104 protein-coding genes, 1 tRNA gene and 1 other RNA gene (2 of these 106 running past the window's edge) are annotated in these 113,965 nt (G+C 66.7%); 60 read left to right on the forward strand and 46 right to left on the reverse strand.

Going from position 1 to position 113,965, the window contains the following annotated elements:
• On the reverse strand, nt 1-416 hold the start of the coding sequence (gene dnaK / locus SOM18_RS10175; RefSeq protein ID WP_031441499.1) for a molecular chaperone DnaK. It extends 1,492 nt beyond the left edge of the window; 416 of the gene's 1,908 nt are visible here — the first part of the coding sequence; it begins with the start codon at nt 414-416; its stop codon lies off the left edge, out of view.
• A gap of 156 nt (nt 417-572) precedes the next feature.
• On the opposite strand from dnaK, the gene SOM18_RS10180 reads away from it, so the two are divergent.
• Complete coding sequence (locus tag SOM18_RS10180; protein ID WP_031441500.1) at nt 573-1,019, forward strand: copper chaperone PCu(A)C; 447 nt, start codon at nt 573-575, stop codon at nt 1,017-1,019.
• Entirely contained in the window at nt 1,016-1,498 is a 483-nt protein-coding gene (locus tag SOM18_RS10185; protein WP_031441501.1) for a hypothetical protein, read from the forward strand. The genes SOM18_RS10180 and SOM18_RS10185 overlap by 4 nt, the downstream gene beginning before the upstream one ends.
• A 60-nt stretch (nt 1,499-1,558) precedes the next feature.
• Here SOM18_RS10185 and SOM18_RS10190 read toward each other — a convergent pair whose 3' ends face one another.
• The 4 genes from SOM18_RS10190 to hrcA all read right to left on the reverse strand — a co-directional run bounded on the left by SOM18_RS10190 (nt 1,559) and on the right by hrcA (nt 4,863).
• Nucleotides 1,559-1,798 (reverse strand): hypothetical protein, encoded by a 240-nt coding sequence (locus SOM18_RS10190; RefSeq protein ID WP_031394647.1) that lies wholly within the window; start codon nt 1,796-1,798, stop codon nt 1,559-1,561.
• A gap of 95 nt (nt 1,799-1,893) precedes the next feature.
• Nucleotides 1,894-3,117, reverse strand: a complete 1,224-nt coding sequence (locus SOM18_RS10195; protein ID WP_031441502.1) for a threonine synthase — start codon at nt 3,115-3,117, stop codon at nt 1,894-1,896.
• A 137-nt stretch (nt 3,118-3,254) separates the two neighbouring features.
• Nucleotides 3,255-3,794, reverse strand: coding sequence for a nucleotide exchange factor GrpE (gene grpE / locus SOM18_RS10200; RefSeq protein WP_031441503.1), 540 nt, complete (start codon nt 3,792-3,794; stop codon nt 3,255-3,257).
• 25 nt (nt 3,795-3,819) lie between these two features.
• Nucleotides 3,820-4,863 carry a heat-inducible transcriptional repressor HrcA gene (hrcA, locus tag SOM18_RS10205; protein WP_031441504.1) on the reverse strand — a complete coding sequence of 348 codons (1,044 nt, stop codon included), beginning with the start codon at nt 4,861-4,863 and terminating at the stop codon, nt 3,820-3,822.
• 202 nt (nt 4,864-5,065) lie between these two features.
• Here hrcA and rph point away from each other — a divergent pair, with 202 nt between their 5' ends.
• Together rph and rdgB are read left to right on the forward strand one after the other, a co-directional pair.
• Nucleotides 5,066-5,782: a ribonuclease PH gene (gene rph, locus SOM18_RS10210; RefSeq protein WP_031441505.1), complete on the forward strand. Its 717-nt coding sequence runs from the start codon at nt 5,066-5,068 to the stop codon at nt 5,780-5,782.
• Nucleotides 5,779-6,414: an RdgB/HAM1 family non-canonical purine NTP pyrophosphatase gene (gene rdgB / locus SOM18_RS10215; protein WP_320481618.1), complete on the forward strand. Its 636-nt coding sequence runs from the start codon at nt 5,779-5,781 to the stop codon at nt 6,412-6,414. The genes rph and rdgB overlap by 4 nt, the downstream gene beginning before the upstream one ends.
• A 49-nt stretch (nt 6,415-6,463) precedes the next feature.
• Here the strand turns inward: rdgB and SOM18_RS10220 are convergent, their stop codons facing one another.
• Entirely contained in the window at nt 6,464-7,021 is a 558-nt protein-coding gene (locus tag SOM18_RS10220; RefSeq protein WP_031441507.1) for a CAP domain-containing protein, read from the reverse strand.
• A gap of 43 nt (nt 7,022-7,064) precedes the next feature.
• Between SOM18_RS10220 and hemW the strand changes: the two genes are divergently transcribed.
• Nucleotides 7,065-8,237 (forward strand): radical SAM family heme chaperone HemW, encoded by a 1,173-nt coding sequence (gene hemW / locus SOM18_RS10225; protein ID WP_031441508.1) that lies wholly within the window; start codon nt 7,065-7,067, stop codon nt 8,235-8,237.
• A gap of 122 nt (nt 8,238-8,359) precedes the next feature.
• Here the strand turns inward: hemW and SOM18_RS10230 are convergent, their stop codons facing one another.
• Nucleotides 8,360-9,574, reverse strand: coding sequence for a penicillin-binding protein activator (locus SOM18_RS10230; protein ID WP_031441509.1), 1,215 nt, complete (start codon nt 9,572-9,574; stop codon nt 8,360-8,362).
• A 10-nt stretch (nt 9,575-9,584) separates the two neighbouring features.
• Here SOM18_RS10230 and rsmI point away from each other — a divergent pair, with 10 nt between their 5' ends.
• From rsmI to SOM18_RS10250, 4 genes are all read left to right on the forward strand, one after another.
• Entirely contained in the window at nt 9,585-10,430 is an 846-nt protein-coding gene (gene rsmI, locus SOM18_RS10235) for a 16S rRNA (cytidine(1402)-2'-O)-methyltransferase (RefSeq protein WP_243845804.1), read from the forward strand.
• The gene (locus SOM18_RS10240) at nt 10,427-10,825 is read left to right on the forward strand and encodes a YraN family protein (protein WP_107045970.1); all 399 of its coding nucleotides are present in this window, start codon (nt 10,427-10,429) and stop codon (nt 10,823-10,825) included. The genes rsmI and SOM18_RS10240 overlap by 4 nt, the downstream gene beginning before the upstream one ends.
• A gap of 64 nt (nt 10,826-10,889) precedes the next feature.
• The gene (gene gshB, locus SOM18_RS10245) at nt 10,890-11,843 is read left to right on the forward strand and encodes a glutathione synthase (protein ID WP_031441512.1); all 954 of its coding nucleotides are present in this window, start codon (nt 10,890-10,892) and stop codon (nt 11,841-11,843) included.
• Nucleotides 11,844-11,929: 86 nt separating this feature from the next.
• A complete protein-coding gene (locus SOM18_RS10250) occupies nt 11,930-12,529 on the forward strand; it encodes a DedA family protein (protein ID WP_031441513.1) in 600 nt (199 codons plus the stop codon).
• Nucleotides 12,530-12,536: 7 nt separating this feature from the next.
• Here the strand turns inward: SOM18_RS10250 and SOM18_RS10255 are convergent, their stop codons facing one another.
• Entirely contained in the window at nt 12,537-13,436 is a 900-nt protein-coding gene (locus tag SOM18_RS10255; protein ID WP_236559138.1) for a tyrosine recombinase XerC, read from the reverse strand.
• Between the two features lie 140 nt (nt 13,437-13,576).
• Here SOM18_RS10255 and SOM18_RS10260 point away from each other — a divergent pair, with 140 nt between their 5' ends.
• The 3 genes from SOM18_RS10260 (at nt 13,577) to SOM18_RS10270 (ending at nt 18,372) form a co-directional block, all read left to right on the forward strand.
• Nucleotides 13,577-14,983, forward strand: a complete 1,407-nt coding sequence (locus SOM18_RS10260) for a sensor domain-containing diguanylate cyclase (RefSeq protein WP_235188467.1) — start codon at nt 13,577-13,579, stop codon at nt 14,981-14,983.
• 88 nt (nt 14,984-15,071) lie between these two features.
• A complete protein-coding gene (locus SOM18_RS10265) occupies nt 15,072-17,243 on the forward strand; it encodes a primosomal protein N' (RefSeq protein WP_031441851.1) in 2,172 nt (723 codons plus the stop codon).
• 46 nt (nt 17,244-17,289) lie between these two features.
• Complete coding sequence (locus tag SOM18_RS10270; protein WP_031441852.1) at nt 17,290-18,372, forward strand: acyltransferase family protein; 1,083 nt, start codon at nt 17,290-17,292, stop codon at nt 18,370-18,372.
• Nucleotides 18,373-18,378: 6 nt separating this feature from the next.
• Here the strand turns inward: SOM18_RS10270 and SOM18_RS10275 are convergent, their stop codons facing one another.
• The 5 genes from SOM18_RS10275 to SOM18_RS10295 form a co-directional block, all read right to left on the reverse strand.
• Nucleotides 18,379-18,633, reverse strand: coding sequence for an ATP synthase F1 subunit epsilon (locus tag SOM18_RS10275; protein WP_031441853.1), 255 nt, complete (start codon nt 18,631-18,633; stop codon nt 18,379-18,381).
• 125 nt (nt 18,634-18,758) lie between these two features.
• Nucleotides 18,759-20,231: a F0F1 ATP synthase subunit beta gene (gene atpD, locus SOM18_RS10280; protein WP_037530472.1), complete on the reverse strand. Its 1,473-nt coding sequence runs from the start codon at nt 20,229-20,231 to the stop codon at nt 18,759-18,761.
• Between the two features lie 17 nt (nt 20,232-20,248).
• Entirely contained in the window at nt 20,249-21,142 is an 894-nt protein-coding gene (locus tag SOM18_RS10285; protein ID WP_031441854.1) for a F0F1 ATP synthase subunit gamma, read from the reverse strand.
• A 70-nt stretch (nt 21,143-21,212) separates the two neighbouring features.
• Entirely contained in the window at nt 21,213-22,742 is a 1,530-nt protein-coding gene (gene atpA / locus SOM18_RS10290; protein WP_031441855.1) for a F0F1 ATP synthase subunit alpha, read from the reverse strand.
• 2 nt (nt 22,743-22,744) lie between these two features.
• The gene (locus SOM18_RS10295) at nt 22,745-23,314 is read right to left on the reverse strand and encodes a F0F1 ATP synthase subunit delta (protein WP_031394433.1); all 570 of its coding nucleotides are present in this window, start codon (nt 23,312-23,314) and stop codon (nt 22,745-22,747) included.
• 326 nt (nt 23,315-23,640) lie between these two features.
• Here SOM18_RS10295 and SOM18_RS10300 point away from each other — a divergent pair, with 326 nt between their 5' ends.
• A complete protein-coding gene (locus SOM18_RS10300; RefSeq protein ID WP_320481619.1) occupies nt 23,641-24,318 on the forward strand; it encodes a dienelactone hydrolase family protein in 678 nt (225 codons plus the stop codon).
• Between the two features lie 78 nt (nt 24,319-24,396).
• On the forward strand, nt 24,397-25,482 hold the full coding sequence (locus SOM18_RS10305) for a bifunctional transcriptional activator/DNA repair enzyme AdaA (protein ID WP_042467829.1): 1,086 nt from the start codon (nt 24,397-24,399) through the stop codon (nt 25,480-25,482).
• A 27-nt stretch (nt 25,483-25,509) separates the two neighbouring features.
• Here SOM18_RS10305 and SOM18_RS10310 read toward each other — a convergent pair whose 3' ends face one another.
• Both SOM18_RS10310 and SOM18_RS10315 read right to left on the reverse strand, forming a co-directional pair.
• The gene (locus tag SOM18_RS10310; RefSeq protein ID WP_320481620.1) at nt 25,510-27,096 is read right to left on the reverse strand and encodes a hypothetical protein; all 1,587 of its coding nucleotides are present in this window, start codon (nt 27,094-27,096) and stop codon (nt 25,510-25,512) included.
• Nucleotides 27,097-27,175: 79 nt separating this feature from the next.
• On the reverse strand, nt 27,176-28,693 hold the full coding sequence (locus SOM18_RS10315; RefSeq protein ID WP_320481621.1) for a S1C family serine protease: 1,518 nt from the start codon (nt 28,691-28,693) through the stop codon (nt 27,176-27,178).
• A gap of 131 nt (nt 28,694-28,824) precedes the next feature.
• On the opposite strand from SOM18_RS10315, the gene SOM18_RS10320 reads away from it, so the two are divergent.
• The 4 genes from SOM18_RS10320 (at nt 28,825) to SOM18_RS10335 (ending at nt 34,793) form a co-directional block, all read left to right on the forward strand.
• A complete protein-coding gene (locus tag SOM18_RS10320; protein ID WP_166746812.1) occupies nt 28,825-30,351 on the forward strand; it encodes a CpaF family protein in 1,527 nt (508 codons plus the stop codon).
• Nucleotides 30,352-31,037: 686 nt separating this feature from the next.
• Nucleotides 31,038-31,751 carry a hypothetical protein gene (locus SOM18_RS10325; protein ID WP_152555451.1) on the forward strand — a complete coding sequence of 238 codons (714 nt, stop codon included), beginning with the start codon at nt 31,038-31,040 and terminating at the stop codon, nt 31,749-31,751.
• A gap of 268 nt (nt 31,752-32,019) precedes the next feature.
• Nucleotides 32,020-33,267 carry a PDZ domain-containing protein gene (locus tag SOM18_RS10330; protein ID WP_320481622.1) on the forward strand — a complete coding sequence of 416 codons (1,248 nt, stop codon included), beginning with the start codon at nt 32,020-32,022 and terminating at the stop codon, nt 33,265-33,267.
• A complete protein-coding gene (locus SOM18_RS10335) occupies nt 33,267-34,793 on the forward strand; it encodes a hypothetical protein (protein WP_042467482.1) in 1,527 nt (508 codons plus the stop codon). The genes SOM18_RS10330 and SOM18_RS10335 overlap by 1 nt, the downstream gene beginning before the upstream one ends.
• Here the strand turns inward: SOM18_RS10335 and SOM18_RS10340 are convergent.
• Nucleotides 34,745-36,328, reverse strand: a complete 1,584-nt coding sequence (locus tag SOM18_RS10340) for an amidase (RefSeq protein WP_320481623.1) — start codon at nt 36,326-36,328, stop codon at nt 34,745-34,747. The two genes, SOM18_RS10335 and SOM18_RS10340, sit on opposite strands and share 49 nt — an antisense overlap.
• Before the next feature lie 62 nt (nt 36,329-36,390).
• A complete protein-coding gene (locus tag SOM18_RS10345; protein WP_031441376.1) occupies nt 36,391-37,218 on the reverse strand; it encodes a ferredoxin--NADP reductase in 828 nt (275 codons plus the stop codon).
• Nucleotides 37,219-37,524: 306 nt separating this feature from the next.
• Here SOM18_RS10345 and uvrB point away from each other — a divergent pair, with 306 nt between their 5' ends.
• Nucleotides 37,525-39,723, forward strand: coding sequence for an excinuclease ABC subunit UvrB (uvrB, locus tag SOM18_RS10350; RefSeq protein ID WP_031441377.1), 2,199 nt, complete (start codon nt 37,525-37,527; stop codon nt 39,721-39,723).
• A 122-nt stretch (nt 39,724-39,845) separates the two neighbouring features.
• Here the strand turns inward: uvrB and SOM18_RS10355 are convergent, their stop codons facing one another.
• A complete protein-coding gene (locus SOM18_RS10355; protein WP_031395809.1) occupies nt 39,846-40,223 on the reverse strand; it encodes a PRC-barrel domain-containing protein in 378 nt (125 codons plus the stop codon).
• Nucleotides 40,224-40,340: 117 nt separating this feature from the next.
• Here SOM18_RS10355 and SOM18_RS10360 point away from each other — a divergent pair, with 117 nt between their 5' ends.
• Nucleotides 40,341-40,889: a hypothetical protein gene (locus SOM18_RS10360; RefSeq protein ID WP_320481624.1), complete on the forward strand. Its 549-nt coding sequence runs from the start codon at nt 40,341-40,343 to the stop codon at nt 40,887-40,889.
• A gap of 550 nt (nt 40,890-41,439) precedes the next feature.
• Here SOM18_RS10360 and SOM18_RS10365 read toward each other — a convergent pair.
• The 3 genes from SOM18_RS10365 to SOM18_RS10375 all read right to left on the reverse strand — a co-directional run bounded on the left by SOM18_RS10365 (nt 41,440) and on the right by SOM18_RS10375 (nt 44,528).
• Complete coding sequence (locus tag SOM18_RS10365) at nt 41,440-41,982, reverse strand: DUF2501 domain-containing protein (RefSeq protein ID WP_052380873.1); 543 nt, start codon at nt 41,980-41,982, stop codon at nt 41,440-41,442.
• 71 nt (nt 41,983-42,053) lie between these two features.
• Nucleotides 42,054-43,571: a fumarate hydratase gene (locus tag SOM18_RS10370; RefSeq protein WP_031440044.1), complete on the reverse strand. Its 1,518-nt coding sequence runs from the start codon at nt 43,569-43,571 to the stop codon at nt 42,054-42,056.
• 207 nt (nt 43,572-43,778) lie between these two features.
• Nucleotides 43,779-44,528, reverse strand: a complete 750-nt coding sequence (locus tag SOM18_RS10375; RefSeq protein WP_031440043.1) for a hypothetical protein — start codon at nt 44,526-44,528, stop codon at nt 43,779-43,781.
• Between the two features lie 205 nt (nt 44,529-44,733).
• On the opposite strand from SOM18_RS10375, the gene SOM18_RS10380 reads away from it, so the two are divergent.
• On the forward strand, nt 44,734-45,435 hold the full coding sequence (locus SOM18_RS10380) for an NAD-dependent deacylase (protein ID WP_031440042.1): 702 nt from the start codon (nt 44,734-44,736) through the stop codon (nt 45,433-45,435).
• Here SOM18_RS10380 and lgt read toward each other — a convergent pair whose 3' ends face one another.
• The 4 genes from lgt to lepB form a co-directional block, all read right to left on the reverse strand.
• A complete protein-coding gene (gene lgt / locus SOM18_RS10385; RefSeq protein WP_031440041.1) occupies nt 45,436-46,278 on the reverse strand; it encodes a prolipoprotein diacylglyceryl transferase in 843 nt (280 codons plus the stop codon).
• 261 nt (nt 46,279-46,539) lie between these two features.
• Nucleotides 46,540-47,457, reverse strand: a complete 918-nt coding sequence (gene era, locus SOM18_RS10390) for a GTPase Era (RefSeq protein WP_031440040.1) — start codon at nt 47,455-47,457, stop codon at nt 46,540-46,542.
• Nucleotides 47,458-47,699: 242 nt separating this feature from the next.
• Nucleotides 47,700-48,362 carry a ribonuclease III gene (gene rnc / locus SOM18_RS10395; protein WP_031440039.1) on the reverse strand — a complete coding sequence of 221 codons (663 nt, stop codon included), beginning with the start codon at nt 48,360-48,362 and terminating at the stop codon, nt 47,700-47,702.
• Nucleotides 48,359-49,168 (reverse strand): signal peptidase I, encoded by an 810-nt coding sequence (lepB, locus tag SOM18_RS10400; RefSeq protein ID WP_031395171.1) that lies wholly within the window; start codon nt 49,166-49,168, stop codon nt 48,359-48,361. The genes rnc and lepB overlap by 4 nt, the downstream gene beginning before the upstream one ends.
• A 167-nt stretch (nt 49,169-49,335) precedes the next feature.
• Between lepB and pgi the strand changes: the two genes are divergently transcribed.
• From pgi to gorA, 3 genes are all read left to right on the forward strand, one after another.
• The gene (pgi, locus tag SOM18_RS10405) at nt 49,336-50,826 is read left to right on the forward strand and encodes a glucose-6-phosphate isomerase (RefSeq protein WP_320481625.1); all 1,491 of its coding nucleotides are present in this window, start codon (nt 49,336-49,338) and stop codon (nt 50,824-50,826) included.
• Between the two features lie 168 nt (nt 50,827-50,994).
• Nucleotides 50,995-51,372, forward strand: a complete 378-nt coding sequence (locus SOM18_RS10410; protein ID WP_031440037.1) for a DUF4174 domain-containing protein — start codon at nt 50,995-50,997, stop codon at nt 51,370-51,372.
• A 99-nt stretch (nt 51,373-51,471) separates the two neighbouring features.
• Nucleotides 51,472-52,827 (forward strand): glutathione-disulfide reductase, encoded by a 1,356-nt coding sequence (gene gorA, locus SOM18_RS10415; RefSeq protein WP_031440036.1) that lies wholly within the window; start codon nt 51,472-51,474, stop codon nt 52,825-52,827.
• A 3-nt stretch (nt 52,828-52,830) separates the two neighbouring features.
• Here the strand turns inward: gorA and SOM18_RS10420 are convergent, their stop codons facing one another.
• On the reverse strand, nt 52,831-53,613 hold the full coding sequence (locus tag SOM18_RS10420; RefSeq protein WP_031440035.1) for a crotonase/enoyl-CoA hydratase family protein: 783 nt from the start codon (nt 53,611-53,613) through the stop codon (nt 52,831-52,833).
• A 98-nt stretch (nt 53,614-53,711) separates the two neighbouring features.
• Between SOM18_RS10420 and SOM18_RS10425 the strand changes: the two genes are divergently transcribed.
• Nucleotides 53,712-54,134 carry a PaaI family thioesterase gene (locus SOM18_RS10425; protein WP_031440034.1) on the forward strand — a complete coding sequence of 141 codons (423 nt, stop codon included), beginning with the start codon at nt 53,712-53,714 and terminating at the stop codon, nt 54,132-54,134.
• Complete coding sequence (locus tag SOM18_RS10430) at nt 54,128-54,529, forward strand: PaaI family thioesterase (protein WP_031440033.1); 402 nt, start codon at nt 54,128-54,130, stop codon at nt 54,527-54,529. Before SOM18_RS10425 ends, SOM18_RS10430 begins: the two co-directional genes overlap by 7 nt.
• Before the next feature lie 37 nt (nt 54,530-54,566).
• On the opposite strand, the gene SOM18_RS10435 is transcribed toward SOM18_RS10430, so the two are convergent.
• Complete coding sequence (locus SOM18_RS10435) at nt 54,567-55,691, reverse strand: PQQ-dependent sugar dehydrogenase (protein WP_031440032.1); 1,125 nt, start codon at nt 55,689-55,691, stop codon at nt 54,567-54,569.
• 179 nt (nt 55,692-55,870) lie between these two features.
• Between SOM18_RS10435 and rimP the strand changes: the two genes are divergently transcribed.
• The 11 genes from rimP to SOM18_RS10490 all read left to right on the forward strand — a co-directional run bounded on the left by rimP (nt 55,871) and on the right by SOM18_RS10490 (nt 68,157).
• The gene (gene rimP, locus SOM18_RS10440) at nt 55,871-56,464 is read left to right on the forward strand and encodes a ribosome maturation protein RimP (protein WP_031440031.1); all 594 of its coding nucleotides are present in this window, start codon (nt 55,871-55,873) and stop codon (nt 56,462-56,464) included.
• Complete coding sequence (gene nusA / locus SOM18_RS10445; RefSeq protein ID WP_031440030.1) at nt 56,464-58,179, forward strand: transcription termination factor NusA; 1,716 nt, start codon at nt 56,464-56,466, stop codon at nt 58,177-58,179. Before rimP ends, nusA begins: the two co-directional genes overlap by 1 nt.
• Nucleotides 58,179-58,418 (forward strand): tautomerase family protein, encoded by a 240-nt coding sequence (locus tag SOM18_RS10450; RefSeq protein WP_031392998.1) that lies wholly within the window; start codon nt 58,179-58,181, stop codon nt 58,416-58,418. Before nusA ends, SOM18_RS10450 begins: the two co-directional genes overlap by 1 nt.
• Nucleotides 58,419-58,614: 196 nt before the next feature.
• A complete protein-coding gene (locus SOM18_RS10455) occupies nt 58,615-59,301 on the forward strand; it encodes a DUF448 domain-containing protein (RefSeq protein WP_042466764.1) in 687 nt (228 codons plus the stop codon).
• Complete coding sequence (gene infB / locus SOM18_RS10460) at nt 59,298-62,147, forward strand: translation initiation factor IF-2 (protein ID WP_320481626.1); 2,850 nt, start codon at nt 59,298-59,300, stop codon at nt 62,145-62,147. Before SOM18_RS10455 ends, infB begins: the two co-directional genes overlap by 4 nt.
• 116 nt (nt 62,148-62,263) lie before the next feature.
• Nucleotides 62,264-62,653, forward strand: coding sequence for a 30S ribosome-binding factor RbfA (gene rbfA / locus SOM18_RS10465; RefSeq protein WP_031396110.1), 390 nt, complete (start codon nt 62,264-62,266; stop codon nt 62,651-62,653).
• Nucleotides 62,654-62,686: 33 nt separating this feature from the next.
• Nucleotides 62,687-63,262 carry a thymidine kinase gene (locus SOM18_RS10470; RefSeq protein WP_031440763.1) on the forward strand — a complete coding sequence of 192 codons (576 nt, stop codon included), beginning with the start codon at nt 62,687-62,689 and terminating at the stop codon, nt 63,260-63,262.
• 150 nt (nt 63,263-63,412) lie between these two features.
• On the forward strand, nt 63,413-64,321 hold the full coding sequence (gene truB / locus SOM18_RS10475; RefSeq protein ID WP_031440762.1) for a tRNA pseudouridine(55) synthase TruB: 909 nt from the start codon (nt 63,413-63,415) through the stop codon (nt 64,319-64,321).
• Nucleotides 64,322-64,341: 20 nt separating this feature from the next.
• Complete coding sequence (gene rpsO, locus SOM18_RS10480; RefSeq protein WP_031394369.1) at nt 64,342-64,611, forward strand: 30S ribosomal protein S15; 270 nt, start codon at nt 64,342-64,344, stop codon at nt 64,609-64,611.
• Between the two features lie 194 nt (nt 64,612-64,805).
• On the forward strand, nt 64,806-67,226 hold the full coding sequence (pnp, locus tag SOM18_RS10485; protein WP_031440761.1) for a polyribonucleotide nucleotidyltransferase: 2,421 nt from the start codon (nt 64,806-64,808) through the stop codon (nt 67,224-67,226).
• A 214-nt stretch (nt 67,227-67,440) separates the two neighbouring features.
• The gene (locus SOM18_RS10490; protein ID WP_031440760.1) at nt 67,441-68,157 is read left to right on the forward strand and encodes a hypothetical protein; all 717 of its coding nucleotides are present in this window, start codon (nt 67,441-67,443) and stop codon (nt 68,155-68,157) included.
• Nucleotides 68,158-68,224: 67 nt separating this feature from the next.
• On the opposite strand, the gene ssrA is transcribed toward SOM18_RS10490, so the two are convergent.
• Nucleotides 68,225-68,580, reverse strand: a transfer-messenger RNA (tmRNA) gene (gene ssrA / locus SOM18_RS10495).
• Between the two features lie 60 nt (nt 68,581-68,640).
• Between ssrA and SOM18_RS10500 the strand changes: the two genes are divergently transcribed.
• Nucleotides 68,641-69,072, forward strand: coding sequence for an RrF2 family transcriptional regulator (locus tag SOM18_RS10500; RefSeq protein WP_031394858.1), 432 nt, complete (start codon nt 68,641-68,643; stop codon nt 69,070-69,072).
• Nucleotides 69,073-69,107: 35 nt separating this feature from the next.
• On the opposite strand, the gene mscL is transcribed toward SOM18_RS10500, so the two are convergent.
• Nucleotides 69,108-69,578 (reverse strand): large conductance mechanosensitive channel protein MscL, encoded by a 471-nt coding sequence (gene mscL, locus SOM18_RS10505; RefSeq protein WP_031394859.1) that lies wholly within the window; start codon nt 69,576-69,578, stop codon nt 69,108-69,110.
• 104 nt (nt 69,579-69,682) lie between these two features.
• Here mscL and SOM18_RS10510 point away from each other — a divergent pair, with 104 nt between their 5' ends.
• The 4 genes from SOM18_RS10510 to SOM18_RS10525 are packed head-to-tail and all read left to right on the forward strand — an operon-like array spanning nt 69,683 to nt 72,323.
• The gene (locus tag SOM18_RS10510; RefSeq protein ID WP_031394860.1) at nt 69,683-70,282 is read left to right on the forward strand and encodes a LemA family protein; all 600 of its coding nucleotides are present in this window, start codon (nt 69,683-69,685) and stop codon (nt 70,280-70,282) included.
• A 16-nt stretch (nt 70,283-70,298) separates the two neighbouring features.
• Complete coding sequence (locus SOM18_RS10515) at nt 70,299-71,150, forward strand: TPM domain-containing protein (RefSeq protein ID WP_031440759.1); 852 nt, start codon at nt 70,299-70,301, stop codon at nt 71,148-71,150.
• Nucleotide 71,151: 1 nt separating this feature from the next.
• Nucleotides 71,152-71,823 carry a TPM domain-containing protein gene (locus tag SOM18_RS10520; protein WP_031440758.1) on the forward strand — a complete coding sequence of 224 codons (672 nt, stop codon included), beginning with the start codon at nt 71,152-71,154 and terminating at the stop codon, nt 71,821-71,823.
• On the forward strand, nt 71,820-72,323 hold the full coding sequence (locus SOM18_RS10525) for an NUDIX hydrolase (protein WP_414712110.1): 504 nt from the start codon (nt 71,820-71,822) through the stop codon (nt 72,321-72,323). Before SOM18_RS10520 ends, SOM18_RS10525 begins: the two co-directional genes overlap by 4 nt.
• Before the next feature lie 57 nt (nt 72,324-72,380).
• Here the strand turns inward: SOM18_RS10525 and SOM18_RS10530 are convergent, their stop codons facing one another.
• Together SOM18_RS10530 and hrpB are read right to left on the reverse strand one after the other, a co-directional pair.
• A complete protein-coding gene (locus SOM18_RS10530; RefSeq protein ID WP_031440756.1) occupies nt 72,381-72,662 on the reverse strand; it encodes an ETC complex I subunit in 282 nt (93 codons plus the stop codon).
• A 9-nt stretch (nt 72,663-72,671) separates the two neighbouring features.
• The gene (gene hrpB / locus SOM18_RS10535; protein ID WP_192007717.1) at nt 72,672-75,128 is read right to left on the reverse strand and encodes an ATP-dependent helicase HrpB; all 2,457 of its coding nucleotides are present in this window, start codon (nt 75,126-75,128) and stop codon (nt 72,672-72,674) included.
• A 140-nt stretch (nt 75,129-75,268) separates the two neighbouring features.
• On the opposite strand from hrpB, the gene SOM18_RS10540 reads away from it, so the two are divergent.
• Genes SOM18_RS10540 through SOM18_RS10550 form a run of 3 tightly spaced genes read left to right on the forward strand, consistent with a single transcriptional unit; the run spans nt 75,269 to nt 79,695 of the window.
• The gene (locus SOM18_RS10540) at nt 75,269-77,788 is read left to right on the forward strand and encodes a penicillin-binding protein 1A (protein ID WP_031440010.1); all 2,520 of its coding nucleotides are present in this window, start codon (nt 75,269-75,271) and stop codon (nt 77,786-77,788) included.
• Nucleotides 77,789-77,845: 57 nt separating this feature from the next.
• On the forward strand, nt 77,846-78,973 hold the full coding sequence (gene prfB / locus SOM18_RS10545; protein ID WP_031394840.1) for a peptide chain release factor 2: 1,128 nt from the start codon (nt 77,846-77,848) through the stop codon (nt 78,971-78,973).
• A 2-nt stretch (nt 78,974-78,975) separates the two neighbouring features.
• Entirely contained in the window at nt 78,976-79,695 is a 720-nt protein-coding gene (locus SOM18_RS10550; RefSeq protein ID WP_031440009.1) for a class I SAM-dependent methyltransferase, read from the forward strand.
• Between the two features lie 34 nt (nt 79,696-79,729).
• Here SOM18_RS10550 and SOM18_RS10555 read toward each other — a convergent pair whose 3' ends face one another.
• The gene (locus tag SOM18_RS10555; RefSeq protein ID WP_031440008.1) at nt 79,730-80,125 is read right to left on the reverse strand and encodes a JAB domain-containing protein; all 396 of its coding nucleotides are present in this window, start codon (nt 80,123-80,125) and stop codon (nt 79,730-79,732) included.
• Nucleotides 80,126-80,207: 82 nt separating this feature from the next.
• On the opposite strand from SOM18_RS10555, the gene SOM18_RS10560 reads away from it, so the two are divergent.
• The 7 genes from SOM18_RS10560 (at nt 80,208) to SOM18_RS10590 (ending at nt 87,142) form a co-directional block, all read left to right on the forward strand.
• Nucleotides 80,208-81,002 (forward strand): thymidylate synthase, encoded by a 795-nt coding sequence (locus tag SOM18_RS10560; protein ID WP_031440007.1) that lies wholly within the window; start codon nt 80,208-80,210, stop codon nt 81,000-81,002.
• Between the two features lie 75 nt (nt 81,003-81,077).
• Entirely contained in the window at nt 81,078-81,596 is a 519-nt protein-coding gene (locus tag SOM18_RS10565; RefSeq protein WP_031395906.1) for a hemerythrin domain-containing protein, read from the forward strand.
• A 165-nt stretch (nt 81,597-81,761) separates the two neighbouring features.
• Nucleotides 81,762-82,226 carry a dihydrofolate reductase gene (locus tag SOM18_RS10570; RefSeq protein WP_031440006.1) on the forward strand — a complete coding sequence of 155 codons (465 nt, stop codon included), beginning with the start codon at nt 81,762-81,764 and terminating at the stop codon, nt 82,224-82,226.
• A gap of 128 nt (nt 82,227-82,354) precedes the next feature.
• Nucleotides 82,355-83,278 carry a bifunctional riboflavin kinase/FAD synthetase gene (locus SOM18_RS10575; protein WP_031440005.1) on the forward strand — a complete coding sequence of 308 codons (924 nt, stop codon included), beginning with the start codon at nt 82,355-82,357 and terminating at the stop codon, nt 83,276-83,278.
• Between the two features lie 73 nt (nt 83,279-83,351).
• Complete coding sequence (gene ileS, locus SOM18_RS10580; protein ID WP_320481627.1) at nt 83,352-86,240, forward strand: isoleucine--tRNA ligase; 2,889 nt, start codon at nt 83,352-83,354, stop codon at nt 86,238-86,240.
• Nucleotides 86,233-86,736 carry a signal peptidase II gene (gene lspA, locus SOM18_RS10585; RefSeq protein ID WP_031395901.1) on the forward strand — a complete coding sequence of 168 codons (504 nt, stop codon included), beginning with the start codon at nt 86,233-86,235 and terminating at the stop codon, nt 86,734-86,736. The genes ileS and lspA overlap by 8 nt, the downstream gene beginning before the upstream one ends.
• A complete protein-coding gene (locus SOM18_RS10590; RefSeq protein WP_031440002.1) occupies nt 86,729-87,142 on the forward strand; it encodes a DUF3035 domain-containing protein in 414 nt (137 codons plus the stop codon). Before lspA ends, SOM18_RS10590 begins: the two co-directional genes overlap by 8 nt.
• A gap of 218 nt (nt 87,143-87,360) precedes the next feature.
• Here SOM18_RS10590 and SOM18_RS10595 read toward each other — a convergent pair whose 3' ends face one another.
• The 6 genes from SOM18_RS10595 to phaR all read right to left on the reverse strand — a co-directional run bounded on the left by SOM18_RS10595 (nt 87,361) and on the right by phaR (nt 92,040).
• Nucleotides 87,361-88,209, reverse strand: a complete 849-nt coding sequence (locus SOM18_RS10595; protein ID WP_031395899.1) for a TorF family putative porin — start codon at nt 88,207-88,209, stop codon at nt 87,361-87,363.
• Between the two features lie 222 nt (nt 88,210-88,431).
• Nucleotides 88,432-89,085, reverse strand: a complete 654-nt coding sequence (bluB, locus tag SOM18_RS10600) for a 5,6-dimethylbenzimidazole synthase (RefSeq protein WP_031440001.1) — start codon at nt 89,083-89,085, stop codon at nt 88,432-88,434.
• Nucleotides 89,086-89,127: 42 nt separating this feature from the next.
• Nucleotides 89,128-90,339, reverse strand: coding sequence for a cystathionine beta-lyase (metC, locus tag SOM18_RS10605; RefSeq protein ID WP_320481628.1), 1,212 nt, complete (start codon nt 90,337-90,339; stop codon nt 89,128-89,130).
• On the reverse strand, nt 90,336-91,196 hold the full coding sequence (locus tag SOM18_RS10610) for a sulfurtransferase (RefSeq protein WP_031440000.1): 861 nt from the start codon (nt 91,194-91,196) through the stop codon (nt 90,336-90,338). The genes metC and SOM18_RS10610 overlap by 4 nt, the downstream gene beginning before the upstream one ends.
• Nucleotides 91,197-91,280: 84 nt before the next feature.
• On the reverse strand, nt 91,281-91,466 hold the full coding sequence (locus SOM18_RS10615; protein WP_031439999.1) for a hypothetical protein: 186 nt from the start codon (nt 91,464-91,466) through the stop codon (nt 91,281-91,283).
• A gap of 1 nt (nt 91,467) precedes the next feature.
• On the reverse strand, nt 91,468-92,040 hold the full coding sequence (gene phaR / locus SOM18_RS10620) for a polyhydroxyalkanoate synthesis repressor PhaR (RefSeq protein ID WP_031439998.1): 573 nt from the start codon (nt 92,038-92,040) through the stop codon (nt 91,468-91,470).
• A gap of 90 nt (nt 92,041-92,130) precedes the next feature.
• Here phaR and SOM18_RS10625 point away from each other — a divergent pair, with 90 nt between their 5' ends.
• Together SOM18_RS10625 and SOM18_RS10630 are read left to right on the forward strand one after the other, a co-directional pair.
• On the forward strand, nt 92,131-93,126 hold the full coding sequence (locus tag SOM18_RS10625) for an alpha/beta fold hydrolase (RefSeq protein WP_031439997.1): 996 nt from the start codon (nt 92,131-92,133) through the stop codon (nt 93,124-93,126).
• A 32-nt stretch (nt 93,127-93,158) separates the two neighbouring features.
• Nucleotides 93,159-94,346 carry an acetyl-CoA C-acetyltransferase gene (locus SOM18_RS10630; RefSeq protein ID WP_320481629.1) on the forward strand — a complete coding sequence of 396 codons (1,188 nt, stop codon included), beginning with the start codon at nt 93,159-93,161 and terminating at the stop codon, nt 94,344-94,346.
• An 89-nt stretch (nt 94,347-94,435) separates the two neighbouring features.
• On the opposite strand, the gene SOM18_RS10635 is transcribed toward SOM18_RS10630, so the two are convergent.
• Entirely contained in the window at nt 94,436-97,639 is a 3,204-nt protein-coding gene (locus SOM18_RS10635) for a TonB-dependent receptor domain-containing protein (protein WP_052380870.1), read from the reverse strand.
• 469 nt (nt 97,640-98,108) lie between these two features.
• Between SOM18_RS10635 and SOM18_RS10640 the strand changes: the two genes are divergently transcribed.
• Nucleotides 98,109-101,366 (forward strand): TonB-dependent receptor domain-containing protein, encoded by a 3,258-nt coding sequence (locus SOM18_RS10640; protein WP_031439993.1) that lies wholly within the window; start codon nt 98,109-98,111, stop codon nt 101,364-101,366.
• Between the two features lie 140 nt (nt 101,367-101,506).
• Here the strand turns inward: SOM18_RS10640 and alr are convergent, their stop codons facing one another.
• From alr to SOM18_RS10655, 3 genes are all read right to left on the reverse strand, one after another.
• A complete protein-coding gene (gene alr, locus SOM18_RS10645; RefSeq protein WP_320481742.1) occupies nt 101,507-102,550 on the reverse strand; it encodes an alanine racemase in 1,044 nt (347 codons plus the stop codon).
• 88 nt (nt 102,551-102,638) lie between these two features.
• On the reverse strand, nt 102,639-104,708 hold the full coding sequence (locus SOM18_RS10650) for a TonB-dependent receptor (protein WP_042466743.1): 2,070 nt from the start codon (nt 104,706-104,708) through the stop codon (nt 102,639-102,641).
• A 112-nt stretch (nt 104,709-104,820) separates the two neighbouring features.
• Nucleotides 104,821-106,005: an acetyl-CoA C-acyltransferase gene (locus tag SOM18_RS10655; protein ID WP_031439990.1), complete on the reverse strand. Its 1,185-nt coding sequence runs from the start codon at nt 106,003-106,005 to the stop codon at nt 104,821-104,823.
• 336 nt (nt 106,006-106,341) lie between these two features.
• Here SOM18_RS10655 and SOM18_RS10660 point away from each other — a divergent pair, with 336 nt between their 5' ends.
• Both SOM18_RS10660 and SOM18_RS10665 read left to right on the forward strand, forming a co-directional pair.
• Complete coding sequence (locus SOM18_RS10660; RefSeq protein WP_235188315.1) at nt 106,342-106,791, forward strand: hypothetical protein; 450 nt, start codon at nt 106,342-106,344, stop codon at nt 106,789-106,791.
• A complete protein-coding gene (locus tag SOM18_RS10665) occupies nt 106,788-107,537 on the forward strand; it encodes a TorF family putative porin (RefSeq protein WP_042466742.1) in 750 nt (249 codons plus the stop codon). The genes SOM18_RS10660 and SOM18_RS10665 overlap by 4 nt, the downstream gene beginning before the upstream one ends.
• Before the next feature lie 189 nt (nt 107,538-107,726).
• On the opposite strand, the gene SOM18_RS10670 is transcribed toward SOM18_RS10665, so the two are convergent.
• Together SOM18_RS10670 and cpdR are read right to left on the reverse strand one after the other, a co-directional pair.
• A tRNA-Val gene (locus tag SOM18_RS10670) sits at nt 107,727-107,801 on the reverse strand.
• A 44-nt stretch (nt 107,802-107,845) separates the two neighbouring features.
• Nucleotides 107,846-108,223 (reverse strand): cell cycle two-component system response regulator CpdR, encoded by a 378-nt coding sequence (gene cpdR, locus SOM18_RS10675; RefSeq protein WP_031394969.1) that lies wholly within the window; start codon nt 108,221-108,223, stop codon nt 107,846-107,848.
• Between the two features lie 97 nt (nt 108,224-108,320).
• Between cpdR and SOM18_RS10680 the strand changes: the two genes are divergently transcribed.
• Nucleotides 108,321-109,199, forward strand: coding sequence for an N-formylglutamate amidohydrolase (locus SOM18_RS10680; RefSeq protein WP_031439987.1), 879 nt, complete (start codon nt 108,321-108,323; stop codon nt 109,197-109,199).
• Nucleotides 109,200-109,504: 305 nt separating this feature from the next.
• Here the strand turns inward: SOM18_RS10680 and SOM18_RS10685 are convergent, their stop codons facing one another.
• Both SOM18_RS10685 and SOM18_RS10690 read right to left on the reverse strand, forming a co-directional pair.
• Nucleotides 109,505-110,272 carry a SapC family protein gene (locus tag SOM18_RS10685; protein WP_031439986.1) on the reverse strand — a complete coding sequence of 256 codons (768 nt, stop codon included), beginning with the start codon at nt 110,270-110,272 and terminating at the stop codon, nt 109,505-109,507.
• Nucleotides 110,273-110,336: 64 nt separating this feature from the next.
• Nucleotides 110,337-111,785: an FAD-binding oxidoreductase gene (locus SOM18_RS10690; RefSeq protein ID WP_031439985.1), complete on the reverse strand. Its 1,449-nt coding sequence runs from the start codon at nt 111,783-111,785 to the stop codon at nt 110,337-110,339.
• Nucleotides 111,786-111,851: 66 nt separating this feature from the next.
• Between SOM18_RS10690 and SOM18_RS10695 the strand changes: the two genes are divergently transcribed.
• Entirely contained in the window at nt 111,852-112,325 is a 474-nt protein-coding gene (locus SOM18_RS10695) for a hypothetical protein (RefSeq protein WP_031439984.1), read from the forward strand.
• A 130-nt stretch (nt 112,326-112,455) separates the two neighbouring features.
• Nucleotides 112,456-113,965 carry the 5' portion of a DEAD/DEAH box helicase gene (locus tag SOM18_RS10700; protein WP_031439983.1) on the forward strand. It continues 80 nt past the right edge of the window, so the window shows 1,510 of its 1,590 coding nt (coding positions 1-1,510); it begins with the start codon at nt 112,456-112,458; the stop codon falls past the right edge of the window.

The following is a 113,965-nucleotide window of genomic DNA, read 5'->3' on the forward strand; positions in this document are numbered from 1 at the left end:
ACTGCCTGCGTGACCGTCTCGCCGAGATACGACTCAGCGGTTTCCTTCATCTTCTGCAGCGTGAACGCCGAGATCTGCGACGGCGAATAGTCCTTGCCGCCGGCCGAGACCCATGCGTCGCCGTTCGGCCCGCGCGAAATCTTGTACGGGACCAGCTCGGTGTCCTTCTTGGTGATCGGATCGTCGAAACGACGGCCGATCAGGCGCTTCACCGCAAAGATGGTATTGTCGCCGTTGGTCACTGCCTGGCGCTTGGCCGGCTGGCCGACCAGTCGCTCGCCGTCCTTGGCGAATGCGACGATCGACGGCGTGGTGCGCGCGCCTTCGGAATTCTCGATGACCTTGGGCTTGCCACCTTCCATGACGGAAACGCAGCTGTTGGTCGTGCCGAGATCGATACCGATTACTTTAGCCATGAGTTTAAATAGCCCCTCACACATCGTAAAAAAGTCTCGGGCTCCACCCCGTTACGGCAGTGGAACCTTTCGATTGATGGGCGCGATATAGGTTGGCTCGCGCTTGCCGCAAGATTGTACGGCTCGTAGAGATCGCAAGAGGGGTATGAAGTGGCGATGATGACGATGCGTGGTATTTTTGCCGTGACGGCCCTGGTCGGGGTGGCGGCCTGTGCACAGCCGCAACAGCTGTCCGTCGAGAAGGCGTGGGTCCGGCTCGCTGCGGTCAAGGGTGGACCGGCAGCAGGCTATTTCACGATCCATGGCGGGCCGGCCGATGCGACGCTGATCAACGTCACCACCGATGTCGCGATCCGGAGCGAGATGCACGAGAGCATGTCGGCCGGCGGCGTGTCGTCGATGAAACCGATCGCGCGCGTCGAGATCCCGGCCAAGACCGATGTCGTGTTCGCGCCGGGCGGCCGTCACGTGATGCTGTTCGACGTAAATCCCGGCATCAAGCCCGGTGAACGCACCATCACCTTCACCCTCACCTTCGCCGACGGCACCAGAATCCTGCAGAACGCGGCCGTCGTCGGCGCCGGCGACACCGGAACCAAGTGAGCGTTCGCGATCGGTCGACGCGAGCGCTGACCCCGGCCGAGACGCGGCTCGCGGCGTCGGTCTTCGGCGATGCGATCGACTATGCGCCGGTGCGCCTGGCGCGCAGCAAATGGGCCTTCTTCCAGCCGCGCGACACGGTGATGGCGCCGCGCGGGTGCATCCATTTCCACCCCAAGGGCGATCTGTGGTGCGACGATTTCGCGCATGCCCATCTGACGCTGCAGGGGCTGTTCATCCACGAGATGACGCATATCTGGCAACACCAGCGCGGTATCTTCCTCCCGCTCGTACGGCATCCGTGGTGCCGCTATGACTATGCGTTGCGCCCCGGCGTCGCGCTGCATCGCTACGGTATCGAGCAGCAGGGCGAGATCGTCCGCCACGCCTTCCTGCTGCGTGCCGGCGCGACGGTCGCAGGCGCCCCGCCGCTCGCGCAGTACGAGACGCTGCTTCCGTTCAAGCCGCGGGTGTCGGCCTAGTCCGCCACTCCCCAAACCGTCACCCCAGCGAACGCTGGGATGACGTGGGTTAGTGCACTGTCAGAGCCAGCTGCGCCCATCCGGCCCAGCACAACCATAGGGCGGCAACTGCCCGAAGAACCGCTCCTGCATCTTGTGACAGCCCCAGGCGCGCAGCGGCGCGGGCGCATAGCCGTTCAGCGCGATGCCGACCTCGTCATACGGGGTCTCGCCGCGCGCGACATACATGTACCAGCGCCCGCCGAACATGACCGCCGCCGCGACCAGCACGACACACACGACCTGAAGAATCTTCTGCATTTCCGCCCTTTTCGTGATGAAGGGCGCCCCGTTGCAGATAACATGGATTAATATCAACCACCGGAAAGCGAGCCCAGCCGGTGGCGATTCGCCACCTACAATGCGTCGAAATCGATAGCTTGTGTTCTATCAAGCGCTTGCGGCGCTTCGGGCATCGGATATTTCAGTCCGGTCGCACAATTAAAAAGTACGACGCGGTCATCTTCGTCGACCAGACCGGTGTTCAGCGCCTGTCGATAGGCCGCGAGCGTCGCGCCACCCTCGGGACATAGCAGCAGCCCGTCCTGCTTCGCGGCGGCCTCGACCGCCTTGAGGATCGCCGGATCGCCGACCGCCAGCGCCTGGCCACCGCTCTTGCGCACAGCCCGCAGGATCAGGAAGTCGCCGACCGCCTTGGGCACGCGAATGCCAGCCGCGACGGTGCTCGCATCCTCCCAGCGCTCGGCATGCTCCTCGCCCGCCTCGAACGCGCGGACGATCGGCGCACAGCCGCTCGCCTGCACGGCAAACATCTTGGGTCGCGCGGAGCCAATCCAGCCGAGCTGCTCAAGCTCGTCGAACGCCTTCCACATGCCGATCAGGCCGGTGCCGCCGCCGGTCGGATAGAAGATCGCATCGGGCAGTTTCCAGCCGAACTGCGCGGCCAGTTCCAGCCCCATCGTCTTCTTGCCCTCGATCCGATAGGGCTCCTTCAGCGTCGAGAAATCAAACCAGCGCCCCTCGGCGGCGCCCTTGCCGACGATCGCACCGCAATCGTCGATCAGCCCGTTGACGCGCCAGACGCGCGCGCCCTGCATCGCGATCTCGCGGACGTTGATCTCGGGCGTGTCGTCGGGACACAGCACGATCGTCTCGATCCCGCAGCGCGTGGCGTAGGCGGCCAGCGCCGCGCCCGCATTGCCGTTGGTCGGCATCGCGATCCTGGTGACGCCCAGCTCCTTCGCCATCGCCACCGCCATGACCAGCCCGCGCGCCTTGAAGCTCCCGGTCGGCAGACGCCCTTCGTCCTTCACGAGGACATTGGGGCCACCGGACCTGGGGATCGGCACCAAGGGCGTCTCGATCTCGCCGAGGCTGACGATATTGGACGTCTCCCGCACGGGCAGCAGTTCGCGCCACCGCCACAGATCGGTTGGCCGCGCCTCGATCGTGTCGCGCGAAATCGCCGAGCGCACCGCGTCGAGATCGTAGCGGACGAGCAACGGCCTGCCCGCACGCGAAAGGCCATGAAGCTGGTCCGCCTCATAGCGTTCGCCGGTGATCGAACATTCGAGATGCGTGACGAACGTCTCGCGATCGGTGGTCAGATTCTCGTTCATGTCGTCATCCCGGCGAGGCAGATAGTTGAGCGCCGCCTCCTGCCGTTCCCCCGCGAAGGCGGGGGCCCGGGGTCACAGGCGACAGCGTTTGGAACCCTGGGCTCCCGCCTTCGCGGGAGAACACCAGCCCGACAGGCTCACCCCGCCTTGGCGACGCCCACCATCGCAGGCCGCAGCAGGCGGTCCTTGATCATGTAGCCCGCCTGCATTTCCTGAACGATCGTGCCGGCCGGCTGGTCGCTCGGGATCTCCAGCATTGCCTGATGCTTGTTCGGATCGAGCATCTGGCCCTCGGCGGCGATCTTGGTGATGCCGTGGCGCTGGAACACGCTCTCCAGCTCGCGACCGGTGGCCTCGAGCCCGGTGACGAGGCCCTTCATCTTGTCGTCCGCACGCAGGTCCGCCGGGATCGCCGACAGGCCGCGGGCGAGGTTGTCGGCAACCGACAGCACGTCGCGCGCGAACGCGGTGGCGGCATAGGCGCGCGCGTCCTGCGCTTCCTTCTCGGCGCGGCGGCGGACGTTCTGCACCTCGGCCTGCGCATAGAGGACATTCTGCTTGGCCTCGGCGAGCTGGTTCTCCAGCTCGGTGACGCGATCGTTCGAGGCCACTTCGGGTGCGGCTTCGGCGGTCTCTTCGCGCAGGTCGGCAGGCGTGTTCTGATCGATATCGGACATTGTTTTCCCTATAAGTTGGGCCGGCTCAACCCATCAACCGGGCGAGCGTTGCAGCCGTGAAATCCACCATGGGCACGACGCGCGCATAGTTCAACCGCGTGGGGCCGATCACGCCCACCACGCCGACCACTCGCCCGTCCAATCCGCGGAACGGTCGCGCGATCACCGACGAGCCGGACAGGGCGAATAATTTGGTCTCCGCACCGATGAAGATCCGCGTCGAATCGCCCGCCCGCGCGCTGTCGAGCAGCGAAGCGACCTCCTGTTTTCCCTCGAGATCGTCGAGCAGGTCGCGGACCCGGTCGAGATCGGCGGCGGCGGCCGCATCGATCAGCCGCCCCTGCCCGCGCACGATCAGCACCGGGCGGCGATCCGCATCCTCGCTCCACACCGCGATCCCGCCCTCGACCAGCATCCGCGCCGCACCGTCGAGCGCCGCCTGCCCGTCCGCCAGCTCGCGCTCGATCCGCAGCCGCGCCTCGGCCAGCGTCAGCCCGCCGAGCGTCGCCGACATGTAATTGCCCGCCTCGACCAGGGTCGACGGCGACATGCCCTTGGGCAGCGCGATCACGCGGTTCTCGACCGAGCCATCCTCGCTGACCAGCACCGCGAGCGCCTGATCGGGCGACAGCGCGACGAACGCGATCTGGCGCAGCGTCATCTCGCGCTTCGGCACCATCACCAGCCCCGCGCACGCCGACAGCCCCGACAATGCAAGCGTGGTGGCGGCGAGCGCCTCCTCGACCGGACCACCGACACCGGCGCGTGCCTCGATCGTCTGGCGCTCCTCGAACGACGGCTCCATCGCCTGCATCATCCCATCGACGAACAGCCGCAAGCCGCGATCGGTCGGCATCCGCCCCGCGCTCGTATGCGGACTGGCGAGCAACCCCAGCCCCTCCAGCTCCCCCATCACCCCGCGAATCGAGGCGGGCGACAGGCTGAGCCCGGCCAGCTGCGCGATCGTCTTCGACCCCACCGGCGTGCCGCTAGCGAGATAGCTGTCGACGACCGCACGAAAAATATCGCGCGCGCGGTCGGTCAGTTCGGTGACGGGGGGCGTGGCCATGCGGCTGATCTAGGCTGGCGAGCCGGAATGCGAAAGGCTAGGCAGCGCTTATTGCCCACCACCCGTTCGTCCTGAGTAGGGACTGAGCGAAGTCGAAGCCCCGTATCGAAGGATGTGCCTCAAGCGGGCCGATCCTTCGATACGCCGCTTCGACGAGCTCAGCAGCTACTCAGGACGAACGGAAGAAGTTTAGGAATACATCATGCGCCCATCCGGCCGTGCCCCAGACCAGATGCGCAGCATCACGATCGAACCCCGCTTCACCAAGCACGCCGAAGGCTCCGTCCTGATCGGTTTCGGCGACACGAAGGTGCTCGTCACCGCCAGCATCGAGGAGAAGGTCCCGCCGTTCCTGCGCGGCAAGGGCGAAGGCTGGGTGACCGCCGAATATGGCATGCTCCCGCGCTCGACCAACACACGCAACAACCGTGAAGCGGCCAAGGGCAAGCAGTCGGGCCGCACGCAGGAAATCCAGCGGCTGATCGGCCGTTCGCTCCGCGCCGTCACCGACCTGAAGCTGCTCGGCGAGCGCCAGATCGTGCTCGACTGCGACGTGCTTCAGGCCGACGGCGGCACGCGCACCGCTTCCATCTCGGGCGCCTGGGTCGCGCTGCGGCTCGCGATCGACGGGCTGCTGGACAGTGGCAAACTGACCGCCGATCCGCTGACGCAGAAGGTCGCCGCGATCAGCTGCGGCATCTATCAGGGCAATCCGGTGCTTGACCTCGACTATATCGAGGATTCGGGTGCGGACGCGGATGCGAATTTCGTCCTGCTCGAAAACGGCAACATCGCCGAGGCGCAGGCGACGGCCGAGGGCGCGACCTATGACGAGGAGGCGCTGCTCCGCCTGTTGCGGCTCGCCCGGATCGGCTGCGCGGACATCTTCGCGGCACAGGCCAAGGCGGTCGCCAAGTGAGCGGCGAAGGCGGCACCCCCCAGGCGATCCGCAAGCTCCAGCCCGGCAAGCTCGTCATCGCAAGCCACAACAAGGGCAAGGTCCGCGAGATCGCCGACCTGCTCGCAGGGCGCGGGTTCGACGTCGTGTCGGCGGCGGATCTCGACCTGCCCGAGCCGGTCGAGACGGGGACGACCTTCTTCGCCAATGCCGAGCTGAAAGCACGCGCCGCCGCCGACCTGTCAGGCTATCCCGCGCTCGCCGACGACAGCGGGCTATGTGTCGATGCGCTGGGTGGCGATCCGGGCGTGTACACCGCCGACTGGGCCGAGACCCCGAACGGTCGCGACTGGTCGATGGCGATGCAGAAGGTCGAGGACGCGCTCGCCGCCAAGGGTCCCGACGCGACCCGCGGCGCGCATTTCGTCAGCGTGCTCGCGCTCGCCTGGCCCGACGGCCATGTCGAATGGTTCGAGGGCCGCGCCGAGGGCACGCTGGTCTGGCCGCCACGCGGCAAGGTCGGCTTCGGCTATGACCCGATGTTCGTGCCGCTGGGCCATGACCAGACCTATGCCGAGCTGCCGCACGAGACGAAGAACGCGATCAGCCACAGGAACGTCGCGTTCGAACTGCTGAAGGCCGCCGTGTTCTGAAACGCCGCCGGACCGTCACCCCCGGTGACGGTCCGGCGATCTCGGGTGCCTAGTAGCTACGCTCGCCCACCACATTGCCCGGCGGCGAATAGCGGCACACCAGATAATCGTCGCGTTCGTTGCTCGCCATCGCGCATCCCACCGCGGTCGAATTGCGCCAGACGATCTGCGTGTAGTGCGCGACATCCTCATATTTGCCGGTCCGGCTGAACGCGGGCGTCACGCCGTTGACGAAATCCTTCCGTTCGGCAATCCAGTGGCCGATCATCTCGGGATAGGCATAGGCATAGCGCGTGCCGGTCCACAGATTTTCGCCCTCGCGGCCCGGCCCCTGAACCTGGTGCGCGTGCGCAAATTTGCGCGTGTTGGCCATTTCCTCGGCATAGGCGCGCGCGGTGGTCGCCAGCGTATCGCTCCACACCAGCGGCGGGACACCCACGGCCGCCCGCGCGGCATTGTGCCCGTCCATCATCGCCGCCTTGAGGAGCGCGGGCCCGCGCGGCGCCGGCGCCTGTGTCTCGCGCCGCTCCACCACCCGTTCCGGCCCCTGCGCGCAAGCTCCGGCGAGCAACGCCGCCGCAACTGCCAGACCCAACCGAACCGTCATTACGCTTCCTTCTGTCGCTCCGTGCGACCATATGCGCGAGATAATGCCCCCGATCGAAACGCCAAGCCCCGCCCCGCCGCCCTCGGGGGACCTCGCGCTCTACGTCCATTGGCCGTTCTGCGTGTCGAAATGCCCCTATTGCGACTTCAACAGCCATGTCCGCGAGGGCGTCGACCAGGCGGCGTGGCGCGCGGCGCTGCTCACGGACCTTGCACACGAGGCGTCGGTCCTGCCGGGACGCAAACTCCAATCGATCTTTTTCGGCGGCGGCACCCCCTCGCTGATGCCGCCCGCAACGGTCGCCGCGATCCTCGACGCCGCCGAACGCGCCTGGGGCTTTGCCGAGGGGATCGAGATCACGCTCGAGGCCAATCCCTCCTCGGTCGAGGCCGCGCGCTTTGCCGACCTCGCCAGCGCGGGCGTCAACCGCGTGTCGCTGGGATTGCAGTCGCTCGACGATCAGGCGCTGAAATTCCTCGGCCGCGCGCATGACGTGAACGAGGGGCAGGCGGCGCTGGCGACCGCGCAGAGCGTCTTTCCGCGCGTGAGTTTCGACCTGATCTATGCGCTCCCCGGCCAGCGGCTTGCCGACTGGCGCGCCGAACTCGCGCGCGCGCTGAGCTTCGGGACCGAGCATCTGTCGCTCTACCAGCTCACCATCGAGCCCGGCACGCGGTTCGCGACCGAGGCGCTCGCGGGGCGCATCGTCATCCCCGACGGCGACAGTGCAGCCGACCTGTTCGAGGCGACGCGCGCCGACACCGCAGCCGCCGGGCTCCCCGCCTATGAAACCTCGAACCACGCGCGGCCGGGGTCGGAGAGCCGCCACAATCTCGCCTATTGGCGCTATCAGGATTACGCCGGGATCGGCCCTGGCGCGCATGGCCGCCGCGGTGGCCTGGCGACAGTGCGCCGCAAGAAGCCCGAAAACTGGCTCGCGGCGATCGAGCGCAACGGCCACGGGATGGAGGTCGAGGACCCGCTCACCCCCTCGACGCGCGCGACCGAGGCACTGCTGATGGGGCTGCGCTTGGCCGAGGGAGTCGATCTCGACCGGATCACCCGACTCAACGCCGGCGTGGTGCCGGTGGATCTCACCGCGGTCGCACGGCTCGAGGATCTCGGCCTCGTCGCCCGCTCACCCGGTCGGCTGCGCGTCACCGAAGCGGGGGCGCTGCTGCTCGACGCGATCCTGCCCGAGATCGTGACGGCGTAACGCCCCCACCCATGTCATTCCCGCGGAGGCGGGAAGCCAGACTGGCTAGCCGCGCGACTCGAATCGCAACCGATCATCCGTATGGATCCCCGCCTCCGCGGGGATGACGAACGGAGTCGGCGTCAGCCGCCGAAGCCGCTCGGCGCGGGCGAGACAACAGTGGTGGTCCCCCCGCGGATTTCCTTCACCTCCAGTGCGCGCTCGGCGACATTGTCACGGCCGAAGCGAAACGCACCGTCGATGCCCGAAAAGCCGTCGCCATCGCGCAGCCGCGACACGGGGAACGCCGTCCCCGGCTTCCAGTCGCGCGCGATCCGCACCGTCAGCAGGACCGAATCATAGCCGAGACTCGACAGGCGGTACGGTCCGCTGCCGAAGCGTGCGCGGTATTTGGCGGCATATTGCCGGTACAGCGTATCCGACACGCTCGCATACCAGGCGCCGTTCAGCGCCGGCTTGGCGGCAACGCTCGATTCGGAATTCCACAGCTCGGTGCCGAGGATCCGGGTCGATGCACCCGACCCGCGCTTCACCAGCGCCGCCGCCGACGCCGCGGTCGAACCGCTGTCGGCGATCAGCACGGCATCATAGGGTGCCTTCGCCGCGAGCCGCGTGACCGCGCCCGACACGCCACCGGCGGTCCGGCCATAGGTCTGCAGCGACACGACCTGGCCGCCCGCCCCCTCGACCGCACGGAGGAATGCGGTCGAGGCGCGCTCGCCATACAGCCCGTTCGGGACCAGCCCGGCAAAGTTCGACACGCCGCGCTCGCGCGCGAAATCGACGACGCGCGAAATCGACTGGGTCGGCACATAGCCCATCAGATAGGCGCCGTTGCCGGCCACCCCGAGATCGTTCGAGAAGCTCAGCACCGGCACGCCCGCCGCGCGCGCAATTGGTGCCACCGTCCGCACGTCCTCGGACAGCAGCGGCCCCAGGATCAGCTGCGCGCCTTCAGCGATCGCGCGCTGAGCCGCAGCCGCGGCACCCGTCGCGGTATCGTAATTGGTGATCCGAACGCGCTGGTTCTGCGTGTCGAGCAGCGCCATCATCGTCGCATTGGCGATCGACGTACCGACCCCCGCATTGCTTCCCGACAGCGGCACGAGCAGCGCGACGCGGTTGCGCTCGGCATCGCGCGGGATGCCGGTCTCGACCCCGATCGTCGGCGTGTCGGTCGGGCGGGTGGTCGGGCGCTGCTGCGATGGTTCGACGGGACCGCGCGGGACGATCGTCTGGCACGCGCCGAGCAGGCAGGCCAGCGTGAGTGCGGCCGAGCGCCCAAACGCGCGCATCCGGTGCCGGGCCGATTGCCCTATCGTCGCTGCGTCTGCCATGACAATCCCCATGAACCCTGAAACTCCACTGAACCCCGGCCTTTACATCGTCGCGACGCCGATCGGCAATCTCGGTGATCTGTCGCCGCGTGCCGCCGACATCCTCGCGCGTGCCGACGTCGTCGCGGTCGAGGACAGCCGTGTCACCGCCGGTCTGCTCCGCCATGTCGGTACCAAGACGCCGATGGTCCCCTATCATGATCACAGCGCCGAGGGCGTCCGCCCCGCGCTGATCGCGAGGATGGCGACCGAGGCGGTGGCGCTGGTGTCGGACGCGGGCACGCCGCTGATTTCCGATCCCGGATTCAAGCTGGTGCGCGACGCGCGCGCGGCGGGGCATCTCGTGGTGACGATCCCCGGCCCCTGCGCGGCGGTCGCTGCGCTCACGCTGGCGGGACTGCCGACCGATCGCTTCCTGTTCGTCGGCTTCCTGCCGTCCAAGGCGCATGCCCGGTCGGAGGCGATCGCCGAGATCGCCACGATCCGCGCGACGCTGGTGCTCTACGAATCCGGTCCGCGGCTCGGTGCCAGCCTTGCCGCGCTCGCCGAAGGACTCGGCGACCGTGAGGCGGCGGTCACGCGCGAGATCACCAAGCGGTTCGAGGAGGCGGTGACCGGTACGCTGACGACCCTCGCCACCCGCTACGCCGACGCCCCGCCGCGTGGCGAGATCGTCATCGTCATCGCGCCCCCCGGCGACGCCCCCCCGGCCAGCGCGGAGGACGCCGACACGGCGCTGGCCGATGCCCTCACCCGCCTCTCCACCGGCCAGGCGGCGAGCGAGGTTGCGAAGGCACTCGGGCTCGACCGCAAGACGCTCTACGCCCGCGCGCTCGAACTGAAGGCGAAGGGGTGACCCTCCCCGCCCCGCGCCCCTCCCGCAGGCGGACGGCGAGCACCGCCGATCGACAGGTCGCGGAAGCTGCGGGGCGGCGCGGGGAGAGGCTGGCCGGCTGGTGGCTGCGACTGAAGGGCTGGAGCATCCTCGACCGCCGCGTGCGGACGCCTGCGGGCGAGGTCGACATCGTCGCGCGCAAGGGGACGCTCATCGCGTTCGTCGAGGTGAAGACGCGCGCGACCGCCGCCGAACTCGACTTCGCGATCGACGAGCGGCGGCTCGCGCGGGTCGCCGCGGCGGCAGAGTTTTTGATGCCGCGCTATGCCGGGCCCGGCGACGACATTCGCGTCGACGTCATCCTGCTCGCGCCCGGCACGCGCCCCCGCCATATCGAGAATGCATGGATCGGCTGAGCGGGTCGGGTGACTTGCGGCCCGCGCGCACCTACATGCGCTCGACCGTATAGAAGGAAGACGCATGAGCCTCACCGTCGCCGTCCAGATGGACCCGCTCGACAGCATCAATATCGCGGGCGATTCGACCTTCGCGCTGATGCTCTCCGCACAGGACCGCGGGCACCGGCTGTTCCATTATGCCGCGGAGGATCTCAACTACCGCGACGGCCGGGTCTGGGCGAAGGCGCACCCCGTCACCGTGCAGCGCGTGACCGGCGATCACTTCAGCGTCGGCGAGCCGGTGAACCTCGATCTCGGTGACGAGGCCGACGTCGTGCTCATGCGGCAGGACCCGCCCTTCGATCTCGGCTACATCACCGCGACGCATCTGCTCGAGCGGATCGCCGGCAAGACGCTGGTCGTCAACGACCCGGCACAGGTCCGCAACGCACCCGAAAAGGTGTTCGTGCTCGACTATCCGCAGTTCATGCCGCCAACGCTCGTCACGCGCAGCCTCGACGAGGCGCGCGCCTTCCTGGCCGAACACGGCGCAATCGTGATCAAGCCGCTCCACGGCAATGGCGGCAAGGCGATCTTCAAGGTCGAATCGGACGGTGCCAACCTGTCCGCGCTGATCGAGGTGTTCAACATGACGTGGCGCGAGCCGCACATGGTCCAGGCGTTCCTTCCCGACGTGGCCAAGGGCGACAAGCGCATCGTGCTGGTCGACGGCGAAGTCGCCGGCGCGATCAACCGCCTGCCGGGCGAGGGCGAGATCCGCTCCAACCTCGCGGTCGGCGGCTCGGCGGAAAAGACCGAGCTGACCCCGACCGAGCGCGAGATCTGCGCGGTCCTCGGACCGGAACTCAAGAAGCGCGGGCTGCTATTCGTCGGCATCGACGTGATCGGCGGCAAGTGGCTGACCGAGATCAACGTCACCTCGCCCACCGGCATCGTCGCGATCGAGCGGTTCGACGGCACCGACGTCTCCGCGATGATCTGGGACGCGATCGAGGCGAAGGTCGCGGCGCGGTAGGAAAACCACCATCCCGGTTCACGCCGGGATGGTGCGACCGCGCTGTCGAGGGAACAGATGCGGCATCCCGGAAGTATCGGTTAGCCATGACCGAATTCATCATCAACCTGATCGCCTGGGGCGGCTATTTCGGCATCTTTTTGCTGATGGCGCTCGAGAATATCGTCCCGCCCGTACCGTCCGAGGTGATCATGGGGCTCGGCGGCATTGCCGTCGCGCGCGGCCATATGGCGGTCGTGCCGCTGATCGTCGCGGGGACGGTCGGATCGGTCGCGGGCAATTACTTCTGGTATTATATCGGCCGGAACATCGGCTACGAGCGCTTCCGTCCGTTCGTCGAGCGGCATGGCCGCTGGCTGACGATCGAATGGTCGGATATCGAGAAGGTCCACCGCTTCTTCGTGAAGCGCGGCGGCTGGGTGATCTTCGTCTTCCGCTTCATGCCGACCTTCCGGACGATCATCTCGCTCCCGGCCGGGATGACGTACATGCCGTTGTGGAAGTTCGTGATCTGGACCGCTGCGGGCAGCGCGATCTGGAACACCGTGCTCGCCTATGCCGGCATCCTGCTCGGCTCGCGGTTCCAGCAGCTCGACCGCTATGTCGGCCCTGTCTCGGTCGCGACGTTCGTCATCATCGCGCTGGCCTATGGCTGGCGCGTGCTGACATGGAAGCCGAAAGGCTGACCTTGCGCTACGCCCGCGGATGCGCGTTGCGGTACACGTCCATCAGATGCGCGGCGTCGACCTGCGTATAGATCTGCGTCGAGCTGAGGCTCGCATGGCCGAGCAGCTCCTGCAACGCGCGCAGGTCCGCCCCGCGTCCCAGCAGATGCGTCGCGAAACTGTGGCGCAGTGCGTGCGGCGTCGTCCGCTCGCCCAGCCCGAGCCGCCCGCGGGCCCCGCGGACCGCGCGGCGCACGATCGCGGGGGCGAGCGGGCCACCCTTCGCGCCCCGGAACAGCGGCTCCCCCGGCACCAGCGCCCAGGGGCACGTTGCGACATAGGCCTCGATCGCGGTCCGGACCTGCGGCAACAGCGGCACGATCCGCGTCTTGGCGCGCTTGCCGGTTACCGACAGCGTCTCGCCGAGCGGCAGGATCGCCGGCGTCAGCAGCAGCGCCTCGCCGATTCGCAGCCCCGCGCCGTACAGCAGCATCAGCACCGCCCAGTCGCGCGCGCCGATCCACGGCTCGGCAGCGTCGTCGGCGACCTCCCCGGCCAGCGCCACCGCTTCGGCCGGCGAGATCGGGCGCGGCACGCCGCGCTGGACCCGCGGCCCCTTCAGCCGCGGCGGTTCGGCATCCGCATTCGCCCATGCGAGGAAACCGCGCACCGCGGACAGCTCGCGCGCCGCCGATGCATTCCCCAGCCCCTGCCCGCGCCGATAGGCCAGATAGGCGCGAAGATCCGCCGTGCTCGTCCGGCCCAGCGCCGCGCGATCGACCGCCCCCGCCCAGTGCCCTACCAGGAACGCCGTCAACCGCTCGGCAACCGCGCGATAGGCGCGGACCGTGTGCACCGACCGCATCCGGTCCCGCGCCAGATGCGTCGCCCAGAGCATCGACGGGGGAAGCGTGTCGGGTGAGGTCATTCCGGCATGCTAGAGCGTTTGAACGACAAAGAAAATTAACTAACGCAGGCCTATTCGAAGACATGTCGCTCCCCGAGTCCGCCCTTCGCGAAATGCCCGGATCACCATCGCGTTTTGCCTCGGCCGACGAGGAACGCCGGGTGGCGACGCTCAACGCGCTCGCGCTGCTCGATACCGAACCGGAGCGCGAATTCGACGCGCTCGTCGCGCTGGCGGCCGAAATGCTCGACTGCCCCAGCGCAATGATGACGCTGATCGATCGCGACCGCTTGTGGATCAAGGCGGCCAATGACGGCGAACGCGGCGAGATCGCGCGCGACGTGACCATGTGCAACGTCACCATCCAGGGATCGGCGCCGCTGGTCGTGGAGGACCTCTCGGGCGATTCGCGGTTCGCCGCCAATCCGCTGGTTGCCGCCTCCGACGGGGTGCGATTCTATGCCGGTGCCCCGATCCATGCGATCGCCGACGACGGACGACGTCACCCGATCGGCGCGCTGTGCGTGCTCGACACCCATCCGCGCAGCCTGAACGCAGCAGGGCGGAAAGCGCTTGTGCATCTCGCCACGCTTGCCGAAGCGGCAATCGCTGCGCGGACCGCAGCGCTCCAGGCACTCGCGATCGCGGTGACCGCGGATCGCCAGTCGTCCGTTCTCGCTCGCCAGGACCGCATATTTCGCCAGGCCGAGCGGATGGCGGCGATCGGATCGTGGCGCGTGCTGTGGCCCGACGGTCCGCTCGAATGGTCCGACGGCGTCTTCCGGATCCACGAGCTGCCGCTGGGCGCGCAACCCGACCCGTCGAAGGCGATCGATCACTATCCCCCCCATGCCCGCGAACAGATCGCGCAGGCGCTCACGGACGTCATCCGCACCGGCGTCCCGATCGATCTCGAACTCGACTTCACCACTGCGCTGGGCAATCCACGACGGGTGCGGGTGCAGGGCGAGCTCGAACATGAGGCCCAGCGGAACGTGGACGGTCCCGTCGCGATCGTCGGCATCTTCCAGGACGTGACAGAGCGTCACGCGCTCGAACTCACGCTGCGACGCACGGCCGAAACCGATGCGCTCACCGGCCTCGCCAACCGGGCCGCGTTTGACCAGGCGCTCGACGCGGCCATCACGCGCGCGCGTACAGCGGCATCGCCGTTGCTGCTCGCGCTCGTCGATCTCGACGGGTTCAAGGCGATCAACGACACGCTTGGCCATAACGCAGGCGACGACGTGCTGCGCGGCGTTGGCCAGATCCTGCAGGCACCATGGCTCCGCGGCAGCCTCGCCGCGCGGCTTGGCGGTGACGAATTCGCAGTGATCGTCGACGACCCCGCGCTGGTCGGTGCACCCGATGAGATCGTCAGCCGGCTGCAGGAGGCGCTGCAGGTGCCGGTCTCGGTCGACGGCCTGGCGATGATCAGCGCGGGCACCGTCGGCATCGCCGCGCTCGAAGCCGATTGCCAGACGGTCCGCGATTTCGTCCACCGCGTCGACATCGTCCTCTACCGCGCCAAGCGCGAACGGATCGGCGAACGGCGCCGCGCCGCCTGATCGGGTTCACCCCGATGGGCGCCGCTACGACGATCACACGCCGCTAAAAGGTTTCCGTCGAGTCGATCTGCCCCCATATGCGTTGGCCATGTCGTCGCGCGCCCGTGTCCTGATCCTCAACGCCGCCCTCGGGCCGCTCGACTACCGCGTGCCCGCGGGCATGGACGTCGCGCCCGGATCGATCGTCGTCGCGCCGCTCGGCCCGCGCCAGCTGCTCGGCGTGGTGTGGGAGGCGGAGCGGATGCCGTCCGATGCGGAGGTCGGCGACAACCGCCTGCGCAATCTGCTCGCGGTTGCGGACGTGCCGCCGCTCGGCGCGCCGCTTCGCCGGCTGATCGAATGGACCGCCGATTATTATCTGGCGCCCCCTGCCTCGGTGCTGCGGATGTCGCTCGCCTCGACTTCCGCGCTCGAGGGCGCGCGCACCGCGACCGAATATCGCGCGACCGGCACGATCCCCCCGCGCCTGACGCCGCAACGCGAACAGGCGCTCGAACGGATCGGCGATCGCCAGGGCCTGATCCGCGAGCTGGCGCAGCTCGCCGAGGTGAGTGACGCGGTCATTCGCGGTCTCGTCAAGGTTGGCGGGATCGAGGCGGTCGAGGTGGATATCGACAGCCCCTACCCTGTCCCCGACCCGCTGCATCACGTCCCCGTGCTGTCGCCCGATCAGCGCGCAGCGGCGGACTCGCTCGTTAAAGGCGTCGCCGACCACATCTTCACGCCGACATTGCTCGACGGCGTGACCGGTTCAGGCAAGACCGAGGTCTATTTCGAGGCGGTCGCGCAGGCGATCCGCGACGGCCGCCAGACTCTGGTGCTGCTGCCCGAGATCGCATTGACCGAGCCGTTCCTCAAGCGCTTCCACGACCGGTTCGGCTGCGAGCCGATCGCGTGGCATTCGGGGCTGCGGTCGACCCAGCGAAGGCGCGCATGGCGTGCGATCGCGAGCGGCGAGGCGCTGGTGACGGTCGGCGCACGATCCGCGCTGTTCCTGCCCTATCGCGATCTCGACCTGATCGTCGTCGACGAGGCGCACGAGACCAGCTTCAAGCAGGAGGAAGGCGTGCATTATCATGCGCGCGACGTCGCGGTGATGCGCGGCAAGTTTGAGGGATGCCCGGTCATCCTCGCCTCCGCCACCCCCGCGATCGAGACCCGCCAGCAGGTCGCGACCGGCCGCTATGCCGAACTGAAGCTGCCCGGCCGGTTCGGCGTGGCGGAAATGCCGACGATCGAGCCGATCGACCTGATCAAGGAGCCGCCCGAGCGCGGTCGCTGGCTCGCCCCGCGGCTGGTTCAGGCGATGCAGGCGACACTGGAGAAGCGCGAACAGGCGCTGCTGTTCCTCAACCGCCGGGGCTATGCACCGCTGACGCTGTGCCGCACCTGCGGGCACCGGTTCCAGTGTCCGAACTGCACCGCGTGGATGGTCGAGCACCGGCTGACGCGGCGGCTCGCCTGTCATCATTGCGGCCATGCCGAGCCGACGCCGCGCGTCTGTCCCGAATGCCAGGGCGAGGATACGCTCGTCGCCTGCGGTCCCGGCGTCGAGCGGATCGCGGACGAGGTCGCCGCGCTGTTTCCCGAGGCGAAGACCGCGGTCGTCACGTCGGACACGATCTGGTCGCCTGCCAAGGCAGCGGAATTCGTCGACCGGATGGAGGCGGGCGATATCGACATCGTCGTCGGCACGCAGCTGGTGACCAAGGGCTATCACTTCCCAAATCTGACGCTGGTCGGCGTCGTCGATGCGGATCTGGGGCTCGACGGCGGCGACCTGCGCGCGGCCGAGCGCACCTTCCAGCAGATCCGCCAGGTGTCGGGGCGTGCCGGCCGCGGGGAGAAGCCCGGCCATGTCTTCATCCAGACCCACAGCCCCGCCGCGCAGGTGATGCAGGCGCTGATCACCGGCGACGCCGACGCCTTTTATGCGGCCGAGACCGAGGCGCGCAAGGATGCGGGCGCGCCGCCCTTTGGCCGTTATGCCGCGATCGTCGTGTCGTCGGAGGATCAGCGGTGCGCGCACGACACCGCCAATCTCGTCGGGCGAAGCGCACCGCAGGTCGAGGGGATGCATGTCTATGGCCCCGCGCCCGCACCGCTCGCGATGCTGCGCGGCCGGCACCGCTACCGCCTGCTCGTCCACGCGAAGCGCGCGCTCGACGTACAGGACGTCATCCGTGCATGGCTCGGCACGCTCGACTGGCCGTCCAAGGTGCGCGTCACCGTCGACGTCGATCCCTATAATTTTCTCTGATACGACAGCAACCGACGCTTAACCGCTAGCACGCTATCCAAGGTGGATGTCGGCGCAGCGTGTCACCCCGATTCAATGGCTGCGCGCGCTCGCCGCGACGATGGTCGTTGCCGCGCATGCAGCGAACCTGGTCGATGCGGGTCCGGTCCGGATCACCGGCGCGTTCATCCCGTCGGTGCCCAATCTCTCCGTGGTCGGCATCAGCGGCGTCGATCTCTTCTTCGTCATCAGCGGCTTCGTCATGGCGCAGTCGCTCGCGACCGCACCACGCGATCCCTGGGGTTTTCTCGTCCAGCGCTGGCGCCGCATCGTCCCGCTCTTCGCGCTCGCCAGCATCGCCTATATCCTCGTCGCGACCGAGCCGCAGCCGGTCGAGGCGATGCTGATGTCGATCACCGTCCTCCCGCTGCTCGATGGCGCCGACTATCATCAGCCTTCGCTCTATGTCGGCTGGACGCTGGGCTTCGAATTTGCCTTCTACGCGCTCGTCGCACTCGCGATGACCGCCCGCCACCACAGGACCCGGTGGCTGCTGGTCGCGACGCTCACCGTTGCGCTGCTCGGCTGCATCGTCCAGCCCGGCTGGGCGCCGGCGCGGCTCCTCTTCAATCCGATGCAGCTGGAATTCGCCTTTGGCCTGCTCGTCTGGATCGCCTGGCGACGGGGCATCACCGCACCCGTCGCGGCGATGGCCACGGTTCTGGGAACCGCGCTGCTCGCTATCGGTATCGCCGTCGGGCTAGGTCCCGCGGTCTCGGGCGATGTCCAGGCGGCAGTCGCCGGCACCTCCGGTATTGCACGCAGCTGGACCTGGGGGCTGCCCTGGGCGCTCGTCCTGCTCGGGGTGATCGACACGCCGGGTGGCGGCCGGTTCGACCGGATCGTCGCGCGGATCGGCGACGCCTCCTATTCGACCTATCTCGTTCACCCCTGCCTGATCGCGCTGGTGTGGCGCATCGGCGGGGTCCTGCCGGAATGCCCGGCGCTGGTCTTCGTCGCGCTATTCGTGATGCTGTCGACGGTCGCGGGGCTCATCGTCCACCGCTGGATCGAACGGCCGCTGCTGCAGGTCCTAGCCCGGCAGCGCAAGGCGGCAGCGCCCGTCGCTACCGACGCGGCGCTCGCCTGAGGCTGTTTACTCGCCCGCCTGCTCGGCGAGAATCGTCAGGCCCTTGGCGTTGACCTCGGCGAAACCACCGCGGATCGCGATCGTCTCGGACGTGCCGTTCTGCGTCCGGTACACCTGCACGCTTCCGTCACGGACGGTCGACATGAACGGCGCATGGCCTTCCAGCACGCCGAAGTCGCCTTCGGTGCCGGGGACGACGACCATATAGACCTCCTCCGACCGGACGAGCTTTTCTGGCGTGACGAGTTCGAAATGCAGCATCTTGTTTGCCTTCTCCCTCTCCCGTCGGGGAGAGGGTCGGGGTGAGGGGCAGTACCGGGCGAGAGCGCTCGTGGCGGCCCCTCACCCCAACCCTCTCCCCCGAGGGGAGAGGGAGCAGCAGAAGCTTACGCCTCCGCAGCCATCTTCTCGGCCTTGGCGACCGCTTCGTCGATGCCGCCGACCATGTAGAAAGCGCTCTCGGGCAGGTGATCATACTCGCCCTCGACGACCGCCTTGAACGAGCGGACCGTGTCCTCGAGCTGCACGAACTTGCCGCTGATGCCGGTGAAGACCTCGGCGACGTGGAACGGCTGGCTCAGGAACTTCTGGATCTTGCGCGCACGCTGCACGGTGAGCTTATCCTCTTCCGAAAGCTCGTCCATGCCGAGAATGGCGATGATGTCCTGCAGCGACTTGTACTTCTGCAGCGTCGACTGGACCGCACGCGCGGTGTCGTAATGCTCCTGGCCGACGACGCGGGGCTCGAGCAGACGCGAGGTCGAGTCGAGCGGATCGACCGCCGGGTAGATGCCCAGCTCCGAGATCGCACGGTTGAGGTTGGTCGTCGCATCGAGATGCGCGAACGACGTCGCCGGCGCCGGATCGGTAAGATCGTCCGCGGGAACGTACACGGCCTGCACCGAGGTAATCGACCCCTTGTTGGTCGAGGTGATGCGCTCCTGCAGCGCGCCCATGTCGGTCGACAGCGTCGGCTGATAGCCCACGGCCGACGGAATGCGGCCGAGCAGTGCAGACACCTCTGCGCCCGCCTGCGTGAAGCGGAAGATGTTGTCGACGAAGAACAGCACGTCCTGGCCTTCGACGTCGCGGAAATATTCGGCGATCGTCAGGCCCGAGAGAGCAACGCGTGCGCGTGCGCCCGGCGGCTCGTTCATCTGGCCGAATACGAGCGCGACCTTCGAGCCTTCCGACTGCGGATTGCCGTCGGCATCCTTGGCGATGACGCCCGCGTCTAGGAACTCGTGGTACAGATCGTTACCCTCGCGGGTACGCTCGCCGACGCCAGCGAACACCGAGGTGCCGCCGTGGCCCTTGGCGATGTTGTTGATCAGTTCCTGGATCAGCACGGTCTTGCCGACGCCGGCGCCGCCGAACAGGCCGATCTTGCCGCCCTTTGCGTACGGTGCGAGCAGATCGATGACCTTGATGCCCGTGACCAGGATCGCGCTCTCGGTCGACTGGTCGACGAACAACGGTGCCGATGCGTGGATCGGGGCGGTCTGCTCTGCGCCGACGGGGCCGCGCTCGTCGATCGGCTCGCCGATGACGTTGAGGATGCGGCCGAGCGTCTTCGGGCCGACGGGCACGCGAATCTGCGAGCCGGTGTCGGTGACGGTCTGGCCGCGGGTCAGACCCTCGGTCGCGTCCATCGCGATCGTGCGGACGGTGTTCTCGCCGAGATGCTGCGCGACTTCGAGGACGAGCCGGTTGCCGTTGTTATCGGTTTCGAGCGCCGACAGAATCGCGGGCAGGTTGTCGGGGAAATGCACGTCGACGACCGCGCCGATCACCTGCGAGATGCGACCCGTGTTGTTCGTTGCCGCCACTGGGGCGATGGTCTCTGGGGCGGTTGCCATTATCTGCTTCCTTGGGCTTACTTGAGCGCTTCGGCGCCCGAGATGATTTCGACCAGCTCGGTCGTGATCGCGGCTTGGCGTGTACGGTTATACTGGATCGAGAGGCGCGTGATCATGTCGCCCGCGTTGCGCGTGGCGTTGTCCATCGCGTTCATGCGGCTGCCCTGCTCCGACGCTGCGTTTTCGAGCAGCGCGCGGAAGATCTGGATCGCGACGTTGCGCGGCAGCAGATCGGCGAGGATCGCTTCCTCGTCGGGCTCGTACTCGACCACGGCTTCCGCAGGTGCGTTCGGCTTGGCCTCGGCACCGGGGATGGTCGAAAGCGGCACGGGGACGATCTGGATGCCGGTCGGCACCTGCACCAGCGCCGAGACGAACTTGGCGTAGAACAGATGCGCGACGTCGAACTGACCCTCGCCGAAGCGCTTGATCAGGTCTTCGGAGATCGCCTGCGCGTCGCTGAACGCGAGCTTCTTGATCCCGCCCATCTCGTGATCGGCGAGAATGTCGTTCGGGAAGAAACGCTTGATCACGCGCCCCTTCTTGCCGGCGACATAGAACTTCACGGTCTTGCCGGCCGCGATCAACTCCTCGGCCTTGCGGCGTGCCGCGCGGACGATGTTGGTGTTGAACGCACCGGCCAGACCACGCTCCGACGTCGCGATGACGATCAGATGGACCTGGTCCCTGCCGGTCCCGGCCAGCAGCGGCGATGCGCCCGGCGCGATGCCGACGCGCCCGGCAAGGCTCGCCATCACCGCTTCGAGCCGCTCGGCATAGGGCCGGCCGGCAACCGCCGCGTCCTGCGCACGGCGCAGTTTCGCAGCGGCGACCATCTTCATCGCCTTGGTGATCTTCTGCGTCGACTTCACCGAGCCGATACGGATCTTGAGTGCCTTGAGGCTCGCCATCTACGTCCCTTTGTTCCCCCGCTGATGCGGAGGCCCAGCCTGCCCCCGCATCAGCGGGGGCATGTTCTACTTATGCAAACGTCTTGGCGAACGCCTCGAGCGCTGCCTTCAGCTTGTCCTTCGCCTCGTTACCCAGATCGCGGGTATCGCGGATCAGCTTCAGCACATCGGCGTGGTTCGCGCGCATGTCGGCGAGCAGTGCCTGCTCGTAGCGGGTCACGTCGGCGACGGGCACCTTGTCGAGATAGCCGCTGGTGCCAGCGAAGATCGACACCGTCTGCTCCTCGAACGGCAGCGGCGAGAACTGCGCCTGCTTGAGCAACTCGGTCAGACGCGCACCGCGGTTGAGCAGCTTCTGCGTCGACGCATCGAGATCCGACCCGAACTGCGCGAACGCCGCCATCTCGCGGTACTGCGCCAGCTCGAGCTTGATCGAGCCCGACACCTTCTTCATCGCCTTGGTCTGTGCGGCCGAGCCGACGCGGCTAACCGAGAGACCGACGTTGATCGCCGGGCGCACGCCCGAGAAGAACAGGTCGGTTTCGAGGAAGATCTGGCCGTCGGTGATCGAGATCACGTTGGTCGGGATGTACGCCGAAACGTCGCCCGCCTGGGTCTCGATGATCGGCAGCGCGGTCAGCGAGCCGCCTCCGTTCGCGTCCGACATCTTCGCCGCACGCTCGAGCAGACGGCTGTGGAGATAGAACACGTCGCCGGGATAGGCTTCACGGCCCGGCGGACGACGCAGCAGCAGCGACATCTGGCGGTAGGCGACCGCCTGCTTCGACAGATCGTCGTAGCAGATGAGTGCGTGCATGCCGCGATCGCGGAAATACTCGCCCATCGCGACGCCGGTATAGGGCGCGAGATACTGGAGCGGTGCGGGATCCGACGCGGTGGCTGCAACGACGATGGAATATTCCATCGCGCCATTCTCTTCGAGCGTCTTGACGAGCTGCGCGACGGTCGAGCGCTTCTGGCCGATCGCGACATAGACGCAATACAGCTTCTTCGACTCGTCGTCGCCCGCGTTCGCGGTCTTCTGGTTGATGAACGCGTCGATCGCGACGGCCGACTTGCCGGTCTGGCGATCGCCGATGATCAGCTCGCGCTGGCCCCGGCCGACGGGAACGAGTGCGTCGATCGCCTTGAGACCGGTCTGGACCGGCTCGCTGACCGACTGGCGCGGGATGATGCCCGGCGCCTTGACCTCAACGCGGCTGCGCTCGGTCGTGTGGATCGGGCCCTTGCCGTCGATCGGGTTGCCGAGACCGTCGACCACGCGGCCGAGCAGCTCCTTGCCGATCGGCACATCGACGATCGTGCCGGTGCGCTTGACGATGTCGCCTTCCTTGATCTCCGAGTCAGACCCGAAGATCACGACGCCGACATTGTCGGCCTCGAGGTTGAGCGCCATGCCCTGCACGCCGTTCGAGAATTCGACCATCTCGCCGGCCTGGACGTTGTCGAGGCCGAAGATGCGCGCGATGCCGTCGCCGACGCTCAGCACCTGGCCGGTCTCGCTGACCTGGGCCTCGGTGCCGAAATTGGCGATCTGATCCTTGATGATCTTCGAGATTTCTGCGGCGCGGATATCCATGGTCAGCCTTTCATCGCCTGCGCGAGCGTGTTCAAACGGGTGCGGATCGACGAATCGATCATCTGGCTGCCGACGCGGACGACAAGTCCGCCCAGCAGCGATGGGTCGACGTTGAGGTCGACGGAAACTTCACGGCCGACCCGCTGGCGGAGCTGATGCTTCAGCTCGATCACCTGCTCTTCGGACAGCGGATGCGCGGAGGTCACTTCGGCTGCGATCTCGCCGCGATGCTGCGCGGCAAGCGTGCGATACGCCTTGATGATCTTGGCCAGCGCGCCGAGCCGGTGGTTCTCGGCCAGTACGCCCAGGAAATTCTTCGTGGTCGCATCGACGCCGAGCTCGTCGGCAACGGCGGAGATCGCCTTCACCGCCGCGCCGCGCGATACCATCGGGCTCGTCGTGAGGTCGCGGAGCGTGTCGGACTGCGCCAGCGCGTCGCGCACGGTCGACAGACTCTGCTCGACCGCGTCGATCGTCTTGGCGTCACGCGCCAGTTCGAACAGGGCGAGCGCATAACGCCCACCTAAGCTCGCCTGGATAGCGCCGCCGCCGTTACCGGGAAGTGTCTCCACGGACCTGTCAATCCTCGTCTGAAACCGAATGTCGCCGTCCCACAAGGGAAGAGGGCGCGAAAGCACCTCTACCGGGACGCGGCGCGGGTAGCATCGGGTTCCACCATTGGCAAGCCGGGCGGGCGGCCGAGACGACTGGTTTGTGACTGTTTTGTCATCGGCAGATGGTTGGAAGGCCCACCTCACCCTCTTCGTCATCCCCGCGCAGGCAGGGATCCATATCCTCCGGACCCAGCGCATTCATCGCAGGGCCTGCCACTATGGGTTCCCGCCTCCGCGAGAATAACGATAAAGGTCGGAACAGGATCACACGACAAGGAATCGGAATGACCGGCACGATGGAAAGCATGACGATGTCCGACGGCGCGACGATCGCGGTCTATCATGCGCAGCCGACGGGAGACCGTCGCGGCGGCCTCGTCCTCATGCAGGAGATCTTCGGCGTCACCGACCATATCCGCGATCTGTGCGACGACTATGCGGCCGATGGCTATGAAGTGCTGGCACCCGCCCTGTTCGACCGCGAGCATCCGGGCTTCGAGGCGGACTATTCGGGTGACGGCCTCGCCCGCGGGATCGAGCTTGCGCGGCAGCTTCATCCGTTCGAATTGTCGCTGACCGACGTCCAGACCTGCATCGACTCGCTCGCCCCCACCGGGCCGGTGTTCGTCGTCGGCTATTGCTATGGAGGGTCGGTCGCGTGGTTCGCCGCTACCCGCCTCAACGGCGTGGCCGCCGCGAGCGGCTATTATGGCAGCATGATCCCGGCGGCGGCGGACGAAGAGCCCAAGGTCCCCGTCATCCTCCATTTCGGCCGCCATGATCACGGCATCCCGATGGAGGGCGTCGAGCAAGTCATCACGAAGGACTGGCCGAACGCGACGGTCCATGTCTACGAGGCGGGCCACGGCTTCAACTCGGATCGCCGCAAGGATTATCACGAGCCGAGCGCCGATCTTGCGAAGGCACGCACGCTTGCGCTGTTCCACGCGAACGGCGGCTGAGAAGCGCGGGCGTCTGCTCCCCGGTTTGACCGCAAGCCGCGGGATGCAGCGCCCCGACCGACGCGCTACACCTTGGCCATGACGCACACCGCCCCAGATCCGGACACCGCCTGGACCGCCTTTGCCAACCGGGACCGGGCGTGGGACGGTCGGTTCATCGTCGCGGTGAAGACGACCGGCATCTATTGCAAGCCGAGCTGTCCGGCCCGCCATCCCAGACGCGAGAATGTCGTCTTCCTTGATGACCCGGCCAGCGCCCGTGCGGCCGGGTTCCGGGCCTGCCTTCGCTGCATCCCGGACTCCGTAGGCCGCGACCGGATAGCGGTCGCCGCCGCCGTCGCGCTGCTCGAAGCCACGGACGACCGCCTCTCGCTCGACCAGCTCGCGGCGCAGGCGGGCTATGCGCCGCATCATTTCCACCGACTGTTCAAGCGCGCGACCGGGGTCACGCCAGCCGCCTACGCCCGCGGCCTGCGCAGCGCACGCGCCGCCGACGCGCTGACCCGGGAGGCCCACGTCGCAGCCGCGATCTACGATGCGGGCTATGCCGCACCGAGTCGTTTCTATGCCGGCGCCGCGTCGCGCATGGGGATGCCGCCGAGCGTCTGGGCGCGCGGCGGCGACGGGGTCCGGATCCGCTGGACGGTCGTCGCGACCAGCCTCGGGCCGCTACTGATCGCCGCGACCGATACGGGGCTGTGCCGCGTGGCGTTCGACGAGGACGCGGCCGACCTCGTCGCGCGCTTCCCCCGGGCGATCGTCACGCCCGGCGACGCGGCACTCGCCGATCTCGCGGCGCGCGTCGTCGCCAGCGTCGAATCACCCGACCGCCAGCACGACCTGCCGCTCGACGTCCGCGGCACCGCATTCCAGGAGGCGGTCTGGCAGGTACTTGCCCGCATCCCCCCGGGCGAGACGCGCACCTATACGCAACTCGCCGCTGCCGCCGGCACCCCGGCCGCGGTCCGTGCGGTCGGCAGCGCGTGCGGCGCCAATCCGATCGCCATCCTCATCCCCTGCCACCGCGCGCTTCGCACCGACGGGACACTCGGCGGCTACGCCTATGGGCTCGACCGCAAACGTGCGCTGCTGGCGAAAGAGGCGCCGCGCGAACCCGCCCTGTCGCCAGCACATTCAGGCGATCCCCGACCTTCGACATCGTGACGAGGGTCTGGGTCCGCGCCCTCGCCGCTAATTCGCCGGTGTCGGCCCAGACGGCGTCACCGCCACCGTCTCCCCCCGTGCCTTTGCAAGCGCGAGCATCGCCGCGGGCCCCGTCACGCCGGTATCGAGGATCGCGATCAGCCGCGCCGCCGGGTTGTCCGCCGACTGGTGCGGATCATAGGCGAGCGGGCGCAGCGCGCGTCTGGCGGCATCGGTCTGACCATCCATGATCGCCTGCGCCGCGACCTTGAACCGCAGCGCCGGGTCCTGCGGCACCAGCTCGAGCGCGCGACCGATCCCCAGGATCGCGGCCGCGCTGGGAGCCTCGCCCGCCGCGGCGAAGCTGTCATAATAGAGCGACAGCGCCTCGGCATCGTCGGGCGCCTGGCGATTGGCCGTGACGATCCAGCGCCGCGCCGCACCCCATGCTGCGGCATCGCGGACTGTCGCCGCAGCGGCGCGCCGCATCAACACCTGCGCCTTGTACAGCATCGCCTGGCGCGACGTCGGATCGGCGGCGAGCGCGCGGTCGGCAGCAGCCAGCGCCGCATCGTCCTGCCCCGCATCATACGCCATCTCGGCAAGCCAGCCCTGCGCCAGCGCATCGTCGGGATAGGCCGCCGCGATCCGGGCGGCGCGCGCGAAGATCGGTGCGGCGGTGGCACGGTTGACGCCGCGCTCCGACTGCATCCGCAGCTCGACCATTGCAGCGGCGCCCGGCGACAACGGCGTCACGACCACCGGCGCGACGGGCAGCTTATCGTACGCGATCCGCAGCCCCGGGATGCGCGACTGGCGAAGATACGCATCGAGCGCCTTGTCGAGCGCGCGCAGGTCGCCGAACGCCGCGGTGGCCGCGGTTACGCTCGGCGTTCCCGCGTTCAGCGCGGTCAGATACTGCTGGAGCTGCCGGCCGCGCGCCGCGTCGAACATCAGGTAATGCGTCAGCAGCCATCCGCGCCCGTACATCACCCCGCGCTGCTCGTCGGTCAGCTTCTGCCCGGTCGCGAACAGGGTCGCCGTGGGCACCGGCTTGGCCGCGAGCAGGCTGTACGCCCGGTGCTGCGCCGCGCCGCCGAGCTGGACATACTCCTTCTCGAACGCGGCGGTCGAGACGAACTCGGCATAGCCCTCGGAAAACCACGCCGGATAGGCGGCGGCGTAATTGCCCAGCAGGAAGTGATGCGCATATTCGTGGAACAGGACGATCTGCGGAATTCCGCCGCCGCGCGTCGAACGGCTGCCGTCCCCGCCCTCGTCGATCCGCGGGGTGAAGGCGACCGACCCGCTTGCGCGCGGCAGGTAGAATCCAGCGATGCCGCGATCACCCGACAATCGGCGGATCGCAGCGACGTCGTTCGCGACATAGACGGTGACGCGGTTCGCGCCCTTCGCGCCGGTGCCCTCCGGCGTGCGGTGGAGATGCCGGATCGCCCCGTCGAACTGCTCGAGCCGGGTCGCCATCGTCGTGAGCGCGGCGGGCGGCATGTCGGCATAGATCTCGAAATGATCGGAGGTCGCGCGCGCCCATTTCGCCGCTGCCGGCGTCCAGGCACCGACCAGTCCCGCCATGATCGTGACGCTCCACGCCACCCCATGCCTAACGCTGTGCATTACCCGCATCGCCATCCCCCTCGACACCGCCATCCTGCCATGCGGATCGGCGCGTGCCGAGGGGGTAAACAAGACTCGATCAGTCTGCCGACGTGCAGGAATAGACGAGCTTCTCGTTGGGCAGCGGCGGCAGCGTGGCCCGGACTGCAGACTGCTGCCCGACCAGCCGCGTGATCGCCGCCGGATCGGTCGTGCACTGCCCCGGCGTCTCACCGCGCGCCGCCCGCGCCGCGGTCATCCCCGCCGCCGACATCAGATAGCGCGTATTGGCATAGGTCCGCGTCGCCGGGTCGAACGACAGCAGCGACACCGTCTGTTCGGCCTCGGGCACCAGCACGCGCTCCCACCGGCCGTTGCCCGCGACATATTGCGTCTTGCCGTTGACGCAGCCGCCCGCACCCCAGCTGAGCGGCACGTCTTCGCTCGACGAGATCGTGATCCGGCTCCGTTCGGGGATCAGCCGGCACACCAGCCGGCCGAGCGCCTTGTCCTCGACCACCGGCCCCGAGCGCGCGACGGACGCCGCGGGAAGGTCGACCGCGCCCGACGGCCTGGCCACGAACACGACGACCGCCGCGACCACCGCGACGCCGCCGCCCGCGACCGTCCAGACCGCCGCACGCCGCCGCCCGCGCGGTTCGAGCAGCCCCGCCGCACCGATCCCGAGCGCGCCTGCGACCAGCAGCAGCCCCGCGATCGCCATGACGTTCTCGCGCCGGCGCTCCGCTTCGATACGCGCCTGTTCCAGCGCGCGTTCACGCGACAGCGCCGCCTGCGTCGCCACATCGCGCCGCGCCGCCGCCGCATCGGCCGCCGCGCGCACGTCGGCGTCGCTGTCCTGCCGCAACCGCTCCTCGATCGAAGTGCACGGCGTTCCGACCGCGCTATAGGGCTGCTTCGCCTCGCGCAGGAATGCGGCGAGCTCGGTGTCCGCGATTGCGAAGCCGAACGTCGAATCGCCCTCCTCGCCGCGGGTGATCGCGGAATTGACGCCGATCACCCGCCCGCACCGGTCGAGCAGCGGGCCACCCGAATTGCCGCGCGCGATATTGGCGGTGTGCAACAGCACCTCGACATCGCTCAGACTGCGCCGGCCCGAGAACACGCCCTCCGACCGCACCGGGCTGGTCGGCCGGATATAGTCCGCGGCCGAGCGCGCGGTGGCGAGGTCGACATTGCCGGGAAAGCCCAGCGACACCACCGCCCCGCCCTCATCGATCGGTCCCGTATACAGCGCGGTCTGCGGCAGGCGCGCGCCGGTGAACTCGATCAGCGCCAGATCGCGCTGCACGTCATAGGCAATCACCTTGCCCTGATAGGATTTGTCCCCCTCAGTCGGCACAACGCCGACGACGACATTGTCGGGATAGCGTTCCGCCAGCTCGACGACATGCGCGTTGGTGACGATCCGGTTGGGCGCGACTGCGAAGCCGCTGCCATGGCCGAAGCCGACGACCTGATCGTCGACCACTGCGATCGTGACGACACGCACGACCCCGCGCCCGGTCGCGCTGATATCATCGGCGCTGGCGGGGGCGGCGATGCCGATGAGCGCGGCGAGCGGAAGGACGAGCAGGGTGAGCAGGCGGATCAGCATTCGCCTCCCTTATCCGCCCGCGCGCCGCGGCAGAACCCGTTTCCGGACGCCGCGCGGTCGCCGACCGATTGGTTAGCGAATTGGCAAGGCTTCGCCGGTAACCCCGGCATTAACGATCGAGGGACTGGTGCATGAGCGCGTTCGGACGACGCAGTGGGATGAGTGGCGGAACGGCAGCGCGGCCCGCGTTCGGCGTCGCGCGACCGATGCAGGGCGGCGGCCCCGCCCCGCGACCCGATCCCGAAGGCGGCGCGCAATTCCCTGCGCTCGACACCCTCCTGCCGATGCCCGGCGAGACCGAGGGCGGCGTGCCGATCGGTCAGGTCGACGCGATGCAGCGACTCGCCGATCGCCAGGCCGCGTCGGGCGATGCGGGCGCGAGCAAGGTCGAGGGCTTCGAACAGTCGATCCACAAGATCAAGGAACAGGTGCTCCCCCGCCTGCTCGAACGCGTCGATCCCGAGGCCGCGGCAACGCTCGGCAAGGACGAGCTGGCGGAGGAATTCCGCCCGATCATCGGCGAGGTGCTCGCCGAGCTGAAGCTGACGCTCAACCGCCGCGAACAGTTCGCGCTGGAAAAGGTGCTGGTCGACGAGCTGCTCGGGCTCGGGCCCTTGGAGGAACTGCTCGCGGATCCGAACATCACCGACATCATGGTGAACGGCCCCGAACAGACCTATGTCGAGCGCAAGGGCAAGCTCGAGCTCGCCCCGATCCAGTTCCGCGACGAGGAACATCTGTTTCAGATCGCGCAGCGGATCGTGAACTCGGTCGGCCGCCGCGTCGATCAGACTACCCCGCTCGCCGACGCCCGTCTCAAGGACGGCAGCCGCGTCAACGTGATCGTGCCGCCGCTCAGCTTGCGCGGCACCGCGATCTCGATTCGTAAATTTTCGGCCAAGCCTATCACGCTCGACATGATGGCCGGGTTCGGCAGCATGAGCCCCAAGATGGCGACCGCGCTCAAGATCGCCGGTGCATCGCGCTTCAACGTCGTCATCTCGGGCGGTACCGGCTCGGGCAAGACGACGATGCTCAACGCGCTGTCGAAGATGATCGACCCCGGTGAGCGCGTGCTGACGATCGAGGACGCGGCCGAGCTTCGCCTGCAGCAGCCGCACTGGCTGCCGCTCGAAACGCGCCCCGCCAATCTGGAGGGCCAGGGCGAAATCAGCATCCGCGATCTCGTCAAGAACGCGCTGCGTATGCGCCCCGACCGGATCATCCTGGGCGAAATTCGTGGGTCCGAGTGTTTCGACATGCTCGCGGCCATGAACACCGGTCACGACGGCTCGATGTGCACGCTCCACGCCAACTCCCCGCGCGAGGCGCTCGCGCGTATGGAGAACATGGTGATGATGTCGGACATCAAGGTGCCCAAGGAGGCGATCTCGCGTCAGATCGCCGATTCGGTCGAGCTGATCATCCAAGTCAAGCGCCTGCGCGACGGCTCGCGCCGCGTCACCAACATCACCGAGGTGATCGGCATGGAAGGCCCCGTGATCGTCACGCAGGAGCTGTTCAAGTTCGAATATCTCGACGAGAGCGCGGACGGCAAGATCCTCGGCGAATACCGCTCGATGGGCCTGCGCCCCTACACGCTCGACAAGGCCAAGCAGTTCGGCTTCGACCAGGCCTATCTGGAGGCCTGCCTCTGACCCCCGTCGACTGCACTAACGGCAGGTGGTCGAGACCGTGCTAAAACTTCCCATTCTGCTCACGCCTATTTGCGGACATTCGGATCAAATCTATCATCTCTGGTATGGTACGAACCAAAAGATGCGTTGCCGCGATCGCCACGGCTTGGTTGTTCCTATCAAGCGTGCCCTCGGACGCCCGACTTCCAAATTTTGACCAAAGATCGGTGCCGCCTGCGCCCCCGGCTGAATACGACCCTATATCCGGTCCGTTTTTGGCTCGAATAGGCCGGAAAGGCGAGCTCGATGATCCGGGGGTGATTGCCAATGCTACAGCGTCTTGGGACGGACCGAATTTATCTGCCTTTGTATTATGCTTTCAACCGGGAGCCGATCGTGACGGCTGGCAGGTTGCGTTTGAGGCCCTTCACAACGTTTCGGTTGAGCTCAAAATGCAGGGCGCGGTGACAGTCGTTATAGACGGGAAGCGGATATGTGATGCGGCTCCTTCGCCCTCAATGGGAAGCAAGCCACACGTTGAAATCAAAGGCGTAATTCGCGGTTAGGGCCGTAGGCTTCATTTCCGCGTCCCTTTCCGTCCCGGACATTCCTAATGAAAAAATCAAAAGTTCTGCATTCAAACAGCAATGGTAAGTGAGCGAGTGACACCCTCTAGCGCACGAGCCTACGCGTGTTAGGCTACTGCGATGCTTGTTCGCGCTATACTGATAATCGTTGCCGGGCTGATCGGGGCCTCTGCGACCGCACAAACCTCCGATTCCACCACCGCGATGATGCCAAAGCCGGTGTGCTCGGGTCACCTTGGGGAATCTGTTGCAATCAACGCCGCTCCCCTAACAGTCGAGATGCTGGGGGGCAGCTATCGGGCACATCCCGGCTGGCCACATCCCGGTGAGGCACGCGTGGATCAGCTTCGCTATAGCTCGGCGGTGATGCTGCGCTCGGATGACCCACGCTTCACCGACTTTGACCTCTCTCCTGGCCCAGTGCACTCGCGAACATCGGGATGCTGGTTTTCATGGACCAGCATCCAAGGGAAGAGCGGTATTGCAGGCATTTCCAACGCTGGCATCGGAAGGAGCGGTTATGTGGATGGTTTTGTCCCGGCGCGGCCTGCCGTGACCCCCGATATCGTTGGATACAGTTTCGTCGCAGCCGATGACAACGTACATAGGGACAGCTACACTTGGATTGGGGTATGGAACGCCAAAGGCTTGGCAGAGCGGTCGCGGGTCGTCGCCTTCGACGGCAAACGGTTCCTTATCCTTGCAACATTGCCCGTCCGGTTAGGAGCTATTTCAAAACTGCCCGACCTTCATTCTCAAGCCTATTTTCTAACGCTGATCGGTGAAGGCAAGCTTGGTCAAAACGTAGCTTGGATAAGACTAGTCTGGCCCTAACCCATCGATATACGGGTGCCGCTAATGATCCTAAGCCTACCCCCCCACGTAAACGATCAAAGATTTCGCATCAGCCAAGGAATGGCAGGAAACGTAGGCGCTCACCGATGCAAAAAGTTGATGCATTGGCGGGCTCGTTCGGCGGTGGGTCTCCCACAACGCAGCCGCGAAAGCCGTGAGTCCGCTTTCCTTCCCTTCAAATCCATCTGCCCCACCGTCCGCGTGCCTAGCTTGTAAGGCCCCGCCAACGCGCTAGGGACGGTTGCACATGCGTATGCTTACCCTCGCCATCGTCCCGCTGTTGGCGGCCCTTAGCATCGCGACGCGGCAGCCGGCATCGCAGGCCGTGGCCGCGCCCATCCAGGCGAGTTCTACCCCAAGCACCTCGCCCGCCGACCGTGACCAGGGCGTCGCCCGTCTTGCCGCCGATACCGAGACGCGCTGGGTGACGTTCGACCTGACGCCGGGCAACCAGATCCGGTTCGCGATGCAGATCGACGGGCGCAGCATCACCGCGATCCTCGATACGGGGGTCAGTTATACGTTGCTCGCCGACACCTCCCCCGCGGTCGTCCGCCGCGCGCTGAAGCCGGGCGGGCGGGCGAGCGCGATCGGCGGGTCGGTTGCGCTGCGCTGGATGCCGACGCGGTCGATCGTGCTCGGCGGGCTGACGCGCAGCGGCGGCGGCGTCAGTGTCGCCGCCCTCCCCGCGCTCGCGACCGGCAGCGCGAACGCGGTCGACCTGCTGGTCGGGCGCGACCTGCTCGCCGCGCACGCGCTCGACATCGATTATGCCGCGCGCCGCTTCCGGCTGATCCCGACCGGGCGGCTGCCCTTTGCGGGCGAGACCGCGTCGCTGACGATCTCGTCCGATCGGCGCGTCTATGAAAGCGCGGTCCGGATCGGCACGCACGCGCTGGCGCCGATCGTCGTCGATACCGGCGACGGATCGGCGATCACCGTGACCGCGGCGGGCTGGCGCCGTGCCGCGCCGCCGGGGCTGCCGACCACCACCGCGATCGCCTATGGGCTCGGCGGCTCGGTCGTCAGCGGCCTCGCGATCGCCCCCGAGATCCGGGTCGGTACGCTCGTCGCGCGAGACACCGAGGTGCGGATCGAGCCCGAGGCGGGCTTTTCACAGTCGATCGGCGCCGCCGGGCGGCTCGGCTCGGGGTTTCTCCAGCATTATCGCGTGCTGCTCGACCCGCGCGCGGCGCGGATGGTCCTGCGCCGCGGCGACGTCGCCGATCCCCGCCCCATCCGATCGACCAGCGGTCTGCTCATGGGGGTCGAAAGCAACCGGCTGAAGGTCCTGCACGTGATGCGCGGCGGCCCGGCCGAGGCGACCGGGTGGCAGGTCGGCGACCTGATCTGTTCGATCGACGGCCAGCCCATTCCCCGCGACTATCCAGCCAGCCCGCTGGCGAACTGGACTATCCGCCCGCCCGGCAGCGTCGTCCGGCTCGGGCTGTGCGACGGTACGACGCGCACACTGACGCTCAGGACTTTCTACTGATGACATCGGCCAAGACCGCACCGTCCGGATCCCGCTGGACGCCCGCGCTGATCCTGCTTCTTATCGCGCTGGCGATCCGCGCCTGGGATTTCGGCAATCCGGTGATTGCCGTCGACGAGCAATATTATCTGCTGGTCGGCGACCGGATGCTGCACGGCGCGATCCCCTTTGTCGACATCTGGGATCGCAAGCCGATCGGGCTGTTCCTGCTGTTCGCGGCGATACGGCTGCTCCCCGGCGACGGGATCCTCGCCTATCAGCTCGTCGCGACCGGCTGCGCCTGGCTGACTGCGGTCCTCGTTCATCACGGCGCGATGCGGGTCGGCGCGACGCGGCGCGGTGCGCTGGCGGCGGGAGCGACCTATCTGGCCGGGCTATCGCTGCTCAGCGGCGGCGGCGGACAGGCACCGGTCTTCTACAATCTGCCGATCGCGATCGCCGCGCTGCTGACCTTCCGCCTGCCCGCACTCGCGGCGGCGAACGACCGCCGCGCGATCGTGCGTGGCGGCGCGCTGGCCTGCCTGCTCGCAGGGATCGCGATCCAGATGAAATACACGCCCGCCTTCGAGGGCGCGTTCTTCGGGCTGGCGCATCTCTGGTTCCACCGCCGCACCGGCGCGCCGGTCTCAGCGACGCTGGGTGCGGCGCTGCTGTGGATCGCCGTCGGCCTCGCGCCGTCGCTCGCCGCGCTCGGCTGGTACACCGCGCACGACCTGTTCGCGACCTTCTGGTTCGCCAACGTCACCTCGATCTTCCTGCGCCCCGGCTATCCGCTCGCGCAGGTGGTGATGCGGCTGCTCGGCATCCTCGTCCAGCTGCTCCCGCTGATCGCCGCCGCGGCGATCACCTGGCATCGCCGCGCGCATCTCGGGATCGACCGTGCGGTCGCGCGGCTCGCCTTTGGCTGGCTGATCGCGGCGTCGCTCGGCTTCCTCGCGATTGGTACCTTCTTCGATCATTACGGCCTGCCGCTGGTCGCCCCGCTGGCGATCGCCGCCGCGCCCGCGCTGTCACGCCATGCCAAGCTGCTCGCGATCGCGCTGATCGTCCCCTTCACGATCCTCGCGGTCGAACGCGTCGTCCGGCGCGACGACGCCGACGGCGCCTATGCGCTGGCCCGCATCGTCCAGGCGAACAGCGGCGACGAATGCCCCTATGTGTTCCGCGGCGACACCGTCACCTATCTGCTCGCACGGACCTGCGTACCGACGCCCTACGCCTTTCCCAACCTGCTCAGCCTGTCGACCGAACAGGGCGCGACCGGGATCGACGAGGCGGCCGAGGTGCGCCGCATCCTCGCCAACCGTCCGCCGGTGATCGTCACCTCGACGCGCCGCCTGTCGATCTGGAACGTCGGCAGCCTGCGCGCGCTGAAGGCGACGCTCGCGAGCGACTATCGCCTCGTCTTCACCACGCGCCGGCTGAAGGACCGCAGCGCCGTCTATCTGCGCAACGACCGCGTGTTCGTCGCCCCCGTTCAGCGGGCTCCGTCGAGCCCCGTGCCCACCGCCGCCGACGGCAGGTAACGCGGCGCGGTCCGCGCGTTGGCCCGCTGTTCATAGGCATAGCCCGCGTTCAGCACCGTGCCGTCGCCGTAGCGCGTCGCGATGAACGACAGCCCGACCGGCAACCCGCGGACCAGCCCCATCGGCACGGTCAGGTTGGGATAGCCCGCGACCGCGGGCAGTTCGCTCGCGCTCGGCCCGCCATATTGGTCGCCGTACACTGGCTCGCTGAGCCAGGCGGGACCATAGGTCGGCTCGACCAGCACCGTCGCCCGTGCGGTCTTCAGCATCGCGTCGATCCCCTCCGCGCCCGCCAGCCGCAGCGATTTCGTACGTGCCGCCTTATAGGCCGGGTCGTCGAGCCCGCGGGTCTTGGCCGCCGCCTCGAACGTCTCCTGCGCGAAGAACGGCATCTCCGCTGCTTCATTGGCGCGGTTGAACGCGATCACCTGATCGAGCGTCCGGGTCCGCACCGCCGCCGGGGTGGTCGCCAGATAGGTGTCGAGATCGGCCTTCAGCTCGGTCTGGAGTACCAGCAGCTCCGCCTCGCCGATCCCGTCGAGCTTGGGCTGCTTGACCTCGACGAGCACCGCGCCCGCCGCCTTGAGCACGCCCAACGCCACCTCGTACCGCGCCGCGACGTCCGCGGTCATCTCGGGCCGGACGACCCCAATCCGCAACCCCGACAGCGCGCTCGTCGACAGGGCGGCGGCATAGTCGCGCTTGTACGCGCCCGCCCCTGCGGTCGCGGCATCCGCCGGATCCGCCGCGATCATCGCCGAGAACATCGTCGCCACGTCGCGCACGCTGCGCGCCATTGGCCCTGGCGTGTCCTGGCTATGGCTGATCGGCACGACATGCGTGCGGCTGACCAGCCCGATCGTCGGCTTCAGCCCGACCAGCCCGTTGATCGACGACGGGCACACGACCGAGCCATCGGTTTCGGTGCCGATCGCGGCTGCTGCAAAACTCGCCGCGATCGCCGCGCCCGACCCGCTCGACGATCCGCACGCGGTCCGATCGAGCGCATAGGGATTGCGGACCAGCCCGCCGACCGCGCTCCACCCACTCATCGACCGGGTCGAGCGGATGTTCGCCCATTCGCTGAGGTTGGTCTTGCCGAGGATCACCGCGCCTGCCGCGCGCAGCTGCGCGACCACCGGCGCGTCGCGGCGCGTCATATTGTCCTTGAGCGCCAGGCTGCCAGCGGTGGTCGGCATCGCGTCGGCGGTCTCGACATTGTCCTTGATCAGCACCGGAACGCCGTGCAGCGGTCCGCGCACCCGCCCCGCCCGACGCTCGGCGTCGAGCGCCTTGGCCTGGGCCAGCGCGTCGGGATTGAGCGCGATCACGCTGCGCAGCGTCGGCCCCTTGCGGTCCATCGCCGCGATCCGCGCGAGATACGCCCGGACCAGATCGACACTGCTCGCCGTCCCCGCCGTCATGCTTGCCTGAAGCTGATCGATCGAGCGTTCCTCGACCGCGACGGTCCTGGCCACCGCCGCCACTGGCATGGCGGCGGTGGCGAGCAGGATTCCGGTGATAATCTGGCGCATTTTCAGTCCCCTTTAGCCTGACGCTATCGGGGATCGGACGGCGCGCCAAGCGCCCTGGCGGGTCAGCCGACGAAGGCGCGCTCGATCACGAACGTACCGGGCTTGGAATTCGCGCCCTCCTCGAAGCCCTGCGCCTCGAGCATCACCGCGAACTCCTTGATCATCTCGGTCGATCCGCACAGCATCGCGCGGTCGGTCTCGGGGTTCAGCTTCTGGTCGCCGCGCACCGGATGGCCGAACAGCGACGCGTCCTCGATCAGCGCACCGATCCGCCGCGTGGTGCGGAACGGCTCGCGCGTCACGGTCGGGATGTAATGGAACTGCGTGGCCGCCTCCTCAGCGATCAGCGGATCCTCGGCGAGCAAGGCGACCATCTCGTCGTGATAGGCAAGGTCGCTGACGCGGCGCACGCTGTGCACGACGATCACCTGTTCATAGGCCGAATAGACGTCGGGATCGCGCATCAGGCTGAGGAACGGCGCGAGGCCTGTGCCGGTCGAGAACATGAACAGCCGCTTGCCCGGGAGCAGCGCGTCGAGCACCAAAGTGCCGGTCGGCTTCTTGCCCAGATACACCTCGTCGCCCGGCTGGATCAGCTGGAGCTTCGAGGTCAGCGGGCCGTCCTCGACCTTGATCGACAGGAATTCGAGCTCTTCCGAATAATGCGGGCTCGCGATCGAATAGGCGCGCATGATCGGCTTGCCGCCGTCCTGGGGGAGGCCGATCATCACGAATTCGCCCGAGCGGAAGCGGAAGGTCGACGGGCGCTCGATCGCGAAACTGAACAGATGCTCGTTCCAGTGGCGCACCCACAGAACCTTGGCGTTGAGGAACGCGGGCGTTTCCGGGATGAGCACGGGCGCGCGGGTTTCGAGGGTTTCGGCGGTCATGCGTCTATTCCTTGGCCGCGCGGAGTCGCGCCGGCGGGTCGATGGCTTGCGAAACGGTCGCATTATGGATGCGCGTGCGGTGGGTCAACATTAGCAAAGCTTGGGGCCGCACAATGCTCGCCGCATTAGAACGTCCGTCATTCCCGCGAAGGCGGGAATCCATACTGGCAGCGCTCTCCCTTAAGATGCTGACGGCGTAGGCTACCGATCCCCGCCGTCGCGGGGATGACGGGTGGTTTGCGGATTGACGAATGCCGGCAATGGCGGCGTTGTCGTCGTGCCATCTGTTCCCCATATTCCCCCTCGATGGCCATCCAGATCCGCACCAGCCTCGCCGAACCCGAAACCGGCGACACCTTCGTCCCGCACCGCCCGACCGCGCGCCCCGCAAAGGTCGAGGGCGGCAAGCGGTTCAAGCTCGTGAGCGAATATGAGCCGGCAGGCGACCAGCCGACCGCGATCGCCGAACTCGTCTCGGCGATCGGCGAGGGCGAGAAGGACCAGGTGCTGCTCGGCGTCACCGGCTCGGGCAAGACCTTCACGATGGCGAGCGTGATCGAACGCGTGCAGCGGCCTGCGCTAATCCTCGCGCCCAACAAGATCCTCGCAGCACAGCTCTACGGCGAAATGAAGTCGTTCTTTCCCGACAACGCGGTCGAATATTTCGTCAGCTATTATGATTATTACCAGCCTGAAGCTTATGTCGCGCGGTCGGACACCTATATCGAGAAGGAATCGTCGACCAACGAGTCGATCGACCGGATGCGGCATTCGGCAACGCGCGCGCTGCTCGAACGCGACGACGTGATCATCGTCGCGTCGGTCTCGTGCCTGTACGGCATCGGCTCCGTCGAGACCTATTCGGCGATGATCTTCGACCTGAAAAAGGGCACGACCGTCGACCAGCGCGAGATCGTGCGCAAGCTCGTCGCGCTCCAGTACAAGCGCAATGACGCGGCGTTCCAGCGCGGCAATTTCCGCGTGAAGGGCGACACGCTCGAGATCTTCCCGTCGCATTACGAAGACAGCGCGTGGCGCATCTCGTTTTTCGGCGACGATATCGAGGAGATCACCGAGTTCGACCCGCTGACCGGCAAGAAGGTCGCGTCGCTGAACTCCGTACGCGTCTATGCGAACTCGCATTACGTGACGCCCGGCCCGACGCTCAAACAGGCGGGCGAGGCGATCAAGCACGAGCTGGCCGAGCGGCTGAAGGAGCTGGTGCTCGAGGGCAAATTGCTCGAGGCGCAGCGGCTGGAGCAGCGGACGAACTTCGATCTCGAGATGATCGCGGCGACCGGCAGCTGCGCGGGGATCGAGAATTACTCACGCTTCCTCACCGGTCGCATGCCGGGCGAGCCCCCGCCCACCTTGTTCGAATATCTGCCCGACAACGCGCTGCTGTTCGTCGATGAGAGCCATGTCACGATCGGCCAGATCAACGGCATGTCGCGCGGCGATCACCGTCGCAAGCTGACGCTTGCCGAATATGGCTTCCGCCTTCCCTCGGCAATCGACAACCGGCCGCTCAGGTTCAACGAATGGGACGCGATGCGCCCGCCAACGACCTACGTCTCGGCGACGCCGGGCAGCTGGGAGATGGAGCAGACCGGCGGCGTGTTCGCCGAACAGGTCATCCGCCCGACCGGGCTGATCGATCCGCCCGTCGAGATCAAGCCGGTCGAGGAGCAGGTGCAGGACCTGATCGTCGAGGTCGGGAAGACCACCGCGCTCGGATACCGTACGCTCGTCACGACGCTGACCAAGCGGATGGCGGAGGATCTGACCGAGTATATGCACGAGGCGGGGATCAAGGTCCGCTACATGCACAGCGACGTCGAGACGCTCGAGCGTATCGAACTGATCCGCGACCTGCGGCTCGGCGTGTACGACGTGCTGATCGGCATCAACCTGTTGCGCGAGGGGTTGGACATCCCCGAATGCGGGCTGGTCGCGATCCTTGATGCGGACAAGGAGGGCTTCCTGCGGTCCGAGACCTCGCTGATCCAGACGATTGGGCGCGCGGCGCGTAACGTCGACGGGCGCGTGATCCTGTACGCCGACCGCGTCACGGGCTCTATGGAGCGCGCGATGAACGAGACGGCGCGGCGCCGCGAGAAGCAGGTCGCGTACAACACCGAACACGGCATCACGCCGACGACGATCCGCCGCAACATCGGCGACATCATCGCGCACGTCGCCAGCCAGGATCAGGTCACCGTCCCGATCGACGAGGACCGCCCGCACATGGTCGGCCACAACCTGCGCGCCTATATCGAGGATCTTGAGAAGCAGATGCGCAAGGCCGCGTCGGATCTGGAGTTCGAGACCGCCGGGCGGCTGCGCGACGAGATCCGGCAGCTGGAGAACGAGGAGCTTGGCCTGCCGGTGGACCAGCAGAAGGCGCCGGTCATGGGCCGTTCGAACGAGGGCAAGCCAGGCACGCGGAAAACGCGCTACGGGAAGAGCCAGAAAATGCGGATGGGCGGTTCGCGCTCGCGTTGAAGCGGCTACCCCCGTTTTCGTCACCCTGACGAAAGTCAGGGCCCAGAGCCGCGGATGCTGCGGTCAGTAACTCTGGGTCCTGACTTTCGTCAGGATGACGGAGGGGTCGAACCGTGCGCGGGTCAGCCGACGACCAGATCCTCGCTGCTCGACCCATAATAGCTCGCCACCCGGTCGGCATAGGCCTGGTCGAAGACCGGCGCATTGTTCGACCAGCTCGGGCCTCCCTCAAGCACGCGCTTGTCGATCGTCACCACATACAGGTCACGCACCGCGTCGAACTGAAGCAGCGCGAACGGCAGCGGGTAGAAGCTCTTGCCCATGCCCAGGAACCCGCCAAGGCTCAGCACGGCGTGCGTCGCGCGCCCGGTACCCTTGTGCACCATGAAGGCATAGACCGTCCCCACCGCGTCGCCATCGCGGCTCTCGACCTTCATCGTCCCCGAAATATTGGCCTGCACGAGCAGCTGGGTTGGGGTCTGGGCAACGGTATCGGACATGGATCGTCTCCTGATTTACAGTGTTCCGTCGCTGAACCGGTAGCAGCGTGCGCCGGTTCCCACACGATCGCCGTCCTCGCGCCTTGAGCGGCCGCCGGGTGTGCCGCATAGCGGGTCATGCGCGCCCACACCCCTATCGCCGCCGGCTGGCCCATCGCCGCCGGCCTCGCCACGCTGACGCTGATCGCCGGTTGCGTCGCGCCGCCGCGCGCCGAACCGCCGCCGCCGCCACCGCGCGTCGAGGCGCCCGCCCCCGCACCACGCCCCGCCCCGCTCGCGGCGGATTGGCGCGACTGGCCCTATACGCCGGGAAGCTGGACCTATCGCCGCGATCCGCGCGGATCGCTGGCGAGCTTCGGAACGCAGGCGGCGCAGCCCGCGCTGACACTGCAGTGCGATACCGGCACGCGGCAAATCCATCTGTCGCGCACCGCCGCGGCCGCCACGCCGATGACGATCCGCACGTCGAGCGTCACGCGCGCGCTGGCGGTCCAGCCCGGCAGCACGCCCGGCACCGTGACGGCGACGCTGCCGGCCAGCGATCCGCTGCTCGAGGCGATGGGGTTCAGCCGCGGTCGGTTCGTGATCGACCAGCAGGGCCAGCCCGCCCTCGTCATCCCCTCATGGGCGGAGATCGAACGCGTGACCGAGGATTGCCGCGGGTAAGGGCGGGCATTCGCCCAGCGTGCCGCACAGCCTTTGAGAATTGCGCGAAATCTTCTGCAAAACAAGACTTGTATCAACAGGTCACCCGGCACACATTGCGGTTGCGGTCAGGCTTGGCCGCGTTTTTTCAACAAGCGAAAGGAGGTGATCCGATGTCTCATGGTTCAGCAGTGAGTTCGGTTCGGTTCGTTCGGGGGACGCGCTACTGATATCCGACAGCATGTGCGGGAGGTATCGCCCTCCAATCAACGCGCATGGCACAGGATGAGGTGGTACGCATGGTCCTCCGGGCTGGAGCTCTCCGGCCGCTGACCATGTCAGGAGGTTGTCGGGTCGTCGTGAGACGCCCCGGCAACCTCTTTTCATTTCTGGGTGGTTTTGTTTGGAGGATGCGGACGTGGCCCCGCATTTTTAAGAGAACGCTCCTCCCCCAACCCACACCGTCATCCTGACGAAAGTCAGGATCCAGAGCCACGCAAGTTGCCCCTAATTACACTTTCGTCAGGATGACGGGACGGGCGACGGCTAGCCGCCCTAGCGCATGCGCCGGTTACAGAAACGCCTTGGCCCGGTTGAGCACGAGGCTGCACATCTTCGTCTTCACCTGTCCGCCGAGATTGTCGAGCGACAGCCCCTGACCGTTCGGCGCCTGAAGCTCCCCCGCCTGTCCCGCTGCAAAGCCAGGCGACGTCCGCACGCCCTGCCGCCCGGTCAACCGCTGCAGGATCGACTGCGCGCCTGCCGCCTGGCCCGTCGCAGGGGACTGCGTCCGGGTCTGGGGCGCCGTTTGCCGCCCCGTTAACGCGCCTAGTGCGCCGCCCTGACCGAGCAGGTTGTTCTTGAGGCAATAGCCTAGCAGACCTGCTGCATTGCCAGCCCCGATCGAACCGATGCCCGACGCGCCACCGCCAAGCAGGCCGCCCAATCCGCCACCCAGTCCGCCGCCGAGCCCGCCAAGACTGTCACCCAGGCTACCGAGGCCCCCGCTGGACGTACGGGGCGCGGGCGCGGGTGCCCCGCTCTGGGCAACGGCGCTCGTCGTCATCAATGTTGCGACCGCGATCGCGACGACGGGGTTGGCGGGCTTGAACATACGAAACTCCTCTGGTTCGCAAGCTCAACGGAAGGGCCGCCCTCCCCGTTCCACGTCATCGGAACCAACGGTCACGCCGGCGCGAGCAACCGCTCCCGCGCGATCTTCTCGCGCCAGACGAGTGGCGCCAGCTGGTGGACGTTCTCGCCCGCCGAATCGACCGCGACCGTCACCGGGAAATCGGCGACCTCGAATTCGTAGATCGCTTCCATACCCAGATCCTCGAAGCCGACGACCTTCGATCCCTTGATCGCGCGCGCTACCAGATAGGCCGCACCGCCGACCGCCATCAGATAGGCCGACTTGGCCTCGGCGATTGCCTTGGTCGCATCGCCGCCGCGCTCGGCCTTGCCGACCATCGCGAGCAGGCCCTGGTCGAGCATCATGCGCGTGAACTTGTCCATCCGCGTCGCGGTAGTGGGGCCCGCGGGCCCGACCACCTCGTCGCCGACCGGATCGACCGGCCCGACATAATAGATCACGCGACCACGGAAATCGACGGGCAGCTCCTCGCCCCTGGCCAGCATGTCGGCGATCCGCTTGTGCGCGGCGTCGCGCCCGGTCAGCATCTTGCCGTTCAGCAGCAGCCGGTCGCCATGCTTCCACGTCTGCACGACCTCGGGAGTCAGCGTGTCGAGGTCGACCCGGATCGCGGCCTTGTCGGGCGTCCAGTTGACGTCAGGCCATTCCTCGAGCTTCGGTGCCTCCAGATACACCGGCCCCGACCCGTCGAGCACGAAATGCGCATGGCGCGTGGCGGCGCAGTTCGGGATCATCGCGACCGGCTTCGACGCGGCATGCGTCGGCCAGTCGAAAATCTTGACGTCGAGGATGGTGGAGAGCCCGCCCAGCCCTTGCGCGCCGATGCCGAGCGCGTTGACCTTGTCGTAGATCTCGATCCGCAGCGCCTCGATGTCGTTCTTCGGACCGCGTTCCTTCAGCTGCGCCATGTCGATCGCGCCCATCAGCGACTGCTTGGCGAGGATCATCGACTTTTCCGCGGTGCCGCCGATGCCGATGCCGAGCATCCCCGGCGGGCACCAGCCCGCGCCCATCTGCGGGATCATCTCGAGCACCCAGTCGACGATCGAATCGCTCGGGTTCATCATCTTGAACTTCGACTTGTTCTCACTGCCGCCGCCCTTGGCAGCGACGTCGATCGAGACGGTGTTGCCGGGCACCATCTCGACATGCATCACGCTGGGCGTGTTGTCCTTGGTGTTGCGGCGCGTGAAGGCGGGATCGGCGAGGATCGAGGCGCGCAGCTTGTTCTCGGGGTTGAGATACGCCTTGCGGACGCCTTCATCGATCACCTCCTGCAAGGAGCGGGTCGAATCGAGACGGCAGTCCTGGCCCCATTTCACGAAGATCGTGACGATGCCGGTATCCTGGCAGATCGGGCGGTGGCCTTCTGCGCACATCCGGCTGTTCGTCAGGATCTGCGCGATCGCATCCTTGGCGGCGGGGCTCTGCTCGGCTTCGTACGCGACGCCCAGCGCACGGATGTAGTCCATCGGATGGTAGTAGCTGATGAACTGGAGCGCGTCGGCGACGCTTTCGATCAGGTCGGCTTCGGTGATGACGGTCATGCAGCGCCTTTACGGATACGGGTTTGCAGGCGTCTTAGCGGCGATCGGGTGATTTATGAAGATAGGGTCGGTCGGGGGATCGCCGCGCGACCCGCCACGACGTCCGCGCCTGCACGAGATCCGACGTGTAAGGTTCTCCAAACAAAAGGGGCTGGAGTGGACACATCACCACTCCAGCCCCTCAGGCTGTGATTACGTGCAGCAGTCTTACATCGGCGGCGTCAGGCCATCCTTGCCGACCGCGACGGACCTCGCCCCCGACGCGCCGGCCAAGGTGATCGCGAACAGCTTCTGGCCCTTTGCAAGGACCGATCGCTCGGCCGGCTCGAACCGGACGATCGGCGTGCCGACGGGCACGACGACCTGCGCCTTGCCGCCCTTGTACGAGATGCTGAGCTTGGTTTCGCCGGGCTTGCCCGCCCCGCCGGTCACCGTGCCGTTGGTCATCCCGCTCTGCTGATCGACCGTGCCATTGGTCATCGCGGTCTGCCCGTCGACGGTGCCGTTGGTCATCGCGCTCTGCCCATCGGCCGCGCCGCCGCCAGCGGCCGCGACCACGCCGGGAACGTCCCAGGGATAATGGCCCTCGCCGGTCCCGCGCATCGCCTCGGGGAAGATGACGAGCTCGACCGCGCGCAGTGCGTCATCGGGACCGGTCGTGGCCGTGCCGATGAAGTCCCCGTCCTTCAGCGTCGACAGATCGGACTTCACCACCCAGGCGACCTTGGTCTTTGCATCGAGCGGCACGCTGACCGACTTGCCGTCATAGGTCTGGACGGTCAGCGCGTCGGCGCCGACCGCGGTGATCACGCCGCGAACGCGGGTAACGTCGGACGCTGCGCTTGCCGCCGCGCTGGTATTGACGGTGGCAGTGTTGGTGCCGGTCGATGTCGTGTCGCCACAGCCGCCGAGAACCGCGATCACGCCGCTCAACAGCATCAGTTTTTTGGTCACCATCGCATTGGATCCTTCGAATATCATGGCGCGCGGTGCCATGACGGCATCGGCGAACGGTGTGCGGCCGGCCACAAAGACATGGTCGGTTCGGTTCAACGCCGTAAACGAGCAACCGGGCGCATCCCGCCGACCCGATGCTCGGAGACGCGAGATATCGGCGTGACTGCGGCTATCCTGGCGACAGCGCCATACGTAGAGGGTGACGATGCAGGATCTACGAAAAATCGTCATTCTGACGGGTGCAGGAATTTCTGCCGAAAGCGGCATCGCGACGTTCCGCGGCCCGGGCGGCCTATGGGAAGGACACCGGGTCGAGGACGTCTGCACCCCCGAGGCACTCGCCGCGGATCCGGAGCTGGTGCACCGCTTCTACGATCTCCGTCGGGCGGCGCTGGCGACGGTCGAGCCCAATGCCGCGCACCGTGCGCTGGCGCGGCTGGACGAAGCGTGGGGCGGCGGATTGCTGATCGTCACGCAGAATGTCGACGACCTGCATGAGCGGGCGGGCGCGACGCGGATGCTGCACATGCATGGCGAACTGCTGTCCGCGCTATGTGCCGTCTGCGGCGCGCGCGAACCCTGGGCCGGCAGCTTGCCGGAGGGGGCGATATGCGGCGCCTGCGGGTCGGCAGCGCTGCGGCCCGACATCGTGTTCTTCGGCGAGATGCCGTACCAGATGGAACGGATCGAGGCGGCGCTGGCGCAGGCGGATCTGTTCGTGTCGATCGGGACGTCGGGGGCGGTCTATCCGGCGGCCGGCTTTGTGCAGACCGCGGCCTATCACGGCGCCGCTACCTTGGAGCTGAACCTAGACCCCTCGATGGGGAGCGTGTTCTTCGAGGAGACGCGGATCGGCGCGGCCGGAATGCTGGTGCCAGCGTGGGTCGATGAGGTTTTGGGGCGATAGTCACGGGGTAGGGACGACCGCGGCGCGCGCGCGCTTGAGCGACCGGACGTAGAACCAGATGCCCGCGCCGATCATCGGCACGCTCAGCGTTTGCCCCATCGTCAGCCCCCACCACAGATGGTCGAGCCCGGCATCGGGCTGGCGGACGAATTCGAGCACAAACCGCGCGGTGCCGTACAGGATCAGACCCGCGCCGAGCAGGTGTCCGGGACGAAGCCGCGCGTCGGTGCGCCAGAACAGATAGACCAGCACGATCATGCTGAGTCCGCCCTCGAGTGCCGCTTCGTATAGCTGGCTCGGGTGCCGGGGTATGCCGTCCTGCGTGCCCGGGAAGATCACCGCCCAGGGAAGCGAGCTTGGCCGCCCCCATAATTCCCCGTTCACGAAATTGGCGATCCGCACCAGCACGAGCCCGAACGGCGTCGCACACGCGACGTAATCGCACATCCGGAGCAGCGACAGCCGATGACGCCGCGTGAACAGGACCAGGCTGACGATCACCCCCAGGAACCCGCCATGCAGCGACATGCCGCCCCGCCAGAGCTTCAGCACGTCGAGCGGCTCGCGCCAGATCTCGGGCCGGTAGATCACGCAATAGCCGAGCCGACCACCGATGATGATGCCCAGCGTCAGGTAGAAGACGAGATCGTCGACATGCCCCGCCGTCATCGGCGCACCGGACCGGCGGAGCATCCTCCGCAGATACGACCAGCCCAGCGCGATCATCGCGATATAGCTGAGCGCGTACCATCGGAGCTGGAACAGGCCGAAATCGAGCGCCACCGGCGACAGATGCAACTGGTCGTAGCGGATCGCTGACGTCGCTTCGATCAGGGTCGGCATCGCGTGGTCCTCGTCCGGATTCTCGGGCGAGGTCTACGGTAGCATCAATAGATTTCAGGAGGTCGCGGGTTTAATACAATGGGCATGAGCGTGACGGAGTGCCGAGCCGAACTCTGTCATCCGCCCGAACGCTACCACCCCGGCGAAGGCCGGGGTCCAGTTGGGAAGGCCTGAGTAACGGAGCGCTATCCGTCGTGACGCCCGTCCCCCAACTGGGCCCCGGCCTTCGCCGGGGTGGAGTGTGGTGGTTGTGGTCGCGGGTCAGTCGACCCAGTCGAGGCCGATGTCGCGATAGACTTCGCGGTCTTCGTCCCAGCCGGGTTTGACCTTCACGTGCAGGTACAGATGCACCGGCTTGCCCGTGATCGAGGCGAGTTCGATGCGCGAGCGCGCGCCGATTTCCCTGATCCGCACGCCGCCCTTGCCGAGCACGATCGCGCGCTGAGTCGGGCGTTCGACGAGGATCTGCTGGTGGATCTCCAACGACCCGTCCTGGCGCTCGATATACTGCTCGGTCTCGATCGTGCTCGCATAGGGGAGCTCGGCGTGGAGCTGGAGATAGAGCTGTTCGCGCGTGACCTCGGACGCGAGCGCGCGTTCGGTTGAGTCGGAGACCTGGTCTTCGGGATAATGCCACGGGCCTTCGGGCATCGCCTTGGCGAGTTGCGTCTTGAAGTGCGCGAGGCCGTCGCCGGTGCCGGCACTGATGAAGAACGTCTCGGCGAAGGGGAGCAGCGCGTTCAGCTTTTCCGCGTGGATCAGGAGCTTGGTCTTGTCGGCGAGATCGACCTTGTTGAGGATCAGCCAGATCGGCTCAGGTCGGCCGACCAGCGACTCGACGATCGTCGTGACCTTGCCGCCGATCCCGCCCTTGGCGTCGACCACCAGCGCGATGATGTCCGAACCTTCCGCGCCACCCCAGGCGGCGGCGACCATCGCGCGGTCGAACCGGCGCTTGGGCTCAAAGATGCCGGGGGTGTCGACGAGCAGGATCTGCGTGTCGCCTTCGATCGCGACGCCCATCAGCTTGGCGCGCGTGGTCTGCGCCTTGGGGCTGACGATCGCGACCTTCTGGCCGACGAGCGCGTTGACGAGCGTCGACTTGCCTGCGTTCGGGGCGCCGACGATGGCGACTAGGCCGCAATGCTTCGGGTCGGGCTTGGTATTCGTTTCAGTCACATATGCTCTTTTCGAACTGGTGTTGCGGGCACCTGTACAGCGAAAACGGCTGTTCGTCATCGCGTCGCGACAAGGCAGTTTGGTTCACGCGGAGCCGCGGAGGCGCGGAGATGGTGTGGATGGGGCTCGCGCCGTCTGCGATTATGCGCCGTCGATCAACTCGGAGTCGTTCGGGGCAGGACCGGAGTTCCATTCGCTGCCCCCCTCCGCGTCTCCGCGTCTCCGCGCGAACAAGAGCCTTCTTAGCCCAGCTTCTCCAGCAGCGCCTTGGCCGCTGCGGTTTCGGCCTCCTGCTTGCTCGAGCCGGTCGCCGTCGCCTCGGCGAGTTTGCCGATCGAGACCAGCATCGTGAATTTGGGCGCGTGGCCGGGGCCGGTGCGCTCGACGATCGTATATTCGGGCGGCTTGCGGTTATGCGCGGCCGCCCATTCCTGAAGCGCGGACTTGGGGTGCTGCGGCGCCTTGGCACCGGCCTGGACGCGGTCCCCCCAGGCGCCGCGGACGAACGCACGTGCGGCGTCGAGCCCGGCCTCCTGGTACCAGGCGCCGATCAGTGCCTCCATCACGTCGCCCAGCACATTGTCGCTATCGCTGGCGCCGTCGTCGCGCGCCTGCTTGCCGAGCTTCAGATGTGCGCGCACCCCGAGTTCGCGCGCCACTTCGGCACAGACCGGGCCCGTGACGAGCGCGTTCAGCCGTTTCGACAGCGACCCCTCGGGATCGGTCGCGAACAGTTCGTACAACCATTCGGCGACGATCAGCCCCAGGACGCGGTCGCCGAGAAATTCGAGCCGCTCGTAATTCGCCTTCGCCTGGCTGCCATGCGTCAATGCGCGCTCATAGGGTGCCAGATCGCGCGGCCGGCGACCGAATACGCCCGCCAGCCAGTCGCCGAGATCGCTCAAAAGCCTTCCCCGATCCGCTCCCAGCGTGCGGCACTGACCCAGGTCCAGGGTTTCAGCCATTCGGCATTGCCGTCGGTCGAGAAGAAGCTGACGACTGCCTTGCCCTCGACATTCTCGAGCGGGACATAGCCCATCCCGCTTGGTGCGGGGAACCGGCTGTCACCGCTGTCGTCGCGGTTGTCGCCCATCACGAAGATATGGCCTGCAGGCACCGTATAGACACCCGTGTCGTCGCGATCGGGCAGCTGCGCCTGGTCGAGCACGGAATAGCTGCGGCCGCCGGGCAGCGTCTCGCGGTAGCGCGGATAGCGACAGATCTGGACGCCGTCGGCGACGTCGACGAACGGCGCGCCGCATTTCTCCGCATCGAAATTGGCGGTCAGCGGGATCGTGAAGTCGGCGATCCGCGCCTTGGGGATCGCGGTGCCGTTCAGGTACAGCGTCCCCTGCCGCATCTGCACCGTCTCGCCGGGCAGGCCGATCACGCGCTTGATGACGTCGTGATCGAGCACTTCGGGGGCGCGGAAGACGACGACGTCGCCGCGCGTCGGCGTGCTGCCGAAGATCCGTCCGGGGATCAACGGCACGCCACCCGGCAGCGACCAGCGCGAATAGCCGTAGCTCCACTTCGACACGAACAGATAATCACCGATCAGCAGCCGGGGCAGCATGGATTCGGACGGAATGCTGAACGGCGCGAAGATGAAGCTGCGCAGGATCAATACGACCACCGCCAGCTTCAGCAGGAAGCGGAACGTCTCTGCGGTTTCGGATCGGGCCGGTTTGGTCTTCGCGTCTTTTGCCATGGCCGCGGGTTTGCTCAACCGGCGCGCGCCGTCAAGCATATGCAGCATCCGCCATGTCCGGATACGATCCGGACACCCCCGGAGACCCAATCGCCTCCCGGGACGTTATGGTGTTCTTGCTCGCGTCGCCGTATCGGTGCGCACGAATTCCAAATCGGAGACTTTGCATGACCGCCGACTGGTCCAAAATCGAAGCCCTGCCCGCCGCCAAACTCACCGACCTGTTCGCCGCCGACTCTGAGCGGTTGTCCAAGCTGAGCCTCGACGTCGCAGGCATCCACTTCGACTGGTCGAAGACGCACCTGACCACGGACATGGTCAGCGCGTTCGAGGAAATGGCCAAGGCGCAGGACCTGTCGGGCAAGCGCCAGGCAATGTTCGCGGGCGAGATCGTCAACGTCACCGAAGGCCGCGCGGTCGAGCACACCGCCGAGCGCGGTGAGGGCAAGCCCGAGAGCGTCGCGATCGCACAGGCGAGCCATTCGCGGATGCGCACGCTGATCGACGCGATCGAGGCGGATGCGCTCGGCCCCGTGCGGCATATCCTGCATGTCGGCATCGGCGGCTCCGCGCTGGGGCCGCAGCTGCTGATCGATTCGCTCGGGCGTGACGACAAGCGATATGATGTCGGGATCGTCGCCAATGTCGACGGCGTCGCGCTGGAGGACGTGTTCGAACGCTTCGATCCGGCCGCCACGTTGCTGGTGGTCGCGTCGAAGACCTTCACCACGACCGAGACGCTGATGAACGCCGAAGCCGTGCTTCAGTGGATGAACGAGCATAATGTCGAGGATCCTTACGGCCGCGTGATCGCGCTGACCGCCGCGCCCGAAAAGGCGATGGAATGGGGCGTCGACGAGACGCGGATCCTGCCGTTCGCCGAGAGCGTCGGCGGGCGCTATTCGCTCTGGTCGACGATCGGTTTTCCGGCCGCGATCGCGCTCGGCTGGGACCGGTTCGAGGAGCTGCTTGAGGGGGCGGCCGAGATGGACCGCCATTTCCGCCTCGCCGCGCTGCACGAGAATGCGCCGGCGCTCGCGGCGTTTGCCGACCTCTATTACACGCAGATCCGCCATGCCGAGACGCGTGCGACCTTTGCCTATGACGAGCGGTTGCGGTTGCTGCCAAGCTATCTCCAGCAGCTGGAGATGGAGTCGAACGGCAAGTCGGTGACCGCGGATGGCCAGCCGCTCGGGCGGCCTTCGGCGGCGATCACCTGGGGTGGGGTCGGCACCGAGGCGCAGCATGCGGTGTTCCAGCTGCTCCACCAGGGCACGCATCTGGTGCCGGTCGAGTTCGTCGCGTCGATCGAGCCGGGCGACACGCTGCCCGAGGAGCATCACAAGGCGCTGTTGCTCAACGCCTTTGCGCAGGGTGCGGCGTTGATGGCGGGCAAGCAGGTCGAGGATCCCGCGCGCAGCTATTCGGGCGACCGGCCATCGTCGACGTTGCTGCTCGACGATCTCGACGCGCGCACGCTGGGCGCGCTGATCGCGTTCTACGAGCACCGCGTGTTCGTGAACGGCGTGCTGCTGGGGATCAACTCGTTCGACCAGTTCGGGGTCGAGCTGGGCAAGGAAATGGCGAAGGCCGCGGAGAAGGGCGGGCAGACGTTCGATCCTTCGACCGACGACCTGATCAAGCGCGCGTTCGGGTAAGCCGGGCCTCGCGCCCTCCGCTTCTCTTACACCTGCACTTCCCCGGCGGAGGCCGGGGCCCAGTTGGGAAGGCCGTGTTTTAGCCACCGCGGTTCACCCAACTGGGCCCCGGCCTTCGCCGGGGTGGTAGAACAGGGAGCGCGAGCGAACCTCCCGCGTTACATCTTCATGCCCATCCTCCTCGCCGTAGCGCTCGCCGCCTCTCCCACCCTTGCGCAAATACGATGGGATCGCCGCGTGTTGATCGTCGCGGCCCCCTCCTCGCAGGACCCGGAACTCGCCGAGCAGCGCCGCATCCTCGACAATTGGACTGCCAAACGCGACGAGCGCGACCTCACCGTCGTCGAAATCGTCGGCGATCAGGTCCGCGGTGCCGGGGACAGCGCCCCCGCGCTGCGCCGCAAATTTCGCCTCCCCGCCACCTTCACCGCGATCCTCATCGGCAAGGATGGCGGCGAGAAACTGCGCAGCGCACACCCCTTCGCCGCCGCCGTGCTCGAGCGGACGATCGACGCGATGCCGATGCGCAGGGCGGGTCGGCGATAGAGCCAGCCGATCACCCTGATCGCCGCACCGGTCTTGTCCGCGCATCCCCCCTGCCCCAGATGGCATCCAAAGCCGCAGCGCGACGTACAAGGATAGCCCGTGACCGATACCCAATTCGACTATGACCTCTTCGTCATCGGCGCCGGCTCGGGCGGCACGCGTGCATCGCGCGTTGCCGCCGCGCATGGCGCGCGCGTCGCGGTCGCCGAGGAATATCGCGTCGGCGGCACCTGCGTCATCCGCGGCTGCGTGCCGAAGAAGCTGCTGATCTACGGTGCGCATTTCGCCGAGGATCTGAAGGACGCCAAGCGCTTCGGCTGGCAGGTGCCCGACGATTGCGCGTTCAGCTGGCCCACGCTGCGCGACAACGTGATGGAGGAGGTCGACCGGATCAACGGCGCCTACACCCAGACGCTCGAGAACAACCATGTCGACATCATCCACCAGCGCGCGGTCGTCTCTGGCCCCAACGAAGTCACGCTCGCCGACGGCAGCAAGAAGACCGCGGCGAAGATCCTGATCGCGGTCGGCGCGCACCCGCTGGTGCCGGACTGCCCCGGTGCCGAGCACGGCATCACCTCGAACGAGGTGTTCCATCTCGACGATGTGCCGAAGCGCGTGCTGATCGCGGGTGCGGGCTATATCGCCAACGAATTCGCCGGCATCTTCCATCAGTTCGGCGCGCACGTCACGCTGATCAACCGCACCGACGTGATCCTGCGCGGCTATGACGAATCGATCCGCGACCGGCTGCTCCAGATCTCGATGAGCAAGGGCATCGACTTTCGCTTCAACGCGGCGTTCCAGGGAATCGACAAGGGCGAGGACGGTTGCCTGACCGTGCATACCAGCGGGCACGAGCCGATCGTCGTCGATCTCGTCCTGTTCGCGACAGGCCGCGTGCCGAACACCAAGGGCCTCGGGCTCGAGACGGCCGGCGTCGAACTCGACGCGGCCGGCGCGGTCGTCGTCGACGAGGACAACCGGTCGAGCTGCGACAGCATCTTCGCGGTCGGCGACGTCACCAACCGCATCCAGCTGACCCCGGTCGCGATCCGCGAGGGGCAGGCGTTCGCCGACACGTTCTTCGGCAACAAGCCGACCCGCGTCGATTACGCCAACGTCCCCGCCGCGGTGTTCAGCCACCCGCCGATGGCCGGCGTCGGCATGACCGAATCGCAGGCCAAGCAGGCACTGGGGTCGGTGAAGGTCTACACTTCGGACTTCCGGCCGATGAAGAACGTACTGGCGGGGCGCAACGAGCGCTCGCTCTACAAGATGATCTGCGACGGCGAGACCGACCGCGTCGTCGGCATCCACATGATCGGCCCCGACTGCCCCGAGATCCTCCAGTCCGCCGCGGTGGCGGTGAAGGCGGGGCTCAGCAAGGCCGATTTCGACGCGACCGTCGCGCTGCATCCGACGATGGCGGAAGAGCTCGTCCTGATGAAATAGCGCCTAGTCGACGAACACCGCCGCGCGCTTTTCGAGATTGGCGCGGACCTGTTCGACCTGGTTGGGCTTGCGCATGACCCGTCCCTGCGCGTCGCTTTCGGCGCGCAGGATCGCCGCGGCGTCGGCATCCGCGGCTATGCCATAGAGTGCCTTCGAGCCCCGGATCGCCTGCGGATTCTTCGCGGCGATCTCGCGGGCCATCGTCATCGCGGCGGCGCGGGGATCCTCGTCCAGCCGCGTGACGAAGCCGTGGTGCAGCGCCTCCGCCCCGTCGAACTCCCGCGCGGTATAGGTCAGCTCACGCAGCACGTCGTCGCGCGCCAGCGTCCGCCAGAGCGCTATCCCCGCCATGTCGGGTACCAGCCCCCAATGCGTCTCGCGGATCGCGAACCGCGCGTGCGGGTGGGCGATGCGGATGTCGGCGCCCGACATGATCTGGAACCCGCCACCGAACGCGACGCCGTGGACCGCGGCGATCACCGGCATCGGCAACGTCCGCCAGCCCCAGGCGACCTGCTGCACCAGATTCGCATCGCCATACGTCCGATCGTCGAGCGACAGGCCCGACCCGCCGCCCGCCATCGACGCCATGTCGAGCCCCGCGCAGAACGCACGACCCTCGCCCGACAGCACGACGACGCGCACCTCGGCCATCCCCGCCAGCCGGTCGATCGCTGCGGCGATCCCCTCGAACATCGCCGGGTCGATCGCGTTCATCTTGTCCGCGCGGTTGAGGCGGACATCGGCGATCCCGTCCGCGACGGCGATGGTGACCCGGTCGTTCATGGCGATCCTCTCTCCTGATCTCGTTGCGCCCGATGCTAGCCCCGCCCCGCATGTGCGGCAATGTTGCGTGGCGGTCGCTGGCGTGTAGAGGTCGGGGTATGGATGGCTTCGACGCAGAGCGGTTTACACGACACGGGTTCGGCGGGCACGGCGCCGCGCTCGGGATGCGCTATCATGCGCATGGCGCGGACTGGGCGGAGCTCGCGCTGCCCTATGACGAAAAGCTGATCGGCGATCCGGCCAGCGGCGTGATCGCGTCGGGGCCGATCATCACGATGATGGACATGGCCGCCAGCATCGCGATCTGGATCCGCCGCGCGGCGTTCGTGCCGCATGCGACGCTCGACCTGCGCGTCGATTATCTGCGCCCGGCGACGCCCGGCAAGACGGTGATCGGACGCGGCGAATGCTACCGGATCACCCGGTCGATCGCGTTCGTCCGCGGCCAGGCGCATGACGGCGATCCCGCCGATCCGCTTGCGCATGTTGCGGGCACGTTCATGGTGCTCGGGTCATGGTGAGCACGCTGCCACCCTATGCCGCGACGCTGGGCGTCGAGATCGAACGCGACGCGGAGGGTCGGCCGGTGCTGCTGATGCCGTTCGGCGACGACGTGATCGGCCGCCCCGGGTTCCTCCACGGCGGCGCGATATCGGGGCTGCTAGAGGTCGCGGCGATCGCGGCGCTCTACCATGCGATCGAGACCGAGGGCCCCGAGGACGCCAGCGTGCGGATCAAGCCGGTGACCGTCACCGTCGATTTCATGCGGGGCGGCCGCGACAAGCCGACGCGCGCGGCAGGCGTGGTCACCCGGCTCGGCACGCGCGTCGCCAATGTCGAGGCGACCGCCTGGCAGGACGACCGCGACAAGCCGATCGCGGCCGCGCGGATGAATTACCTGATCGTCCGCGACTGACGCCACCTCCCGCCCGCGGGCAGGAGGCGGCAGGGTTTTACCGCGCCGTCAGCTTGATCAGTCGTCCCTGCGATTCGCCACCGTCCTCCAGCACCCAGATGGCGCCGTCGGGCCCCTGTTCCACCTCGCGGATACGCGCGCCCATGTCCCACTGGTCGCCCTTGGCGGCATTGGTGCCGTTCAGGTCGACGCGGACGAGTGATTTCGACGACAGCCCGCCGATGAACGCATCGCCCTTCCACTGGGGGAACATGCTGCCCGAATAGATCATCAGCCCGCCCGGCGAGATCACCGGATTCCACGACACCTTGGGCGCCGCATAGCCGTCGCCGGGCTTGTGGTCGGGAATGTCGCGCCCGTCATAATGGCTGCCGTTCGACGCGTTGGGCCAGCCATAATTCTGCCCGGGCGTGATCAGATTGACCTCGTCGCCGCCCTTCGGCCCCATCTCCTGTTCCCAGAGATTGCCCTGCGCGTCGAATGCGATGCCGAGCAGGTTGCGGTGGCCGTAGCTCCAGATCTCGGGTGCAAAGCCCTTGCCCGCGAGCGGATTGCCGGGCGCGGGCTTGCCGTCGAGCGTCAGGCGAAGGACCTTGCCAAGCGTGACCTTGGGATCCTGCGCCGGGGTGAATTTCTGGCGGTCGCCATTGGTGAAGAACAGATATTTGCCGTCGGGCGAAAACGCGATGCGACCCGAATAATGGCCGTTGCCTTCGACGAATGGCCGCGCGCTGAAGATCACCTCGATCTCGCCGAGCCGCTCGTCCCCGCCACCGTCGGGCCGCAACCGACCCCGCGCGAGAACCACGCCCTTGCCGCCAGCACCTGTCGACGAATAGCTGAAATACACGCGCTTGCTCGTCGCGAAGTCGGGCGCGAGGACGACGTCCATCAACCCGCCCTGCCCTGCCGAATCGACCGTGATCGTCGCGACCGTCTGACGCTGCTTCCCATCGGCCGAGACGAGGAGCATTTCCCCGGCCTTCTCCGTCACCAGCATCCGCCCGTCGGGCACCACCGTCATCGCCCAAGGTGACTCGAAATCGGCGACGACCGTTTCTTGGAACGGCTTTTCCCCCGGCGCGGGCTGGGCGGAACAAGCAGCGGCGGCGAGCAAAGTGGCGGATATCAGGCCGGTGGCGGCCAATGTGCGACGGATCATGATCTTCTCCCGGAAATCCCTGCGCCAACGCGGCGTGACGAACGAAGGTTGCTCCCGCTTGCGAAGCGTTGTCATCGCGGGTATGGAGATCCTACTTTCTCTACATCGCCAGATGAAGAGGCTGCGGGGTTCGCTCCGCGGCGCTGATCACCTGTGCTTTGGCCCTGTTTGGAATTGCGATGGCGAATATCGCCCTGTTGACCGAATTGATCGAACCCGAAGCCAAGGCGCTCGGCCTGAGCCTCGTGCGCGTGCGCATGCAGGGCGGCAAGTCCGATCCGACGCTGCAGGTGATGGCCGAGCGGCCCGACACCCGCCAGCTCGTGATCGAGGATTGCGCCGAGCTGTCGCGCCGCATCTCGGACAAGTTCGATGCGCTCGAAGCCGAGGGCAAGGACCCGGTCGGCGAGGACGCGTACCGCCTCGAGGTGTCGAGCCCCGGTATCGACCGCCCGCTGACCCGGCTCCAGGACTTTGCCGATTGGGAAGGCCAGGAGGCGCGTATCCGCCTCATCGAGCCGTTCGAGGATCGCAAGCAGATCTCGGGCAATCTGATGGGCGTCGAGGGGACCAAGATCACCGTCGACGTGAACAAGCACAAGATCATGACGATCGACTTCAGCCAGGTCGCCGATGCAAAGCTCGTCATGACCGACCGACTCATCGCCGCGACCGCGCCGCTTTCGACCGAAGGCGCGGACGAGGTTTTCTATCAAGATACGTCCGATGAGCCTGATGCTCGCGGCGTCGAGACCGAAGAAGGACAGCATTGATGGCCACGGCAGTCACCGCAAACCGCGCGGAACTGATCGCGATCGCGAATTCGGTCGCGTCGGAGAAGATGATCGACAAGGCGATCGTGATCGAGGCGATGGAGGATGCGATCCAGCGCGCCGCCCGCTCGCGCTACGGCGCCGAGAACGACATCCGCGCCAAGCTCGATCCGAACACCGGCGATCTGCGCCTGTGGCGCGTCGTCGAAGTGGTCGAGGCCGTCGATGACTATTTCAAGCAGGTCGACGTCAAGGGTGCGCAGAAGCTCCAGAAAGACGCAGCACTCGGCGACTTCATCGTCGATCCGCTGCCCCCGATCGAGTTCGGCCGCATCGCCGCGCAGGCCGCCAAGCAGGTCATCTTCCAGAAGGTCCGCGACGCCGAGCGCGAGCGCCAGTTCGAAGAATATAAGGACCGCGCAGGCGAGATCATCACCGGCGTCGTCAAGCGCGTCGAGTTCGGCCATGTCGTCGTCGATCTCGGCCGTGCGGAAGGCGTCATCCGCCGCGACGCGCAGATCCCGCGCGAAGTGGTGCGCGTCAACGACCGCATCCGCTCGCTGATCCTGAACGTCCGCCGTGAGAACCGCGGGCCCCAGATCTTCCTTAGCCGCGCGCACCCCGACTTCATGAAGAAGCTGTTCGCGCAGGAAGTCCCCGAAATCTACGACGGCATCATCGAGATCAAGGCTGCGGCCCGCGATCCCGGGTCGCGCGCCAAGATCGGCGTCATCAGCCATGATTCGTCGATCGATCCGGTCGGCGCGTGCGTCGGCATGAAGGGGTCGCGAGTTCAGGCCGTCGTGCAGGAAATGCAGGGCGAGAAGATCGACATCATCCCCTGGTCGCCCGACATCGCGACCTTCGTCGTCAACGCACTGCAGCCGGCTTCGGTCAGCCGCGTCGTGATCGACGAAGAGGAAGAGCGCATCGAGGTCGTCGTTCCCGATGACCAGCTTTCGCTGGCGATCGGCCGTCGTGGCCAGAACGTCCGCCTCGCGTCGCAGTTGACCGGCAAGGCGATCGACATCCTGACCGAGGCCGATGCCTCCGAGAAGCGCCAGAAGGACTTTGTCGAGCGTTCGGCAATGTTCGAGAAGGAGCTCGACGTCGACGAGACGCTCGCACAGCTGCTGGTCGCCGAAGGGTTCACCAGCCTCGAGGAAGTCGCCTATGTCGAGGTCGAGGAGATCGCCGGCATCGAGGGCTTCGACGAGGATCTGGCTGGCGAGTTGCAGAACCGCGCGACCGAGGCGCTCGAGCGTCGCGACGCGGCCAGCCGCGAAGAGCGTACCGCGCTCGGCGTGGAGGACGCGCTGATTGACATGCCGTATCTGAACGAGGCGATGCTCGTCACGCTCGGCAAGGCGGGCATCAAGACGCTCGACGATCTCGCGGATCTCGCGACCGACGAGCTGGTCGAGAAGAAGCGGGCCGAACCGCGCCGTCGCAACGACGATGCGCCCAAGCGTCCCGAGCCCAAGGGCGGCATCCTCGCCGAATATGGTCTCAGCGACGAACAGGGCAACGAGATCATCATGGCCGCGCGCGCGCACTGGTTCGAGGACGAGGCCCCCGAGGCGGACACGGAAGAGGCTCCGGTGGAAGCGGCTTCGGCTGAGGATATTGCGGCCGAGGACACTGCGGCGGATGACGTCGTGGCGGATGACGCTGCGGACACGGCCGACGCGAAGAGCGAGGACGACAAGGCCTGATGCCGTTTGTCAGCATCCGCATTTCGGGGTCCGCCACCAAGGACCAGAAGGCCGGCATCGTCGCCGACGTCACCCAGTCGCTCGTCGAGCGGCTGGGAAAGAACCCGGCTGCGGTACAGATCGTGATCGAAGAGGTTTCGACCGAGAATTACGGCGCGGGCGGCCAGCTGCTGGTCGACCGCGACGCTCCCAAGACGACTCCGGCGCAGGAGGACGCACATGCGGAACCCTCCCGATGAGACGCTAGGCGCTACCAACGGCCTTCCTTCCTCCCCTCCCGCAAGCGGGAGAGGACCGAAGGGTGGGCGCCCGGCCTCGGCTAAGAACAAGGGTGCAGGTGGGCGCGAGCCTAATCCATCCCGCGTGCGCGAGGGGGATGAAGACGCCCCCATTCGCAAGTGCATCCTGTCGGGCGAGCGCGATGTTCGGCCGCATATGGTGCGACTCGCGCTGGCCCCCGATGGCCAGATTCATCCCGACGTGCGTGCCAAGGCTCCTGGCCGTGGCGCGTGGATCGGGGTGACACGAATCGAACTCGAAGCGGCGATCAAGAAGGGCAAGCTGAAGGGCGCGCTCGCGCGTGCGTTCAAGACCGGCGAGTTCGCGATTCCCCCCGAACTGCCTGCGCAGATCGAAGCCGCGCTTGAGCGCAACGCACTTGACCGGCTCGGGCTCGAATCGCGCTCGGGCACCGTGCTGATCGGCTCCGACCGGATCGAGCAGAATGCGCGCCAGGGCAAGCTGAAGGCGCTATATCATGCGTCCGACGCGGCCGAGGACGGCAACCGCAAGCTCGACCAAGCGTGGCGCATCGGCAACGATGTCGAAGGCTCGGGTCTGCGGGGGTTGGCACTGCCCGCGTCACGTACCATATTGGCATTGGCGCTGGGGCGGGAGAATGTGGTACACATTGGCCTGACTGACCGCGCTGCAGCAAAGCGGGTGAGCGAAGCGCTCGACCGTTGGCTGCATTTTATCGGCCCCGAACCTTCTCCCGTGTCTTGCGAAACGGCCTCGCAGGGCGCATCGGCGTCTCAACAAAACGGGACGTCACCCATAACAGGGGCGTCCGGATCGACCGGACACAGCCCGGCCGTGGACATGACTGAGGAATTTGAGTGAGCGACACGGACAACGAGAAGCCGAAACTTGGCATGCGCGCACCTTTGGGTGTGAAGCGCACGGTCGAGACCGGCCAGGTGAAGCAGAGCTTCAGCCACGGCCGATCGAATACGGTGATCGTGGAAACCAAGCGTGCGCGCGTGCTGCGCCGTCCGGGCGAGCCCGACGGTCCGGTCGCCGATGCGCCGGTTGCCGCGCCCGCGCCGGTTGCGGCCCCCGCACCGGCTCCGCAGGCGCGTGCGCCGCAGCCCGCCCCCGCACCGGTACGCCAGCAGGCACCGAGCAACCTGTCGCCGCAGGAGCGGCAGGCCAAGCTTCTCCGCGAGGCGGAAGAGCAGCGGATGAACACGCTCGAAGAAGGGCGTCGTCGCCAGGAAGCCGAGCGCGCCAAGGCCGCCGAGGACGAGCGCAACCGCATCGCCGAACGCGCGCGTGCCGAGGCGGAAGCCAAGGCTGCACCTGCGCCGAAGCCCGTTGAGGCGCCTGCACCTGCACCTGCACCGGCACCCGTCGTCGAAGCAGCGCCGATCTTAGCGCCGACGCCTGCTGCCGCGCCGGTTGAAGCCCCCGTTGCGGTGGCCCCTGCCCCCGCTGCAGCCCCGGCACCCGCGCCGACTCCGACGCCAGCTCCGGTAGCGGCGCCAGCACCGGCTCCCAAGCCGGCGCCCGCGCCTGTCGCACCGCCGGCCCCGCCGCCGATTCTCGAATTGTCGCGCGATCCGTCGATGCCGGCACCCCGCCGGTTCTCGCCAGTCGCCCGTCCCGAGCGTCCTCCGCCGCCGCCGAAGCCCGTCCCGGCACCTGCGCCTGCAGCGCCGGCGACGACGGCCAATGCCGGCACGACCGCAGCGCGCCCTGGTGCAACCGGTGCCAACGCGCCGGCTGGTGGCGTCCGTCGCGACGCACCCCCGGCACGGCCGCAGCAGCGTGACCGCAAGGGCGACGATCGTCGCACCTCGGGCAAGCTGACCGTCAACCGCGCCCTCGGCGATGGGGATGGCGCCCGCGCCCGCTCGCTCGCCGCACTCAAGCGTGCGCGTGAGAAGGAGCGTCGTGGCACCGGTGGTCCGCGCGAGCCGCAGGCCAAGCAGGTCCGCGACGTGGTCGTCCCCGAGGCGATCACCGTGCAGGAACTCGCCATCCGTATGGCCGAGAAGGGTGCAGACCTCGTCAAGGCGCTGTTCAAGATGGGCATGCCCGTCACGATGACGCAGACGATCGACCAGGATACGGCCGAACTGCTCGTCACCGAATTCGGTCACAACCTGACGCGCGTCAGCGATGTCGACCAGGATCTGGCGAACGACACGATCGACGATGCCGAGGAGACTCTGCGTCCGCGTGCCCCGGTCGTCACGATCATGGGTCACGTCGATCACGGCAAGACGTCGCTGCTCGATGCCTTGCGCGGCACCGACGTGGTGCGCGGCGAAGCGGGTGGCATCACCCAGCATATCGGCGCGTATCAGGTCACGCTGAAGGACAAGTCGAAGATCACCTTCCTCGACACGCCGGGCCATGAAGCGTTCACGCAGATGCGTGCGCGCGGCGCGGACGTCACCGACATCGTCATCCTGGTGGTGGCGGCGGACGACGGCCTGATGCCGCAGACGGTGGAGGCGATCGCCCACACCAAGGCGGCTGGCGTGCCGATGATCGTCGCGATCAACAAGATCGACAAGGAAGGCGCCAATGCCCAGAAGGTGCGCGAGCGCCTGCTGAGCGAGGAGATCGTGGTCGAGGACATGGGCGGCGACGTCCAGGACGTCGAAGTCTCCGCGACCAAGAAGATCGGTCTCGACACGCTGATTGAGAAGATCCAGCTCCAGGCCGAACTGCTCGAACTGCGCGCCAATCCGGATCGCGCGGCCGAGGGTACGGTGATCGAGGCCAAGCTCGACAAGGGTCGTGGTCCGGTTGCGACGATCCTCGTCAATCGTGGTACGCTCAAGGTGGGCGACATCTTCGTGGTCGGCGGCGAGAGCGGCAAGGTTCGTGCGCTGGTCGACGACAAGGGCAAGCAGATCAAGGAAGCGGGTCCGGCGATGCCGGTCGAGGTCCTCGGTCTGTCGGGCGTGCCGTCAGCAGGCGATCCGTTCCAGGTCGTCGAGAACGAGGCACGGGCCCGCGAAGTCGCGGAATATCGTCGCAGCGTGAAGACCGACAAGCGGACGGCATCGGTTCCGGCCAGCCTCGAGAGCATGTTCTCGGCGCTGAAGGAAAAGCAGGCGATCGAATATCCGCTGGTCGTGAAGGCCGATACGCAGGGTACCGTCGAGGCGATCGTCGGGGCGATCAACAAGATCTCCACCGATCTGATCAAGGCGCGCGTGCTGAGCTCGGGCGTCGGTGGCATCACCGAATCCGACGTCACGTTGGCGGCGGCATCGGGTGCACCGATCATCGGCTTCAACGTTCGTCCGAATGCCAAGGCACGCGAGATCGCCGAGCGCCAGAAGGTCGCGTTCAAATATTATGACGTGATCTACGACCTGATCGACGAGATCCGGGCGGGCATGGCCGGCGAGCTTGGGCCGGAAGCGTTCGAGACGGTCGTCGGTCGTGCCGATATCCGCGAGGTCTTCTCGGCGGGCAAGCATGGCAAGGCGGCGGGTCTGCTCGTTACCGAGGGCAATATCCGCAAGGCGCTCAAGGCACGTATCACGCGCAACGACGTCATCATCTACCAGGGCGAAATCGCATCGCTGCGTCGCTTCAAGGATGATGTCGCCGAAGTCCGCGCCGGGCTGGAGTGTGGCGTGACGTTCACGTCGAACTTCGTCGACATCAAGGCCGGCGACGTCCTCGAGACGTTCGAAGTCGAGATGCGCGACCGCACGCTGTAATACTGAAGCCCTCTCCCCCTCGGGGAGAGGGTTGGGTGAGGGGCAGTACCGGGCGGTAACGCTTGCGGCCGCCCCTCACCCCCACCTCTCCCCGGAGGGGCGAGGGAGTTAGAAGAATGAAGACCGATACCCCAGAGATCAAAACCGTCCGCGCGCTGCGCGTGGGCGAACAGGCGCGTCACGCGCTCAGCGACATCCTCGCACGCGGCGACGTGCATGATCCGGTGCTCGAAAAGCACCTCGTCACGATCACCGAGGTCCGCATGTCCCCCGACCTGCGCCACGCCACCGTCTTCGTGAAGCCGCTGCTCGGCAAGGACGAGGAAAAGGTGCTGAAGGCGCTGCGGACGAACACCGCCTATCTCCAGCGCGAAGTCGCGACTCGCGTGCAGACGCGCTATGCCGCCAAGCTGAAGTTCGTCGCCGACGAGAGCTTCGACGAGGGCACGCATATCGACACGCTGTTGCGCGATCCGCATATCGCGCGCGACCTGTCCGAGGATTGACGCCACCGCGCGACGCGTCTTTGGGTTGAGCCGATGGCCAAGCTGTATTTCTATTATGCGTCGATGAACGCGGGCAAGTCGACCAACCTGCTTCAGGCGGACTTCAACTACCGCGAGCGTGGGATGCGGACGATGCTGTTCACCGCCGCGATCGACGATCGCTTTGCGGCGGGCACGATCACGTCGCGGATCGGGCTCGAGGCACTGGCGATCGCGTTCGACGCGGATACGGATATCGGCGCGTGCATCGCCCGGCAGCACGCCGAGGATGCGATCTCCTGCGTGCTGGTGGACGAGGCACAGTTCCTCACCGCATCCCAGGTCGACCAGCTGGCGCAGATCTGCGACGTCACCGGCATCCCGGTGCTCGCCTACGGCTTGCGCACCGATTTCCAGGGCGCGCTGTTCCCCGGCTCCGCGCGACTGCTCGCGCTGGCGGACTCGCTGGTCGAGATCAAGTCGGTGTGCATGTGCGGGCGCAAGGCGACGATGAACCTGCGCGTCGACGCGAACGGCCGCGCGATCGCCGAGGGGCAGCAGACCGAGATCGGCGGCAACGACCGCTATGTCGCACTGTGCCGCCGGCATTTTACCGAGGCTTTGGGGTAGCTCCCTTCCCTTCGCCCCTTCCCGTCATCCTGACGAAAGTCAGGACCCAGAGTACCAAACACCGTCTCTCGTGGCTCTGGGTCCTGACTTTCGTCAGGATGACGGAGTGGGTGGGGCTCGCCCTGCCCCGATATTCAAGGATCCTACGACATGCATGGCTGGATCATTCTCGACAAGCCGCTGGGATTGGGCTCGACGCAGGGCGTGTCCGCGGTGAAGCGCGCGCTGCGCAACGGCGGCTATGGCAAGTTCAAGGTCGGCCACGGCGGCACGCTCGATCCGCTCGCGACCGGCGTGCTGCCGATCGCGGTCGGCGAAGCGACCAAGCTCGCCGGGCGGATGCTCGACAGCGACAAGATCTATGATTTCACCATCATGTTCGGGGTCCAGACCGACACGCTCGACGCCGAGGGCGTAAGCATCGCCACCTCCGACGTGCGCCCGACGATGGCAGCGGTCCAGGCGGTGCTGGCGCAGTTCACCGGCCCGATCGCGCAGGTGCCCCCCGCCTATTCCGCACTCAAGATTGATGGCGAGCGCGCCTACGACCTTGCCCGCGCTGGGCAGGACGTGGTGCTCGCCAGCCGGAACGTGACGATCCACGCACTCACCCCCCACCCCACCCGTCTTTTGCATGACGGGGTCGGGGCGGGACTGGAGGCAGTCACCCTCACCGCGCATGTCTCCAAGGGCACCTATATCCGTTCCCTCGCGCGCGACATCGCGCTGGCGCTCGGAACCGTCGGCCACGTCACCATGCTACGCCGCGTAAAGGCCGGCCCGTTCGACCTCTTATCGGCGATATCGCTGGACAAACTGGACGAACTCGCTAAGGCCTCCGCGCTTGAAGATGTACTACTGCCCTTGAGGGTGGCGCTGGACGACATCCCGGCTCTCTCCCTCACCCCCGACCAGGCAGGGGCGCTCCGACAGGGGCGTATCTTGGCCGGGATCGCCGCAGACGATGGCCAATACTTCGCCGAGCTGGACGCTGTCCCGGTCGCGCTGGTCGAGGTCGAGGACGGAGACGTCCGGGTCGTTCGCGGTTTCAATCTGTGATGTCGAAGGACTGAGAATTCATGACGATTACTGCTGAACGCAAGACCGAGCTGGTCAAGATCCACGCACGCCAGGACGGCGACACGGGTTCGCCCGAAGTCCAGGTCGCGATCCTGACCGAGCGGATCAAGAACCTGACCGAGCACTTCAAGGGCCACAAGAAGGACAACCACTCGCGTCGTGGTCTCCTGATGATGGTCAACAAGCGCCGGTCGCTGCTGGACTATCTCCGTCACAAGGACGGCCAGCGCTATCTGGATCTGATCGCGAAGCTCGGTCTCCGCAAGTAAAACGAACGGCTCCCTTCGGGGGGCCGTTTTTGTATATACGACTTTGATTCCGCGCCATCGCGCGCGGAGGCAAACGCCAGGACGCAATTCGGTGGACTGGCAAGGAGCGACAACTCGCTCCACACCGCCGCGAGCCGGCTTAGCTCGCACATAGGCCCCGGTCGGCATCTGGCCGCCGGAGTGAAGGAAACGAAATGTTCGATACCAAAACCGTAAGCGCCCAGTGGGGCGGCAAGACGCTGACGCTCGAGACCGGCCGTGTGGCCCGTCAGGCAAACGGCGCCGTGCTCGCCACCCTCGGCGAGACCGTCGTTCTGTGCGCCGTGACGGCTGCACGGACCGTCAAGGAAGGGCAGGATTTCTTCCCGCTTACCGTCCATTACCAGGAGAAGTTCTCCGCAAGCGGCCGCATCCCCGGCGGCTTCTTCAAGCGTGAGCGCGGTGCGACCGAGAAGGAGACGCTGACCAGCCGTCTCATCGATCGCCCGATCCGCCCCCTCTTCCCAGAGGGTTTCTACAACGAGATCAACGTGATCTGCCAGGTTCTGTCGTATGACGGCGAGAACGAGCCGGACATCCTCGCGATGGTCGCGGCGTCGGCGGCGCTGACGATCTCGGGCGTGCCGTTCATGGGCCCGATCGGCGCAGCACGCGTCGGCTATGTCGATGGCGCCTACATCCTCAACCCGACGCTCGACGAAGCCAAGGCGGGTGATCTCGACCTCGTCGTCGCCGCCACCGGCCAAGCCGTGATGATGGTCGAGTCGGAAGCCAAGGAGCTTTCGGAAGAGATCATGCTCGGCGCGGTCCAGTTCGCGCACAAGGCATGCCGCGAAGCCGCCAACCTGATCATCGACCTGGCCGAGCAGGCTGCCAAGGATCCTTGGGAAATGGCCGAGCAGGCCGACCTGTCGACCGCCAAGGACAAGCTGAAGAAGCTGATCGGCAAGGACATTGCGGCCGCCTACAAGGTGACCGACAAGTCCAAGCGTTCGGACCTGCTGAACGCCGCACGCGCCAAGGGCAAGACCGCCTTTGCCGATGCGACCCCGCAGGACCAGATGGCAGCCGGCAAGCTGATGAAGAAGCTGGAGGCCGAGATCGTCCGCGGCGCCATCCTCAAGGACGGCACCCGCATCGACGGCCGCACCACCACGCAGATCCGTCCGATCGAAGCGATGGTCCACTTCCTCCCGCGGACGCACGGCTCGGCACTGTTCACGCGCGGCGAGACGCAGTCGATCTGCACCACCACGCTCGGCACGCGCGACGCAGAGCAGATGATCGACGGCCTCAACGGTCTGTCGTACGAAAACTTCATGCTCCACTACAACTTCCCGCCCTACTCGGTCGGTGAAGTCGGTCGCTTCGGTGCGCCGGGTCGTCGCGAAGTTGGCCACGGCAAGCTCGCCTGGCGCGCGCTGCACCCGGTGCTGCCGTCGAAGGAAGAGTTCCCGTACACGATCCGCGTATTGTCAGACATCACCGAGTCGAACGGCTCGTCGTCGATGGCGACGGTCTGCGGCGGTTCGCTGTCGATGATGGACGCGGGCGTTCCGCTCAAGCGTCCGGTGTCGGGCATCGCGATGGGCCTGATCCTCGAGGGCAAGAACTTCGCGGTTCTGTCGGACATCCTGGGCGACGAGGATCACCTCGGCGACATGGACTTCAAGGTCGCTGGCACGTCCGAGGGCATCACCACGATGCAGATGGACATCAAGATCGCCGGCATCACCGAAGAGATCATGGGCAAGGCGTTGGCACAGGCCAAGGAAGGCCGTGCGCACATCCTGGGCGAAATGGCCAAGGCGCTCGACCACACGCGTGAGGAGCTGTCGGCACACGCACCGCGTATCGAGACCTTCACGATCGAGAAGTCGAAGATCCGTGAAGTCATCGGCACCGGCGGCAAGGTGATCCGCGAGATCGTCGCGCAGACCGGCGCCAAGGTCGACATCGACGACGAGGGCGTGATCAAGGTGTCGTCGTCCGACCCCGCGCAGATCGAAGCCGCGATCAAGTGGATCAAGGGCCTCGTCGAGGAAGCCGAAGTCGGCAAGGTCTATGACGGCAAGGTCGTCAACCTGGTGGACTTCGGTGCTTTCGTGAACTTCATGGGTGGCAAGGACGGTCTCGTCCACGTGTCTGAAATCAAGAACGAGCGCGTCGAGAAGGTCTCGGACGCGTTGAGCGAAGGCCAGGAAGTCAAGGTCAAGGTCCTGGAGATCGATCCGCGCGGCAAGGTTCGCCTGTCGATGCGCGTCGTCGACCAGACGACCGGCGAAGAGCTGGAGGACACGCGTCCTGCCCGTGAGCCGCGCGAAGGCGGTGACCGTGGTCCGCGCGGTCCGCGTCGCGATGGCGATGGTGGTCGTGACGCCGGTAACGGCGGTGGCGGTCGTGGCCCGCGCGGCGAAGGCGGCAACGGTGATCGTGGTCCCCGTGGCCCGCGTCGTGACGGCGATGGTGGTCGTGATGGCGGCAACAGCGGTGGCCGTGGCCCGCGTCGCGACGGCGGTGGTCAGGGCGGCGAGCGCGCTCCCCGCGCCGAGCGTTCGGACGGCGACAAGGCCCCCGAGTTCGCTCCGGCGTTCCTGACGGGCGATCGCGACTAAGCGATCTTGCCGACTGGCAACTAGCGAAAGGGGATCCGGGCAACCGGGTCCCCTTTTTCGTGGCGATCACGATTGCGGGAGCCGGCGGCGCGATGCCACGGGATCCGCATCCTGCAATTTGTACGAGAATGACGGCCGGACGCGCTGCTATCGGCTTGCAGGGTCCAGCGTGCATGCGCATTCTCGGCCAAGGCAGCAGAGATGCGGGGGCATCATGGCAACCTTGGCGACCAGCGTGTCGGCGATCACCGCCGAGCGGCGTTTCTATCTCATGCTGGCTGCGATCATCGCGGTCACCGTCTTCGCGGGGTTCGGGCTGGACCTGCAGCGGACTGACTGGAACATCGTCGGGCTTCCCGCCCAGGTCCATCTGCACGCTGCCGTCTTCTTCGGCTGGATCATCCTCTACGTCGCGCAGAACTGGCTGGTCGACCGGGGATCGATCGCGATGCACCGGCGACTGGGCGTCGCGACCGCATGTCTGGTCCCGGTCATGGTCGTGGTGGGCGTCGCGACGACGGTCATGGCCGTCCGGCTCAACCGCGTCCCGCCCTTCTTCACGCCGGGCCTTTTCCTCGCGCTCGATCTTCAGATCATCGGCTTTGCGATCCTGGCGGGCTGGGCGATCCAGCTGAGACACCGGTCCGACTGGCACAAGCGCCTGATGCTGTGCGCGACGATTCTGATCATGTCGCCGGCGCTGGGGCGCATTCTGCCGATGCCGCTCATGGGCCCGTCCGGCACATGGGCGATATTCGTCGCCACCATGGTCTATCTGGGGGCTGCGATGCTGTTCGATGCGCAACTGCGCGGGCGGGTGCACCTAGCCTATTGGTGGGGCGCGGGAATGCTGACCCTCGTCCAGCTGCTGATCGGCATCGTCGGGTTCAGCCCGCGGCTCGACAAGCTGGTCGCGCAAATTGCCGCCTAACGGCGGGCATGCGCTTGAGTAGAATTTGAGTGGGGAGCTTCTGTTGCTCGGTGCCCCCCGTACCGCCGGTTTCCACTTCTGTTGCCCGGTGTGGCCCGAACCGCGCTTTCGTCCGTATAACTTAGGTCGTTAGACCGTCAGTTATGCGGCAATTGCGAGTGCTTCGTTATCGTTGGCACTTGTGTATGGGCCGTTGCGGTGGTCCCATTCCGAGCGAAACATAGCGTCGTTGAACACACGTCGATCCTAGTTCGACCCCGTCATCGTCCCCCTCTCGCGAAGAGGGCGGTGGTGGAGTCGCCGGGTACTGCCCCCGGGTCCGCTGTGTCTATGACACGCCACGGTTTATCGCCATAGTCACCAAGGGAGAATTCCCCCGATGACGCTTGTGATATAGAGCGGCGGTCGGCCGATTAAAAGCCCGTGATTTTGCCCTTTGCGGCCTTTCGCTCGCCACAAACCGCGTGCATAGAAATCTGTATTATGTTGACGCAGCGCTCTCGCTACGCGCTTCGCGCGATGATCTTCCTTGGCGGCGCCCCGGTCGGTGGCCCACCGATCCCGATGACCCGCATCGCGGCCGAGGCCAATGTCCCGCGCAAGTTTCTCGAGCTGATCCTTGCGGACCTGCGCGAGTCCGGCTTGCTGCACAGCCATCGCGGCAAGATGGGCGGCTATCGCCTGTCGCGCCCGAGCCACCTGATCTCGCTCGGCGAGATCATCCGGATCATCGAGGGCCCGCTCGCGCTGGTGCCCTGCGTCAGCCGCACGGCCTATCGGCCCTGCCTCGACTGCAAGAGCGAGGCAGACTGCGCGATCCGCTTTGCGATGATGCGCGTCCGCGACGAGACTGCGCGGATCCTCGACGGCACGAGCCTGGCGGATGCCAACGCCGAGGATCTGGCCGCAGCCTGATCTCCCCCTCCCCCCGTGGGAGAGGGGCAGGACGGTCAGCCGCGTGCCTTGAGCTCGTCGCGGATCTCCCGCAGCAGCGCGATCTCGACCGGCTCGGGCGCCGGCGCGACTGGCGTCGCTTCTTCCTCACGCTTGAGCCGCGCGGTTTCACGCTCGATCAGCGCCGCCGCGCGGTTCACGACGCGCAGGATCATGAAGATGATGAAGGCGACTATCACGAAGTTGACGAGCTGCGTCGCGAACGCGCCATAGCCGAGCAACGGCACCCCCGCCTTCTTCAGCGCCGCATAGTCGCTGAGCGAACCGGCATAGTTTGCGGGGACAGGCCCCATCCGCCAGAAATAGCTCGAAAAGTCGAGCCCGCCGAAAATCTTGCCGATCACCGGCATCAGCACGTCGTCGGTCAGCGAGGTGACGATCTTGCTGAACGCCGCCCCGATGATCACCGCAATAGCCAGATCAAGCACGTTGCCGCGCATGATGAACGCTTTGAATTCCTTGAGCATTTGCGCCCCCTTTTCCAGTCCCCCGCACGCTAGCCATCGATTTCGGTTTCGCCAAGCCGGTCCGCTGTCCTATGGGGGTGATACAGACCAGCAGGAGAGCCCCGATGTCGTCCTATGCCCAGATTCTTCGCGGATCCGCCGTCGTTGCGCTTGCGGCGACGCTTGGCGGCTGCGGGATCAACAGCATCCCGACCGCCGAGGAAAATGTGAAGGCGCGCTGGGCCGATGTGCAGAACGACTATCAGCGTCGCGCCGACCTGATCCCCAACCTCGTCGCGACGGTCAAGGCGGCCGGCGCGCAGGAAAAGAGCATTCTGGTCGAGGTGACGCAGGCGCGCGCCGCGGCAAGCACGGTGCAGGTCTCGGGCGACGACCTGACCGACCCTGCGAAGATCGAGCAGTTCTCGCGCGTGCAGGGTGCTGTCGGGCTGTCGCTGCAGCGACTGCAGGAGGCCTATCCCGAGCTCAAGAGCCAGGCCAATTACACCACGCTGATGAGCCAGCTCGAAGGCACCGAGAACCGCATCACGATCGCACGGCGCGACTATAACGGCGCGGTCCAGGCTTATAACACCAAGATCCGCACCTTCCCCGACGCGGTCGGCGCGAAGATCTTCTATGGCGCAAAGCCGATGGTGCCATTTGCCGCGACCACGCCGGGGGCCGAGACGGCGCCGACGGTGAATTTCGGCAACGCGAGCTGATCGCGGGGCCGGCGGCATGATCCGCGTCCTCGCGGCGCTCCTCTTCGCGGTGCTGCTCGGCAGCGGCACCGCAGGCGCCCAGACTTTCCCGAAATTCACCGGCTTCGTCGTCGACGCGGCGAACGTGATCCCGCCCGAGCAGGAAGCGGCGCTCACCAAACGACTCGACGACCTGCAAAAGGCGACGGGCAACCAGTTGGTCGTCGCGACCGTCGCCGATCTGCAGGGCTATCCGATCGAGGATTATGGCTATCGCCTGCTGCGGAACTGGGGGGTCGGGCTGAAGGACGCCAATAACGGTGCGATCCTGCTCGTCGCGCCGAACGACCGCAAGGTACGGATCGAGGTCGGCTATGGGCTTGAGCCGGTCCTGACCGACGCGTTTTCGAGCGTCGTGATCAACCAGCAGATCCTGCCGCGCTTCAAGGCCGGGGACATGACCGGCGGGATCGTCGCGGGCACGAATGCGGTCGCGGACCAGCTCGCTTTGCCCGACGCCGAGGCCCGCGCGAAGGTCGGCGCGGCGGCGGCGGAATATGACAAGACGCATCGCCGCGCGCCGTCCGGCAACGGTGGCGGCGTGCCGATCGGGCTGATCATCTTCGGGATCGTGGCAGCCGCGATCGTCATTCCGATGATCTCGCGGCGTGCCGGTGGTACGCGCTATTCAAGCGGTGGCGGCGGCAACGGGACACTGCCGATCGTGCTTTGGAGCATCGCCAACGAGATGTCACGGCGCGGCGGCGGCGGCGGTAGCAGCTGGGGCGGCGGCGGTGGCGACAGCGGCGGCGGTGGCTGGATGGGCGGCGGTTTTGGCGGCGGCGGCGGCGGATCTGCCGGCGGCGGCGGCGCATCGGGGAGTTGGTGACATGCGGTTGAGCGAAGCCGATCACGGCCGCGTCACCGCCGCGGTGACGCAGGCCGAAACCACGACGACGGGCGAGATCGTCACGATCGTCGCGCGCCAGTCCGACGCCTATCACGACGTCTCGCTGCAATGGTCCGTGCTCGCCATGCTGCTGAGCCTTGTGGTGCTCGCGCTGCACCCCGTGGCGGCCGACCAGATCTATGCGCGGCTCGTCGATCCCTGGGCGCAGTCGGCACCACAGGGCGCGTTGTTCGCGATCGCGCTCGTCCTGATGACGCTGGTGTTCCTGGGCATGCGCCTGCTTCTCACTATCCCCGCGTTGCGACTCGCGCTGACGCCGGGCGCGACGAAAACGCGCCGGGTGCGCCGACGTGCGGTGATGCTGTTCCGGGCGGGCGCGGAAAAGCGCACGCGCGGCGCGACGGGCGTGTTGCTGTACCTGTCGCTGGCCGAACACCGCGCGGAGATCGTCGCAGACTCGGGCATCCATTCGCGCGTGCCGAACGAGATCTGGGGTGCGGCGATGGCCGCCGTGCTCACCGCGGTGCGCGATGACCGGCCGGCGGACGGCATGGCCGATGCCGTCGCGCAGATCGGCACGGTGCTCGCCGAGCATTTCCCGCGAACCGACGCGGCGATCAACGAACTTCCCGACAGGCTGATCGAATTATGAGCACGACGGTATGGGCGGGCAAGTTCCTGACCGTGCAGACCGAAGGCACGTGGGAATATGCGGAACGGCGCGGGCAGATCGCGGCAGCCGTAATCGTTGCGATCGACGCGGGCGACGTCATTCTGGTCGAACAGTTTCGCGTACCGCTGGGCCGCGCCTGCCTCGAACTGCCTGCCGGGCTGGTCGGTGACGAGACCGCAGGCGAGAGCGTCGCGGTCGCCGCCGGGCGCGAGCTCGAGGAGGAAACCGGCTACCGCGCGGCCGCGATCGAGGATCTGGGGCTGTTCTATTCGTCGCCGGGGATGACGTCCGAATGCTTCACGCTGGTCCGTGCGACCGGGCTGACCAGGGTCGGCGACGGCGGCGGCGATGGTGACGAGAACATCACCGTCCACCGCGTACCACTCACCGACATTCCCGCCTTTGTCGCGGCGAAGCGCGAGGCGGGCGTCGCGATCGACGCGAAGATGCTGCTGATCCTCGCGGGATCGATCCTCTAGCGACGCGCGCGCTGAGCCGTTTTCAACCCCGTCGCCGGAACGGCGTCGGGTAGTCGCTTATTTGAAGTTGTCCGCGTAGCTCTGCAGCTTCAGCGTCTTCTGCGGCGCCGGCACGACCGTGTAGCCGAACCCCTCACGCTCGCAATGCGCGATCGCGGCCTCGGCGGTCGGGAAGAACAGGCGGAGCTGGTCTCGCGTGTCGCCGCTGCCGGCCCAGCCGGTCAGCGGGTCGGGGCGCTTGGGCTCCGAGGGTTCGAATTCGAGCTGCCAGCTGTCGGTCCGGTGCTTGCCGGACTGCATGGCGTTCTTGGGGCGCTGGAAGATACGGGCGGTTGGCATGGGCTCCCCTTATCGCGAAGTTGCGCCCCTTGCATCCGCCTTTTTCGTGCGCAGCGTCGCCGATGCCGCGGCGGGATCGTCGGGCCAGGGATGCTTGGGGTAGCGACCGCGCATTTCCTTGGCGACCGCGACCCAGCTTCCCGCCCAGAAACCGGGCAGATCGCGCGTCGTCTGGATCGGGCGTCCCGCCGGTGACGTGAGGCTCAGCACCAGCGGGACACGTGCTTCGCCGATGGTCGGATGCACGCCGAGCCCGAACAGCGCCTGGACGCGCAGTTCGACGCGCGGCCCTCCCTCGGCGGCATAGTCAATCGCGTGCGTGCTGCCCGCCGGACTCGTGAAATCGGGCGGCGCGAGGCGGTTGATCATCTGCATTGCATCCCAGCCGAGGAGGTTGCGCAACGCCTCGACGAGTGCCCCCGGGGCGATCGCATCGAGTCGGCGCTTTCCGACGAGCAGAGGCGCGAGCCATTCGTCCAGGCGGTCGAGCAACGCCGCATCGTCGAGCGGCACCCCCGCATAAGCGGCGCGGTCGCGCAACGCCTGCCCGCCGTCGCTCCACGGCAGCAGCGAAAGACCGTGCTCGCAAGCCGCCTCCAGCAGCGCGGCGAGGATCGCGTCGGAATCGGCGCCGCTGTCGGGTCCGCTCGACAGCCGGATCGCGCCGAGCCGGCGTTCGCGGAGCGCCTGGATGCCGCCGGTCGCTGGGTCGAAGCTGACCGTGCGGCGCGATTCGATCCGATCGGCGAACAGCGCCTCGACCGTCGGCTGATCGATCACCGCCGCGGACAGGATCCGCGCGCCCGCCGCGGACCCTTGCGTATCGGCGACCGCAAGCCATTCCGCACGCGCCAGCGGCGACGTCGGATCGAGCCGGAACCCGCGTCCGCCGACCGATGCCCAGGTTTCGCCGGACGGATCACGCCGCCGGGCGACGCGGTCGGGATAGCCAAGCGCGATGCACGTGGCGACGCCCCCGTCTGCCGGCGAGAGAGACCCGCGCGACGGTGCGAGGCGGGCCCACCGCTCGGCCATCCCGCGCGCGGCCTGCGCCTTCGCGCCGCGTTCGGTCTTCCAGCGGCGCAAGCGGGTTTCGACATCTACGTCCTGCCCACCGATGCCACGCTCGCCGAGCAGCACCGCGACCTGCGCGGCGACCTCGGCCAGCCCCCGCTCTCCGGCGCGCAACAGCATATGGGAAAGCCGCGGCGGCATCGGCAGCTTTGCGATCGCACGGCCATGCGCCGTCGGACGACCGTCCTCGTCGATCGCCTCGAGCGTCGCCAGCCGGCGCAGCGCCTCGTCGATCGCCGCAGCGGGCGGCGCATCGATCCAGCGCAGGTCACGGGGGTCGGCGACACCCCACAAGGCACAGGCGAGCACCAGCGCGGACAGATCAGCCTCGAGGATTTCGGGCGGATCGTATCGCGGCAGTCCCGCGGTCGCGGGCTCTTCCCACAACCGGTAGGCGGTGCCTGGGCCCAGACGCGCGGCACGCCCGGCGCGCTGCGTGACCGCGGCCTGGCTCGCGCGTTCGGTGACGAGGCGGGTCATGCCCGCCGCGCGATCGTAACGCGGACGCCGCGCGAGACCGGAATCGACGACGATCCGGATCCCGTCGAGCGTCAGGCTGGTCTCGGCGATGCTGGTCGCCAGCACGACCTTGCGACGGCCATCGGGTTCGGGAAGGATCGCCGCGCGCTGCGCCGCCGGATCGAGGCTGCCATGAAGTTCGTGCACGACGATGTCGTCGGGCAGGTTCGCGAGCCGGTCCGCGGTCCGTTCGATCTCCGCGACGCCCGGCAGGAAGGCGAGCACGCCGCCCTGCTCCTCTACGAGTGCACGGCGGATCGCCGCCGCCATGCCATCCTCGATCCGCGCCTCCCCCGGGCGACCGATATGCCGCAGCGTCAGCGGATAGCTCCGCCCCTCGCTCTCGATCACCGGCGCGTCGTCCATCACCGCCGCGAACCGCGCGCCGTCGAGCGTGGCCGACATCGCGACGAGCCGCAGGTCGGGACGGAAGCCCGCCTGCACGTCGAGGGCGAGTGCGAGCCCGAAATCGCCATCGAGACTGCGTTCATGCACCTCGTCGAACAGCACCGCGGACACCCCCGCCAGTTCCGGGTCGGACTGGATCCGCGCGACGAAGATGCCCTCGGTGACGACCGTGACGCGCGTCGCCGCGGATCGCTTGCTGTCCATCCGCGTCGCATAGCCATAGGTCCGCCCGACCGGCTCGCCCGCCGTCGCCGCCATGCGTTCCGCCGCGGCGCGCGCGGCGAGGCGCCGGGGTGAGAGCAGCAGGATCTCGCCGGTGCACCAGGCTTGCTCGAGCAGCGCAGGCGCGACCGCGGTCGTCTTGCCCGCGCCCGGCGGCGCGACGAGCACGGCGGAGGACCGCGTACGCAGCGCGGTAAGCAGTTCGGGCAGGACGGCAAGGATCGGTAGCGGCGGCGGAGTCATCGCCGCCTGCTGCCACAGATCGGTCGTGGCGCAACCGCTTTTCCGGGGGTCGCGCACCACCGCGACCGTCGTGCCCAGCCCCCACCCCGCCGAACGCGGCTGGCAAGGACGCGCGAACCTGCTAGACGCGGGGCACGAATATGGCGTCCGATCCTTCCCCAAACTCTTCGACGGCGACCCGCCGGACCACCGACAGACTGCGCGGCAGTATCGCGCGCGTCTGGGCGAGCCGCTGGACCAAGGCGGCGCTCGCGCTGTTCGGCCTCGGGCTGATCGCGCTGTTCGGCTTCTGGCTGATCGTCGTCCGCGACCTTCCCTCGGTCGATACGCTGCGCACCTACGAACCGCCCTTGCCGACCAATGTGCGCGGGATCGATGGGGCACCGATCCACAGCTATGCGCGCGAACGTCGCGTCGAGCTCAGCTTCGCCGAATATCCGCCGATGCTGATCAATGCGTTCCTGGCCGCGGAGGACAAGTCGTTCTTCGAGCATCACGGCGTCGACTTTCCGGGGCTCGCCGGCGCGGTCTTCGACTATGTCTCGAAGATCGGCAGCGGCCGACGCGCCCGCGGCGGATCGACGATCACGCAGCAGGTCGCCAAGAACCTTCTGATCGGCAACGAATATTCGCCGACGCGCAAGCTGCGCGAAGCGGTGCTGGCGTATAAGATCGAGGATACGCTGACCAAGCCGCAGATTCTCGAACTCTATCTGAACCAGATCGCGCTTGGCCGGAACGCGTTCGGCGTCGAAGCCGCCAGCCACGCCTATTTCGACAAGGACCTCGACCAGCTCGATCTCGCACAGATCGCCTATCTCGCGATCCTGCCCAAGGGTCCGTCGAATTACGATCCGGTGCGCTATCACGACCGCGCAATGACGCGGCGCAACTATGTGCTCGACCGGATGCTCGAGAACGGGTTCATCACCCGCGCGCAATTCGACGCGGCGAACGCCGAACCGCTGGGCGTCGTGCTGCGACGCACGCCCCGGTTTGAAAGCGTCGGCGGCTATTTCGTCGAGGAAGTCCGCCGCCAGCTGATGGCCAAGTTCGGCGAAAGCGCGAAGGACGGCCCTTACAGCGTCTACTCGGGCGGCCTCTGGGTGCGGACCTCGTTCGACACGCGGTTGCAGGATCTGGCGCAGCAGGCCTTGCGTGATGGTCTGGTCCGCTTCGACAGCGGGCGCGGCTGGAACGGGCCGATCCGCCATGTCGAGATCGAGGACGACAACTGGCTCCAGCCGTTGCTCAACAGCAACATCGCACTCGATTACCGCAACTGGGTGGCGGCGATCGTGACCGGCAAGGACGGCAATAGCTGGAGCCTCGGCTTCCGCACCGGCAAGACCGGCACGCTGCCACGATATGCCGCGCAGATGGCGGTGCGCGGCAAGGGCGGCAATGCGTTCGGGGCGATCAAGACCGGCGACATCATCGCGGTCGCGCCCGAAGGCGGCGAGTTCGCGCTCCGGGCGATCCCCAAGGTCTCAGGTGCGTTCGTCGTCGAGGAGCCTGCCAGCGGCCGCGTGCTTGCGATGCAGGGCGGCTTCGACGACCGGCTCCAGGCGTTCAACCGCGCCACCCAGGCGATGCGCCAGCCTGGATCGACGATCAAGCCGATCGTCTATTCCGCCGCGCTCGACAACGGGATGACGCCCGCCTCGATCATCGTCGACGGGCCGTTCTGCGTCTATCAGGGTGCGCGGCTGGGGCAGAAATGCTTCCGCAACTTCGGCAATTCGCGCGGCGCCGGGCCGCACACGATGCGCTGGGGCATCGAACAGTCGCGCAACCTGATGACGGTCCGCGCCGCCGCGCAGACCGGCATGCCCAAGGTCGTGGCCACCATCAAGAAGATGGGCGTCGGCGATTACGCGCCCTATCTCTCCTTCGCGCTGGGTGCCGGCGAGACGACCGTGGGGCGGATGGTCAACGCCTATTCGATCCTCGCGAACAACGGCAAGGGCGGGCCGCCGTCGCTTATCGACTTCGTCCAGGATCGGCACGGCAAGGTAATCTGGCCCGAGAACTGGCGGGCCTGCGACCGGTGCAACGCCCCCGATTGGGACGGCAAGCCGATGCCGCGTCCGGTCGCGCGCCAGCGCCAGGTGCTCGACGCGATGACCGCCTATCAGATGGTCCACATCACCGAAGGCGTGGTGCAGCGCGGTACCGCGGTGACGCTGCGTGATCTCGATCGGCCAATGTTCGGCAAGACGGGCACGAACAATGGCCCGACCGACGTCTGGTTCATCGGCGGAACCCCGCAATATGTCGGCGGGCTGTATATCGGCTTCGATACGCCGCGGAACCTTGGCAGCGCGGCGCAGGGCGGCACGCTGGCGGCGCCGATCTTCAAGCAATTCGCGGTCAAGGCCTATGCCGATCTGCCCAAGCTGCCATTCCGCGCACCCGCGGGCATCCGGATGGTCCGGATCGACCGGGGGAGTGGCCGCCCGGTCTATGGGACATGGCCGAACACCGACGATCCCAAGCCGGGCGTCATCTGGGAAGCGTTCAAGCCCGAAAGCGAGCCGCGGCGTGCCGCGCGCCGTGCGGGCCCCGCTCCCACCACCACCACCGCGCCGACCGCCGCCCCCAAGGCAGAGGCTCCGCGCGACAGCGATTTCTTGCAAAGACAGGGCGGAATCTACTAGCCGTCCCCATATTCCGGGGCTGGCTGTTCATGCCGGTCCCAACACTGGAGAATACCCATGCGCGCCGAAGCGCAGGCTCACGTTGACACCATCAAGGACGCGCTGGCGCTATTGCGCCGTTTTCTCGACTGGGACCGCGCACTGCGTCGTCTCGACGAGCTGAACGCGCGCGTCGAGGATCAGGCGCTCTGGTCGGACCCCAAGGCTGCGCAGGAGGTGATGCGCGAGCGTCGTCGTCTCGACGAGGCGATCAGCGCGACGCGCGCGATCGAGAGCGAGCTCAGCGACACGTCCGAGCTGATCGAAATGGCCGAGGCCGAGGGCGACACCGCGATGGAAGCGGACGGCGTCGCCGCGCTCGCCGAACTCGCCGCCCGCGCGGACAAGGACAAGATCAAGGCGCTGCTCGCGGGCGAGGCTGATGCCAACGACACCTATATCGAGGTCAATGCCGGCGCCGGCGGGACCGAAAGCCAGGACTGGGCGGGCATGCTCAGCCGCATGTATTCGCGCTGGGGCGAACGCCACGGGCTGAAGGTCGAACTGGTCGACCAGCATTCGGGCGAGCAGGCGGGGATCAAGTCCGCGACGCTGCTGCTGAAGGGCGAGAACGCCTATGGCTATGCCAAGACCGAGAGCGGCGTTCACCGGCTGGTGCGGATCAGCCCGTATGATTCCGCGGCGCGTCGTCACACGTCGTTCGCTAGCGTCTGGGTCTATCCGGTCGTCGATGACAATATCGAGGTCGAGTATAACGAGAGCGACCTGCGTATCGACACCTATCGCGCCTCCGGCGCAGGCGGCCAGCATATCAACACGACCGATTCGGCCGTGCGCATCACGCATGTCCCGACCGGCATCGTCGTGCAGTGTCAGAACCAGCGATCGCAGCACAAGAACAAGGCCGAGGCCTATAACCAGCTCCGCGCGCGGCTCTATGAACGCGAGCTCGCGATCCGCGAGCAGGCGGCCAATGCGGAGAATGCGTCGAAGACCGATATCGGCTGGGGCCACCAGATTCGGTCCTATGTGCTGCAGCCGTACCAGATGGTGAAGGATCTGCGGACCGGCGTGGTCTCGACCAGTCCGTCGGACGTGCTCGACGGCGATCTCGAGGCGTTTATGGCCGCCGCGCTGTCGCAGCGTGTGACCGGCGAGGCGGTCGAGGTGGAGGACGTCGATTGAAGATGACGCGCGTCCTGGCCCTGCTGCTGTCCCCGATCTGGCTGCTAGCGGCATGCGATGGCAGCAAACCGCTGATCCAGCGTGAACCCAAGGATGCGGGCCCCTTCCCCGCCGCCGACCGGCCGGTCGCGTCGATCGTCTCCGCGCGCTGGTCGAATGAGGAGGCGCGCGACCGGTTGAACGAAGCGGGCGAGGTCATGACCAAGGCGGATCTCCGCAAGGGCATGACGGTCGCCGATATCGGCGCAGGCGAGGGCTATTACACGATCCGCGCCGCCGCGCGGGTCGGCAAGGACGGTCGCGTTCTCGCAGAGGACATCGTCGCGAGCGTCCGCGACCAGCTGGCGGAGCGCGTCGCGCGCGAAGATCTCGCCAATGTCAGCGTGCGACTCGGCGAAGCCAATGATCCGAAGCTGCCCCCGGCGAGTTTCGACCGCGTACTGATGGTGCACATGTACCATGAGATTGAGCAGCCCTACGAGTTCCTGTGGCGGCTTCGCCCTTCGCTGAAACCCGACGGACTCGTCGTCGTCGTCGATGCCGATCGCGAGACGCGCAACCACGGCACGCCGCCCGCACTGCTGAAATGCGAGTTCGCGGCGGTCGGCTATACGCAGGTCGACAGAGACGAGATGCCGTCGGCGGGCGGCTATATGGCCATGTTCCGCGCGACCGGCCCGCGCCCCGCGCCCGAGGCAATCCGCGCCTGCCGGACGAAATAGCGCCACCGGGTGGAGCAAGTATTGTTCCGGACCGTCAGACCATCCCCATCGCGCGCAGGCTCGCCACCCGGTCGCCAGCGATCACCACGTGATCGAACAGCACGACCTCCACGGTCCGCAACCCGGCCGCCAGCGCACGGGTAAACGCCACGTCGCGCGTACTCGGGGTCACGTCCCCGCTCGGATGATTGTGCGCGATCACCACCCCCTGCGCCGCGAACGCCAGCGCATCGGCAGCGATGATGCGCACCGCGATCTGCACCTGATCGCGCCCGCCCGCCACATGCCGCATGCCCAAAAGCCTCCGATTCGGATCAAGATAGGCGACCGCCACCGCCTCAGTCGTTGCATGCCCGAGTCTTGCGAACAGCGCGCATGCCGCTGCAAGGTCGGCAATGATCGGAGCGGAGGCGGGCGACGCGGGCACCACCTCGACTGCCGCATTGCTGCCCCTGTCGCATCCACAACTGCATCCGCTTGAGCGATCCGCCCCGCACCGCTAGGCCGTCGCGATGCGCCAATATCTAGACCTCATGGACCGCGTGCTCTCGACCGGAGTCGAGACGATGGACCGCACCGGCACGGGCACGCTCAGCGTCTTCGGCGCGCAGATGCGCTTCGATCTCGCGCAGGGCTTCCCCGTGCTGACGACGAAGAAGCTTCATCTTCGCTCGATCATCGTCGAACTCCTGTGGTTCCTGCGCGGCGACACCAATGTCCGCTGGCTGCAGGAGCGCAAGGTCGCGATCTGGGACGAATGGGCGGACGAGAGCGGCGATCTCGGCCCGGTCTATGGCAAGCAATGGCGCGACTGGGTGGCCGGCGACGGTCGCCATATCGACCAGATCGCCGAGCTGGTCGACCAGATCAAGACCAACCCTGCCTCGCGCCGCCAGATCGTCTGCGCGTGGAACCCGGGCGATCTGCACGCCATGGCGCTGGCCCCCTGCCACTGCCTTTTCCAGACGCATGTCGCCAACGGCAAGCTCTCGCTCCAGCTCTACCAGCGCTCGGGCGACATCTTCCTCGGCGTGCCGTTCAACATCGCCAGCTACGCACTGCTGACGCATATGCTCGCGCAGCAATGCGGACTCGAGGTCGGTGAGTTCATCTGGACCGGCGGCGACTGCCACCTCTATTCGAACCATCTCGAGCAGGCACGACTGCAACTCGGCCGCACCCCCGGCCCGCTCCCGCGGCTCGAGATCGTGCGCAAGCCGGACTCGATCGACGCATATGAGCATGAGGATTTCGTGCTCCACGACTACGTCGCGCAGCCGCACATCAAGGCACCCGTCGCGGTCTGAACAGAGAGCGAATCGCAATAGGAACTGGGTGCCGTCCGCGCGGTTGACCGTCCGAACCCATTCGGAAGGCCTATCATGGACATCACCCAGCTCATCCTCGACGAACACGCGCAGCAGCGTGCGCTGTTCGCACAGATCGACAGCATCGACGCCAAGGACACCGAGGCGCTGTCGGCACTGTGGACCCGCCTCAAGAACCTGCTCGACGCGCATGCCGAGGCGGAGGAGCGCTTCTTCTACCCGCGGCTGATGAAGATCGGCACCGGCGGCAACGACGCCGACTCGGCCGCCGAGGAGACCGAGGACGCGATCGAGGATCACAACGACATCCGCGAAACCGGCGAAGCGGTCGACAAGCATCCGGTCGGCTCGGACGCGTGGTTCGAGGCGGTCGGCGAATGCAACAAGGCGAACAGCGATCACCTCGCCGAGGAAGAGCGCCAGGGCCTGACCGACTTCCGCAAGCATGCGACGCTGGAAGAGCGGCACGAGCTGGGCGTCCGGTTCGCGGCGTTCGAGGCGAACCACCTGAACGGCGTGAAGGTCGTCGAGAAGGATCCCGAGGCGTACGTCAAGGAACACGCCCCGAACTGATTGACCCGCTTTATACCACCCCGGCGAAGGCCGGGGTCCAGGTGGAAAGGTGGTCGTAACGGAGCGCCGTCTTTCACCACCGACGTCCCCCAACTGGGCCCCGGCCTTCGCCGGGGTGGTGATACAAGCATAGCCCCCCGCCCCCATATCCGCCATGATACCCGCATGATCACCTTCTACCTCGCCCGCGCCAGCAACGGCGTCATCGGCCGCGACGGCCAGCTCCCCTGGCGCCTCCCTGCCGATCTCAAGCGCTTCAAGGCGCTTACGATGGGCAAGCCGATGGTGATGGGCCGAAAAACGTTCGAGAGCTTCCCGAGCCCCCTCCCCGGCCGCCGCCACATCGTCCTTACCCGCGGTCACTGGCACGCCGACGGCGCGGAAGTGGCGCATTCGATCGACGAGGCGCTCGCGATGGCCGGGGACGACGTCGCGGTAATCGGCGGCGCGCAGATCTATGCGCAGCTGCTCCCCCATGCGGACCGGATCGAGCTCACCGAAGTCCATGACGAACCCGAAGGCGACGCCATCGTCCCCGCGTTTGACGGCTGGCACGAGATTGCCCGCGAAGACCACCCGGGCGAAAAGCAGCGTCCACCCTACAGCTTCGTCACGCTCACCCGCCGGTAAAGACCGTTCCCCCCGCAAAGGCGGGAGCTCGGACTCGACTCCCACCTTCGCGGGAGAACAAGGAGGCGCGGGAGACAACGACACGGAAGGACTATCGTCATCCGCGGCGTCTGGGTACTGACCCGTGCATGCAACGGCTCGACGGTGGCGCATCCATCCCTTCGCATCTGGCGGACGGGATCGTGGCGCTGGGTAATTTCGACGGATTCCATCTCGGTCACCAGGCGGTGGTCGCGCGCGCGATCGCGTGGGCCAAGGCGGAGGGGCGCCCTGCGCTGGTGGCGACGTTCGATCCGCATCCGGTCCGCCATTTCCGCCCCGATACGCCCCCCTTCCGCCTCACGACGCTCGACCAGCGCGAGCGGCTGTTCGCAGACGCTGGCGCCGATGCGATGGTGGTGTTCCACTTCGACGGCGATCTCGCCGCGCTGACCGCCGAGCAGTTCGTCGCCGACCGGCTCCAACGCAATCTGCGGATCGGCGGCGTGGTGACGGGCGAGGACTTCACCTTCGGCCATGCCAAGAGCGGCACGGTCCACACGCTCGCCGCGCGCGGCCCGGTCCACGGCTTTCGCGCGGAAACCGTCGGCGCGGTCGCGCTGGATGGCGAGACGGTGTCCTCGACCCGGATCCGCGAGGCGCTGCGTGCCGGCGACATGGCGACCGCGACCCGGCTGCTGACGCGTCCGTTCGCGATCGAGGGCGTGGTGCAGCATGGCGACAAGCTCGGCCGCACGATCGGCTATCCGACCGCCAATCTCGACATGGGCAACTATCTGCGTCCCGCCTACGGGATCTACGCGGTGACCGGCCGGCTGGAGGACGGGCGCGTGCTGAAAGGCGCGGCGAACCTCGGCATCCGCCCGAGCTTCGATCCGCCGAAGGAACTGCTCGAACCGCATTTCTTCGATTTCACCGAAAACCTGTACGGGCAGACGATCGAGGTCGCGCTGATCGACTATCTGCGCCCCGAGGCGAAGTTCGACAGCCTCGACGCGCTGATCGCGCAGATGGACATCGACTGCGACCGCGCACGCACCATCCTCGCCTGACTGCGCCACTGCTGGTGCGTGCGGGAGGGGGGATGGCAACGCGCCCTCCGCTCGGCTACAGCCCGGCCCACTTATGACCGATACTCCTGCGCCCGCCCGCGATTACCGCGACACCGTCTTCCTGCCGAAGACCGACTTCCCGATGAAGGCCGGTCTCGCCGCCAAGGAGCCGGCGATTCTAGAGCGCTGGGCAAAGCTCGGCATCTACGACCGGCTGCGCGAACAGCGGCTCGGGCGCGAGCGGTTCATCCTGCACGACGGCCCCCCGTACGCGAACGGCGACATCCACATGGGCCATGCGATGAACAAGGTCCTGAAGGACATCATCGTCCGATCGCAATCGCTGATGGGCAAGGACGCGCCCTACGTCCCGGGCTGGGACTGTCACGGCCTGCCGATCGAGTGGAAGGTCGAGGAAGCGTATCGCGCGAAGAAGCTGAACAAGGACGACGTCCCCGTCGACCAGTTCCGCGCCGAATGCCGCGCCTATGCCGAAAAATGGGTCGAGGTGCAGAAGGGCGAGTTCGAGCGGCTCGGCGTGATGGGCGACTGGGCCGATCCGTACCTCACGATGAAGTACGATGCCGAGGCGACGATCGTCGGCGAGCTGCTCAAGTTCGCCGAGAGCGGCCAGCTGTACCGCGGTGCGAAGCCGGTGATGTGGTCGCCGGTCGAAAAGACCGCGCTCGCCGAGGCCGAGGTCGAATATGAGGACATCGTCTCGACGCAGATCGACGTCGCGTTCGAGATCGTCGACGCGCCGAACGCGCCCGAACTGGTCGGCGCGCATGCGGTGATCTGGACGACGACACCGTGGACGATCCCGGTGAACCAGGCGCTCAGCTATGGGCCTGGCATGCACTATCAGGCCTTTCACGCAGCTGATGGTCGCCGGTTCCTCATCGCCTTCGACCTTAAGAACGAGTTTGAGCGTCGCACCGGCATCCTGTTAGACTCAGGAGATTTGCAAGAGATCACAGATCGACAGATCCTCGGTTCGCAACTCGAAGGCGCCACCGCACGCCACCCGATGCACGCACTCGGCGGGTTCTTCGCCAAGCCCCGCCCGTTCCTCCCCGGCGACTTCGTCACCACCGACGCGGGCACCGGCCTCGTCCACATGTCGCCGGACCACGGCGAGGACGATTTCGAGCTCTGCAAGCAATACGGCATCGACCCGGTCTTCGCGGTCGACGGTGCGGGGATGTACCGCGCCGACTGGGCCTGGCTCGGCGGGCAAGGGTCTGTCATCAACAAGAAGTTCGTGGCCGCCGACGGCCCGATCTGCACCGATCTGCGCGCGACCGGTGCGCTGCTCGCGGCGAGCGACGACTTCAAGCACAGCTACCCGCATTCGTGGCGTTCCAAGGCCAAGGTGATCTTCCGCGCTACGCCGCAATGGTTCATCCCGATGGATGCGGCGACGTCGGTCGGCACCCAAGGTGCTTCGACTTCGCTCAGCACGAACGGGGTTGGGAATGCGGCCGCCCCGCCGTTCGCCCTGAGCGAAGTCGAAGGGCCTGGGTCGAGCAACGGCGCAACCCTCCGCGAAATCGCACTCGACGCGATCGCCGCGACCAGCTGGATCCCCGCGCGCTCGGAAAACCGGATCACCTCGATGGTGCAGGGCCGCCCCGACTGGGTCATCTCGCGCCAGCGCGCCTGGGGCGTGCCCATCGCGCTGTTCGTCAACCGCGCCACCGGCCAGTACCTCAACGACCCCGCCGTCAACGCGCGCATCGTCGAAGCCTTCCGCCAGAACGGCGCGGATGCGTGGTACGCCGACGGCCACCAGGCGCTGCTCGGCCCCGATTACGACCTCGCCGACTATGAGGTCGTGAAGGACATCCTCGACGTCTGGTTCGATTCGGGCTGCACGCACGTCTTCACGGTCGAAGCGCGCTACGGCGAAGGCACACGCGCCAACCTGTACCTCGAAGGGTCGGACCAGCATCGCGGCTGGTTCCAGTCGAGCTTGCTCGAAAGCTGCGGCACGCGCGGTCGCGCACCCTATGACGCGGTCCTCACCCACGGCTTCGCGCTCGACGGCCAGGGCCGCAAGATGTCGAAGAGCCTCGGCAACGTCGTCGATCCTCTCAAGATCATCGGTGAGAGCGGCGCGGACATCCTGCGCATGTGGGTCGCCTCGACCGATTATTTCGACGACGTGAAGATCGGCAAGGAGGTGCTCGCCACCGCGTCGGATTCCTACCGCAAGCTGCGCAACACGTTCCGCTACATGCTCGGCGCGCTCGAGGGTTTCGACGAGTCCGAGCGTGTCGCCGTGTCCGACATGCCCGAACTCGAGCGCTACGTGCTCCACCGTCTCGGCATGATCGACACCGAGCTGCGCCAGGCGGCGGAAGGCTATGAGTTCAACCGCTACACGCGGCTGCTGACCGACTTCGCGAACGAGGACCTGTCCGCGTTCTTCTTCGATATCCGCAAGGACTCGCTCTACTGCGACGCGCCTGGAGACGTGAAGCGTCGCGCGTACCGCACCGTCCTCGACGTGCTGTTCCACGCGCTGGTCCGCTACGCCGCGCCGGTGCTGTGCTTCACCGCGGAGGAAGTCTGGCAGTCGCGCTTCCCGAGCGACGACAGCTCGGTCCACTATCTCGAATGGCCGTCGCTCCCGTCGCTCGACGCGGACGACGTGGTCGGCGCCAAGTGGCATGAGATCCGCGCGCTGCGCGTCGCCGTCACCGAGGCGATCGAGCCGTTGCGCCGCGAGAAGACCGTGCGGTCCAGCCTCGAGGCCGAGATCACCGTCCCATCGATGCTGCTCGACGCCGACGCTCTGGCCGAGGCGTTCATCGTCGCCAAGGTCACGCCGGGCGATGCGGTCACCGTGACGCGCACCGACTTCCACAAATGCGGTCGCTGCTGGCGCCACCTCCCCGAGGTGACGACCGACGGCGAGCTCTGCGACCGGTGCGAAGAGGTGGTGGCGCATGCGTAACCTGCCAAAGGCCGGCTTCGGGGCGGCGATCGCGCTGTTCCTCGCCGACCAGCTCAGCAAATGGGCCGTAACGCGCCCGCTCGGGATCGATTCGCTCGGCGATGCGCAAACGATCACGTCGTTCTTCGACCTGCGCTTCGTGCCCAATATCGGCATTTCTCTCGGGTTGTTGCCCGCCGATGGCCATCTGACGCGCTGGGCGCTGGTGCTGCTGACGGGGGCGATCTCGGTCGGGGTCGCAATCTGGATGACGCGCGAGAAGAACAGGGCGGATCAGATCGCGCTGGGCTTCGTGCTCGGCGGTGCGGTCGGCAATATCCTCGACCGGATCCGGCTCGGCTATGTCGTCGATTTCGCCGACCTGCATATCGGCGAGTGGCGCCCGTTTTTGGTCTTCAATGTCGCGGATGCAGCGATTACTGTCGGCGTGCTCGTCCTGCTTGTCCGGGCGCTGCTCGTGCGCGAGAAGCCCCCTGTGGAGAATTCCCATGCGTAAGTTTGTGCCCCTGGCTGCCGGTCTGGCGAGCGTCGCGTTGCTGTCCGGCTGTGGCGCCGGCAAGAGCCTCGATCGTGCGCGGCCGGACGAGTTCGCCGTCGCCCGCCAGGCTCCGCTGGTGATCCCCCCCGATTTCGCGCTGGTCCCGCCGCAGCCGGGTGCCGCACGGCCGCAGGATACCGCCGCGAACGCCCAGACGCTCGACGCGCTGTTCGGCGGCACCGCTGCGCGCAGCCCTGCCGAAGCCGGCGTGCTGAGCGAAGCGGGCCCCAGCGCCGCCGATCCCGGCATCCGGTCGAGCGCGGGCGATCCCGGCACGACCGTGATCGACAAGGGTTCGACCACGCGCGACATCGTTGCCGCCCCCGAAGGCGACGGCCAGGATGCGCGCGCAACCGCCAACTGAGCGGCTGCCGCAAGACGCGAAAAAGGGCGGCTCCCGCAGGGGGGCCGCCCTTTTTCGTGTTCGGTCGATGGCCACCCCGCCCGCCCCTGCTCCGTAGGATACCCCAGCTTCCGCTGGGGTGACGAGAGGGAGGCAGGAAGCGGCCGTGCAAAATGCCGCAACCGCGCGCTCCCGCCATCCCAGCCAAGCGCCAAGACGACGACAGCACCCGCGCTACGTCAGAACGCGGCGGTCAGCGACGCCAGCACCTTCCCGTTGGCGATCGAACCGACGCCGTCCTGCCCACGGCTGAAGCTCGGCTGGAGATACGCCGACTCCGCCTTGCTGATGTCGGTATCGACATAGGCGACGCCCAAGGTCAGCGGCGTGCCCGGAATCACGTAATCGGCACCCACCAGCCAGTCGAAATATTCGCCGGTCGGCGACACGCTGGTGGCGAATGGCCCGAGCCCCTTGTTGCCGTTCGAATAGCCGACATGCGCCTTTACGGTCAGCCCGGTATCGGGAATGCCGCTGCTGACATCGCCCCACAAATACAGGTTCGAATCCTTGGCGTTGACGCGGTCATAGACCCCGTTGGCGGCCGAGGTGCCGTTCGAATACCAAGGCCCCAGCGCCTGCTGCTTGGGCGCATAGGCGACGCCCGCGGTCAGCGCGACCGGGCCGGCAGTGCCCGAGAGCTTGGCATAGGGCTCGATGAAGTCGGTATTGTCGAAGCCCGACGGGTACATGTACCACGTCGCGCCGACGTCGAGCGTGCCGCCACCGACGGGAAGCTTGTACCCGGCGATCAGGTCGAGCTCCATGTTGGCGCCGCCGAACGTGCCCCAGCCGGCGAGGTTCGACCCCCAGGTGCCGATATAGACGCCGCTCTTGTGCGCGATCGTGATGCCGCCCTGGACCGCGAGATTTTCGTCCGACTGCGACACGCCGCGAAAGCGATAGTCGCTGACAAGTCCGACCGATCCGCTGACCGTGACGTCCTTGGGTGGCGCCGTATCCTGCGCGAACGCAGGGGGTGCGGCAGCCAGCGCGAGGCCGCCGAAGAGGATAGTGGAGAAGCGCATCGTTTCCCTTTCGAAACTGGAAATTCGATGTCCCCGCCTGCACCCGCGGACGCCGCATCTATCGAGGCATGGCCTCCGAGCGCGGTCTTTCCTGCGGTGACAAATGAATGACAGTCGTTGATGCACTGCACAAGCGATTATTGCGCCAGGCGCGGTGTTGACGCCATGGATGTTGCGCACCGGACACACCGTCTCGGTCGCAACGCTCGGGTGCGCGCGGGCCTATCGACGCAGGATCGGCGTGCGCCGCGGCGCTTCCCACCCCTCACGCGCCAACTCGGGCATGTCCGCGTCTCTTTCGGGATAACCGAGGCAGAGATAGCCGACGAACCGCCATCCCTCCGGCACGCCCGCAATGTGCGCGATCCGTGCGGGGTCGAGGATCGAGACCCAGCCGAGCCCGATCCCCTGCGCGCGCGCCGCCAGCCACAGTGTGTGTATCGCGATCACGGCGGAATAGGCGACGCTTTCCGGCATGGTCTGACGCCCCAGACCATGACCCTGACTAGGATCGGGTTCGACGAACACCGCGATGTGAACGGGCGCCTGCTCGAGCCCGGCGAGCTTCAACCGGGCGTAGAGCGCGGCACGCGTCTCGTCTTGCCCGGCCAGCGCGGCGGCGTTGCAGGCGGCAAAGTCCGCGCGGATCGCGTCGCGTCGCGCGGGGTCGTCGATCGTGACGAACCGCCAGGGCTGGCTGAGCCCAACCGACGGCGCGGCGTCGGCGATCGCGAGCAGCGCGTCGACTGCGCCCGCGGGCAGCGCGTCGCGCCGGAATCGGCGGACGTCACGGCGCCAGCGGAACAGCAGATCGAGCCTGGCCTGAAACGCCGTATCGAAGACCGGGCCTTCAGCGTCGGGCGGTTCTGTATGCATGATCACCACGCTGTACCCGCTCACGTCCGGCGAGCAAGGTCGCTAGCCGCGCACCGCCCGAAACGCCGCAAGCCCGGCGTCGAGATCGGCGATCAGGTCCGCCGGATCCTCGAGCCCGATCTGCAGACGGACCATAGGCCCGGCGACCTCGCGGCGGGTGACGCTGCGATAGCGATGCGGATCGACCGGCAGCGCCAGGCTTTCGAACCCGCCCCAGCTATAGCCGATCCCGAACAGCTCGAGCGTGTCGATCAGCGCGGCCCGCGACGCCTCGTCACCGCCGTCCAGCACGAACGAGAACAGCCCGCTCGATCCCTTGAAATCGCGCACGAACAGATCGTGCCCCGGGCAGCCAGGCAGGGCCGGATGCAGCACCTGCGCCACCTCCGGACGCGCCTCCAGCCACTGCGCGATCGCCAGCGCGCTCGACTGGTGCTGGGCGAGCCGGACCGCCATCGTCCGCAGCCCGCGACTGCCGAGCCAGCAATCGTCGGGACTGGCGATCTGCCCCAGCTGGAAGCTCGTCTCGCGCAGCGCCTTGAAATGGCCGGGCCCTGCCGTCACCGATCCGAGCATCGCGTCCGAATGGCCGACGACATATTTGGTGCACGCCAAAATCGTCAGGTCGACCCCGTGGCCGATCGCTGGAAAGAACAGCGGCGTGGCCCAGGTATTGTCGAGCAGGGTCGTCACACCGCGCGCGCGCGCGGCCGCGACAATGGCGGGGATGTCCTGCACCTCGAAACTGAGCGAGCCGGGACTTTCCATGAAGATCGCGCGGGTCTTCTCGCCGATCAGGTCGGCGATCCCCGCACCGATCAGCGGGTCGTAGAAGCGGGTCGTGATGCCGAACCGCTTGAGCAGACCGTTCGCCATCCCGCGCGTCGGGTCATAGGCGCTGTCGACCAGCAGCAGCTCGTCGCCCGGCGACAGCACCGATAGCAAAGCCGCGGCGATCGCCGCGACGCCCGATCCATAAAGGAACGTGCCCTCCGCCCCGGGCTCGAGCGTGGTCAGCGCATCCGCAAGGCTCCACTGCGTCGGCGTGCCCTTGCGACCGTAGAACAACCGATGATGCGTATCGCGGGTCGCGCTGTCGCGAAGATGGCCAACGGAATCATACAGGATCGTCGACGCCCGCCAGACCGGCGGACTGACGATCGCCCCTTCCCCGACACCACGAGTCCATTCCGCGCGACGTCCGGCGAGCACCACCTTGGTGGCGTCGCCGACCGGCCTTGTCGTTTCGGTCATTGCGTTCCTGTCGCCTTCGTGCCCATTGCCTTCGGCGTCGACGGATCGCCGCCCCATTCCGACCAGCTGCCGTCGTACAGCGCGGCTTCGTTGCCAAGGAGGTGCGCGCCGAACGCCAGCACCGCCGCGGTGATTCCCGATCCACAGGTCGTCACGATCGGCCTTGCCAGATCGATGCCCGCGCCCTCGAATGCCGATCGCAGCGCGTCGCCCGTCTTCCACGTGCCGTCCGCGTTGAACAGCGTGGCATAGGGCAGTGATTTGGATCCGGGGATATGCCCCGATGCGGTGCCAGGTCGCGGGTCCGCCTCGGCACCGGTGAACCGGGCGGCGGAGCGTGCATCGACGACCTGCTCGGCGCCGCTCGACAGGTTCGCGGTCATCTGGTCCTTCGTGCGAACAGCCTTGTCGTCGGCCCAGATGGTGAAGTGGCGATGCCGCACCGCCTGCTTGCCCGACTCCGTCTCGCGCCCTTCGGCCTGCCATTTCGCCAGACCGCCGTCGAGGATCGCGACATTGTGCGCACCAAAGGTTCGCAGCATCCACCAGGCGCGCGCCGCCGTGCGCCAAGGCGAGCTGTCGTACAGCACGATGCGGCTGCCGTCGCCGAGCCCGAGCGACTGCATCCGGCTGGCGAACTTGGCGGGCGACGGCAGCATGTTGGGCAGGTCGCTGTCGGTGTCGCGAAGCTCGGCGAGGTTCAAGAACACCGCGCCGGGAATATGCGCCGCCGCATAGTCCGCCGCAGCGTCGCGACCCTCGGCATAGGTTGCGTCGACGACCCTGAGATCGCCAGCGCCCGGGACGCTGGTCTCGAGCGCGTTCGCCAACCATTCGGTGCTCACCAGCGTGTCCATGACCTGCCCTCCTGACGGTTGGCGCGAATAGTAACCGGCGCACGCCCGAACGTCGAGGCCGCGGCTCGGCCGCCGCCCCGCCAGCTAGGTCTTGAACGCCAGCCCGATCGTTACCGCCAGCCCGATGAGCGAAAGCATCTGGACGGTCGGCCAGTCGACCCAGCCGACCGCGTCGGGATCGCGCCGCCGATGGCGACGGCGGGCGCCCAGACCCGATGCGATCGCGAGCGCCGCAAAGCCGCCGCTCACCGTCCACAGCAACGGTGCCATGTCAGCTCCCGAGCTTTTCCACCTTGTCCTGAAGACTGGCGAGTTCGGTGCGCAGGGCAGCGATCTCCTCGTCCTTCGTTGCCGCCGGCCTGGCGGCTGCTGGTGCGGGGGATGCTGCAGCCGCAGCATTGCCGGGGGCAAAGGCCTGCGCTGCAACGTCGAACATCGCCAGATTACGCTTGGCAATGTCGGCGAAAGGCGAATGGGCAAACGCCCCTTCGACCGCGGTCTTGAACTGTTCCTGATTGCGGCGGAAGCTATCCATCGATGCCTCGAGATAGCCGGGCACCATCTTCTGCATCGAATCGCCATACATCGAGATCAGCTGGCGCAGGAAATTGACCGGCAGCATCGTCTCGCCGCGGCTTTCCTCCTCCATGATGATCTGGGTGAGGACGTTGTGCGTGATATCCTCTTCGGTCTTCGCATCGACGACCTTGAAGTCACGGCCCTCGCGAGTCATCGTCGCGAGATGATCGAGCGTGATGTAGGATGATGTTTCGGTATTATAAAGCCGCCTGTTGGCGTACTTCTTGATGATGACAAGCCCGTCGACCGTGCTTTGCTTCTTCATATGCAGCCCCTCCACGTGACCGGGGCAAACGCTACGCGCTTTGACATTGCGCCGCAACATGGTCCACGGCCATTGCCGCTGTTCCTCGCCATGTTGCGCAACGAAACCGCAGCATCGCCCGACCGCCGCGCGCGGGCGCTGGCCGGGCTCGACCGCTATCAGGCCGCGCCCCGGGATCTGCCTTTGCCGCCCCGCCCGATCCGCGCGTCGGCCGGCCGGGCGGTCCTGCGCGACTATGGCGGTGGCACTACGGGCAAGCCGGCGGTCATCGTTATACCCTCGCTGATCAACCCGGCGGCGATCCTCGATCTTTCCGCGGACACGTCGCTGATGCAGTGGCTGGCCACGCGGGGCTATCATGCGCACCTGCTCGACTGGGGAACGCCGGGGCCCGAGGATCGGGACCTCGACCTCGACGCGCATGTCGCGCGCATCCTCCTGCCCCTGCTGCAAGGGTTTGCCACCCCGCCGATCCTGGTGGGCTATTGCCTGGGCGGCACCCTCGCCGTCGCCGCTGCCGCCTTGACGCGGGTCGCGGGGCTGGCGACGATCGCGGCGCCTTGGCATTTCGCCGGCTATGGCGAGACCGCGCGTGCCGAGATGGCGCGACTTTGGCGCGCCGGTGCGCCGTTTGCGCGCCAGACGGGGCTGTTGCCGATGGAAGTGCTGCAAAGCGGGTTCTGGCAGCTCGCGCCCGCGCAGACGATCGCGAAATACGAGACGTTCGCCGACCGCGATCCGACCAGCCCCGCCGCGCGCGCGTTCGTCAGGCTGGAGGACTGGGCGAATGCGGGTGCGCCGCTCCCCGCCGCCGCCGCCGCCGGACTGTTCGGGGACATGATCGCCCGGGACCTCCCCGGACGCGGTCTGTGGCGGATTGCCGGTCGCTCGATCGCCCCGCGGGCGCTGTCCTGCCCCGCGGTCGAGTTCGTCGCGCGCAACGACCGGATCGTGCCAGCCGCGACTGCGATCGGACTGGCGGACCGGCGCGACGTCGATGCCGGCCATGTCGGCATGATCGTCGGCAGCCGTGCCCGCGACCAGCTCTGGGAGCCGCTCGCGAACTGGATAGATTCGCTCGGCTAGCGTATTGGATCCGCAAAACGAGAGGACCCGTCATGACCGCCACCCACCCAAGCGACATCGTCATCACCGCCGCCAAGCGCACGCCGGTCGGCAGCTTCCTCGGCGCCTTCGCCACCGTCCCCGCGCATGAGCTCGGCCGGACCGCGATCGAGGCGGCGCTCGCGCAGGCGGGTGTCGACGGCGCCGATGTCTCCGAAGTGATCCTCGGCCAGGTGCTGACCGCGGCGCAGGGGCAGAATCCTGCACGTCAGGCGTCGATGGCGGCGGGCGTTCCCAAGGAAGTCCCCGCCTGGGGCGTCAACCAGGTCTGCGGCTCGGGGCTGCGCGCGGTCGCGCTGGCGTGTCAGGCGATCCAGACCGGCGATGCGACGATCGTCGTCGCTGGTGGGCAGGAATCCATGTCGCTGTCCGCGCACGCCCAGTCGATCCGCGGCGGGCAGAAGATGGGCAATCTCAGCCTTGTCGACACGATGGTCAGCGACGGTCTGACCGACGTGTTCAACGGCTATCACATGGGCATCACCGCCGAAAATCTCGCCGAGCAATATCAGGTGACGCGCGGCGAACAGGACGCCTTCTCGGTCAGCTCGCAGAACAAGGCGGAGGCGGCCCGCGGATCGGGCCGGTTCAAGGACGAGATCGCGCCGGTGACGATTGCGGGCCGCAAGGGTGACACGATCGTCAGCGACGACGAATATATCCGCGCGGGCGCGACCATCGAGAGCGTGTCGGGCGTGCGGCCGGCGTTCAAGAAGGACGGCACCGTCACCGCGGCGAATGCGAGCGGCCTCAACGACGGCGCGGCCGCGCTGGTGCTGATGCGCCGCGACGAGGCCGAGCGCCGCGGCAGTCCGGTGCTCGCGACGATCCGCAGCTGGGCTTCGGCGGGCGTCGATCCGTCGATCATGGGCATCGGCCCCGTCCCCGCCACCCGCCGTGCGCTGGAAAAGGCCGGCTGGACGATCGCCGATCTCGACCTGATCGAGGCAAACGAGGCGTTTGCCGCCCAGGCGTTGTCGGTCGGCAAGGAGCTCGGCTGGGATGCCGACAAGGTCAACGTCAATGGCGGCGCGATCGCGATCGGCCACCCCATCGGCGCCAGCGGCGCGCGTGTGCTGACGACGCTGATCTACGAGATGGAGAAGCGCGACGCCCGCAAGGGGCTGGCGACGCTGTGCATCGGCGGCGGCATGGGAATCGCCATGTGCCTCGAACGGTGAGACTGCCGTTGCCGCACTTATAAGCCTCAAACGAATAAAGGGGGCCGCTCGGTAAGACGAGCGGCCCCCTTTTTCATATTATCGCCCGGTCAGAACTTACCGGCAACGCTCACCGCGAACCGGCGACCGATCAGGTCACTATAGCTCGCCGGGATGATGATCCCGTTGTACTTTTCGCCGACCCTGTTGAACAGATTGGTCACGGCAAAGGTAACCCGGAAACGATCACTTGCGTTTATGTAGACGCTCGGATTGACCGTCACGAAATCCTTGAGCTTGTCGATTTCGCGAAGATCGGCACCACGGCTGACACGAGAGAAAAGCGCTTCGCCGGTATAGTTGAACGAAGTCGAGATGCCGAAGTCGTCATGAAAATAGGAAAGGTTGTACTGGCCCTGAAACGTCGGATCGCCCAGCGTTCCGTCGGTCCGCACGGGGGCAACGCCGGTGATGTCGTTGATGCGCTTCAGCGAGACGAACAGATTTCCCCGCATCCCGACCGAGCCAGGAATGCCCAGCCCCGACAACGAACGATTATAAGTGAGTTCGGACTGGATCCCTTCGAACTTGATCTTGTTTCCATTGACGAAACCACTTCCGACACCCGGGTTTAGGGGGTCGTTGACCACCTGGCCGCCATTGTTGCCACCGTTCGCCGATGCGCCGCCTTGTCCCTGTGCATAGCGTCGGATTTGTGAGCAGAACGCATTGCCGTTCGCCGGATCGGCGGCGTTGAACGTCGAATTGTCGAAACACGCCGATGCGATCTGCGCGACCGTCAGGCTGGCAATTGGATCCGAGATCTTGATGTTCACATAATCGACCGTCAGCGTCAGGTTGGGAATGAAACGCGGCTGCAGAACGACACCATAGGTGAAGCTCTTCGCCACTTCATTCGCAAGCCCGACATTGCCCCCGTTGCGTCCCGGGACGGTGGCGGCTGCGGCATCCAGTGGCGTGGCATTCGGGAATGCCGACAGGAAGGCCGCGCAGTTGCGGGCACGGTTTTCGGGCGCGGCACCGGCATTGATGTTGGCAGGCGAACACAGGTCGGGAACCGTGGTGAACACGTTCGCAACGGGGGAGAACAGCTCGGTGATGGCAGGTGCGCGGAACGACTTCGTATAATTGCCGCGCAGCGCGATATCCCGGATCGGCGCGAACGACACGCCGCCTGCATAGGCCGTGAAACCGCCATTGACGGTGTTGTTGACGTGACGGCCGCTGGCATTCAGCTGAAGCGAATGCAGGAACGACAACCCGTTCTGCGCCGTGACGATCGGAAGGATGACTTCGCCGAACACCTCGTCAACATTGTATCGTCCCGCGACCGGAAGAATGGCGACAGCACGCCCCTGCCCCAGTTGCTCGAAGGTGCTGGGGGTGAAGCTGCCGCGCTCCTCGCGATGCTCATAGCCCAGGTTCAAGCCGGTCTCGTTGCCGAACAGGTCGAACGGGCTGCCGCCGACATTGACGTTGTAAACGATCTGTTCGAGCCGGCTCCTCGTGATGTTCTCGGATACGATGTACGACCGTGCCTCCGGGCTCGAAAGACCTTCACCCAACAGGTTGAGCGGCACGCAGGCGGCGTCTGCGACTGGCGTACCGCCAGGTGCGGCCTGCACCAACGGGGTTGCCGTGCACACGATCTGCCCCGCAGCGTTCCGCGTGACGTTCACCGCATTGATGAACCGCTGGGCGTTGATGTCCTGTCGGGTATCGCGAATATCGACCCGACCGATGTTGCTGCTGGCTTCATAATTAAAACGACGACCACCAACATTGAAATTGCCGCGGACGCCGGCGACGGCACGATATTGCTTGTTGGTCGAGAAGCCCGTCAGGTCGGCCAGATCGAGCGACGCACGCGAGACCTGGAACCGCTGGACGCCGAGCGCCGTTAGCTGCGCGCGCGCCTGATCCGTCAGGAACGGGCTTGCGCTCGTGAACGTCAGCGCGCCGCTGAGACCGCCGAACAGGCTGCTGTTGAAGGTCGGCTGCTGAACCAGTTCGTCACCGCGCGACTGGAAATAGGTTGCCTCGATGAAGACCTTGAACGCATCGGAAAAGTCGTAACCGGCAAAGCCATTAAACACGTTGCGCCGCAGATCGCTGGTGATCTGCGAATAATCGTTGAAGCGGAACCCGTCGCCGCCGCTGCCCTGCTGGACGCTCACGAACCGGATACCCCGGTTGAAGGGCACGAGATTGCCGCTGCGGTCGAACTGATAATTCTGCACTGCCGCCGCGACTGAGCCGGTCCCGTTCGCGTTGGCGAAGGCCGACGTGATCAGACCTCCACCGGTCAGCAACGGCAACGTCCGGTCGCGTACCAGGATCGATCCGGGAAATCCGTCAGTTCCGGAATCATTGAAACCGATTCCTGTATTCACCCGGCCGTCATTTGCGGTGGTCGTACCAGCAGGGCGGCCGAGCTGTGCGGACTGCGCTGTCGAGGGATTGTCGGCCGATCCGATATTGTCGCGAAGGAAACCACGCGAATTGTACAGCAAGCCCTTTTGATAGTCGCGCGTATAGGCCAGCGTGATGTTACCGCGGCCATCGTCAAAGTCGAAGCCGCCCGCCAGCGCTAGGTTGTAACGGAATGCGTCCCCTTCTTCGGTGATACCACTCAATGCGGTGTAGCGAACGCCCTTTAGGCGGGTGTCGAGAATAAAATTGACCGTTGAGGCAATCGCGTCTGAACCATAGGTGGTCGCCCCGACCGTCGAGATCTGTTCGATACGGTCGAGCAACAGCGTCGGAATGACGTTGACGTCGACCTGCGTCCCTGCGCCGCCCTGGTTGAAGATCGTCGTCACGTTGGACGATACCGAGCGGCGGCCGTTGATCAGCGTCAGCGTCCGGTTCGAACCCAGCCCAAGTCCGTTGATGAAATTGACGCCTTGGCCAAACGAACCCTGCGCGCCTGCGGGGGTGATGCTGCCGCGAATGCCCGGCGTCTCGTTCAGCGCATCGGCAGCATTGGTCAGGCCGCGATTGGACAGATACTGATTGTTGATCACCGTGATCGGCACGGTGCCTTCGACGTTCGGAAGCCGGATACGCGATCCGGTGACGGTGATCTCTTCGGGGGCGGACTCGCGCCGCGTTGCGCCATCGGCGCCCACCGCCGGCTCGCCCGCGACCGGCGCGCACAGCGACCCATCGGCGAGACGCTCCTGGCCGGGCGTGCATTCAGGGGTGGTCGAGGTTTGTGAATAGGCGGTGCCGGAAAATCCCGCGGCCAAGACGGCAAGCGCGGATACGCGAACGAGCAGATTGCATCGCATTAGTTATATCCCCCTGTGAACACGTGATTTTCTAGGGAGACATCGGACGAAGATCGACCGTTACATGACGAAATTGTCATTTGGCGCCGCACGCGTTGTAAGAATGCAACATATTTGTCACAATATGTCGCTTGATGATCTATGTTTGTTGTTAAAAACCTCCGCAAAGCCGCTTGGGTGTATTTTGGTTTAAACCCTGTGGTTTGCGATCGCACGGCGGAAGCTGTGAGCCTCGTTGACAACGACACGGCCGCTATCGCCTCGCTGCGGTGATAACGCCACCTCGCCTCTTCGAGTTCACAACATGGAATATGGAAGGGGATGTGTCGAATTGTTGCGTGAACGCTACAGTTTTGTGAAAACTCGGACTTCCGTTCATGCTGCAGCAATAAACCAATTGCGCGGCCAATCGCATGGCGTCACCCTCTCGCCATCGAATAGGGCATAAATGCCAACGCAAAGGGGTTTTATGAAATTTTCTCGCTTTCTGGGCGCGACGGCGATCGTCGGCGCGCTTGCGGCACTGCCCGGCACTGCGCTGGCACAAACCGCACCGGATCAGGTCGCACCTGTTGCGGAAGCACCCCAGCGCGAAGCGTCACAGCCTGCGAACGACGAAATCCTCGTCACCGGGTCGCGCATCGCCAGCCCGAACGGCGAATCCGCGGTTCCCGTGAGCACGATCAGTGCGGTCGAACTGACGACGACCGCCAAGACGTCGATCGGCGACGTCCTGAACGATCTGCCGCAGCTCCAGAGCACCTATAGCCAGGCGAACTCGACCCGCTTCCTCGGCACGGCCGGCCTCAACCTGCTCGATCTGCGCGGCCTTGGAACGCAGCGCACGCTCGTGCTCGTCAACGGTCGCCGGCATGTCGGGTCCGACATCCTCAACAACGCCGTATCGGTCGACACCAACACGATCCCGACTGACCTGATCCAGTCCGTCGATCTTGTGACGGGCGGCAATTCGGGCGTCTACGGATCGGACGCGCTGGCCGGCGTCGTCAACTTCATCCTGAAGGACAATTACGAGGGTCTGCAGGTCCGCGGCCAGGGTGCGATCAGCGAGCGTGGCGATGCCGGGTCCTATTTCGGCAGCGTCCTGGCGGGCAAGAATTTCGCCGACGGTCGCGGCAACCTCGCGGTCAATCTGGAATATTCGCGGCAGAATGCGCTCTACGCGTCGCAGCGCGACTATCTGCGCCAGGCCAACGGCTTCATCGCCACCGATTCGGACGCCGCTGGTGTCGCTAACGGTCAGACGAGCCTGAACTCTGACGGCATTCCGGATTCGGTGTTCTTCCGCGATATCCGGTCGGCAACGATCTCGGCCGGCGGCCTGGTCGCCTTTGCAAGCCCGACCGGCGCTTGCGGGCGCGACAACACGCCGACGGCGACGTTCAACAATGCCGGACGCCCCTTCTCGTGCAACTTCCTGTTCCAGTCGTCCGGCGCCCTCGCGCAGGAGACGGGGTCGCGCGTCGGTCTTGCCGCGACGGCCGGCACGGGCAGCGCGACCAACCCCTTCCGCGCCAGCGCGGTTCCGGCGGGATCCTATATTGGTGGCAATGGCGACACGCGCCGTGAAGGGCAGCTGATTCAGATCCTGCCAGAACTTAACCGGTACTCGGCCAATCTCATCGGCCATTTCGAGGTATCGGACGCCTTCGTCCCGTTCATCGAGGCCAAGTATTCGCGCACCGATTCGGTCGGACAGGGGAGCTCGGGACCGGCCTTCTTCACCGGCCAAACGCTGGACCTTCTCTACGAGCGGCCGCGACTTGATAACCCCTATCTTTCGGCCGATGCGCGCAACACCATCGCTGCGCAGATCCTCGCAAGCGGTATCAATCCGACCACCAACGCACCGCTCACGGCCGCGAACATCACCGCGATCAACAACGGGTCCTTCCGCTTCATCCTGCGCAAGAACCTCACCGATCTGGGCGTCCGCACCGAAGCCGCGCGGCGCGAAACCTACCGTCTTGTCGGCGGTGTCCGGGGCACGTTCAACGACGACTGGCACTATGAGCTTGCGGGGAACTATGGCGAGTTCCGCGAAAAGACGAAGGTCATGGGCAATCTGAACCAGCAGCGCATGGTGCTTGCCCTCGACGCCGTCACCAATCCGGCAAACGGCCAGATCATCTGCGGATCGCAGCTGCCGGGTACGGGTCAGGCGCGCGCCGATGCGTCCTTCGGCGGCGACATCGCCGGAAACGCAGCCGTCCAGGCGGCGGATATCGCCGCCTGCCAGCCGCTCAATCCGTTCGGCACCGGGAATATCTCGCAGGCGGCCAAGAACTACGTCCTTCAGGACACGGTCTCGAGTGGCAAGATCACGCAGCTTGACATCAACGGCTTCGTCTCCGGCGATCTGAGCCAGCTGTTCAGCCTGCCCGGCGGCGACATCGGCTTCTCGGTCGGCGGCGAATACCGGCGCGAGACGGCCTTCTACGAGCAGGATCCCTTGGTCTCGTCAGGCTATACCTTTTACAACGCGATCGGAAAGTTCGACCCGACCTCGTTCGAGGTCAAGGAAGCGTATGGCGAAATCCGCATACCGCTGTTGAAGGACATCACGCTCATCCGCGAGCTGACACTGAGCGGTTCGGGCCGCGTGTCGGATTACAAAGGCTCGGCGGGCACGGTTTACGCATATAGCGGCAACGCGACCTATACGCCGATCGATGGGATCCGTTTCCGCGGAAACTATTCTCGCTCGGTCCGTGCGCCCAACCTGTCCGATCTCTACTCGCCGCAATCGCAGAACTTCGCCACCGTCACAGATCCGTGCTCGGCGCGAAACGTCGCGGGGGGCACGCAGTTCCGGGCCGGCAATTGCGCCGCGGCGGGCATTCCGACCACCTACGACTATGTCTACGCACAGACGCTGGAGATTGTCAGCGGCGGCAATCCGCAACTCGACGTCGAAAAGTCGGATTCCTACACCTATGGCGTGCTGCTCCAGCCCAGGTTTATCCCGGGCCTGACGCTGTCGGTCGATTACTACAACATCAAGGTCAACAATGTGATCACCGCGCCATCGGCGCAGGGCATCATCAACAGCTGCTACGATTCGCCAACGACCGGCAACCAGTTCTGCTCGCTCTTCACTCGCGTTCCCGCGGGTCAGACCGGTGCTGTCGGTGAAGAGCAGTATCGCATCGTCGAGGGCAGCCTTCAGCAGACCTTGCTCAACTATGCAAAGCTGCAGGTTCGCGGTATCGACGTCGACCTGAACTACACGCACACCTTTGGCGATGTTCGCCTGAACAGCCACATCATCTACACGCACGTGCTGACCAACAGCTCGTTCACCGACCCGACGCAGCCGGGCTTTGCTGACACGACGGTCGGCGAAGTTGGAACGCCCAAGGATCAGGTCAACTGGAACCTTGGCGCTGATTTCGGCTCGGTCTTCGGCAACCTGCAGATGCGTTACATCACGAAGCAGTCGGTCGGGGCCGCCGAGAACCGTCAGTCGTTCCAAGGCCGCGTCCCGCAGAACCTCGACGATTTCGACATCCCCTACTACCCCGACGTGTTCTACATGGACGTGAAGTTCGGCGTGAACGTCACGCGCGAAACGAACTTCTACTTCGGCATCGACAACCTGACCGACCGCCTCCCGCCACTGGGCTCGACGGGCATCGGCGCCGGCACCGCGATCTTCGAGCCGCTGGGCCGCAAATTCTACGCCGGGTTCCAGGCGAAGTTCTGACCTGATCGCGATTTTCGCGACAAACGCTATCCCTTGGGGGGCGGTGATTTCCACCGCCCCTTTTTTTGTAACCCGCCGGTCCGCGGACACCTATGCGGTGCTTGCCGTGACCTAGTGCCGCGCCTTGCCCGCGCGGGGCGTCACGCAGATATACGCGGCGCGTCCCAAACGCGCTGGAACCTGGTGCCCATCGCGGTCAGCAGTTCATATTGCGACATTCCCGACACGACGGCCGCATCCGGCAAGGCTGGGTCAAAGGCGATCCAGTCCCCCTCGCTAGCAGTCGCCGAGGTCACGTCGATCGCGACGAGATCCATCGAGACCCGGCCGATCACTGCGAGCCGGTCCTGGCCATGCCATGCGGTGCCGCAATTGGAAAATCCCCGGAAATACCCGTCGGCATATCCAAGATTGACAACCGCGACATCGGTGTCGGCCTTCGCGGTCCATGTCGCATTATACCCGACCGCGTCGCCTGCGCGCACCCGCCGGACCTGCAGGATCTCCGCCTCGGGATAAACCACCGGCGTGATCACTTCGCCCAGTTCCCCTCGCGGCACCCCGCCATACACCGCCAATCCCGGCCGTGTCAGATCAAACGCATAATCGTGCCCCAGCGCGATCCCTGCGGAATTGGCGAGACTCATCCGCCGCGCGCCCGTCATGCCCTGCAACGCCGCGAACCGATCGCGCTGCAGCGCGTTCATCGCCGCGTCCTCATCGGCGCAGGCGAGATGGCTCATCAGCGTCTCGATCGTCAGTCCGTCGAGCAGTCCGTCGGCGATATCCTGCGCGGACACGCCGAGGCGGTTCATCCCCGTGTCGACCATGACGTCGCACGCGCCCCCGCCCCCGGCCTTCCAGCGCGCGACCTGTGCGGGCGTGTTCAGCACCGGACGCCCGACCCCGGCGCGGGCAGCCGCCATGTCTTCGTCACGGACGCCGTGCAGGACGGACACCGCGAGGCCGAGCGGTGCCAGCTCGACCGCCTCGCGCCAGTTGGAGACGAAGAAGTCGCGACACCCCGCCCCCGCGAGACGCTGCGCGACCTCGACCGCGCCCAGACCATAGCCGTTCGCCTTGACCGCCGCCCCACACGCGGCGCGGCCACTCATGCGGTCGAGCGTCTGCCAGTTGCGGACAAGAGCGTCGCCGTCGAGGCGCAGGCGGAGCGGGGCGGGAATATCGATCACCCGCGCGGGATAGAGCGCTCGCGCGGCATCGTCGATGACCTTCCCGTCTCCCCGCCCTCGCCCGGCCCCGATCCGTCCGTTACCGCATGGCGTAGCGCAGCCCGATCCAGAGCGTGCGCGGCGTTGCACGCTCGACAATCGTACCGCTGCTGATCCCCGCCTCGACCGTTTCATCGAACAGGTTTTCCGCGCGCGCCTCGACGACCAGCGCGCGGGTAATCGGATAGGCCGCATAGGCGTCGAGCGTGGTCGCGGGATCGAGGCTGCGGCTGTTCTGATCGTCGTCGAACTGGCGCGCGACATGGCGCACCGTCAGCGATGCGGCGGCGGCATCGCGTCGCCAGTCGATCGTCGCCGATACCTGGTCGCGCGGCGTCTGGGCCGGACGCAGCCCGTCGAGCGCGATCGCGGCGGCCGAGGCGTCCACGGTCGAATTGACGTGCGACCACGAGGCCTGGACGCCGACCGGGCCGGGGCGATACGCGGCATCGATCTCGAACCCATGCGCGCGGATCGCGTCGAGGTTGCGGCGGACGCGCGACGCGCTGGTGGCGGTCGACGACAGCGTGACGTTGGCGATCGCGTCCTTCAGCCTGTTGTAGAAATAGGTCGCGGCGATGCTGCCCCCCGGCGCGGGCGCCAGCGTGACCCCACCCTCGACCCCGGTCAGCCGCTCTGGCGACAGCAGCGCATTGGCCGCGGTCGTGTCGTTGCCGACGCGGAACGGGCGATAGAGTTCGTTGAGCGTCGGCAGCCGCCAACCGCGATAGCCCGCGACGCGGAACGTAACCGCGTCGACGGGACGATAGGCGATCCCCGCGCGGCCCGTCGTTTCGGTGCCCTCCCGATCGGCATAGCGCAGGTCGGTGACCGGCAGCCCCCCGGCAAGCGGTCGTTCCGACAGATACCCCTGGTCGATCGTCCAGCGGTCGATCCGCCCGCCAAGGCTGAACGTCACATCGCCCGCGACGAGGCTGCCGTCCGCGAACAGCCCCGACGTGGTCGAGCTGCCGCCCGCCTCGCGTCGCCGGGTCGGATTGCCGCCGGCAAAAAAGAACAGCTCCTGCGTCTTGCCGCTCACGTCGCGAATGTCCGCACCAAGCCGCAGCGTGATCGCCTCACCAAGCGGCGGCAGGAGTTCGAACCGCGCACCGAGCCCCGTCGCGGGCGTATTATACTGGTCGAGCGACTGGGTGGTCGTGCTGCGTGCCGCGTTGATGCTGCCGAAGCTCGAGGCAAAGGCGCGGGTCTGAAGATAACCGAGCAGCGAATAGCCCCAGCGTCCCCGCCCGACCAGTCGCAGGCTGGCATCCGCGCCCTCGCTGCGATTGGCGGTGAAATCGCTGCCGCGGTCGCGCGTGTCGGTGAAGGCGCTCGCGTTCAGCTGCAGCTCGGTGGTCGCGTCGACGGCGATCACCGTGCGCACGGCGCCCGACGCCTGTTCATACGGCGCCGGGCGATCGACCGCGCCGCGCGACCCCGCGACCGTCGGCGTGAAGCCGTCGCCGCGCGCATAGGCCCCCGATACGACTGCGAAACCGCTGTCGCGGACCAGCGCCGCGGAGGCCTGCGCGTCGACCGAATCGCGGCTGCCATAGGCGATGCCCGCCTGGAACGGGGTCAGCTGGTCGGGCCTGGCGCTTTCGAGCTCGACGGTGCCCGCCAGCGCGCCCGGCCCCTGATAGCCGCTGCCGCCACCACGCGTGACGCGGATCCGGCCCAGCCGGCCCGTCGCATAGGCGGGAAACGCGACCCAGCCGCCGAACGGGTCGGCCTGCGGGACGCCGTCGAACAGCAGCAGCGCGCGGCTTGACGCATTGCCGCCGATGCCGCGCAGCGAAATGCCCTGGCTGGTCGGATTGGCGCTGCGCGAATCCGAGCGGCGGAACTGCTGCAGGCCCGCGACATCGGCGAGCACGGTTTCCAGCCGATTGCTGGCGCTCGACTGGATACGGTCGCGCTCGATCGTGACGATGTCATAGACCCGGTCGCCGGGTGCATCCGCCAGGCCGCGCCCGGTGACGACGATCACCGGCGGCGTCTCAATGACGGGCGATGGGGCGACGTTCTGCGCGATGCCCGGCGTCGGGAGCGCGAGCGGAAGGAGAAGGGCGGCGGACAGGCAACGCGATCGCGCGATAATGGTCATCGCGGGCTCATGCCAGCATTGCACCGCCGGCGAAAAGCCTCTTTCGCCAAAGACCTGACACCAAGGCAAAGGCGGGGGCACGCATGCACTGCCCCGCCCCCGCCGGGCTGCGTCAGACCAGTTCGACCGCGACCGCCGTCGCCTCGCCGCCACCGATGCACAACGCCGCCACGCCCTTGCGCAGACCCCGCGCCTTGAGTGCGGCGACCAGCGTGGCGATGATCCGCGCGCCGCTTGCACCGATCGGATGGCCGAGCGCGGTGGCGCCGCCATTGACGTTCAACCGGTCGCGCGGGATTGCGAGGTCGCGCATCGCGATCATCGCCACCGTCGCGAACGCCTCGTTCACCTCGAACAGATCGACGTCCCCGACCGACCAGCCCGCGCGGTCGAGCACCTTGCGGATCGCCGAGACGGGTGCGGTCGTGAACTGCGCGGGGGCGTGCGCATGCGCGGCGGTCGCGACGATCCGCGCCTCCTGCGCCAGCCCCAGCCGCGCGGCGACGCTCGCACGCGTCAGGACCAGTGCCGCAGCACCGTCCGAGATGGACGCCGAGGTCGCCGCGGTGATCGTCCCGTCCTTGGCAAAGGCGGGGCGCAGGCCCGGGATCTTCTCGGGCTTTGCCTTGCCCGGTTGCTCGTCCTCGACGACCGCGACGTCACCGCCGCGCGTCTTGACCGTCACCGGCACGACCTCGTCGCGGAAATGCCCCCCGGTGACCGCTGCGCTCGCCCGCGCCAGGCTTTCAAGCGCGAACGCGTCCTGGTCCGCCCGTGTGAACTGATAGGCGCCGGCCGTGTCCTCGGCGAAGGCGCCCATCGGCTTGCCCTTCTCATAGGCATCCTCGAGACCGTCCAGCATCATCGAATCAGATACGACGTCATGGCCGATCCGCGCGCCGCCGCGATGCTTGGCGAGCAGGAAGGGCGCATTCGTCATGCTTTCCATTCCGCCCGCAACGACCACGTCGACGGTCCCGGCGGCAAGCGCCTCGAACCCCATGATCGCGGCCTGCATTCCGGATCCGCACATCTTGTTGATCGTCGTGGCCTCGACCGAATTGGGCAGCCCCGCGCCGAGCGCCGCCTGGCGTGCAGGCGCCTGGCCCAGCCCGGCAGGCAGGACGCAGCCCATATAGATACGGTCGATCACCGCCGGGTCGACCCGTGCGCGCTCGACCGCCGCCTTGACCGCGGTCGCGCCGAGTTCGGTCGCGGTAACCCCTGACAGGGCCCCCTGGAATCCACCCATCGGGGTGCGGGCATAGCTGGCGATGATGATCGGATCGTCGGTCATGGTGATCGTTCCTGTAAACGGCATGCGGCGTGCGCCAGTGGACCGGGGCCGGCGTCGCCGCGCACGGGCGCGGACCATACCGGATCATCCAAAGTCGCTGCAACCGACGCTCTGAGCGCCCTGCCATACCCGCGGTAAATGGTGTGTCAACACCACCGCGCCGCCGTGGCGCGCTGCCCCGAATTGCCGCACGCAGGACGTCGCACCCCCGGCCCGACGCGGTACCGGCGCAACGAACCGCCAGACGCGCGCGTTCAAAGGGCATGGTCAATCGACCGTGCCCAGACTTGGAAGCGTCACCGGCCAGCATAAGCCGGGACCCGAAAGGAGACGAACATGACCCATATGTTGCTCGCCGGCCTCGCGCTCGCGACCGCCGCCGCCATGGCCGCACCGACCATCGAACACACGACGCGAGTCGATCATCACAGCGGCCCCGTGGAGGTCCGTTATCGCGGCGCGGTCGTCATCGAACACCGCCAGATCGGCGCGGTCGCACCCGCGGGGCAATCCTCGACGCTGCGTTGTGCCTGGACCGCCAACATGATCGTCGACCGGCACGCCAAGGCGTCTTCTGGCACGTTGATGACGCGCAACTTCGCGCGCGATGGCGTCGCGGCGGGCCACCAGCCGGGATGGTGCAGCAGCAGCCGCGCCGCGATCGCGCGCGAGGTCGCCGCGAAGACGCGCGACCTGCATCAGGACGTGACCGCGATGGCACAGGAAGACCATGACGTACTCCGCGCCGAACTCGATCAGATCCACGGAGCGTTGGCCGCAGGATGACGCGCCCCTTCACGCATACACTCGCGCTGACCCTGTGCAGCACGGCAGCCTTTCTCCCAACGTCCGTGCGGGCACAGGTCGCGCCCTCCGGCGGGATCGAGGTCGCCACCGACGAGGCACGCCGCGGGCTCAGTTGGAGCGAGGGCCGCGCGGTACTGTCCGCGGATGCGGCGGCCTCGCTCGGCAGGATCGACGCGACAGCGCGCGTGACGACGCTCCGCAACGCCGACCGCCACGCGGGCGCCGACGCGGTCGTCGACGTCATGCTGGCAACCGGGTGGGATCTGGGCGCAGTCACGCTCCGGACGTCCGCGACCGGGCATCTGTTCGCCGGCGCGCGCACCGGGATGGACTATGCCGAGATCGGCGCGTCCGCGCGGTACAGCTATGGTCCGGCCCGTCTGGTCGGCGGGATCGAATTCGCCCCGTCGCAGGATGCGCTGGGGGGCAGCAACGTCTATCTTTATGCGAATGCCGATGCCGGGATCCCCGGGACGCCCTACACGCTGCTGGCAGGTATCGGGCACTCCTCGGGCACCACGACGGATCCGCTGCGCATACAGCGGCTGCGTCCCGGTGGCAGCTATACCGATTGGCGGTTTGGCGTCGAACGCCAGCAGGGGCCGCTGACGCTCGGGGTCGATTATATCGGCACCGACATCGCACGCGCCGATGCGACCGGCCCGTTTGCGGATGCGCGACACAGCGGCGACCGGATCGTCGCCCGCGCGCGGCTGGGCTTCTGATCCCGCGGGAGCGCACTGATCCGCGCTCCCGAGTCCGGCCCCCTTGAAGGGCCGTGCTCACGAAGATTCAGAAATGACATGATGGGGTTTGGGAAGCCCGGAAGTCCCTGAGGACATCCTCTGCTTCGAATTATCCCTACCCGGCTTTCTGTCTGCAAAGACGAGAAAGACCGGGTAGGGTCAATTCCATGGTGGGCGTGGCAAGGATTGAACTTGCGACCCCTGCGATGTCAACACAGTGCTCTACCACTGAGCTACACGCCCGCCGGAGCGCTCCACTAGCCGCGCTTATCGCGGGGCGCAAGCGCTCAATTGAAGCTTGTTGCATTATCCATCTCGAACAGCCGATCGACCTCGGCCACCAGGTCGCGGAGATGGAAGGGTTTGGACAGCACGCGCGCCTGCGGCATCGTCTTGCCCGCCTTCAGCGTGACCGCCGCAAAGCCGGTGATGAACATGACGCGAAGATTCTTGCAGAGCTCGCCGGCACGCTGTGCCAGCTCGATGCCGTCCATCTCGGGCATCACGATATCGGTCAGCAGCAGGTCGAACGTCTCGGTCTCGAGCAGCGGAATCGCCGCGGTGCCACGGTCGACCGCGGTCACTGCATACCCCGATCGCTGCAAGGCGCGGGTAAGATATTCGCGCATGACCTGATCATCCTCGGCCAGCAGGATTCGCAACATCGATATATTCCCGTGATTTAGCGGTCCGTTACTCCATAAGCAGTTAAGATTTCCAGATCGTTTGCCCGTTCATGCAATGCGCCCTACGCTTTTCCGCATGCAGTCTCCTTCGTTCACGCGCTTCGGCGACCTGCCGCCTGCCAGCCCGGTGGTGATGTCGGTACCGCATGCCGGGCGCGACTATCCGCCCGCCTTGCGCGAGGCGTTACGCGTCCCGTTCGACACCGTCGTGGCGCTCGAGGACCGTCATATCGACATCGTTGCCACCCGGGCACGGACGGTCGAGACGATGATCGTGCAGACCCGGGCGCGCGCCTGGATCGACCTGAACCGCAGCGAGGCCGAACGTGATCCGCGCGTGGACGAGGGGGCGAACCCGATGGCGCAGCCTCAACCCTCCGCCAAGCTGCGAAGCGGCCTCGGCCTGGTCCCGCGTCGGGCGGCCGCCGCGCCAGACCTCTGGCGGCGCCGGTTTACCGACGCGGACATCTCCAGCCGGATCGCCAACGACCACCGCCCCTATCATGACGCGGTGCACGACGCGTTGGCCGCAGCGCAGGCGCGGTTCGGGATCGCGATCCTCCTCGACGTCCATTCGATGCCGCCGCTGTCGGCGGCGGGCGTACCGGGCGGCAGCCCGCCCCGGATCGTCCTGGGGGACCGTTTCGGCCGCAGCGCCGATCCTCGCTTTCTCACCCGGCTCGAGACCGAGATCGCGGACACCGGCCTGCCCTGCGCCCGCAACGCGCCCTATGCCGGAGGGCATATCCTCGAACGGCACGCACGTCCCGCTGCGGGGATCCACGCGATCCAGCTCGAATTTGATCGATCGCTCTATCTGGATCGCCAGTTTGACGGGCTGGGCACCGGCGTGGATGCGACGGTGCGGCTGCTCAAGGCCCTTCTCACGACCTTGACGAACGAGGCGCGGGCCATGGGCGCATCGGCCACCACCCGGGCCGCAGCGGCCGAATAAGGGCCAGCGTTAACGACACCAATTCCCCGCAGCAGGACCCCAGCCTGGCACATAAAAAAACCACCCCGTGCACGAAGCACGAGGTGGCCAAGGTTCAGGGAGGAGGCACGCTGGAAGCGTGCCGTACGACGCCGCGAAAGGGGGGGACACGGTGCCGTACAGGTCTAAAATGGGCGAGCGGGATTTTGGTTCAACCCCGACGCGAAAAATTCTGCGCCGCAACGATCGCAGCCCGGGATTCCCGCGCGAGCGAGCCGTATCCGCTGCGCCGACCGACCGCACTGCGATCGGTCGGCGCGGGCGGATCAGCCGCCGAGCTGCGGCAGCGGCGTCTTGCCGAGCTGAACCTGGCGCGCGAAGATGTCGCGCATCAGCGCGAGCGAGAACAGGTGGGCGTACAGCAGCGGCAGCATGCCCGATTTGCTGATCTTGCGCAGCGCATCGCCGCGCAGGTCGATCAGCTTTTCCTCGTTGACCATCTGGAATCCGCGATAGACGAAGGGCTGCTCGGCACCGTCGGGCTGGATCGAGACTTCGCCGTCCATCAGCAAGCCGAGTTCGCGCAGCTCCTTCATGAAGTTCTGCGTGCGCGCGCCGGCCTGTTCGAACGATTCGTTGAACGCCAGGATCGACTTGGTAACCTCGGTCGGCGCGCCATCCGCGAACAGCGCGTCGCCCTCGTCGAACGCACCGAGCGCATCCGACGTCGGATCGAAGCAGAGCGACAGCTCCTGCGCATCGGGATGCAGCCGCGCGAGCATGTACGGATAGCGGCGGATATAGGCGGGAACGTAGAAGGTGTTCTCGGTCAGCTTGCCGTCGTCGCCGATGAAGACGTTGACGCCCTCGTTGAGGCCCATCAGCGCCAGCGGGATCGCATCGTCGCCGACCGAGAAGACGATCGGCATGTGACGCTGCACCAGCGGGAATTCGTCGACGGTGATCGGGATCGCATGCTGGCCGACGAGGAACGGCGCGCTCGCCTGCGGGCGGACCTTGTAATCGGCGTGCGTGTCGCTCGAAAGCGGCTCTAGGCCGTTGTAGAAGAGCGGAAGCTGCGGTGCGCTGGCCATCATGTATCTCCAGTGTTTCGTCAGAGGATCTGGGCGGCAGGACGCCGGCGATTGGCGCGAGGCTCTATGGCGTGACGCCTGCCCGTGCAAGCGTGACGAGCTTGCCGGGGTTCAGCAGCCCGTGCGGATCGAATGCGGTCTTCACCGCGCGCAGGATCGTCAGCCGTGCCGGCGACGACAACCGCTCCAGCTCGCCGATCTTCATCTGGCCGATCCCGTGCTCCGCGGAGATCGATCCTCCGGCCGCGACGACCAGATCGTCGACGAAGCGCGTCACGACCGGCGCATCCTCGGCATACCAGCGCGCGGGATCGGTGCCCTGCGGGGCGCGGACGTGAAAATGGACATTGCCGTCGCCCAGATGGCCGAACCCGCTGGCATGCGTACCGGGAAACCGCGCCTCGCAGGCCCGAGCGGCATCGATCATGAAGCGCGGCATCGTCTCGACCGGGACCGAGATGTCATGCTGGGTGGCGGGGCCGAGCGCACGTTCGGCCGCGGACAGGGAATCACGGATCCGCCAGAATGCCGCGGCCTGCGCCTCGCTGGCGGCGATCACGGCATCCTCAGCCTGCCCTGCCTCCAGCGCGGCGCCCAGCAGCCGTTCGAGCAGCGCCGCGGGGGTTTCGCCGTCCATGGACGGTGCGGTTGCCTCGATCAGGACATGCCAGGCATGGTCGCCGTCGAGCGGCGCACGCGTTCCGGGGAGATGCGCGACCGCTGCCGCTAGCGTTTCACGCGGCAGGATCTCGAAGCTTTCGACACGGTCGGTCGCCGCCTGCAAGCGGCGGAGCAGCCGGAGCGCGCTGTCGGGTCCGGAGACCCCGACCCAGGCGACCGCGCGTGCGGCCACGGCTGGCACCAGCCGCAATGTGGCTGCGGTGACGATCGCCAGCGTTCCCTCGGATCCGACGAGCAGCTGATCGATGTCGTAGCCGCGATTGTCCTTCTTCAGCGCAGACAGGCCGTCATGGACGCTGCCGTCGAGCAGCACCGCCTCGACCCCTGCGACCAGCCCGCGCATCGTCCCGAACCGCAGCACCTGCGTGCCGCCGGCATTGGTCGAGACCAGGCCGCCGATCGTCGCGCTGCCGCGTGCGCCGAGCGTCAGCGGGAAGCGCTGGCCGGCCGCCTGTGCGGCGTCGTCGAGATCGGCGAGAATAGCGCCTGCCTCCACCACCGCGAGGCCTGCCTCGGCATCGATCGACCGGATGCGGTTGAGACGGCGCAGGGACAGCAGGGCGGCACGGCCATCGGCGGGCGGCGTCGCCCCGCCGACCATCGACGTGTTGCCGCCCTGCGGTACCAGCGGGACGCGGAACGCCAGCGCGGCCTGGGCGATCGCCGATACCTCGGCAACCGACGACGGAGCGAGCATCAGCGGGGCTGCACCATGGAACCGGCCGCGCCAGTCGTTCAGCCAGGGGGCGATATCGGCGGCATCGGTGACGATGGACTTGCGCTCGAGCTGCGGGGCAAGCGCATCGAGCATCTGTGTCTGTTCGGGCGTCATGACTGCGCCGCTAAGCGCAATTCACCTCCCGTTCAACGATCGCGGTTAACGCTGCTTAGCGACATCATGATTCACCCTGCGCTTCCCGCCTCCCTCCTCGCCCTCACCGCCCCCCTCGCGGCCGTGGCGAACCCCGCCGCGCCGACGCGCGCGCGCGTCGAGATCACGCAGGTCTCGATCCACGAGCGGATCATCATCCGCGTCCCCCGCATGTTCAGGCGATCGGCCCAACCCGTCGGTAGCGCGCCCTTGTCGAAGCCGCGCGAGTGGAAAGAGCGCAAGGGACCCAAATGCGTCGCCGTCGCGGAGATAGCGGGCGCCTTTCTCGGCCAGCCGGGCTCGGTCGATCTCGTCATGCAGGACGGCACGCGGTTGCGCGCGAAGCTTGATGGCGACTGCAAACCGCTCGACTATTATCCGGGATTCTACCTGCGACCGAGCGGTGACGGTCTGATATGTCGCGACCGCGACGCGATTCGCATGCGGTCCGGCGCGCGCTGCGAAATCGATGACTTCAAGACGCTGAAGCTCAAGCAATAGACAAGACGGCAGGGGTGATGTGCGACTTTCGTCGTGTCGCCACCCGCTTTCCTTGACATTTTGTTGGAAATCCGCGAGCGGCGGGGCGCTTGAGGGAATAATGCGCGCCCTCCTTTTCCCGGACATATAAATGAGCTTTGCCGATCTCGGCCTTTCCGAAGAACTCCTGAAGGCGGTCACTGACGCCGGCTATACCGAGCCGACGCCGATCCAGGCCGGCGCGATCCCTTCGGTTCTGATGATGCGCGACATCATCGGCATCGCCCAGACGGGCACCGGCAAGACCGCGTCGTTCGTGCTGCCGATGATCGACATTCTTGCCCATGGCCGAAGCCGCGCCAGGATGCCGCGCTCGCTGATCCTTGAGCCGACCCGCGAACTGGCCGCGCAAGTTGCCGAAAACTTCGAGAAATACGGCGTCAATTCGCATCTCTCGATGGCGCTGCTCATCGGCGGCGTGTCGATGGGCGACCAGCTCGCCGCGCTCGAAAAGGGCGTCGACGTCCTGATCGCGACGCCGGGCCGGCTGATGGACCTGTTCGGCCGCGGCAAGATCATGCTCAACGGCTGTTCGCTGCTGGTCATCGACGAGGCGGACCGGATGCTCGACATGGGGTTCATCCCCGACATCGAGGAAATCTGCACCAAGCTGCCCAAGTCGCGCCAGACGCTGCTATTCTCGGCAACGATGCCGCCGCCGATCAAGAAGTTGGCGGACAAGTTTCTCTCGAACCCCAAGACGATCGAGGTCTCGCGCCCTGCATCGACCAACCTCAACATCAAGCAGTATCTGGTCCCGGTCGCCAGCCAGACCGCGAAACGCGAGACACTGCGCCGGATCCTGGCGCAGGACGAGGTCACCAACGCGATCATCTTCTGCAATCGCAAGACGACCGTGCGCGACCTCAACAAGGTGTTGAAGCAGGCGGGTTACAAATCAGGCGAAATCCATGGCGACATGGAGCAGCCCCAGCGCCTCGCCGAACTGGACCTGTTCAAGAACGGTGCGGTGACGATCCTCGTCGCCTCGGACGTCGCTGCGCGTGGTCTGGACATCAAGGGCGTGTCGACCGTCTTCAACTATGACGCGCCTTGGCATCCCGACGATTATGTCCACCGGATCGGCCGCACGGGCCGTGCGGGCGCGACGGGCACCGCTTATACCTTCGTCGCACCCGACGATTCCGAGAATATCCAGAATATCGAAAAGCTGACGGGCCAGACGATCGAGCGGCTCAAGCTGTCCGAGCCGAGAGCGCTGGCTCCGGCGGCTACCGCGCCGTCCGATAGCAATGAAGAGCTGCCACCGCGGCGCGAGCGGTCGCGGACGCGGCGGGTGCCGCGTGCCGATGTCGTTGCCCATGCCGTCGAGGACGAAGTGATGGCAGCTGCCGAAATCGCAGCGCCCATGGCCGCTGCCACGCCGAAACCATCGCGCTGGGCTCGGACGCCGATTGACGAACCGGTCCCAGCCGCACAGCCTGCGCTTCCACGTGTTGCTCCGGCAATGCCCATCGCGCCGGTCGCGGAACGTCCTGCCGCGGCCCCGGTGCCGACAGTGCCGCCAGCACCGTCGACCGCCATGCCCGAGCAGGCACGCGAGCCAAAGGTCGATCCCGTGCGGGCCACCCGCCGCAGTA

Origin of the sequence: Sphingomonas sp. CFBP9019 (assembly GCF_034045155.1) — a bacterium.
GTDB classification, from domain to species: Bacteria; Pseudomonadota; Alphaproteobacteria; order Sphingomonadales; family Sphingomonadaceae; genus Sphingomonas; species Sphingomonas aerolata.

Coding starts and splice junctions, on each gene's coding strand:
- cpdR (WP_031394969.1), bottom strand. CDS start 108,223: ATGTTGCGAATCCTGCTGGCCGAGGATGATCAGGTCATGCGCGAATAT.
- SOM18_RS10515 (WP_031440759.1), top strand. CDS start 70,299: ATGATCCGCGTCCTCGCGGCGCTCCTCTTCGCGGTGCTGCTCGGCAGC.
- SOM18_RS10320 (WP_166746812.1), top strand. CDS start 28,825: ATGAGCGCGTTCGGACGACGCAGTGGGATGAGTGGCGGAACGGCAGCG.
- SOM18_RS10325 (WP_152555451.1), top strand. CDS start 31,038: ATGCTTGTTCGCGCTATACTGATAATCGTTGCCGGGCTGATCGGGGCC.
- SOM18_RS10220 (WP_031441507.1), bottom strand. CDS start 7,021: ATGACGGTTCGGTTGGGTCTGGCAGTTGCGGCGGCGTTGCTCGCCGGA.
- SOM18_RS10270 (WP_031441852.1), top strand. CDS start 17,290: ATGTCGGCGCAGCGTGTCACCCCGATTCAATGGCTGCGCGCGCTCGCC.
- SOM18_RS10180 (WP_031441500.1), top strand. CDS start 573: ATGATGACGATGCGTGGTATTTTTGCCGTGACGGCCCTGGTCGGGGTG.
- SOM18_RS10345 (WP_031441376.1), bottom strand. CDS start 37,218: ATGACCGCCGAAACCCTCGAAACCCGCGCGCCCGTGCTCATCCCGGAA.
- SOM18_RS10315 (WP_320481621.1), bottom strand. CDS start 28,693: ATGCTGATCCGCCTGCTCACCCTGCTCGTCCTTCCGCTCGCCGCGCTC.
- SOM18_RS10285 (WP_031441854.1), bottom strand. CDS start 21,142: ATGGCGAGCCTCAAGGCACTCAAGATCCGTATCGGCTCGGTGAAGTCG.
- SOM18_RS10685 (WP_031439986.1), bottom strand. CDS start 110,272: ATGGCCAGCGCACCGCAGCTTCCGCTCTTCTACAACGGCCTAGAGCCG.
- SOM18_RS10450 (WP_031392998.1), top strand. CDS start 58,179: ATGCCGTTTGTCAGCATCCGCATTTCGGGGTCCGCCACCAAGGACCAG.
- SOM18_RS10430 (WP_031440033.1), top strand. CDS start 54,128: ATGGTGAGCACGCTGCCACCCTATGCCGCGACGCTGGGCGTCGAGATC.
- nusA (WP_031440030.1), top strand. CDS start 56,464: ATGGCCACGGCAGTCACCGCAAACCGCGCGGAACTGATCGCGATCGCG.
- lepB (WP_031395171.1), bottom strand. CDS start 49,168: ATGGCAAAAGACGCGAAGACCAAACCGGCCCGATCCGAAACCGCAGAG.
- SOM18_RS10365 (WP_052380873.1), bottom strand. CDS start 41,982: ATGTTCAAGCCCGCCAACCCCGTCGTCGCGATCGCGGTCGCAACATTG.
- SOM18_RS10625 (WP_031439997.1), top strand. CDS start 92,131: ATGTTGCGCAACGAAACCGCAGCATCGCCCGACCGCCGCGCGCGGGCG.
- prfB (WP_031394840.1), top strand. CDS start 77,846: ATGCGCGCCGAAGCGCAGGCTCACGTTGACACCATCAAGGACGCGCTG.
- SOM18_RS10575 (WP_031440005.1), top strand. CDS start 82,355: ATGCAACGGCTCGACGGTGGCGCATCCATCCCTTCGCATCTGGCGGAC.
- SOM18_RS10490 (WP_031440760.1), top strand. CDS start 67,441: ATGGCAACCTTGGCGACCAGCGTGTCGGCGATCACCGCCGAGCGGCGT.
- SOM18_RS10355 (WP_031395809.1), bottom strand. CDS start 40,223: ATGTCCGATACCGTTGCCCAGACCCCAACCCAGCTGCTCGTGCAGGCC.
- SOM18_RS10665 (WP_042466742.1), top strand. CDS start 106,788: ATGACGCGCCCCTTCACGCATACACTCGCGCTGACCCTGTGCAGCACG.
- SOM18_RS10435 (WP_031440032.1), bottom strand. CDS start 55,691: ATGATCCGTCGCACATTGGCCGCCACCGGCCTGATATCCGCCACTTTG.
- SOM18_RS10610 (WP_031440000.1), bottom strand. CDS start 91,196: ATGGACACGCTGGTGAGCACCGAATGGTTGGCGAACGCGCTCGAGACC.
- SOM18_RS10305 (WP_042467829.1), top strand. CDS start 24,397: ATGACGCACACCGCCCCAGATCCGGACACCGCCTGGACCGCCTTTGCC.
- SOM18_RS10660 (WP_235188315.1), top strand. CDS start 106,342: ATGACCCATATGTTGCTCGCCGGCCTCGCGCTCGCGACCGCCGCCGCC.
- metC (WP_320481628.1), bottom strand. CDS start 90,339: ATGACCGAAACGACAAGGCCGGTCGGCGACGCCACCAAGGTGGTGCTC.
- SOM18_RS10410 (WP_031440037.1), top strand. CDS start 50,995: ATGCCCATCCTCCTCGCCGTAGCGCTCGCCGCCTCTCCCACCCTTGCG.
- SOM18_RS10335 (WP_042467482.1), top strand. CDS start 33,267: ATGACATCGGCCAAGACCGCACCGTCCGGATCCCGCTGGACGCCCGCG.
- SOM18_RS10195 (WP_031441502.1), bottom strand. CDS start 3,117: ATGAACGAGAATCTGACCACCGATCGCGAGACGTTCGTCACGCATCTC.
- hrpB (WP_192007717.1), bottom strand. CDS start 75,128: ATGACTCCGCCGCCGCTACCGATCCTTGCCGTCCTGCCCGAACTGCTT.
- SOM18_RS10230 (WP_031441509.1), bottom strand. CDS start 9,574: ATGGCAGACGCAGCGACGATAGGGCAATCGGCCCGGCACCGGATGCGC.
- rpsO (WP_031394369.1), top strand. CDS start 64,342: ATGACGATTACTGCTGAACGCAAGACCGAGCTGGTCAAGATCCACGCA.
- bluB (WP_031440001.1), bottom strand. CDS start 89,085: ATGCATACAGAACCGCCCGACGCTGAAGGCCCGGTCTTCGATACGGCG.
- SOM18_RS10340 (WP_320481623.1), bottom strand. CDS start 36,328: ATGCGCCAGATTATCACCGGAATCCTGCTCGCCACCGCCGCCATGCCA.
- SOM18_RS10690 (WP_031439985.1), bottom strand. CDS start 111,785: ATGACGCCCGAACAGACACAGATGCTCGATGCGCTTGCCCCGCAGCTC.
- SOM18_RS10570 (WP_031440006.1), top strand. CDS start 81,762: ATGATCACCTTCTACCTCGCCCGCGCCAGCAACGGCGTCATCGGCCGC.
- SOM18_RS10250 (WP_031441513.1), top strand. CDS start 11,930: ATGACCGAATTCATCATCAACCTGATCGCCTGGGGCGGCTATTTCGGC.
- grpE (WP_031441503.1), bottom strand. CDS start 3,794: ATGTCCGATATCGATCAGAACACGCCTGCCGACCTGCGCGAAGAGACC.
- SOM18_RS10420 (WP_031440035.1), bottom strand. CDS start 53,613: ATGAACGACCGGGTCACCATCGCCGTCGCGGACGGGATCGCCGATGTC.
- SOM18_RS10680 (WP_031439987.1), top strand. CDS start 108,321: ATGCAGTCTCCTTCGTTCACGCGCTTCGGCGACCTGCCGCCTGCCAGC.
- SOM18_RS10470 (WP_031440763.1), top strand. CDS start 62,687: ATGGCCAAGCTGTATTTCTATTATGCGTCGATGAACGCGGGCAAGTCG.
- rbfA (WP_031396110.1), top strand. CDS start 62,264: ATGAAGACCGATACCCCAGAGATCAAAACCGTCCGCGCGCTGCGCGTG.
- phaR (WP_031439998.1), bottom strand. CDS start 92,040: ATGAAGAAGCAAAGCACGGTCGACGGGCTTGTCATCATCAAGAAGTAC.
- uvrB (WP_031441377.1), top strand. CDS start 37,525: ATGGCCATCCAGATCCGCACCAGCCTCGCCGAACCCGAAACCGGCGAC.
- mscL (WP_031394859.1), bottom strand. CDS start 69,578: ATGCTCAAGGAATTCAAAGCGTTCATCATGCGCGGCAACGTGCTTGAT.
- SOM18_RS10520 (WP_031440758.1), top strand. CDS start 71,152: ATGCGGTTGAGCGAAGCCGATCACGGCCGCGTCACCGCCGCGGTGACG.
- rsmI (WP_243845804.1), top strand. CDS start 9,585: ATGAACCCTGAAACTCCACTGAACCCCGGCCTTTACATCGTCGCGACG.
- SOM18_RS10530 (WP_031440756.1), bottom strand. CDS start 72,662: ATGCCAACCGCCCGTATCTTCCAGCGCCCCAAGAACGCCATGCAGTCC.
- atpA (WP_031441855.1), bottom strand. CDS start 22,742: ATGGATATCCGCGCCGCAGAAATCTCGAAGATCATCAAGGATCAGATC.
- hemW (WP_031441508.1), top strand. CDS start 7,065: ATGCCCCCGATCGAAACGCCAAGCCCCGCCCCGCCGCCCTCGGGGGAC.
- SOM18_RS10275 (WP_031441853.1), bottom strand. CDS start 18,633: ATGCTGCATTTCGAACTCGTCACGCCAGAAAAGCTCGTCCGGTCGGAG.
- SOM18_RS10330 (WP_320481622.1), top strand. CDS start 32,020: ATGCGTATGCTTACCCTCGCCATCGTCCCGCTGTTGGCGGCCCTTAGC.
- SOM18_RS10300 (WP_320481619.1), top strand. CDS start 23,641: ATGACCGGCACGATGGAAAGCATGACGATGTCCGACGGCGCGACGATC.
- SOM18_RS10370 (WP_031440044.1), bottom strand. CDS start 43,571: ATGACCGTCATCACCGAAGCCGACCTGATCGAAAGCGTCGCCGACGCG.
- SOM18_RS10655 (WP_031439990.1), bottom strand. CDS start 106,005: ATGACCGACGATCCGATCATCATCGCCAGCTATGCCCGCACCCCGATG.
- SOM18_RS10550 (WP_031440009.1), top strand. CDS start 78,976: ATGACGCGCGTCCTGGCCCTGCTGCTGTCCCCGATCTGGCTGCTAGCG.
- SOM18_RS10560 (WP_031440007.1), top strand. CDS start 80,208: ATGCGCCAATATCTAGACCTCATGGACCGCGTGCTCTCGACCGGAGTC.
- SOM18_RS10630 (WP_320481629.1), top strand. CDS start 93,159: ATGACCGCCACCCACCCAAGCGACATCGTCATCACCGCCGCCAAGCGC.
- SOM18_RS10510 (WP_031394860.1), top strand. CDS start 69,683: ATGTCGTCCTATGCCCAGATTCTTCGCGGATCCGCCGTCGTTGCGCTT.
- SOM18_RS10380 (WP_031440042.1), top strand. CDS start 44,734: ATGCAGGATCTACGAAAAATCGTCATTCTGACGGGTGCAGGAATTTCT.
- SOM18_RS10695 (WP_031439984.1), top strand. CDS start 111,852: ATGATTCACCCTGCGCTTCCCGCCTCCCTCCTCGCCCTCACCGCCCCC.
- lspA (WP_031395901.1), top strand. CDS start 86,233: ATGCGTAACCTGCCAAAGGCCGGCTTCGGGGCGGCGATCGCGCTGTTC.
- pnp (WP_031440761.1), top strand. CDS start 64,806: ATGTTCGATACCAAAACCGTAAGCGCCCAGTGGGGCGGCAAGACGCTG.
- SOM18_RS10615 (WP_031439999.1), bottom strand. CDS start 91,466: ATGGCACCGTTGCTGTGGACGGTGAGCGGCGGCTTTGCGGCGCTCGCG.
- SOM18_RS10640 (WP_031439993.1), top strand. CDS start 98,109: ATGAAATTTTCTCGCTTTCTGGGCGCGACGGCGATCGTCGGCGCGCTT.
- gshB (WP_031441512.1), top strand. CDS start 10,890: ATGAGCCTCACCGTCGCCGTCCAGATGGACCCGCTCGACAGCATCAAT.
- SOM18_RS10265 (WP_031441851.1), top strand. CDS start 15,072: ATGTCGTCGCGCGCCCGTGTCCTGATCCTCAACGCCGCCCTCGGGCCG.
- atpD (WP_037530472.1), bottom strand. CDS start 20,231: ATGGCAACCGCCCCAGAGACCATCGCCCCAGTGGCGGCAACGAACAAC.
- SOM18_RS10455 (WP_042466764.1), top strand. CDS start 58,615: ATGGTGCGACTCGCGCTGGCCCCCGATGGCCAGATTCATCCCGACGTG.
- rph (WP_031441505.1), top strand. CDS start 5,066: ATGCGCCCATCCGGCCGTGCCCCAGACCAGATGCGCAGCATCACGATC.
- rimP (WP_031440031.1), top strand. CDS start 55,871: ATGGCGAATATCGCCCTGTTGACCGAATTGATCGAACCCGAAGCCAAG.
- SOM18_RS10375 (WP_031440043.1), bottom strand. CDS start 44,528: ATGGTGACCAAAAAACTGATGCTGTTGAGCGGCGTGATCGCGGTTCTC.
- SOM18_RS10635 (WP_052380870.1), bottom strand. CDS start 97,639: ATGCGATGCAATCTGCTCGTTCGCGTATCCGCGCTTGCCGTCTTGGCC.
- SOM18_RS10590 (WP_031440002.1), top strand. CDS start 86,729: ATGCGTAAGTTTGTGCCCCTGGCTGCCGGTCTGGCGAGCGTCGCGTTG.
- SOM18_RS10525 (WP_414712110.1), top strand. CDS start 71,820: ATGAGCACGACGGTATGGGCGGGCAAGTTCCTGACCGTGCAGACCGAA.
- SOM18_RS10595 (WP_031395899.1), bottom strand. CDS start 88,209: ATGCGCTTCTCCACTATCCTCTTCGGCGGCCTCGCGCTGGCTGCCGCA.
- SOM18_RS10255 (WP_236559138.1), bottom strand. CDS start 13,436: ATGACCTCACCCGACACGCTTCCCCCGTCGATGCTCTGGGCGACGCAT.
- truB (WP_031440762.1), top strand. CDS start 63,413: ATGCATGGCTGGATCATTCTCGACAAGCCGCTGGGATTGGGCTCGACG.
- SOM18_RS10360 (WP_320481624.1), top strand. CDS start 40,341: ATGCGCGCCCACACCCCTATCGCCGCCGGCTGGCCCATCGCCGCCGGC.
- SOM18_RS10190 (WP_031394647.1), bottom strand. CDS start 1,798: ATGCAGAAGATTCTTCAGGTCGTGTGTGTCGTGCTGGTCGCGGCGGCG.
- SOM18_RS10565 (WP_031395906.1), top strand. CDS start 81,078: ATGGACATCACCCAGCTCATCCTCGACGAACACGCGCAGCAGCGTGCG.
- SOM18_RS10540 (WP_031440010.1), top strand. CDS start 75,269: ATGGCGTCCGATCCTTCCCCAAACTCTTCGACGGCGACCCGCCGGACC.
- hrcA (WP_031441504.1), bottom strand. CDS start 4,863: ATGGCCACGCCCCCCGTCACCGAACTGACCGACCGCGCGCGCGATATT.
- SOM18_RS10425 (WP_031440034.1), top strand. CDS start 53,712: ATGGATGGCTTCGACGCAGAGCGGTTTACACGACACGGGTTCGGCGGG.
- SOM18_RS10500 (WP_031394858.1), top strand. CDS start 68,641: ATGTTGACGCAGCGCTCTCGCTACGCGCTTCGCGCGATGATCTTCCTT.
- SOM18_RS10650 (WP_042466743.1), bottom strand. CDS start 104,708: ATGACCATTATCGCGCGATCGCGTTGCCTGTCCGCCGCCCTTCTCCTT.
- lgt (WP_031440041.1), bottom strand. CDS start 46,278: ATGCCGACCCTGATCGAAGCGACGTCAGCGATCCGCTACGACCAGTTG.
- SOM18_RS10310 (WP_320481620.1), bottom strand. CDS start 27,096: ATGCACAGCGTTAGGCATGGGGTGGCGTGGAGCGTCACGATCATGGCG.
- pgi (WP_320481625.1), top strand. CDS start 49,336: ATGACCGCCGACTGGTCCAAAATCGAAGCCCTGCCCGCCGCCAAACTC.
- ileS (WP_320481627.1), top strand. CDS start 83,352: ATGACCGATACTCCTGCGCCCGCCCGCGATTACCGCGACACCGTCTTC.